The sequence below is a fragment of the Bacteroides sp. 214 genome (genome assembly GCF_010501015.1).
Lineage (GTDB): Bacteria > Bacteroidota > Bacteroidia > Bacteroidales > Bacteroidaceae > Bacteroides.
This window is the reverse complement of the sequence record NZ_QVML01000002.1, coordinates 288,356-403,698: the sequence shown is the minus strand read 5'-3', so window position 1 is coordinate 403,698 and position 115,343 is coordinate 288,356. Positions and strand designations below refer to the sequence as shown.

Sequence of the window (115,343 nt, the reverse complement as noted above, 5' to 3'; positions counted from 1 at the left end):
ATACATGCTTATCAAGGAATGATACGCTTCATGCTGGATGAAGAAGGGTTGGAAGGTAAGCGCATCATGGACGATATAGCATCCGACTATCTGGAAGACTTTGTGCAATACAAAGAACAAGACTTCGGCATGACCGACGAGGAATTTCTCACTATCATCAAACGCATTGGCTAATGGATGTTGTTTTAATCATATTGGGGAGTATTTGTTTACTCACAAGCATTGTAGGTTGTATATTACCTATGCTGCCCGGTCCTCCTATAGCATACGCCGCCATTCTCTTATTACACTTCACGGATAAAGTTCAGTTCACCTTTTCGCAGTTGGTGGTGTGGCTACTCATTGTGATATTAGTACAAATAATTGATTACTTTGTGCCGATGTTTGGAACCCAAAAGTTCGGTGGCAGCAGATGGGGAATATGGGGTTGCCTCATCGGAACAATAGCGGGGATTTTTATTTTTCCGCCTTGGGGAATACTACTTGGCCCTTTCATAGGTGCTGTAGGTGGTGAGTTACTTACCGGGAAAGAAGCAAGTCTAGCTATTCGCGCAGGTTTAGGCGCATTTCTGGGCTTTATGCTTGGCACTATTATGAAGTTTACCGTATGCGGATGGTTTATCTATATCTTTATCAAACACCTGATTATTTAATTGCTAATGAACGTAACCAACTGGCTACCAACCACTAAGAAAGAAGTAGAGTTACGCGGTTGGAACGAACTAGATGTAATTCTCTTCAGTGGAGACGCATACGTGGATCATCCTTCGTTTGGTGCTGCCGTTATCGGACGAATCCTCGAAGCAGAGGGTTTGCGTGTAGCTATCATCCCACAGCCCAATTGGCGCGATGACCTGCGCGATTTCAAAAAACTAGGCAAACCCCGCCTCTTCTTCGGCATAAGTCCCGGTTGTATGGACAGCATGGTCAATAAATATACTGCCAACAAACGTCTGCGCAGCGAGGATGCTTATACCCCCGACGGTCGATCGGATATGCGCCCTGAATACCCAAGTATCGTTTACACACAAATTCTCAAACAACTTTACCCGGATGTGCCCGTCATTCTTGGCGGTATCGAGGCATCACTGCGACGTATTACACACTACGATTATTGGCAAGACGCACTGCGCAAAAGTATCTTGTGTGATAGTGGCGCCGACCTGCTTATTTACGGTATGGGCGAAAAGCCTATAACGGCATTGGCATCGCACATGCAACAATACGCTGACATTCCACACGATATTCCGCAAACTGTATATCTTACCAAAGAGGTAATACCACAAGAGGGTGATATACGCTTGGCTTCGCATGAAGAGTGTTTGAACGATAAACGTAGACAAGCTGCCAATTTCAAGTATATAGAAGAGGAAAGCAATAAATACGCTGCCAATCGCATTATTCAGCAAGTAGGTAAACAACACGTGGTTGTTAATCCGCCCTACCCACCTATGAGCGAGATGGAACTCGACCGCGTGTACGAATTACCATATACACGTCTGCCCCACCCCAAGTACAAAGGCAAGCGTATTCCTGCGTACGATATGATAAAATTTTCTATAAACATTCATCGGGGATGTTTCGGAGGATGTGCGTTCTGTACTATTTCGGCACATCAAGGAAAGTTTATTGTAAGCCGGAGCAAACAAAGCATCTTGAATGAAGTAAAAAGAGTAATGCTCCTACCCGATTTCAAAGGGTATTTGAGTGACCTTGGAGGTCCTTCGGCAAATATGTATCAAATGCAAGGAAAGGACGAGAAAAAGTGTCGCAGTTGCAAGCGTCCATCGTGTATACATCCGCGCATCTGCGCCAATTTAAATACGAACCACCAACCACTGTTGGATGTTTACCGTGCGGTAGATGCATTAGACGGAATCAAGAAAAGCTTTATTGGCAGTGGCGTACGCTACGATTTATTGCTACACCAAAGCACAGATGAAGCGACAAATCGCAGCACCAAAGAATATACGCGTGAGTTAATAATCAAGCACGTTAGCGGTAGGCTGAAAGTTGCTCCCGAACACACCAGTGATCAGGTGCTTCACATCATGCGCAAGCCTTCCTTCGACCAGTTCGAAGCATTCAAACGAATATTCGACCGCATCAACGAACAAGAAAACTTGCGACAACAGCTCATACCTTATTTCATAAGCAGCCACCCCGGTTGTCAGGAAGAGGATATGGCAGAACTTGCCGTTATCACCAAACAACTGAACTTCCAATTGGAACAAGTACAAGACTTCACACCTACCCCCATGACAATTGCTACCGAAGCCTTCTATACCGGGCTTCACCCGTATACGCTAAAGCCTATCTACAGCGCCAAGACCCAGCGTCAGAAGCTGGCACAACGGCAATTCTTCTTCTGGTACAAACCCGAAGAAAGAAAGAATATCATTGCTGAGCTTCGGAGAATAGGCAGGTCGGATCTTGTTGAGAGGCTGTATAAACGAAAATAAAGTTTATGTTATTGATAGAAACTATGTTGTTGTGATATAATCTCTGCGAATTCATCCCTAAACCATTTGGGGGATAAGACCTCAACATCTGCACCATGCGACAGTAACTCTTGCCGAAAGTCAAAGCTTGGTTTTATACGATAGCTGAATATGGTATATTCGGGCGTATTCTCAACCTCCTTTTGAGAGTGATGCAATGGCAAAGTCCTGATGTAGCTATCTTGAATTTTATATACCTTAATCAGAACGTTCTCTACCTCGTGTCCATCTCCGGCCACAATCCCAAAGCAGTCTGCAAAAAATGCTTCTCCATCAAAATCCTTAGGTAACTGAAATTTATTCTCAGTAATGCGAATATGCTTGATCCTATCTAAAGCATAAATAAAGACGTCATCTCTATCTGGATTGCTCCCTATAACATACCAACGCTGCTTAAATACCTTTATACAGTAAGGAGAGATTTCAAAAGTGCTAGGTGTATCACGCCAAAAGCTTTGATGAGTCAGTTCTATAGAAAGACTATCTCTCATTGCTTCAATAATAGGTGTTAGATGCATTTGCCCGGATGGTATCTTTTCAAATAAAATCCGTTGTTTAAGTTTATGACTTTCATTTATCAGATTATTAACAGCAAACGTATTTAACAGCCAACTTCTAACACCTCCACGCTCCATATCATCGGTGTTTTCTATATAGTATTTGTAACCATTCTTCTTATCACACTCTATATTTATATCAAACATTTGCTCAATTGCTTGCCGATGATTGTGGAAAGTACGTAAAGGAAGGTCTTCACCATCGAGGTTTAACTGCGACCTTTGCCAGTACTCATTGATTTCTTCAAAAGTAATCTTTCCCCGCCTGTAGATGATGTCTACTAACCAAACGTAGCGATTAAACAAGTTTGATGTAGTGTCTTTGCTTGATTTTTTTGTTTTCATATTGTATCGTTTTTTACAAAGGTAACAAGAGTTCTCTTTTTGCCAAGATATAGCACTAGTTATACCTTGATACGCATCAGACATTTGATATTTGCTCGGTATTAATGACTTGTTTCATAAAAATCCTATCTTTTTTCGTTCTTCATTTTTATATAAAGACTCACTTTGGCAGTAGCCATGTATTGTATCCAACGTTGGCGCTATTCCGTTTAAGATGGAGTCTACTGTATATTTTCTAACGATATTCTCTATTTGCCCACCACTGAAGTTATAATTATGTGCCAATTCCAACCTTTCCTGTTCGGACAATGCTGGTAGCATGGTATGCCATATTTTTTCTTTGGCCTCAACACAAGGCTTGTCAAATTCAATCTTGTATAGGAACCTTCGTTCAAAAGCTTTATCCAGATTCTGTGTAAGATTGGTTGTGGCAATCATTATTCCTTCCAGATTCTCCATCTCTTGTAATAAGATATTCTGTATTGCATTTTCTGTTTGATCGATAGTTCCCCGCCCTGCTTCTTTTCGTTTACCAATAACCGCGTCAGCTTCGTTGAATAACAGGATCGGTGCAACTTCGCATGTTTTCAAAAAACTCTTGTACTTTTCAAAGATACCCTTTATTCTCTTTTCACTCTCCCCATACCACATACTTTTTGTTTCGGATATGTCCACCATCATAAGATCTCTTCCGGTAGAGCGAGCAATCTGATAAGCGGTCTCTGTTTTTCCGGTGCCGGGCGCTCCATAAAACAAACACGCAAATCCCTTTCTCATTCCTCCTTTTTCCAACTTCTCCTGAACTGCTTGGAAGTTATCCTTATGAATAAGTGATGTGAGTTGCATAATTTGTGATTGTTCCCGTTTGTTGTAAAACAATTCTTTTGACGTTATTTCAGCATGCTGCATAAGGTCCTTTTTGTTGTTGCTTTGAGTTGTTTTAATATCCAACTCAACAAAAAGTTTTTCTTTCGCTTCGTCAGTCAGCTTAAAGTATTCCCTATTACCCATCCCATTATCATTTACATTCTCTATCAATTTAGTTCTCAATAGTTTATGTTCGCCCAACTTTAAGAATTCCTGTATATGACGAAATTCCACTTTCTCAAAGAAATCTTCTAAGTTATGAAAGCCCAGACAATCGTCCGACTCATTAATGAAATAATGGCAAAATAAGAGAAGAAGCAAGAAGCTGCGACGAGAAGAAAAAAAGGATGCCATATAAATTTTCACTTGCTGACAAAAAGCTAAAGATGAATTGTTCTCAAGTAGCAATTCTAACTCGTCAATCAGTGCTTCGTATGTTATTTCTTTTTCTCTTTTTTCTTCAATCAAAGTTTCAATATGACTAAATAATTCTATTGTGGAGAGATTTTTCGTACACTTGGGTTCGTATATTTCATTTTCTTTGACTGCTTTTATGACATCAAAAGGAACTCTATACGAAGGCTTATCATAGTTTCTACGACAACGAACCAATCGTCTATTTTCAAGTTCATCAATGTCTTTCATTAAAGTTATTATCTTTATATTACGACATTTAATGAATTCTGAAAGGTCACTAATTTCAATACTATTATTATCGCTTTTCTCAATAAAAACAGCTAATAGTACCACCTGATTTGTTGTTAATTTCATCTTCTTTGCCACATAATTAATGCTTTTTTTCGCCTTCTGAAAGAAGTCTTTATTTAGACTGGAGTTTTCAACTAATTCTACGATACACTCTATGTGCTCTAACATTGTTTTGGGAGCCTTTTTATCAACATCTTTGTTGATATTTTCGTCTTCCTGTGTAATCTTTAACTGTCGCATATCTATTGTTTTTATATGATTTAATGCAAATGTAATGCGGCTATGTGCCAAAAAACAGCATACAATATAATTAACTGTCATTTTCAGGCTATGGTATAAATTGGCATATAGTGCTACTGTCTTTGCCATTGCCTATGGATATGTTTATTTCTCCATTTTCTATAATTGAAAAAAGCAGAATTAAAAAGAACGAGTTGGAAAATACCGAATCTCTTTTCTTTGTCATTCAAGAATTGGAAAGTGAGCTGTGGGTAACTATAGATAATAGCTTGCCGAATTACTGCTTTCTGCTTACTGCTGCAGAGTGTTTTCAGAAGGGATAAGATAAGAACCTCAATAAATGAGCCCAGTACAATATTGGGTTAGCCTCTCTAATCAAACCATTCAGTAAGCATACTTAGGCAATTTTCCCACTCATTAGTATGTTTCATCCCCGCCAACTCATAAATCTGTTTAGTTTCAAGCATTATTTCTATGGCCTTCTTTCTATTCCCCACTTCAGAGTAAAGCATTGCTTGGTTAAACAAGGCAGTTGCATAAGCACTGCTTTCTTTTCCTCCCATACTATCAGCAAAATCCCTCATGTTTTCACACTGCTTTTGAGCTTTTTTCCAATCTTTAGTTTCCATATAGGAATGAAATAATGAAGAGATAAGGTAGCCATAGTGTTCTGGAATATGATTATCTTCAGCAGATTCGATAACCATATTCGCTATAAGTTCATCAAATTCTAATAATTCAATTTCCCTCTTAAGAGCAAATGATTCATTGTAATACTTGTGATATAGATCAATAATTTCAAGATGAAATTCGTATATAGCTGTTGATGTCTTAAAATAAAGTAAAAAATGAAATTCGTTATCTTCATAAATGGATAATGCTTCTTCATACCTCTTTTGGTTTTTTAGATTATTGAATACTTCTAATATGAACGAAAACTTTACATCCTTTTGAACCATTTCTTTTTTATCTGTCGAAAAAGACGGTTGTACTGCCGGTCTATATGATTGAGGCTGTCTGTCTTTCTTCTCTGCGCAAGAAAAGAAAAATATTTTGGCAGCCATTAAGAGATATAATCTCATATCAATTATTTGTGTTATCATAAGCTTGTTTCAACTTGTAAATCTGTCTCAGGATTGGTGAAATGGTCCTTATTTCTGAGTATTAATAAGAAACCTTTTTGAGTCAAAAAGGTTGAGTGTCAATATGTTCTGATTTTTCGAACAAGTTCTTCTTTTCTTTGTTCAATCAAGCAAGTCCATAAACGCGACGATTGAAGAGCAGATGCCGGAATATAGTGATTAAACTCTTTTAGAAAATCCGAATTAAACAATTCATCTAACTCCCAATTGGAAATGATTTCTTCCCAATCCCATTTATCGACAAATTCCGTCAATAATTCCCGAGTAAACTTGATGTGTGAGTTAGAGGATAGTTTTGACCAATTCCAATATGCCTTATATTCTTCAAGCATTTCAGCAGAAAACAGACTCCATGATGTAGATTCAGATAGTTCGTCCCAATCGATCAGGTTCTTATACTTTTCAACCATAGAATTAGTCCATAAAATTTCTCTATTAGCAGAAACTTCCTTCCAATTTAGCATATCTTTATATTTCTCCAAAAGTGGCTCACTCCAAGGCAAATTACCTGATATTTCCTTCCACGCTAAATCTTCAATTACTTTTTCTACAAAATCTTCATTTAAATTTCTTGTTGTCATAATTTTAATTCTTTATTGTTGTACATATATTAATTATACTACAAAGATAACAGAGTGATACGCCAAACAGTGGCATAGTTAATGATGAAGACTAAAAAAAAACTGCCCATGTGAGCAGTTTTTTTTAGATTCATATATCAAATACAAAAGGAGTATTCTTTAGTTGATAACCTTCGTCAACGATTGCCGTGTTAATAAAAGTAGTGTGTTTTGACTTTTCAACCCCATAAGCATCGTGAATATGCCCAAAGAGGTGATAGCGTGGACGAATTTCCAATACTTTTTGGAGTAAATCGGGGCAACCATAACTAATGTTATTAGCACTATCTAAGACACCTAATGGTGGGCGATGCGAGATTAAAACATCAGTATCTGCCGGAATTTGTGCAGTCTGATTAAAATACTCACCACCTACATCATCCGAAAAGAAAAATGGGATTCCCCAAAATTTCACATTTTCTACTGTGATGCCGCTATTGCAAAGGTAAAAGCAATTTTCAGGTAAAAACTGCTGGATTATTTCTCTGTCCTTTCTTTCTAAACAAAAATCATGATTCCCGGCTATGAAGATTTTATATTTGTAATTCAACATTCCAAACCACTCGATAAAATCCATAACCTCCTTGCCGGTTCCGGCGTACGAAATGTCGCCGGAATGGACAATAATATCAGCAGTCGGTAAATTGGTTAACTGCCGATGAAGGTTGTGGGTGTCGGAGAGGTGGAGGAGGCGCATAGAAATCAAATATCAAAAAAGATTATGCTGCGAAACTTATTAAACGCTTCATTTACATTTTGCATAATAGATAATTCAGACTTATCAATAAAGAATGGTTGCTTCATTTTCTTCTTGTTCTGATCATCAATTAAAATCCAATTTTCAGTAGCGCTATCCAAAAGATTTAACACATAGTCAAACTTCACTTTTTCTTCACCTTTTCTATATCCAATGTATAAATACCACTCTCCACCGTTATTTTTCCATTCGTATTGAACATCAATAAACAAAAAAATATCATTGTTGCTTTCTTTGAATTCTATTTTACTATTCACAAAGTCAAATTCTTGTACACAGATATCATAAGTATGTACCCAACTTTTGGGTAGCTTAACGTGAAATAATTGAATTTGGATTGCTCGAGAATTATAAACACCCGCTTGGTGACCATGAAGCAGAACAATTCGCCCTTCGTCCGTCCTTAAAAATTTTTTCTGTCCCATGTAGTCAAATACACTCTTTTCTACAATAAAAGGTTCTCTCCATGTATCTGAATATGGTTCTACTTTGTTTATAACTTGTGGGGTCAAATACTCCTTAACTAATTCAGCTTTATTTAACAAAATGTTTTCCCAATTTTTCTTCTCATTTGTATTTGCATTTCTTCTTTCCATATAACCGTTTAGATTCCAACTGCCACCACCATCGTTTTGCATGTAATCTCCAATCGTTAATAATTCTCGTCTCAGTTCATCCTCATTTTTTCGATTATATATTTTGGCAAAGAAAAGTTCTTTGTATTTTACAAATTCATCAACCGAATATTCTCCTTGCCCATTTTTTGAACATTCAAAGAAAAAAGAATAATTACCATCTAGGAAACTGGCAAAATCATCTTGATTGGTAATACTCCAAATGGCATCTTCCCACTCTTTCCTATTTGATTGTTTATAACAAGAAAGAATAATTTCATCTGAATCATTTACAATGCGTCTTGATCCTTTCTCTACGTTTTTCAAAAAAGTAATATCGAAGCAATTTTGTGCTAGCAAGTATTTTGTGCTTTCAAGACACCTGATAACAGTTGTTGTTGGATTATCAACATTTGTTTGGCGATAACGAATATTTTTAAAATACATCCCTAAGCTGTCAACATCATTAACAAGAGCAATCTTATAGCTTTTGCTCAGAAAAAAAATGACACTTAAAACAGTACTATAATCTATCCAAGGCATTGTTTTAGAAAGCCAGTTATCTCTAAAATAAGGACTTTCAAGTAAATTATTGCCAGTTAGTCGTTCACTTTTGTTGTTCTGAAGATACTGTAAAGCACAGAACAAGTTATCTAAGAAATTAATATCGAAACTTTCATTTTCTTTTTGGTATTGTTTCAACCATTTATTTTCAGGTTCAAATCGAATATAATCTTCCTTAACCTCTAAAGTGGTTTGGGTTTTATTATTCTTTGTTTCCACTGGTTTTAATTTTATATTTTTCTCATCATTTGAACAAATATGTATAATCGTCGCCCACTTTAGGAACTCTTCAAATCCTTTATCTGCATTCGGATTTTCAACTTTATTACCTTTTTCATCACCTCCTTTTCGGTATTTCCAAAAGAAATTTTGCCATTCTTCCCATTTTCGTCCAGCTTCTTTCTTGTTTGCAGCTCGTTTTATGATTGTTGTTTTAATAATCTCTTGAGTAGAAAGACTTTCACCACGGCTGTTCATATAAAGATATAATTGTTCGCCTTGTTCGCTTAGATTTGTGTCAAAATAATTGAATTCGATATAGTTTTCGATATAATCAATAAAATCAACGAGTTCGTTTTTCTCAACTCCTTTGAAAGCAGAGAATGAAAAAATGGTATCGAAATTCTTGCTTAGTGTAACCGTTGTTATATCAGTTTTATAAATGTTTTGATAATAATTTGAAGTGTTTTCAAAATCAACACTTTCATTTGTCAGAATATGTTCCACAAAACTTTGCATAAAATCGTGTGATACTTCACGAACTTTATAATCGAGTTTAAGTTGTCTATTTTGAAAATATAATGACGCAAAATCGGTTTCTTTTTCAGTCTTCTTATAAAGGGCTAATAATAATAGATAGAGGGAGGTTATTCGTTGCTGACCGTCTATTAGAAAGAATTTCCCTGCATATTCAACATCGTGATAAGCATAAATAAAACCAATTTGAGTAGCATGACGTATTTTGGAATACTCTTTTGATAAGAATAATAGCATATTCTCATCAACTTGTTTTTCTCCATCTTTAATACTTAGCTGCATTTTATTTTTATTCTTAAAATTTGACCAAATAGATTCTAACAAGGCAATCACGTTTTCTTCACCCCACACATAGTCGCGTTGAATTTCCGGAATAATAATCTGCTCTATTTCATTATTGTTCAAAAGTTGAATTAAACTATATCTTCCTGTATTCATATTTTTTGTTGTTTTAAGTCATCTATTAAAGTTAAATATCTATTTGCCATCCATTCGGTATGAGCGAAAATGTCTGTATCATCCCACTTTACAAAATCGGGATTAAAGTATTTATCATTCTTGGCAGGAAGTGTTTTTGCAAATACATCAAGCGTGTGTTTGGGAACAAAATAACCCTGATTTGATTTTCCAAACAGGATGCGTCTTTTCATGGGGAATGGATTATTACTTAAAGAACTATTAACACCACTCGAGAGCAATGCCATATTGCCAAGAACATCTACATCGCTTACATTTTCATACAAAAACGCGATATCCTTTGCATCTATTTTCTTTTCTGTTCTAATTGAATTTATTAACACTTTTTTTTTGTCGGATAAACTCTCTTTTTTTTGTATTTCGCCACATAACCACTCCACAACTGAGTCATCGACCTTAATTTCGACCTCAGGATTTTGTGGAGAAATATGTTCCAAACTCCACTTTTCGTTTCCGTAAGAATAAAAATCAAATCGATATTGTTTTTTTTTGTCCTCGGGAAAAACACTTAAGGCTAATAACCATTGATTTATCTTTTTGTTGGGGTACTTTAATGCTCTTAAGTCCTCTTCTTTATTTGGAAGAATACTTATCACATTATCGATTAATTCAGCTTTCAAATCTTTGCCAGATTTAGAAGCAATATTTTTTAATTCATATTTAGCCTCTTTTGAATGAAACAAGCTATATCCTAACAAATTAAACAGAGAATTGTCGTTGGGATTATTATATATGTTTTTGAAACATCTGTATATGTGTTTTATTTCAGACAATAAGTGATTGGCATCAGCTACACTTGCGACCGATTCCTTATAGCGATTAAATAGTTCAAATTGGCTTGTATATGCTCCTTTGTCTGTAGAAAGTTTCTCTTTAAATTGTTGAATAATTCCTTTGTCATTTATGTATTCATTTCCTTTGCCTAATTCAACTAATTTAAGCATATGTTCCATCCCATCAGCTTTTGAATTTGCTTTGAAAAAGAAATACTTTACTTTTTCTTCATTGAACCATGCGTTTATTTCATCCCAAGTACGCCCCATAATATTTCGTTGGTCTACAATCTCTTTAAAATGAAGAGGTTTACCGAACATATTCAGTTTTCGAGAAGCCTTTGTGAGCAATAAGCCTTTAATTAAATATGCATTAGTCAAAGGAACCTTATTGTCGTTTAGATTACTAAAAACATCTTCAGACGAAACATAAACACTTTCTTTATTTACAATAATCTTTACATTGTTCATTATATACTCTATGAATTTATTTTTGTAATTTTCATCATTGAACAACTCAAAAAACATAGTTATACAACGACATGCACGTACCATATAATATAAGTCTTGCGTTGGAATTTCATCATCTTTGTCAGACGTATTAACTGTAAATTCGATTACTTTTTCAAAAATATTTTCATCGTATCGAGCATATAATATTTTATCCTTTGTGATATTAATACAACCTTGCTTCTCTAAGACATAGAATAATAGTGATAGGGTAGTTAGTCTTTGCTGTCCGTCTATTACTTCAAACGATTTTTTATCGGAATCTATATTATCCGGCTTCACTGTGATGTATTGCAGGTAGTACTCATTTGTTCCTTTGCAGAACGCTTCGTAAAGGTCTATGAGCAATTGAGGTACTTGGTCGAGACTTCTTTCTGAAGCCCATTTGTATCCTCGTTGATAAGATGCAATGTAGTAAACTTCTTGCTTATTTGCTCCCAAACAACCAGTTTTGGGACTATTACTGAAAATATCTTTAATAGAGTAAATAAATTCATTCATACTATTTCATTTTAATTATTTTCTTCGCTATCTCCGCACACGCCTCCGCATCCGCCAACGCGTGATGATGGTCCTCCAAGTCATACCCAACATGCGCCGCCACCGTATGCAACTGATGATTCTCCAAGTCGGGAAATACTCTTTTTGCTATTCGATAAGTACAGTGAAATTCATAATTTGGATATTCCATTCCATACAAATCATGGACGGCTTTTAGGCAACCGGCATCAAAAGAGCTGTTGTGGGCTACTAATGGAAGACCTTTCAACATGGGGCTTATCTCTTCCCAAATTTGAGGAAACTCCGGCTCTCTTAATGTGTCATAATAAGACAAGCCATGAATGTCGGTTGCCCACGAGGAGTAGAAATTAGGTCGTGGACGTACAAGACGGTATATTTTATTTGTTATTTTCCCGTCTTCTACAATAACAATCCCCAGGCTACAGATGCTTGAGCGATTGTAATTTGCTGTTTCAAAATCAATAGATGCAAAGTTCAACATGTATTTTCTAATTCATTTGTACTATAATATGAACAATCTGTTGTCACCAATAACAAATATATACACAATTCCTTTCTGAACCGAATTACACTCAGACTATTTGCTATTTAGTTCAACAAAAATAAACTACATTTATGCCAAATAACAGCGTAAGTTCTTCTTTTTTCAAAGCAACTATGGCTGACCGGCCACGAGCCATAGGCTGACGATGCATTTGCCTATGGCTGACGGGTGGTGAGACTATGGCAGACGGAGCTTGAGACTATGGTTGACGGGTGGTAAGACTATGGCTGACGAAAGTGCATTTTTACATGCTTTGAGCAATGTCTTTTTCTGACTGTTTTTCGCTCCACATCTGACTGTTTTTTGAACTGTTTCTGACTGTTTTTTTGTTTGAAAAACAGTCAGAAAATTACTCGTGAAGGCCCTGTGAAGGATAAACAAGGGGGTCTTCACACGCAACGCACTCACTGCCATTCACTTACAGCGATTTGTGAAGGTGAAGACCTATTTCGTAAAACTACCCCTGGAGTAGATACAAAAACGCGGAGAACCCTCCTTCTAATAAGAAGAGTTCTCCACGCTATCATTCAAAACAGTTTCTTAGCTTACTTTGCCTTAGTGGTTGTCACCAAAATCTTTGAGTTCATGTCCATCGCAATGTCCATGCCTTGTGCCGTAACTGTTCCTTTTATGTTTTGTTGTAGCTCCGATTTGGTTATGATACCAGTTTTCGACTCTACTGATATTGTGCCATTTTGTACACCTTTCAACTGACCATCCATAGCATCTACAGTAGCTTCTACGTCCATAACCGTATTGTTTTTATCTGTCGAAATCAGTTTATAAACCGAAGCTATATCAATAGCCATTCCAGCTGATTCTATATTTTGTTCCACGTTCCACGAATCGCCTACCTTTACTTTTCCTGCCGGATAAATACCGAAAGACTGCTCCAATGTACCTTTGATAGCTTCGTTTGAGTATTGTCCTTTTGTTTGCTCGGCCATAGCACGCAATTGCGCATCATCACCTGCTGCAGCTACCATGCCAGCAGCTATTTCGTCCATTCCGGTTACGGAAAGAACTTTTCCGGCAGGAGTAATAACAGCTTCAAACGATTTACCAATGAGCGAGCCCATTAAAGTAGCCATTGCAGCATCTACAGGACTTGTACTGGCAGCAGGATTCTTTGAATCATACTTCATGTTCATCATCATGCTCGATAACTCAAACACAACTTCTTTATATTCATACTTTACTTTAACACTCTCTTTGCTTTTTTCAATGATATCCATGGAGTAAAGCGTTACCATATTTTGTTTCACTTCCATGTCTTGTCCCATAACATTTTGCTTAATGTTTTGGATCATTTCCATTCTATAGTCATACTTTGTTCCTTTATCGGGATTAAAGGTGAGAGTAACCTGTGCCGTAGCCATCGAAAAGCCTATAAAAAGGCAGATTGCGGTAAATAATGCTTTCTTCATTGTGTAAGTTTTATTAAATTATTAAGGAACAAAGTTAAGTAAATTATTGACATCAGCTTCCCATTGCAAACATTTCTTGCAAAATGCTTACTGCTGTCTCTACATTGGGTACCTCCTTTACAATCATGGAGCGTTTGTTATTCTGTTCTCGCAAATCACAATTGCGAGGGTATTTCATCATGTAATCTATCAATTTACCAAAAGCAGCACTTTGATAGTACAGGCTTTCTTGATTTGCTACAAGGAAAAGAGACATACGTCCACCTTTCAGGAATACCTTTTCGGCACCAAGACGAGCAGCAAGACGTTTCAGCGGAACAATACGAAGTAACTCTTCTGTTTCTCGGGGAATAGCACCAAAGCGGTCTTCCAATCGGGAACGGAAGGCAGCAACATCCGTATCGAGGGAAAGATTGTCGAGCTCGCGGTAAAGCAACATACGCTCACTACTTCCTGTAACGTAATCGGCAGGAAGTAAGAGTTCGAGATCGCTCTCTACTGTGGTTTCTTCAACGAACTGCTCACCGGTAATAGTACCATCACTCTGTGCTTGCTCGGCATAAAGGTCGGCAAATTCATCATTGCGTAGCTCTTTCACTGCTTCGGCAAGTATTTTCTGATAGGTTTCATAACCTAAGTCCGCTATAAAGCCACTCTGTTCGGCACCAAGTAGGTTTCCGGCTCCACGGATATCCAAGTCTTGCATAGCAATATGAATGCCGCTGCCTAGATCGCTGAAATTTTCAATAGCCTGCAAACGACGACGACCTTCGACAGTAAGACCCGACAGAGGCGGTGCCAACAAGTAGCAGAAAGCTTTCTTGTTACTTCTTCCCACACGCCCACGCAACTGGTGCAAATCACTTAAACCAAAATTCTGTGCTTGATTAATAATGATCGTATTGGCATTGGGTATGTCTATGCCACTCTCTACAATAGTAGTAGAGATAAGCACATCATAGTCGTAGTTTACAAAATCAAAGATTATTTTTTCGAGTTCTACCGGATCCATCTGTCCATGTCCAATAGCAATACGAGCATCGGGGATATGACGGAGTATCATTGCTTTTAATTCGGGCAGGTTGGCGATACGGTTGTTTATAAAGAAAACTTGTCCGTTACGACTCATCTCGAAGTTAATGGCATCGGTAATTACCTCCTCATTGAATGTATGCAATTCTGTTTGTATCGGATAACGATTGGGTGGCGGAGTAGAGATAACGCTCAAATCGCGTGCTCCCATTAACGAGAATTGCAAGGTACGCGGAATGGGAGTTGCGGTCATAGTCAACGTATCTACGTTTACTTTAAGCTGGCGTAGTTTCTCTTTTACACTCACACCAAATTTCTGTTCTTCATCTACTACGAGTAATCCCAGATCTTTAAATTGCACATCTTTACTTAATATGCGATGGGTGCCGATAAGGATATTGACCGTTCCCTCCTTCAGTCCGTTAAGTACCGCTTTGGTTTGTGCACTTGTACGGGCGCGACTCAGATAATCTACTTTTACGGGAAAGTTCTTCAGGCGATCCTTGAAAGTTTGATAATGCTGATATGCCAACACAGTAGTGGGTACAAGTACTGCTACCTGCTTATTATCTGTTGCAGCTTTGAATGCCGCGCGAATAGCCACTTCTGTTTTTCCAAAGCCCACATCTCCACACACAAGTCTATCCATAGGCATATCACGTTCCATATCCTGCTTTACGTCGGCTGTAGATTTACTTTGATCGGGAGTATCTTCGTAAATAAAACTAGCTTCGAGTTCATTCTGCATAAAGCTATCCGGACTGAAGGCAAACCCTTTTTCTTCTTTACGTTGCGAATAAAGCTTGATGAGGTCGCGCGCGATGTCTTTGAGTTTGCTCTTGGTGCGGTCTTTTAGTTTCTCCCAAGCACCCGTACCTAACTTATTAAGACGAGGTGGCTCACCATCTTTACCCTTGTACTTAGAGACTTTGTGTAACGAGTGAATGGAGACAAAAACAATATCCTCATTCTGAAAAATGAGCTTAATAACTTCTTGTGTAGCCTCGCCATTAGGCAGGCGTACCAGTCCGGCAAACTTACCTACACCATGGTCAGTATGTACTACATAATCGCCCGGCATAAACTGATTCAGTTCTTTGAGCGAGAGAGCTACCTTACCCGAACGAGCCTTATCGCTCTTTAAGTTGTACTTATGAAAACGATCAAACAACTGATGATCGGTAAAAAGACAAAGTTTCAATTCGTGGTCTACAAAGCCTTCGTGCAATGTTTTGTCTACAGGAACAAAGTCTATCTTGTCTCCCCTGTCTTCAAAAATCAGACGAATGCGTTCTATTTGCTTTCCACTGTTACTACATATATATAAGGTGTATCCTTTCTCTATATACTCTTTAAAAGAAGTAGCCACCCAATCGAAATTCTTATGAAAGACGGGCTGCATGGAAGCATTAAAGCTAAGGGTAGCATCGGGAGTGGCGGTAGGCTTACGACCAAACTCTATGCAACGAAAACGTTGTGCTTGCGAAGAGAACATTTGTCCGTCTATTAACTGTGCTTTGAGTTTAGTGCGCAACTCGGCAAGAAGTTCTATTTCTTCTTTCGCATAACTACCCGTACCCACTTCTTCTATTTCGTTGTAAATAGCTTGTATCCGCTCCTTTTGCCAGAAGAAATCACGCATTACCAACACCGCATCTTCGGGGATAAAATCGAGAAAAGATACGTTCTTTGTGCTTGCACTTAGTTCGGGTATAATAGAAATGCGTTCTTTTTTCTCTTTAGATAACTGCGATTCGACCTCAAAAGTACGGATACTTTCCACTTCATCGCCAAAGAAGTCGATACGATACGGGTATTCTGAAGAGAAAGAGAAAACATCGATAATACTTCCACGAACTGCATATTGTCCGGGTTCATACACATAGTCCACATATTCAAAGCCGTAACTACGTAGTACCTCAGTAATAAAACCGGTGTCTACCTGCTCGCCTACATGCAACTTGAGCGTTTTCTCCTTGAGTTCACCGCGTGACACCACTTTTTCGGCAAGTGCATCAGGATAGGTTACGATAGAAAACCCTTCATCTTGTTTTTGTAGCCGACTTAACACCTCAGTACGCAGTATTTCATTGGCGGCATCTTTTTGCGCGTATTTAATAGCACGGCGGTACGAAGAAGGGAAAAAGAGTACTTTCTCCGTATCCAATACTTGTGTAAGGTCATGGTAGAAATAACCTGCTTCTTCGAGATCGGCAAGAATAAAGAGAAAGATATTGTTATTCCGTTCGGCAACCGACGAAAAGAAAAGTGAAGCCGAAGAGGCTTGAAAGCCTTCGCAATAAATGCGTTTGACGTTAGCATCTTTCAGCAAACCGTCAATAGCAGTGGTCTGTTGCCTCGTAGCAAATATTTTTTGGAGTTCATTTATAGTCATTGGCTCTTTGTTCCTTTCTTTTCTCGCAAGTTATTGGTTTGAGAAACTTCATTCTGTTGAAAAACCCTGCAAAATTAGCAAATAATGGTTGTTTTATTTTATTATCTTTTTGTTAATTCAATAAAAGCACTACATTTGTCTTGTTAAAACGTGTGCTCAAACCCATTATCAATGCTTGCTACAGACAGTTTAGTTATTATACCTACGTACAACGAAAAGGAGAACATAGAGAAGATTATCCGGGCGGTCTTTAGTCTGGAAAAGTTTTTTCATATTCTCGTCATTGACGACAACTCGCCCGACGGAACTGCTACTATCGTTAAAAATATGCAGCAGGAATTCCCCGAACGTCTTTATCTTTTAGAACGACCTGGGAAAGCAGGGTTGGGTACAGCATATATTGCCGGTTTTAAGTGGGCGTTGCAACACGATTATCAGTTTATTTTCGAGATGGATGCCGACTTCTCACACTACCCCAAAGATCTTCCTGAACTTTACAAAGCATGTGCCGAAGATGGTGCCGACCTATCAATTGGTTCGCGTTATGTATGTGGCGTAAATGTAGTAAACTGGCCTATGGGACGTGTACTAATGTCTTGGTGTGCCTCTAAGTACGTACGTCTTATCACAGGAGTTCCTGTGCACGATACGACAGCCGGGTTTGTGTGTTATCGTAGAGAAGTATTGGAAGCCATCAACCTTGACAATATCCGCTTCAAAGGTTACGCGTTTCAAATTGAGATGAAGTTTACTGCCTACAAATGCGGATTCAAGATTACCGAAGTACCCGTTATCTTTATCAACCGTAAACATGGAACCTCCAAGATGGACAGTAGTATCTTCGGAGAGGCAATGTTTGGTGTTATCATGATGAAATTGAAAAGTTTATTCCACAAATATCCACAGAAAAAATGAAACGTACACTCATCCAAAACGCCGTTATAGTTAATGGAAAACCAAGAAAAGGTTCGGTAGTCATAGAAGATGAGAGAATAATAGAAATTTTAGATGAAGGCAAAGAGCCTACTACCCTTTGCGATATAATTATTAACGCCGAAGGGTGCTACCTATTACCAGGTGTTATCGACACGCATGTACACTTTCGCGAACCGGGTTTAACGCATAAAGCCGACATCTTCAGCGAAAGCCAAGCAGCAGCAGCAGGCGGTGTGACATCGGTTATGGATATGCCCAACACCAATCCGCAAACAACCACACTCCAAGCATTCAATGATAAGATGAAGCTGTTTGCCGAAGAATCACTTATAAACTACGCCTGTTACTTTGGGGCAACAAACGATAATTATACTCAGTTTGACGATTTGGATGTTAACCACACTTGTGGTATCAAACTCTTTATGGGTTCGAGTACAGGTAATATGCTGGTAGACAAAGCAGAGAGCCTGCGTCGTATATTCCAAGGAACAACACTGCCTATAGCAGCACATTGCGAGAGCCAAAGCATTATCCAAGCCAACACCGAAAAATACCTGAAAGAATTTAGCCGTAAAGAAGATAAGGAAGTTTTGGATTTACCATTACAGTACCATCCTTTAATTCGATCGGAGGAGGCTTGTTTTGAATCATCGGCACTGGCAGCAGAGCTGGCGAATAAAGCAAATGCACGCCTGCATCTCTTACATGTAAGCACTGCCAAAGAACTCTCATTGCTTAATAATAAGAAAGAGGCAAGAGATAAAAACATAACCGCTGAAGCTTGTGTGTCGCATTTGTTATTTACCGACAACGATTATGAGCAATATGGTACCCGCATTAAGTGCAATCCCGCCATCAAAACTGTTGCCGATCGTGATGCACTACGTGATGCGGTAAACAAAGATCTGATTGATGTCATCAGTACCGACCATGCTCCACACCTGCTCTCAGAGAAAGAAGGAGGTGCATTGAAAGCTATGTCGGGCATGCCGATGATACAGTTCTCATTGGTCAGCATGTTGCAACTTGTAGATGAAGGCATATTCACCATTGAAAAAGTAATAGATAAGATGTGCCACACACCTGCCGAACTTTTTGATGTAGAGCAACGCGGCTTTATACGAAAGAACTACTATGCCGACCTTGTACTGGTACGCCCTAATAGTCCATGGACAGTTACGCCTGACTGTATTCTAAGCAAGTGCGGATGGAGCCCACTGGAAGGTAAAACCTTTAACTGGAAAGTAGAGCGTACGTTTGTAAACGGACATACCGTATATTCTTCAGAAAAAGGCATAGATACAAGCTATCACGGAAAAGAACTATTTTTTTCATGAAGCTCACCTACGCCATACACGATGTTTCTGCCTACATTAACTGGGTGTATTTTTTCCATGCATGGGGTTTTCAACGCCGCTTCGCTGCCATTGCCGATATTCATGGATGCGATGTGTGTCGTGCTTCGTGGCTTACTACATTTCAGGAAGAAGACCGTGCTAAAGCTGCCGAAGCCATGCAGTTATTTAAAGAAGCCAATCGTATGCTAAACCTCTTAGATGAGGACTTCCATACACATGCTATTTACAAATTGTGCGTTTCCAATGCCGATGGTGATAATTTGCTATTAGACGGAACACTCTTTCCTCTTCTTAGGCAGCAAACACATGCTTTACCCAACAAACCTTTCCTCTGTTTGAGCGACTTTGTCCGTCCTCTTTCTTCGGGCATTGCAGATACCGTTGGCATTTTTGCCTGTACGGTGGATGTCGATATGGAGCATCTTTATGCCGATGATCCCTACAAGCGCCTGCTTGTTCAGACTTTAGCCGACCGCCTTGCCGAAGCCACTGCCGAGAAAATGCAAGAACATTTACGCGACACTGAGAAATTTCAAGGTATCCGCCCTGCCGTTGGTTACCCTTCCCTACCCGATCATTCGGTGAATTTCATCCTCAACGACCTGCTTCATTTCAACGAGATAGGTATTTCCCTTACTGAAAGTGCTGCCATGACACCTCACGCTTCGGTTAGCGGGCTAATGCTTGCCCACCCGCAAGCACACTATTTTGCTATAGGAAAGATTGGCGAAGATCAATTACAAGATTACGCACACAGACGAGGAATGAAGGTTGAAGAGATACGGAAATTCCTGATATCAAACATTCAGGATTAACTTCATCATATAACCAACAATGTCATTACCGATATTATAACCCATAACACTACTCCCATAACCACCGGCTTTGCACCTACTGCCTTTATAGCCTTCAAAGAGAGTGAACTTCCAATAAGGAACAGTGTCATAGAAAGGAATTTATGTGAAGCAACTGATAGTATATTCGACAATACCTGTGGAATATTCAGGTAAGTATTGACCATCATAGCTCCAATAAACAGAAAGATAAACCAAGGGATAGATATTTTCTTACTTCCTTTTTTGCGGAACAATAGCATTGTAACAAACAACAACGGTATTATCCATAGAGCACGAGTCAGTTTTACCGTGGTGGCAAGTGCAAGCGCTTCCGCTCCATATGTAGCTCCGGCTCCAACTACCGAACTCGTATCGTGTATAGCAATAGCGGCCCAAAGTCCAAATTGCTCTTGCGAGAGTCCTAAGAAATGCCCCAAAGGTGGAAATATAAAAAGGGCCAGTGCATTAAGGGTAAAGATAACAGCTAATGACATAGATGTTTCATTATCGTCGGCCTCTATCACAGGCGAAACAGCTGCAATAGCACTCCCGCCACAAATGGCTGTTCCGGAAGAGATAAGATAACCCAGCCGCGTTGGTATTTTAAGCCAACGACCCAGAAAATACCCAACGACAAGTACGCTTACTACAGAAACAATGGTAAAAAGCATCCCGTCGCGCCCAGTAGCAAGCGACTGATGAAGATTCATACCAAAGCCAAGCCCCACAACGGCTACCTGTAAAAGATATTTGGATACTTTCTTACTGACCACAGGATAGGGATTGGCAAATAAAAGAGCAAAGAGTATTCCGGAAAACAAAGATATGGCTGGAGCTACAAAAGCAGAGCCTATAAATAAAAGAACAAAAAGTAATCGAATCATTTGATTAGTATTTTTACTGCAAAGGTACAACTATACAACAAAAAGAATACATTTGTGTTCAAGTTATTAAAAGATATGTGATTTTTTCCCTATCTCTGCGTCCAATATAATAAAAGCTACCTACAACGAATATGAGTCAAAACATAGAGCAAGAATTTGTATCGGTTATTAGAGAATATGAGCGCGTCATCTACAAGGTGTGCTATCTCTATACTACACCGAATGCACCATTGCATGACCTTTACCAGGAGGTAGTGATTAACTTGTGGAAAGCATACACCAAATTTCGAGGAGAGTGCAAAATATCGACATGGATTTATCGCATAGCACTGAATACATGCATCAGCTTTATCCGTAAGGAAAAAAATATCCCCGAGATTATTGCACTTACACAAGAGTTTAATGCGATGGGCGAAGAGCAAGATGAACTACAGCAAATGCTCAAAGAGCTATATCACCTCATTAATCAATTAGGACAACTCGATAAGTCTATTGTACTGCTCTACCTCGAAGAAAAAAGTTACGAGGAGATTGCCGAAATCACCGGACTTACCGTGACCAACGTGGCGACCAAATTAAGTCGCGCTAAAGAGAAACTACGGAAAATGAAAAACAAAAACGGATGATATTATGGAATTAGATGATTTAAAGAAGACATGGAGTGCGCTGGATAAACAGCTACAAGATAAGGAATTGGTTACAGATCAAGATCTGGAATTAGTTATGAAACAAAAGAGAGAGAACGCTAAAGGAGGTATTAACGCCATCTTGCGGAGTAGCAAAAACATTTTGGCACTTTCGCTTGTAATGATTGCCTTCATTGTTTTTGTACGGTGGTATGACGGTGTATTCTTAAGCGAAGCTTACTTCTGGGCATTGGTGGCAATATTTCCCATTGCCATAGGCTGGAGCATATTTACCATGCACTACCTGCGCCAAACCAACATTGAGGAGATGCCGCTAACAACCGTCATCGAACGCATCAACAAGTATAATTACTGGATGTCGATAGACCGCATTTCGGGCACGGTTATACTATTTGCCTTTGTGCTTATCTCTGCATTCTCACTCAATGTAGGCGAAGGTACTGTCATAAATCCCACCGTATTTGCCACAATATGGATAGTTGCGTTCATTTTTTACTTCTGGTTCATCAACAAATACACATTCAAAAGATTGAAGGATATTCGTAAGAACTTGAATGAATTGAAGGAGCTCTAGCTTATCACCTCAATATGGCTCCTTCCATTTGGTAACTTATCCACTCGTATTTGAACAGGGATGCGTTCGCTCATTTCCTGCACGTGAGAGATAACCCCAATCTTGCGTCCCTGCATCTGTAACTGTTCCAATGCTTCCATAGCTGTGCGCAAGGTGTCTGCGTCCAATGAGCCAAAGCCTTCATCGATAAATAGCGACTCTACTTTCAGGTTTTTGCTTGAAAGCGAAGAGAGCCCCAGTGCCAACGCCAGCGATATAAGAAAAGATTCGCCACCCGAAAGCGAATAGACTGTTCGCACCTCATTACCCATATCACAATCTACCACCTGCAACCCCAAAGTATCGGGTATTTGTTGCAATTTGTAACGTTTAGAAAGATATGACAGATGTTTATTGGCATGGATAAGCAACAGATTGAGAGTATAGCTTTGAGCTATTATCTTAAATTTCTTTCCATCCGCGCTCCCTATCAATTCATTGAGTTTTCCCCATTCATTGGCTATAGATTGCTTCGTTGTAAGTTCTTTTTCAACCTCTTTTAGTTTCAAACGATTAGTTTCTTGTTGCATAACACTTGCATTCAAAACGGAGAGAGCATTCTCCGCTTCTTTAAGGAGCAGTTGCTGTTGAGCAATTAATTCAGGAAGTTCTTCGGGAGAAGCCACCTGTTCTTTCTCTCTTTTTAGTTCCTCAACACGCAGTAGCAATTGATTGATTTCACCGTTTAGTGTGGCAAGTTTATTCTTTTGCATATCAACTTTAACACGCATATCGTCGACGAGTTTCAATAGTTCGGCATCTCGGCGGGCAACATTTGCTTCGGCTATATCGGCACTCATCCCATTAAGTAAAGCAAGACGTTCCTTTTGTAGGGAAGTCAATTCGTCTGTAAGTTGCGAAAAGCGGCTCTTTTCCATAATTTCGTTGGAAACAATAAGTTGCAGCTTTTCTTTCGCAGCCAGTAGTTCTTGCATACACAGCCGACAAGTATTGATGCTTTCCTTGTAAGTATTATATGTGGTACGCAAGGAATTGAGCGTAGAGTCTTGTTGCCTCCAGACCTCCAATTGCCGATGGTACGTTTGTTGGATTGCAGTAAGCGCATCAAGTTGCGTTTCCAATTTACTCAACTTTTGATCAAAGTACAGCAAGACAGACTCCTCTTCGCTAGCAGGGCGAACAGCATCCAATTCTGCTTGTAAACTTTTAACTTTGGCAATCAAGTTCTCCTTTTGTTGTGTAGCATTACGCATATCGCGTTCCAGTGCCACGTATGTGTTATTTACTTGCTGATACTCCTCGGTTATTTGAGTGAACTCCTTTTCGATTGTTCGGTAAATGGTATCTGCCACTTCGTGACCCGCAGCATAAGGATGCTCTTTGCTTCCACATACAGGACAAATCTCTTCGGGCTTCAGTGTTGCGCGAAGCGCTTTCACATCCCTGCCAATAGCAAGGCGGGCTTGCTCGTAGAGTAGTTTGGTGCGCTCAAGTTGTTCTGTCTTACTTTTTAGAACAATGCCACTCTCTATATGAGAAACATTTAACTTCTCTATATGGAGAGTTTGCTCTTGCAGTTCTTTATTTATCCCTTGGAGTTCTTGAGCAATACGTAGCCAATTAACTGTACGTTGTTTATTTTGTTGAAGCTGTTGTTGCTGCTTCACGAGCAAGCTCTGCTCCTCAGTTACACTTGCTATATTGAAAGCATTTAGTGTAACAAGCGCTTGTTCATGAGTTTGTTGCAGATTTACTATTTCTTTTTCTTTATCGCCAAGTAAGCTTATGGCGTGTTTTATTTGTTCCTCAAAAGAAATAGTATTAGGGACCGACAGTGTTTTTAGTTCATGCACAAGTTGCAGTTCTTTGTTGTTCAGAACTTTCTCGGCAGTTACTTTCTGAGCAACGACTTCCTTAAAGGATTTCTCTGCTTGAGTCCATTCGGTTTGTTTGGCTACAATACGAGTATCGAGTTCGCGTGCCTTACGCAAATCGGGTTGTAAAGCTTCACATTTAGATTTGAATTGTTCGTATTCGAGAAGTAGATTCTTTTGTTCCTCTTCTATAGCAGTAAAGTTTTGCTTTTCTTGCTCTTCGACAGCACGCTTTTCGGTTAAAAGCTGTTGTTGTGTATGAAGCGTAAGAACAACCTTTTGCTTTTCGTTCAATAGTACGAGCTGTTTATTAAGAGCATCGCGTTGGGCAACTTGCTGGGTTTGTTTCTCTTTGAGAAGTGTGTATTCTTCTTCATCCAGTAAATCAATTAAAGCTATTTGGCTTTTCAATTGAAGATATGCTTGTTCTGCTTCTTTACTTTGATTGTAAATAGCTTGCGAAATACGTGAATATATTTCCGTACCTGTTAGTTTTTCCAAGAGTTCGGCTTTGGCAGACTCTTTGGATTTAAGGAAAGTGGCAAAATCATTTTGCGCCAGTAAAACAGTACGGGTAAATTGTTCATAGTTGAGCCCTACCAGTGTTGTTAATTGCTTAAGCACCTCCATCTTTGTACCTTGCAATTCTTTATCTTCATCGAGGTTTTTTACTTGTACGGTTTGCTGCTGTAGCGATCCGGTTGCTTTACCTCTCGCTCGTCTTATTGACCAACATGCCTGATAGCGCAGTCCGTCTACTGCTTCGAATATAACTTCGGCATACCCCTCTCCTGTTCCACGACGAAGAATATTGCGTACATCATTTTGGCTTACTTCACTACCTGCACCGTCTTTGAGTTTCAATCCGTCGCCAGCTATCATAAAACGGGGTGTTTTATCATAAAGTGCCAAACAGAGTGCATCAAGTATAGTCGATTTCCCTGCACCTGTAGCGCCCGAAATAGCAAAGATACCGGCAGAAGCCAATGGTTCGGCAGTAAAGTCAATCTTGTAGGTTCCCTCGATTGAAGCCAAATTACTTAGCTTAATAGAAAGAATCTTCATTGGTTACCCTCCTCTTTTTCAATTAATTCTAGCGAAACACAAGTCTTATGAAAGAGTTCCAGTAAATTCTCTGGTATATCACTGTTATAACGTTTTTCATATGCAGCTTTGATTATATCCAGAGGATTCATTCCATCCAGACCAGCAGTTAGCAATTCTTCATCAGCCTCACTACGACCGCCCTGACGGAAAGTTGTAGTAATTCGTGCCAGACGCACTTGCTTCTTACTTACTATATCTCGTATTTCTTGTGGAAGCATGGGGTTGGGTTCATCCAAGAGCACCTTTACCTCCAAGTAAGGAGCAGTAGATATCGAATCTTCTCTCTCGGGTAGGTTTTGTAGTTCTTCCAATACTTCTTCTGGCGACGCGGATTGCGTGGCAGAAACAGAACACATACTAACAAGCGGTGTATACTCCACTTTTTCGATTTCTTTCAACTTCCCTTCTTCAATGCTCACACATACCACTCCATGTTTATAATGCTTTTCGGCAAACGACATGGATAGCGGACTTCCCGCATAACGTACTTGTTCTCTACCCGACACCCGTTGTGCCTTGTGTATATGTCCCAATGCTACATAGGCTACCTGTCCGTCAAATACATCGGGCGAAATACTCTCCAAACCACCAATGATCGTGCGTTCGCTATGGTCTTTCTCGGCTATCTCGGAACCGGTCGCTTGCAGGTGTCCCATTGCAATAAGTGCTTGCGATGATGTTCGCTTGATTTCTGTATGGGCTATCAGTTGTCGATAAAGTTCGCGTACACCTTCTGCATATGCATTCCCCTCAGTTTCCACAGCGGGGTAGTCGCCCTGCCGAAGGTAAGGAACGGCAAGGCAAAAAGCTTCAACTTCTCCTTCTTTATTTTGTATCGGTACTACTAAATCGTCGAGCTGTATCTCTCCCGCTATTTTGCGCACAACACCCTTAATAGTTACTCGCAAATCCTCCACAAGCGGCATGGGTGCTTCAAGGCGTGAAGCTGAGTCGTGGTTTCCTGCAGTTACAATAACCTGCAAGCCCGGATTCTCCCGACTTACCCTACTCAAAAAGCGATAAAACATACGTTGTGAAGTCGCCGAAGGGTTTGAAACATCAAACACATCACCAGCTATGAGTAGCGCGTCAATACTTCGATCTGTTAACTCGCGAGCTAACCAATCCAGAAAATGTTCATGTTCGGCAGTGCGGTCGTAGCTAAAGAAATTCTGCCCTAAGTGCCAGTCGGCAGTATGTATGATTCGCAACATATATAATGAAGTGTATACGGGTTAATTTGAATAGCAAAAGTACGATAAACTAATAAATATCACTTATTTTTGTCAGCAAATCAGCCAAACGAAATCATGAGTAAGAGATGGAAAGTAGTGCTTATTGCACTTGGAATAGTCGCTATTATCGGTATCGGCATAGCGGGAAGTGGATATTACGTTATAAAGTATCCGCAGTTTCATCCGCAAAGGACCGCTTATCTATATATAGATGAAGACGATAATTTAGATTCTATCACCAATCAGATCAGGGCCATTGGCAACCCCAATCGTATGGAAGGTTTCAATTGGCTGGTGCAATACAAAAAATATGGCGAACGCATAAAGACCGGACGCTATGCTATAAAACCGGGCGATAATGCATACGGACTTTACAGTCGTTTGGCAGGCGGTCAGCAAGCACCTGTTAACCTAACTGTTGGCAGCACGCGCACTCTCGATAGGCTGGCTCGCAGCGTAGCCACTCAGCTTATGATTGACTCCGCCGCTATTGCCTCACGCATCTTCGACACTAGTTATATAGAGAAACTGGGATACGATGAAGCCACCATCTACACCCTTTTTATCCCTAACACCTACCAAGTATACTGGAATATGAGCGTCGACGATTTCATTGAACGGATGCAAAAGGAACACGACCGTTTCTGGAACGAAGAGCGCCGTAAGAAAGCAGAAGCCATCGGTCTGTCGCCCATAGAGGTAATTACTCTCGCCTCCATCGTAGATGAAGAAACCAACAGCAATGCCGAGAAACCCATTGTAGCCGGACTATACATCAACCGTCTGCATAGAGGTATGCCGTTGCAAGCCGACCCTACTGTGAAATTTGCAAACAAAAACTTTGAAGCACGCCGCGTAACAAACGCCATGCTTGCCGCCGACTCGCCCTACAACACCTATAAGTACAGCGGTCTGCCTCCCGGTCCTATCCGCATCGCGTCTATTCAAGCCATAGATGGAGTACTAAATCGCACAAAGCATAACTATTTGTATATGTGCGCCAAAGAAGACTTCTCCGGATCGCATAACTTTGCTACAACGCTTGCAGAGCATAATGCCAACGCGAGGAAGTATCATAAAGCTTTGAATGAGAGGGGGATTTATAGATAAAGAAAAGTAATTATTTCAAGGTAGCTACCCTCTCAATACATATCCTTTCTTCGGCAAGGAAGCAATAGTCACCCCGCTATCTATCGCCAATGCTCTGCGTATATAGGTTATCTGTACATTCAGTGCAAGCGAATTAGCATACGAGCTATCACCCCAAACCATTTTGAGTAGTTGTTCACGTTCTACTGCAAGATTAATATTTGATGCCAATATTCTGAGTATCTCCGCTTGGCGGGAGGTTATCAATGCTTTGTTACTCCCCATACGCAATTCGTTGGTATTGAAATTGAATACGGTATTACCGAATTTATAGATCTCTTCGGGCACGAACTCCACCGAGAGTACTTCGAAGCGTTCGCGAATACGGGCAAGAAGTTCTTCGGGATAGAATGGTTTTGCCAGGTAATCATTCCCCTTCAAGCTGAAACCTTTCAGGCGGTCGGATTTATCGGATCGGTCGGACAAAAAGAAAATGAGTGTTTGCTTATCTGTTTCGCGTATCTTTTCGGCTACTTCAAAACCATTGAGACCGGGCATATTAATATCGAGCAACACTAAATCCGGTTTTATCAGCGAGAACTGTGCGAAGGCTTTCAATCCGTTTCCGGTATATGTTACATCGTAGCCTTCACGTTCGAGAAAGCGTTTGATAACCATAGAGTATTTCAGGTCATCGTCGACAAAGAGTATTTTGAATGGTGGTTTCATTGTGGGATAGATAACGTTATGATGGTTCCGCAGCCAACGTTGCTATGCAAGGAAACCTTGCCATGATGTGCTTCGCTAATCAGTTTAACATAGCTTAGTCCAAGACCTAAACCAGGAATTGTGCTATCTGGTAAATTCGCTCCGCGATAGAACTTGGCAAAGACTTTTTCTTGTTCAAACAAGGGAATGCCAATGCCATCATCGGATATGGCAAGTAGTAACTCTCGCCCTGTGCGCGTTGCTTTTATATCAATATGTACTTTCGTGTTAGAGTATTTAATGGCATTCTCTATCAGGTTGTTCAACACATTGGCAAGGTGTATAGGATCTGCTTCAATCAGAGGCGAATCCATAAAAAAGGATTTAGAGAAGGTAACCGTTTTACCTTGTGGAACATCAATCAGACGAATAACTTTGTCGGTAAGTTCTTCCAAGTCAAAGCGTACCAGATTCAATGGCGTTTGGTCACTATCGGCACGTAACATATCTTTTAGTTTGGCAAGATAGGCGGAAAGGTTATCCAGTTCGAACATAGAGTCTTGAATTACCTGTGCGGTAATGACTTCATTGGAACGCATTTCTTTATCCCCAAGATACGCCACAAAAGTTTTCAGTGTCTGTACCGGACGTTTCAGTTCGTGTATCATGGTATTCACAAAGTTTTGTCGCATCTCTCCAATCTTTTTCTGCTTAAGAATGGTTCGTATTTGAAACACAAGGCAACCGATGAGCAACAATATCAAGCCGAAAGCCAACAACAACTGTACCGCCATTCGAGCAAACAGCGGTTGGCTTTTAATCGGTATATTTACCACAATACCCAGTCGCTGAAAAGGGCTGTAAGCGTATGCTACTTCCAAGCGAGGAGACAAGATGCTTCCCTGCCGTTTCCATGAAGATCGGTATATAGTATCGCCAACCGCCCAAGGATGTATTTCAAAGGTATTTCCAGATAGTTCGGCTACAAGTATAGAGTCGAAAGCAGCTTCCCGAAACGGAGTTATATTATTAGTTAGCGCAACAGTTACAAAGTGCTGAATGCTATCCACCGACATATCGGTGTCAATCCAAAGCGACAAACCCGAAAGAGAGAAAGGTTGCTCTACCGCCCTTTTTACATCCGTATTTACCGAATCGAGCAGGTGTTGCGCTTGCAGCAATATCGTTTTCCGTATGGAGTCGGTTAGTACAGAATCAGCTTCGTTGTTTTGCTGTGCATCCGTCTGAATGTAGGCAAAAGAGAGGTGTTTAGAATCCTCAAGTGCACCCGAATCGGCTATGTTACTTATTTTCGTATTCATTATATAAGAATACTGCCCTTTGCCTTTGCGCATGGCATACTCTTCTTCGCCTGCACTATACACTTTCTGCGCAAGTTCTTCTGAGTATCCATTCAATACAAACTGATACTGATTGTAGAGCCAATATAGCTGTACCGCTATAACAAGCAGTGCCGAAACAAGCGAAAGCACCCATACCACACGAATTCTTTTCTCCATTCTTTAATCTGTTTTGCACAAAGATAAATAGGAACGCTCACGTGCGCAAAGACACAAACCGGTTTTTATCGCAGAGTAATAATTCAGTAATAAAAACAGGTGCTACGGCTGAAGAGTAGAAGCTATTTTTGCTTTATGTTTTGAAACGCGAGCTGCACGGAGTTTAAGCTCCCATGCGGCATCGTAATAAAAGACTCTGCGCAACTCGCGTTTCAAAAAAAACACTTAAGACCCAAAAGAAAATGAAACAAATCATGAAATGTATGGCAATAGCAGGTATTATACTCTGCTTGCCGAAAACAGCCTTTGCGCAGATGAACATCAACATTGTTAACAAGAACGAAGTATTAAAGGCAGAAGCTATTGACGAGGTATTATTCTCCGTACAGTACGAAACCACATTCCTCCCGGACACACTCAATACCGAGAAAGTACTTAATGAAACCATGATGCTCAAAGTGGGCAAAAAGAGTTCGGTGTACTACAGCTATGCCAAGTTCCTCACCGACTCCATTATCGAAATAGATAAAAAGAACGGAGCAAGCATAGATGTTATTAGCGCGCACATGGAGCAATACAATTCCAAGGTTAGTTACAAGATTTACAAAAACCACCCGGTAGGTAAAGTTACTTACTTAGACCAACTGGGCATGAATCGTTTTCTATGCGAAGAAAAGATGGAAATGCCCAAGTGGACACTCCTGTCCGACACCATGACCATTGCCTCATACGTATGCCAAAAAGCAACATGTAGCCTTTACGGAAGGAATTATGAAGTGTGGTACACTACCGAAATAGCACGTGGTGATGGCCCGTGGAAGTTACAAGGTTTGCCCGGACTCATTCTGAAAGCACAAGACACACAAGGGCATTACACTTTTGTATGTACAGGCATCACACAAAATCACGACAAGGAAAACAAAATCATGTATAGTACAGATGGTTATCAACCCATTAGCCGCAAAGAACTAAACAAGATGTACACACGCTATGCTGCCGATCCTGTGGGTTTTGTTACTTCATCGGCTCCCAATGTTCAGATAGTGGTTAGAGGCGCAGACGGCAACCCGATAAAGAAGCCCGTGAATACACCTTTCAATCCAATAGAGAGAGAATAAACAGGGAATTATGAACAAAACAATCGTCCTTCTTCTTTTATTCTGTTGCTGCTCTGCCGCCGCGCAAACAACCTATCAAGGTGTAGTAACTGATGCCGAAACAAACGAACCTTTGGAAATGGCAACCGTGCGCTTGGTAAAGGGAAGCTATGAACAACTCATCAGCTATGCGCACACCGATAACAAAGGGAGTTTCGCTATTATACCCGAAGAAAATATAGATTCGTTATACATCATTGTATCTATCCTTGGCTATAAAACAACAAAAAGAGTTGCCTTGTCCCAAAAATCAATGCAGATACAAATGCAACCCGAAGCCATCAGTCTGCGCGAGGTCTTGATAAAGCCGGGACGTGTATCGGGAAGGAGAGATACGATTAACTATAGTTTGGGAGACTTTATCTCTTCGCAGGACGAAAGTATGAAGGATGTGTTGAAGAAACTTCCCGGAATAAACGTAGACAACAATAGCGGAAAAATTTCCTACAACGGCAAAGACATCAGCAAGTTTTATATAGAAGGCATGGATCTGACAGACGGACGCTACAATCAAATAAACAACAACCTGCAAGCCAAAGCCGTTGATGTGGTGCAAGTACTGGAAAATCATCAGCCGGTACGTATGCTGAAAGAGAAGATAAACAGCGAAGAGGTTGCTATCAACCTGAAGCTAAAGCCCGAGTTTAGAGATAAATGGATGGTTAGCCTGCAAGGAGGAGTTGGTTACTCTGCCAACAAAGAGGAAGAGCTATTGCAACAAATCAATCTAAATGCCTTGCAACTTAGCCGAAAAAGTCAATCGGTATATGCTTACAAACACAACAACAACGGTAATGATATAACAACGGAGAACAACAGATTGACTCTCAACACATCCGATCGCATCAGCGAAAGCAGCATACCGGGTTTTCTTTCTCAACCCACACTATCGGCGCCGCTCAAACAGGAACGGTTATTATTCAATGATGTACATACGCTATCGGGCAATCGCTTGTACAAAGTGGGCGAAACAACGCAGCTTCGCATCAATGCCGCATATACACACGATGCGCGCAGGCAAAAACGCGGTAGCGAAACAACCTACTATCAGTCCGAAGATACCATTAGAATAGCCGAAGAGAGTAACAGCCACATTCGTTCAAACAAAGGAGAAGTGGGTTTGCACTTAGAGAACAACACCGAGAAGTATTTTCTTACCAATCGCCTGAACCTGCTTGGAGAATGGGAGAAAGGAAACACCGCATATAGCGGCAAACAAAATAGCAGTCAACAAATACAAACCACCAGTATAGGCATTAAGAATGAGCTGAAAAGCATTTGGAACAAAGGTAACGCCACACTGGAGGCGGCATCATTGGTGCGCTATTATCACTTGCCATCCGAACTCCGGGTGAAAGAAAGAGAGATGAAACAACGCATCAGCCTGAATCATTTCTATACACACAACTATTTTGCATGGTTAAAGAAGAAAGGATACTTCACACAGCGGTACACCACAGGAATAACACTGCAAGGAAGCAACATAGGCAACAGTTACAGCGGCTACTTTACTCCCTATTGGCAATACAATACAGGTAAGTGGAGAAGTTCTTTGTCGGCTCCGCTTACACTGACGAAGTATACGAAAAGAGGTTTTGCACAGGCAAATACAAGTCCCACATTCTACCTGCATTATAGATACAACTACGCTTGGCAATTCTCGCTAACAGGTAGTTATCGCGAGAGTTACGGCGACCTAACGACCCTTTATACTACTCCTTATTATACAGATTACCGGCACACGGTGAGCAATAGTGGAGAAGTCAGCATTAACCGCAACCAATATTACTCGGCATACGGAGAGTACAAGAACACAATTAAAGAATTCTTTGCCACGCTATCTGTTTCGCACCAACGGGGCTGGAGCAGCCACACGTACGAAGAAGTAATAACAGCAGAAGAAGTAGCAGCCGTTTCGCGTAAACAATCAGTACGTTCGGAAACATGGAATGCTCGCGGACAGTTATCCAAAGGTTTCTTTGACTATAACCTGAAGGCTTCATTGAATTATACCTTTGGCTGGTCAAGAACAGAAAGAATCAGTAGCGGGTTGCTCCTACCTGTAACATCCACCTATATGTTTTACGAACCGAAGATAGCTTGGACACCGGGCAAATTAGGTATCGACTACGAAGGAACATTCAGATATGGCGGAAGCAAGATAGGTAGCAATACCAAACTCACTCCCTTATTGAACATTGTACAGAAAATAATTCTCTCTTATCGTATCTCACCGTCCGTCGAACTCGGCTGCACTGCCGATCATTATTACAACGATGTAAGTAGTAGTAAAGGAGTAAATGCTTTCTTGCTGGATGCATCGGCACAGTGGAAGCCGGGTTCGTGGACTATCTCACTGGCAGCCAACAACCTGCTCGACAAGCAGCAATACAGCTACACACAATACAGTTCCCTGCAAAGCTACTCCTCGTGGGTAAATATAAGAGGAAGAGAGATTTTGATACTACTTGGATACAGATTTTGACTTTTTGAAGAAGTCGCGCACAGGATATACAAACATATTCTGGAGCTTCTTCTTAGTACCTCTGCGTATTAGCCTCGCGCGTTGACGCAACAAAATAGACGTGCAACAGTTGAGTGGATTCTTTCCCCGTCGAAGTGCGTACTGCTCTACAAACCACACCAGTTGAGGCAGCGAAAGTCCTAAAGAATTGACTGATTTCAAACACTCGCCCAAGGATAGTTTGCCAAACTTCATCTGGTTTATATCGATAAGTGCGAATTGATACCCCTGTTCGGTTTGGTAATAAAGAGCGTTGGAAAGATTATAATCGTAGTGCAATACCCCTTTCTCGTGTATCTGGACTGTGAAGTCCACAAATGCGTCCAGTATTTCTTTGTAGCCTTCGCGTTCTTCGTACACAGCATCTTCTACCGAAGGGTGTCCCATAAAAGTAGAAACAAAGTATCCGGTATGAAATACACCACCCTTTTTGAGTTCGATATAAGCAACCGGTTCGGGAGTATCTATACCCAACGACTCTAAACGGAAAGCAAACTCGTAGGCACGTCTTGCCTTCGTTAGCCTAAAGTAAGAATAAATCACCTGATTTACCCGTGTAGGTCTTTTGTACTTCTTAATAACAAAAACCTGCCCGTCAACTTCTATCTGATAGATGGAGTTTCGTTTCTCTCTGATGATAGAGTTGCCTGTAAATTTTCGTGTTGGCAATTCGTTGATAATATCAGAAAGATGACTGTATTTAGGATTGATAACTACTTTCATAATCGGACAAAAGTAATACAATAAGAGATAACATAGATACGTCATGTGCTTTTTTTACCTTTTTTCAGATTAGACACAGGTGCGGCAACTACCATTATTCCATCAAAACAGAGGCGATAGTACCTAAACTCGTCTTTCACCCTTTCTTTTTGCTTTTTGACTAAAGAAAACATTCTTCTACCTTCGAGAGAGAACATGCCTTACAAGCCTTCTGAAAGGGTTTTCAAGGAGAGAAATTTGCTTATGGACGAACGACTGTTTGCCATAAGCTCGCGACCCATCTTCCATAAGCATTCAGAGCGTTTGCCTATGGCAAACAGTTGCTCATCCATAGGAAGAGAAAGAAAAGTGGACTGTGTTTGAATGTGAAACTGACTGTGTTCTTTCTATGTTCTGACTGTGTTTTTACTCAAAACCCAGTCAGAAAAACAGGCACTACAAGTCTTGTAGGGCACATTTCGAATAAAATGAGTGTTTTTCACACTGTTTGAGGCGTTTTTTCTAAAGCCGATTTCCTGCGATTTTTCCTGTCCACGCGTTGGTTTCTCTCATTTTATCGCATTCTCGGAGGCTTTGACATTTTGATAGTTTGGTACCAAAGAGAAGTAAGGCAAACGTAAATATTCTTCAATCTCAAGAGGCAATTAATCATGTTTTTTTATAGTGCATGTCATTGATAAAAGAAGAGTATTCAGTATCTTTACACAATAATTTGAAACAAAAGAGAAGAAAAAACTAATAAATAAAAGCAATTAATGATGAGCAAACAACTCTTACTTGGCGATGAAGCCATAGCACAAGCAGCGCTGGATGCCGGTTTGTCTGGCGTTTATGCCTATCCGGGAACGCCCTCTACGGAAATTACCGAGTATATTCAGGCGGCACCCATTACTGCCCAAAACAATATACACCATCGTTGGGCTTCGAACGAGAAAACAGCAATGGAAGCTGCTCTCGGCATGTCATTCGTTGGTAAACGTGCCCTTGTATGTATGAAACACGTAGGCATGAACGTAGCAGCCGACTGCTTTATCAATGCCGGTGTAACAGGTGTAAACGGCGGACTCCTCGTGCTTGCTGCCGACGACCCCAGCATGCACTCCTCACAAAACGAGCAAGACAGCCGTTTCTATGGCGACTTCGCACTGATACCTATGCTGGAACCCAGCAATCAACAAGAAGCGTATGATATGACATACAATGGTTTTGAACTTTCGGAAAAGACCGGCGAACCCGTATTATTGCGCATCGTTACCCGCTTGGCACACTCGCGTGCAGGGGTAGAAACAAAACCACAAAAGCCACAAAACGAGATATCTTTCAGCGAAGACCCACGCCAGTTCATTTTGTTGCCGGGCAATGCTCGCAAGCGTTACAAAGAGCTGTTGGCTAATCAAGCCGAATTCATTAAAGCTTCGGAAGAGTCTCCTTATAATAAATACACCGACGGGCCAAACAAAAAAATGGGTATCGTAGCTTGTGGCATAGGCTACAACTACCTGATGGAGAACTATCCCGAAGGTTGCGAATATCCGGTGCTTAAAATAGGACAATACCCACTACCCAAGAAACAGTTGGAACAACTGGTTGCCTCGTGCGAAGAGATATTAGTGCTCGAAGATGGTCAGCCTTTTGTGGAGAAAAAACTCAAAGGCTACCTCGCCAAAGGTCTGAAAGTAAAAGGACGCTTAGATGGAACCCTCCCACAAGATGGTGAACTGACACCTGATACCGTAGCCAAAGCAGTAGGAAAAGAAAACACTTCTACTTTTACCACACCCAACTTGGTAGCGATGCGTCCACCTGCGCTTTGCGAAGGTTGCGGACACCGCGATGTGTACACCGTGCTTACCGAGGTATTGAAAAAAGAATACCCTACACATAAAGTATTCAGCGACATCGGTTGCTATACATTGGGAGCCAACGCACCATTCAACGCCATTAACTCATGTGTAGATATGGGTGCTTCCATCACCATGGCAAAGGGTGCTTCGGAAGGTGGGCTACATCCTGCAGTGGCAGTAATAGGCGACTCTACCTTCACCCACTCGGGCATGACGGGGTTGCTGGACTGCGTAAACGAGGAAAGCAACGTTACAATCGTTATTTCGGACAATGAAACCACGGCCATGACCGGTGGACAAGACTCGGCAGGAACAGGTAAGATTGAAGCCATCTGCAAAGGAATTGGTGTAGATCCCGCACACATTCGTGTGTTTGTACCATTGAAGAAGAACTATGAAGAAATGGCACAAATCATCCGTGACGAAATCAATTACAAAGGCGTATCGGTTATTATCCCACGCAGAGAGTGCATCCAAACATTGAAACGCAAAAAAAGAAACTAATGAAAAAAGATATCATTCTATCAGGTGTGGGTGGACAAGGAATCCTTTCCATTGCCACAGTTATTGGACAAGCAGCGCTCAAAGAGGGCTTGTACATGAAACAAGCGGAAGTACACGGCATGAGCCAGCGTGGTGGTGACGTACAGTCCAACCTGCGCATCAGTGACAAACCAATTGCATCAGACCTCATTCCACATGGCAAGTGCGACCTCATCATCTCACTCGAACCGATGGAAGGTTTGCGCTACCTACCCTATTTACAACCCGAAGGTTGGTTGGTAACAAACGCCACACCGTTTATCAACATCCCCAATTACCCCGAAGTGGATGATGTTATAGGCGAAATAGAGAAACTTCCTAATAAGATAATCCTTGATGTGGATAAGGTAGCAAAAGAAATTGGTACAGCCCGTGTAGCCAATATGGTGCTATTGGGAGCAACTACACCTTTCCTTGGCATTGAGTTTGCCAAAATACAGGACAGCATTCGCGATATTTTTGGTCGTAAGGGAGAAGCCATCGTAGAGATGAACCTCAATGCCCTGAACGCAGGAAAGAAGATTGCAGAACAATTTATGTAACAGTACGTAGCACACAAAGAAATGAATACGACAACAGGTAACAAGTTTTGGGAAGAAAAGATTGAGACAATAAGTAAAGAAGATTTGCGTGAGCTGCAGTTGCAGCGGTTAAAGAAAACCATTGCAACTGCAGCAAATTCGCCTTTTTATAAACAAGTATTCGAGGAGAATGGTATTTCGCCCGATATATTACAAACAGTGGATGACATCCGCAAACTACCCTTTACTACAAAGGCGCATCTGCGAGATAATTACCCCTTCGGCTTAGTATCGGGAGACTTAAAAGATGCTGTTCGACTGCACTCTTCGAGCGGTACAACAGGAAACCCCACAGTGATTGTACACTCGCAACACGATTTAAGTTCGTGGGCGAACCTCGTGGCACGCTGCCTTTACATGGTAGGGCTACGCAATACAGATGTGTTTCAAAACAGTTCGGGCTACGGTATGTTTACCGGTGGACTGGGATTTCAGTATGGTGCCGAACGATTGGGTGCACTCACCGTACCTGCCGCTGCCGGCAACAGTAAGCGACAAATTAAGTTTATTACCGACTTTAAGACTACCACGCTACATGCTATTCCAAGTTATGCCATCCGTTTGGCGGAGGTATTCCAAGAAGAAGGTATTGATCCGCACGACACCAGCCTGACGACTCTTGTTATTGGAGCCGAGCCACATACCGACGAACAACGCAAGAAGATTGAGAAAATGTTGGGCGTAAAAGCATACAACAGTTTTGGTATGTCGGAGATGAATGGTCCGGGTGTAGCCTTTGAATGTACCGAACAAAACGGAATGCACTTCTGGGAAGACTGTTTCCTGGTAGAAATCATCGATCCCGAAACCGGAGAGCCTATGCCCGAAGGTGAAATTGGCGAACTGGTACTTACCACACTCGACCGTGAAATGATGCCGTTAATTCGCTACCGCACACGCGACCTTACCCGCATTATTCCCGGAGAATGTCCTTGCGGACGCACGCACCTGCGCATTGACCGCATCAAAGGAAGAAGCGACGATATGTTTATCATCAAGGGAGTTAATATCTTCCCCATGCAGATTGAGAAAATATTGGTACGTTTTGCCGAGCTGGGAAGTAACTACCTCATTACACTCGACACCAAGGATTACCAAGACACAATCATTGTAGAAGTAGAGTTGAGCGACCTATCGACCGATAACTACATTGAGTTGGAGAACATTCGCAAAGAAATTACCCGCCAATTGAAAGACGAGATTTTGGTAACACCAAAGCTAAAACTCGTAAAGAAAGGCTCACTACCGCAAAGCGAAGGAAAAGCTGTGCGGGTTAGAGACCTGCGTGGAGATAAAGCGTAAAGGGATAATTAAGAAATAGACAGTAGCTCTTTCGCATTATTCAAAGCCGCATCCGTCAGTGTGGCTCCACTCAACATACGCGCAATTTCCAACACCCGCTCCTCCTGCGACAGTAGGCGGATGTGGCTGTTTGTCTCCGTTTCGTTGTCTTGCTTATATACTAAATAGTGCGCAGTTCCTCTGGAAGCTATCTGCGGAAGGTGCGTAATACTAATTACCTGACGCTCTTGTTGCGCCATCTCTTGCATGATATCCGCCATCTTATCGGCTATTTCGCCCGATACACCTGTATCTATTTCATCGAATATAATAGTAGGAAGCTTTATTGCCCCTGCTATCATTGCCTTCATGGAAAGCATTACACGTGCTATTTCACCACCCGAAGCAACGGAGGAAATCTTTTGAAGCATCCCATTTTTATTAGCAGAGAAGAGAAACGCAACTGTATCGCCGCCGCTTGCCCCTAGCTCCTTCTTTGTTTCCATTTCAACAGAAAAGCGAATATTGGGCATACCCAGCGGGATAAGGCGATTCACCATTTGTTTTTCTACCATACGGGCAGCTTCGGCACGCTTCGTTGTTAGCTTTGCAGCCTGTGCTTTCAACTTATCGTATTCAGCTGCCAACTGCTTGTTCAATGCTTCTATCTGCATATCAAAGGATGTTATTTCCGACAGTTTGGCGTTATATTCTTCTTGTATTTGCAATAGTTCCGCAACAGAAGAGACACGATGTTTTTGTTGCAGCGAGTAGATGAGGTTTAAGCGGTCGGTTACCTCTTCCATACGGGCAGGATTGAAAGATACACTTTCTTCCCTGTCGCCAATTTCTTCGGCTATATCTTTAAGCTCAATGTAGGAGCTGCGCATACGTTCGGAAAGTTCGGTAGCAGGCAGGTATACCTTTTCTATATTTTGCAAAGTACTAACTGCATCCTTCAGTGAAGAAAGCAAACCCTGCTCATCAGAGGTTAGTATGACATTCGCTTTATAGAGTCCTGCTTTTATTTCTTCGGCATGAGTAAGCATTTCGGCTTCTTGCTCCAGCTCCTCCTGCTCACCTTCGGAGAGTTTTGCCTCCTCCAATTGTGTTAGTTGAAAACGCAGATAGTCTTCGTCGGCACTACTTTGGAGAGCTTTTTCTTTGAGGTCGGCAAGTTCTTCATGGAGGTTCTTCCATGTGGCATATAATAAGGTGTAGTTGTTTAACAAATCACCATTGCCCGCCAACACATCAAGCACATTGAGTTGAAAATCTTCCCTATTCAACAGTAAGTTCTGGTGTTGTGAGTGTACATCAATCAACTGTTCGCCCAGCTCTCTCATCTGCGCAAGCGACACAGGTGTATCGTTGATAAAGCCGCGACTCTTACCCGAGGCAGCAATCTCCCTGCGAAAGATGCACTCTGTTTCGTACTCCAACTCATTTTGCTCAAAGAACTCCTGAAAATTGTATGCAGTTATATCAAAGCGCGCCTCAATAACACATTTTGTAGCACCCTGGCGAATGGATTTAATATCAGCACGCTGCCCAAGCAACAAGCCAATAGCACCTAAAATAATGGACTTACCTGCACCTGTTTCACCTGTAATAACTGAGAAACCTGCATTAAACACAATGTCCAAACTCTCTATCAGGGCATAGTTTTGTATATATAAAGAACGTAGCATTGTTCGTTTCGCTATTTATTGTTGTTTGATTTTTACCCACTCACTATTGAGTGACGGATTGATTTGCGACAGTAAGGTGTACATATCTTCCCTTTCGCGTTGCGACCCTACGCTAAAGATATTGACTAACTCGTCTTTCTTTATTTCGGTAAATAGTTGTGGCAACACCGACATGGGTTTATTCTCTTTGGCTTGCTTCAACTGTTCCAGCATGGTAGAGATATTGGCACGCGCACGCGATGAATTCGTAGACATTTCATCCAGACCTTTACGATGATATTCGTACATTAACTGACGCAATGGTTTCATTCCTTCATCCAGATAATCGGTTATAATGGCATGGCGGTTGCGATTACTATCAAATGCGCGCCAGCCTGTTTCGCCTATCATCTGTGCTGCAGTAACAATGTTTTCTGCGGAACGGAGCAATTCAGTACCACCAAGCAGCGACATTGTATCCATATCAAAGCCAATAATCAGGTAGACATAGTAAGCGATTACAGCAGTGAGATTATTGTCAATGGTATTGTCGCGCAGTTCCAACGGGTCGTACTCAAGATAATTAAAGTCTACGCTTGCATCTCTAAAACTAAATATAACCGTAGAATATGAAGATTGCCATACAGGACGCGTAGCTTGCACTTGCAAATCACACGAGAAGCGTCCGTTGTCGTTATACTCCTTCACAGTAAGATTGATACTGCAATTGATTCGTTCATTGACATCGTATTGCGCATGTGTCCACTTCCGTTCATTGACAAAGCTCTTAAGAGCATCTTCCAAAGTTTTGAATACTTGCGTACTTGTTCCTTGAATTTGCGAATGATTAACCGCAACGTTGCAGTTTAGCTCCTGCGCAACAGCAGAAAACGAAAAAGCAAGTAGCAGGAGTAGGACAACATTCTTCATCGCTTTATATATTATAAGGTGGAAACCAGTTTGTCGACAATGTCTCCAGCAACTTCCTTTTTACTTTTCAACTCATAGTGTTGCTGTTCACCTTTACTGTCTATAATCGTAATTTTGTTGGTGTCATATTGAAAACCTGCTCCCGCATCCTTGAGCGAGTTCAAGACAATGAAGTCCAGATTCTTGCGCTTCAGCTTACTTTGAGCATTATTCTCTTCATTGTCTGTTTCGAGTGCAAAACCAACTAAACGCTGATTAGGCTGTTTTATCTTTCCTAAAGCAGCGGCTATATCTTGCGTAGGCTTGAGGTTTAACACTAAATCCTCTTCTCCCCGCTTTACTTTTTTGTCGGTAGGGTTGGCAACTGTAAAGTCGGCAACAGCAGCACAAAGTATACCTGCGTCTGATTGAGGGAAGCAGTCAAGCGCGGCTTCGTACATTTCGGCGGCAGAGGATACGTTTATTCGTTGAATGTTGGATGCGGTAGTTTGCTGTTGCACAGGACCTGCAATTAATGTCACCTCTGCTCCTCTTTGCGCACACTCATCGGCAAGAGCAAAGCCCATCTTACCCGAAGAGTAGTTACCAATAAAGCGCACCGGATCTATCTTTTCATAGGTAGGGCCAGCAGTGATAACGATTTTCTTTCCGGCTAAATCGGTTTTAGCAGCAAAGAACTGTTCCAACACACTAATGATAACATCGGGTTCTTCCATTCTTCCTTTTCCTACCAAGTGACTTGCCAATTCGCCCGATGCCGGTTCAATAATGTGATTACCAAAGGAGCGCAATGTATCTAAGTTCTTCTGCGTAGAAGGATGTGCAAACATATCCAAGTCCATAGCCGGTGCAACAAACACGGGCGCTTTGGCAGAGAGATAAGTAGTAATCAACATATTATCTGCAATGCCGTTTGCCATTTTACCAATGGTAGCGGCAGTAGCAGGTGCAATCAGTACGGCATCTGCCCATAATCCAAGATCTACGTGGCTGTTCCATGTACCATTACGCTGGGCGAAGAAGTCGCTAATAACCGGCTTGCTCGTTAATGCGGAGAGAGTAATGGGCGTAATAAACTCTTTTCCGGCAGGGGTAATAACCACTTGTACCTCTGCTCCTTTCTTTATCAACCCGCGGATAATATAGCAAGCTTTGTAGGCGGCAATGCTACCCGTTATTCCTAATATTATTTTCTTTCCTTTCAGCATGGTTTCTATTTTCCTGTCAGTTCGCGCAAACGTATTTTGGTGAGCATGGCTTTAGTATTAAGTGTGAAATCATTGCCAAGTATCCAGCCGTAATAGCCGGGATCTCTCTTTAGCACTTCGGTTACAGCTAAACCTTTGTACTTGCCAAAGTTGAAAACCTCCACACCATTATCATCATATACCATACGTCCGGCAAAGTCTACATTGCGATTAAAACTTGAATAGTTGGATAAGAAAGCTACATCATTTTGCAGTTCTTCGTATCTATCCAATTGTGACATTAGCACTTCGTAGGTTGCGCGCGTATCTGCTTCCGCCGTATGGGCATCGTCCAGATTCTTATCACAATAGAACTTATAGGCGGCAGAGAGTGTGCGTTGTTCCATTTTGTGGAAAATCACCTGCACATCTACCAGTTTACGATGCGACAGATCAATGTCTACACCTGCCCGCAAAAACTCTTCAACCAACACAGGTACATCGAAACGGTTGGAATTAAAACCAGCTAAATCACACCCTTCAATATCATTAGCAATGCTTTGAGCAACTCCTTTGAAGGTGGGGCAATCGACTACATCCTGATCATAAATACCATGTATGGCCGAAGCTTCTTCGGGGATGTGCATTTCGGGATTGATACGCATGGTTTTGGACTCTTCATTACCATTGGGATGCACCTTGAGGTAACAGATTTCAACGATGCGGTCGCTATTTATGTTTGTACCGGTAGTCTCCAAATCAAAGAAGACAAGCGGGTTCTTTAAGTTCAATTTCATGAGTTAAATTATTACGTATAATACATTAATGGTATAAAGTAAAGAGAGTTCCACAAAGTAGAATTTGATCTTCCTTTGTGGAACTCCACTGTTACTTTGTTGTTTTATTAATCATTCAACATCATCGGCATGAGCAGCATCAAAAGATTTTCATCTTTCTCCTGTTCTACCGGCACAATGGTTCCTGCGCGCGATGGATCGGCGAGCTCTATCACTACTTCGTCGGCAGTGATGTTGTTCAGGATATCAATCAGGAATGTTGATTTGAAGCCAATGCTCATTGGGTTACCGGCATATTGACATGCTTGTTTTTCTTCTGCCGATGTAGAGTAGTCAATATCTTGCGCTGAAATAACAATCAGATTCTCTTCCAAACGCAACTTTATCAAACTGCTGGCTTGTGACGAGAAAATAGATACACGACGCAACGCGCCAAGCAACATTTGTCGGTCAACAATAACTTTATGCGGATTGTTTTGCGGAATAACCGAGTTGTAGTTAGGATATCTTCCTTCAATGAGGCGGCACACCATACGGAATTTCTCCAGCGTGAATACCGCATTACGTTCATCAAACTCAATTGTTACCTGTCCGTGTTCTTTAGGGAGTAACGCTTTCATCAGATTGGCGGGTTTCTTTGGGAAGATAAAGGCTGCACGCTCTTTACCTTGAGCAGCAAGGCTCTTGAAGCGAACCAATTTGTGCCCGTCTGAGGCTACCATCGTAATATCTTCGGTGGTGATGTCGAAATAAATACCATTCATTACCGGACGAAGTTCATCATCTGCCGTAGCAAACAGCGCGCGGTTAATACCGTTTAGCAAAATGGCTGCATCCAACTCAACCTTTACCGCGTTTTCGCCTAATGTAGCCGACTGTGGATATTCAGCAGCATTCTGTCCCATAAGGCTATATTTACCATTCTGGTACATCACGGTGATTTCGTAATTGTCTGATATATCAAAAGTGAGCGGTTGCTCTGGAATCTCTTTCAACGCGTCTAAGAGCGTTTTTGCTACCACGGCAAACCTACCGTCTTTATCGCTTTCGTTTACCTCGACAGCCGTTACCATTGTTGTTTCAGTATCCGAAACGGTAATGGACAACATTCCATCTTTCAAATCAAAAAGGAAACAATCCAATATTGGCAATGTGTTCTTCGAATTAATAACACGGCTAATCGCCTGTAAATGACTAAACAACGCTGTGCTCGAAACGATAAATTTCATATTAGTTCTTATTTTTAATTTATTCTCTTTGTGTTTTCTTACAGGCTTCTGCCTATGAGGACAAAGTTACGAAAAAAAAATCCGTACTTGCAATAAGTAGAAAAGAAAAACGACACACCCTTCGGCTATTCATTGAAAAGTTGTACCTTCGCACAAGTAAATAATTAAAATAAAATATGGAATTCAGCGGAAAAGTAATAGCGGTACTCCCTCCTAAAAGTGGAACTGCCAAGTCGACAGGTAATGAGTGGAAAGCTCAAGAGTATGTAGTAGAAAACCACGACCAATACCCAAAGAAGATGTGTTTTGAGGTATTCGGATCCGAAAAGATAGAACAATTCAACATTCAAATGGGCGAAGAACTTACTGTTTCGTTTGATATTGACGCGCGTCAATGGAATGACAGATGGTTCAATAGTATCCGTGCATGGAGAGTAGAGCGCGTAGCAGCAGGCTCAGCACCCATGGCAGGTGCCGGAAGTCCGGTTCCTCCTCCTATGGGAGCACCCGCACCGGAGTTTACACCGGGAGACGCGAATGATGATTTGCCATTCTAAGTAAAGATTTAAACGCAGAAACGCGGATTAACACAGGGCATGTTTAAAGTTTCAAAGAACATCCTGTGTTAATCCGCGTTTACGTTTTTACCTATTCTCCTTTATACAGTAGCACCAAATTGGGATACAACACCTCTTCCACACATACAAACTGCACCGACATCAGGAAGTGGTTAAAGAAATCCGCGTTGCGGAAGAAGAAGTTGGGAACCAACCGGGCATAATCATCCGGCTGTTGCAATATCTGTTGCATATCGACTAAAACAAGGAAGTTGTACGAATCGGAAACATTGACTATAGCCGCTTCATAAAAAGGATTTCCCTCCAAGAACTCTTCTGCCTGAGTTTGTTCCAAATACGCCTCCACACTACGTTTTGTACCAATCAGCATCGTTTCTCTGCGAAAAGTGGCATAGAGCGGTTCGTCAATATTCATAATACCGGTAAACTGCGTAAATAGCGTATTCGCCGGCAACTCATACAGCGAGAGTGGTTTATAATAGGCGTTTATCCTGACAGCCAAATCTTTCTCGGCAACATCGGCAAGCAAGACAGGAATAGAAACAATGGCGCAAGGAGTATGCAAGGTATCTTTCGACTGAAAGAAGCCGGTAGTAGCCGAATGACAGGCATGAGATTTCAAAAAGTCCGAGAGCAAGGAATCATACTCTTGAATATCCGATACGGATTGAGTTGCAAGGAAGTAGGTAGTCTTGGGAAGCAAATCTCCCGGAAAGCCTTGCAATGGGGTTTGTTTGCGCAGAAGATTCATAAAGTTAGGAGATGAATCATTATCATTATTCATACCCGAACAGTACACAGCATCTCCGTTCATGGTAAGCAAGAACTCGGTCCATCCACCAAACGGCATCGAGGCACAAAGTTCATCATTGCTCCTACCCATACTCAACGACTGCATGCGCAGATAAACCTTTGCCTGACCACCCGTTTTTCCGGCGGTTCGTATCCGCTGCAAACTTTTATCGGCAAGAACAGACTCCTTAGAAAGGCGTGTATCGATAACCTCTTCTATTAATCTCTTCTGGTAACTTATAACGAAGAATTCCGACGTGAGGTAACACGAAAGGAATTCGTCATTGGGCATGGGGTATATACGGATTTCCTGACCACGATAATCGAAGTATTTCGTAGGGAAAGAGCTATCGCAATATTTCTTAATGAAGTGCTCCACCAAATTATAATCGCCTGCACCCAACCTGCAATAAAGCACTTGTTGCCTGTCATTATCGGGTGCATGAAAACTAATCAGCATATTGTTCATTTGCCGGCTTAATCCATGCGGAACATCATCGAGCAGTGTATTTATGTGGTCTTTCAGTAAGGAAAAAAGGCGGGAAACGTAGAGGAAATTTCCATCCTGACTACAATTCAAGTTGTTCAGGCTTTTGATAAACTCCGTCACATCTTGTGTATCTACAATAACAGTCGAGGAAGAAGGCACAAGTGTGTAAAGGTCAAAATCCTCCGCTTTCTCGGTCGCACTCATCCGTGTGTACATAAGGGCAACAATCCCCATACAAGCAAGTATAGCAGAAAGCGTAAGTACCATCCTTATCAGCGCACGAATCTTCATGACCTTAACTATCGTATTGAAACATTTGTTTGCAAATATAATAAATTTTGCAAACAAAACAAAACGTTAGAAAAAATATGTTTGATTCTACTAAAAATAATATTATAAACAACAACAGCCAATGGCAAAGATGAATATAAAAGTACTATTAGTTATTTAATTAAACATTTGGAAGAGCAGTGAGAAGTGGGCAAACTATCAAAATGTCAAAGCCGCCAAGAATGCGATAAAATGAGAGAAACAGATGCGTGGGCAGAAAAAATCGCAGGAAATCGGCTTTAGAAAAAACCCTCAAATAGTGTGAAAAACACTCGTATTATTCAATACATGCCCTATACGACTTGTAACGCCTGTTTTTCTGACTTTGTTTTGAGTAAAAACAAAGTCAGAACATGGAAAGAACACAGTCAGTTTCACAGACAAACACAGTCCACTTTTCTTTCTCTGCCTATGGATGAGCAACTGTTTGCCATAGGCAAACGCTCTGTGTGCCTATGGAAGATGGGTCGCGAGCTTATGGCAAACAATCGTTCGTCCATAAGCAAATTTCTCTCCTTGAAAACCCTTCCAGAAGGCTTGTAGGGCATATTAAATAATCAATCCAGTAATCAGAATTCGTTGAGCGAAAAACAAAAAGACAGACAAATATGTAGCATTAAAGCAAATCCAGCCCATTCCTCTGTCATAATGCAATATACGATTGGTTACTTAACGGTTAGAAATGGTAGTTTGAATTTACAGCAAGAGAAACAACAGACTAAATCAACCGCATACGATGGAATATTTCGTTATATTTGCCCCACAAACAATAAAACAACCATGATCACCAGAAGATTAAACACACTACACATTTTATGCGTCGGCATCTTGTTTTTAGTTACCGGATGCGCTTCTGATTCCATAAAATCCGGGTATATTGAAGTAGACAACGGCTCGCTTTACTATGAAGAATTGGGCAAAGGCGAACCGATTATTTTGATACACGGACACTCGCTCGACCATCGGATGTGGGATACTCAGTTTGAAGTATTCGCCAAGCAATACCGGGTTATTCGCTATGATTCGCGCGGATATGGGCGTTCGTCGCAACAACAGGAAGGCTATCAGTTTACACACGCTGCCGATTTAGTAAAGCTCATGAATGCGCTACACATAGACAAGGCACACATTGTAGGACTATCTATGGGCGGTTTTATTGGTGCAGATATGCTGGGCTATTATCCCGAACGGGTAAAGTCGGCTGTGCTGGCAAGTGGAAACATCCGGAAGTCGCCCGGACCAAGTACTCCTATGGACGAGGAAGAAGCTACTCGTCGCGAACAGGAGATTGCCGAACTAAAGGCCAAAGGTGTTGATGTTATGAAGCGCGAATGGTTTGAAGGATTAATGAATTCGGGAGGTACTCAGCGCGAACGTATGCGCGAACCACTTTGGCAGATGATTAGCGATTGGAGCGCATGGCAACCCTTGCACAAAGAGGCACGTGTTATTATTGGACTGGATGCCTATGCGGCTTTGAAAGAAAAATGTCCCAAAGTACCCGTACTGCTTATAGCGGGTAATGCACCGGGCAATCGCTACGCAGAGCACCCAGACATATTAAACTACCTGCCGAATGGCAAACAAATAGTACTCGACGATTGTGGGCACATGCTGAACATGGAGCAGCCGGAAGCGTTTAATGCAGCGGTGATGGAGTTTATTACAAAGTAAATTCCATTCCATCATACGCCAGATATACATCTGCCGGTAGGTTTTTCTGCACCTCATCATGCAATCCTATATGATGGCTCATGTGGATAAGGTATGTCTGCTTGGGCGCGATGCGCTTCACAACTCCCAATGCTTCTTCCAATGTTTGGTGAGACAGATGTGGCATACTACGTAGCGCATTAAGTATCAGAACCTCAACACCTTCCAGTTGCTTAAAACTTTCTTCGGGCATGGTAAGCATATCGGTGATATAAGCTATTTTGCCAATGCGATAGCCCAAAATAGGCATACGTCCGTGCATTACGCGAATGGGCAAGATAGACGTTTTATTAATTGCGAAAGGTATGCCGGGCGTAATTTCTTCCAAATAGATATTGGGCACACCCGGATAACGATGTTCGGCAAAACAGTAGGGCATACGTAGTCGCAACGCGTCCGAAGTGTATTTTTCGGCATAGAGCGGTACTTCACCAAAACGGCAGAAAGGGCGCAAATCATCCAACCCACCCACATGGTCGTAATGCTCGTGGGTAATGAGTACGCCGTCTATCTTCCCAAAAGGCGTGTGCAACATTTGTTCGCGAAAGTCGGGACCACAGTCTATCAGTATAGTAGCATCGTCGGTATAGACAATAGCAGAAGCGCGCAGGCGCTTGTCTTTAGCGTTGGCAGAGGTACAAACCTCACAAGTACAACCTATCTCGGGCACGCCGGTAGAGGTTCCGCTTCCAAGTATCTTAACCCGCATGATTAACCGACTGCTTTTACTTCGGGAGAGATGGCTATACCAAATTTATCCAATACGGATTGCTGTACAGCAGCCGACAAACGGAGAATATCTTCGCCTGTAGCCCCTCCACGGTTTACTAAAACGAGCGCTTGCTTATCATGTACACCTGCCGCACCGATTGCCTTACCTTTCCAGCCACATTGGTCAATCATCCAACCGGCAGGAATCTTCACACGGTCGGCATCCACATCGTAATGTGGCATAGCAGGATATTGAATCTTTAAGGAGTCGAAAACAGCACGCGGAACGACGGGGTTCATAAAAAAGCTACCGGCATTGCCTTGTTCTTTGGGATCGGGCAATTTGCTGGAACGTATCTTCCGAACAACTTCGCGCACCACTGCCAACGTCACAGCAGGATATTGCTTCAATTCTTCTCGAATGGTGCCATAATCAAGCAAGAAACGCTCTGACTTCCCAAGTTTGAAAACCACTTGCGTAACAAATGTATTTTGCAGTTGCTTAAAAATACTTTGACGATAGGAAAATCCACACTCCGCGTTAGTATAAGTTCGTTCCTCACCTTGCAAATTGATGGTATCAACCGATACAATCAGGTCTTTTACCTCTGCGCCATAGGCACCGATGTTTTGAACAGCACTGGCTCCTACTTCACCGGGAATGTCGGTAAGGTTCTCTGCACCATACCAATTGCGTGCTACACAATACGCCACAAAGTCATCCCACACAACACCCGAACCTACTCTCAGGTAAACAGCCTCCTCGTTTTCCTCTACTACTTCGATACCTGTGATGCGCGAATGAAGTATCACACCCGGATAATCGTTCTTAAAAAGCAGATTGCTTCCTCCGCCAATATGCAGGCAGGGCTGGGTTATTTGTTTTTGTTGGATGAGTTCGCGCAGTTCATTTACCGTTTCATATTCCAGAAAGCGGGCGGTTTTTACATCAATTCCAAAAGTATTGTGTGCCAATAAGGAGTAGTTTTCGTAGACGTGTATCATATTTGTTATGTAGTTAATTGCTTGTGTCTTCAAACTTGTACAACTGCCAGGATTTACCTTTTCGACGGAAGAAGAGGGTATTCTCAAATCCGTTTGCTATGCCTTTGAGTTGTACTATTTTATGACCGCTGCGTTGATCTATCTTTTGCCCATAATAAATGTTGGTGATGCGTTCTTTGGGAAGTATGGGTCTGAACGCCAGCCATTGATCTTCGTCAATAGTAGCCTGAATCACGCTAAAATCATCGTCAGGGTCGGTAGTTACAAACTCCAACGGAATGTGAGTGTGTTTTAATTGAAACAAACTATCGTTAGTAAACTTGTAGAAGAACTCCACAAAGTCCCGATTCATGCCCAATTCGAAAACCCGCTGATTAATAGCCTCCAGCATCCAGCGTCCACTCAACCGTTGAAAGTAGTATTTCCGCGCCTCCAGTGTTTTCAGGTTTATCCATTCCATCTGAATTGAGGTATGAACTGTATCCTCCAACATATCGAGCTCACCCTCTTCGTCGAGTATGATGGTATAGTACGAACGATCAAAAAAGAGCGTGTCCGTCTGAAAGCATTCTTTATCAATGGTGTACGTAGAGTCTTCGTCGTAATAATAAAGAGGAAAGAGCGTACGGTCTATTTGCTGCTCTTCATCAAAGGCAAAAGCTATGATAAAGTCGCCAAAGTTTTCGTTCTTTGGAGGAGCTGGCTTGGGAATCAGTTCGTCATAAATATCTTCTTTCTCAGGAATAGTATCTACCGGCACAACAACCGTGTCTACTTCTTCTATTACAGAAGGAGTAGTTGTCGACTCTTTTTCTTTCTTTTTGCTGTCGCATGAAAAGAAAAGTAGCACAGAAAGTATGTATATCGCAAATCTTCGCATCAGAAACTTAATTATGGTAGCGACAGGCTCTCTATGAATTGCAGGGCAAAGGTACTTTTTTCTGAAACATCCGACAAACAGATATTGTTTATTCCAACAAAATTAATGTTCTTTGCATAAACTTCTAATTGTACAATCTTATGTATGGAAAAATAAAAGAACATCTCGCAGATACGTTAAGCGAGATAAAAGAGGCAGGATTATTTAAAGAAGAACGCCTTATAGAGAGTCCACAACAAGCTGCTATTCAAGTAAAAGGTAAGGAAGTACTTAATTTTTGCGCCAATAACTACCTGGGACTTTCAGACCATCCCCGATTGATTAAAGCTGCCAAAGAAATCATGGATGAACGTGGATTCGGTATGTCTTCCGTGCGTTTCATTTGTGGCACACAAGATATTCATAAAGAGCTGGAAGCAGCTATCAGCGACTACTTCAAAACCGAAGATACCATTCTTTACGCTGCTTGCTTCGATGCCAACGGGGGTGTTTTTGAGCCACTCTTCACTGAAGAAGATGCCATTATTTCGGATGCTTTGAACCATGCCTCTATTATTGATGGGGTTCGTTTATGCAAAGCTAAACGGTACCGTTATGCTAATGCCGATATGGAGGAATTAGAGAAATGCCTGCAAGAATCTCAAGCACAACGTTTTCGCATCATAGTAACCGATGGTGTATTCTCTATGGATGGCAATGTAGCCCAAATGGATAAGATATGTGCCCTTGCCGATAAATACGACGCGCTGGTAATGGTAGACGAATGTCACTCGGCAGGTGTAGTTGGGGCCACAGGACGTGGAGTCAGCGAATTATTCAACACTTACGGGCAGGTAGATATCTACACAGGTACGTTGGGTAAAGCATTTGGCGGTGCTATGGGTGGCTTTACCACAGGTCGCAAAGAGATTATAGAGTTGCTTCGCCAACGCAGTCGTCCATACCTGTTTTCCAACTCATTGGCACCTGCTATTGTAGGAGCCAGTTTGGAAATGTTCAAGATACTGAAAGAAAGCAATGAATTACACGATAAACTTGTAGCAAATGTAAGTTACTTCAGAGATAAGATGATTGCTGCCGGTTTTGACATTAAACCAACGCAAAGCGCTATTTGTGCGGTGATGTTGTATGATGCCAAATTATCACAAGACTTTGCCGCACGTATGCAGGATGAAGGAATTTTTGTTACAGGTTTCTATTATCCGGTAGTACCACAAGGACAAGCACGTATCCGCGTACAATTATCGGCAGGGCATGACAAGAAACATCTGGATAAATGTATTGAAGCATTTATAAAAGTGGGAAAAGAGCTTGGTGTATTGAAATAGAGAATGATACACCCTGATACAATTCATCCTCCTACTTTCTCTTAAGAGCTAAATAGGAGGATGAATTCTTATTGGATAAAGCGAAGTTGCTATTTTCTTTCTACAACTGATCAGACAAATATGCCTTGGGCAATTCCCGGCAATTATACTGCGAGGCCATAATCTCGCCATACGCTCCAGCCGAACGAAGCGCAATTAAATCACCACGTTTCGTAGCATTCAACCTTACTCCTTTCGCAAACACATCCGACGATTCGCAGATAGGACCTACCACATCGTATTCTTCTAAAGGCTCTTCCGAAGTTATGTTTTCAATCTGGTGAGAAGCTTGATACAGAGCAGGACGAATCAAATCTGTCATCCCCGCATCGAGTATGGCGAATTGTTTGTTGGCACCTTGCTTTACATAAAGCACTTTGCTTATCAAACTACCACACTGCCCGGTAATAGCACGTCCCAACTCAAAGTGAAGAGTTTGGTGAGGGTATAATTTCAGATGCTTGGCATAGGTCGCGAAATAAGCGGCAAAACTCGGCATGTAGTTTTCATTTGGATATTTGTAATCTATTCCAAGTCCACCACCCACATTGATGTGTTCTACATGAACACCACGCACATGAAGTTTTTCTTGCAGTTCGTTCACACGATGGCTTAATGCTTCAAAATCGGTCATATCCAGTATCTGTGAACCAATATGAAAATGAAGTCCCACAAACTTCACATGATCCATACTAATAGCCAGTTCTACTATGCGTTCCATATCCGCCATGCTAATACCAAATTTATTTTCGGCAAGCCCAGTGGTTATATTAGCATGCGTGTGCGCGCTTACATTCGGATTAATGCGAAAAGCTACGTTAGCAACCTTTCCTTTTGCTGCTGCCAGCTCATTGATAACTTCCAGTTCGGGAATAGACTCTACGTTGAAGCAAAAGATATTGTTATCAAGTCCCAAATTGATTTCCCAATCGGCTTTACCTACACCGGCAAAAACAATTTTATCGGATGGAACACCCGCTGCAATTGCTGCACGAATTTCTCCTCCGCTCACGCAGTCTGCTCCCAATCCATTTTCGCGGATAATGGTAAGTATATCATGATTTGCATTCGCCTTAACTGCATAGTGCACACAAAAATTTGGATATTTAGCAACCTCTTTATTTACGCAAGCTAAAGTCTCACGCAGCACTTTTGTATCGTAATAATAAAAAGGAGTTTGCAGTTCGTTGAATTTATCAACCGGAAATGTTCCTTTCATAAGCGTTTTACTTTCCATTGAACAACTTGTCGCTTAATGCCTGAAGAGCAGCATTCTTATCACATTCGCGAATTAAGAAAGAAATGTTGTAGTTGCTTCCGCCATACGAAATCATACGAACCGGAATATTTTTCATGGCAGCTACCGCTTTAGCCTCAAAGCCAAGGTTCTCCCACTCCAAATCACCAACCACACAAATGATACACATGTCTTGATCTACAGTTACGGTACCATATTTCTTCAACTCGTCGATGATGTGATTAAGGTTTTTATCGTTGTCAATAGTTACCGAAACACCAACCTCCGAAGTACAAACCATATCTACCGATGTTTGGTTTGCCTCGAATATCTCGAACACCTTACGCATAAAGCCATGCGCCAATAGCATCCGACTTGATTTAATTTTTATTGCTGTGATATTTTCTTTTGCTGCTACAGCTTTAATCTTCCCTTTTTCTGTTTCATTAGAAATCAATGTTCCCGGAGCTGTTGGTTCCATTGTATTAAGCAAACGAACAGGGATATTAGCATACTTAGCTGGCTGTATGCAAGTAGGATGAAGAATTTTCGCACCAAAATAAGCTAATTCCGCTGCTTCTTCAAAATGAAGTTGACGAACAGGAGCTGTTTGGTCAACAATACGTGGGTCATTGTTGTGCATGCCATCGATATCTGTCCATATCTGAATTTCGGAAGAGTGGATTGCCGCACCAATCAATGAAGCCGTATAGTCGCTTCCACCACGCTGCAAGTTGTCTATTTCTCCGTAGGCATTACGACAGATATACCCTTGTGTTATGAAAAGTTCCGCTTCGGGAAACACCTCCAACTGTTGTTGTAGTTTCTCCTTTATATAAACAGGATCCGGTTCAGCATTTTTGTCAGTGCGCATAAATTCCAATGCAGGAATCAATGCCGATTTCACGCCACACTCTTGTAAGTAACAATTCATCATGTGTGTAGAAATCAATTCGCCCTGTGCTAATACAACTTTTTCTTCAAACATCGTGAATAAGTCTTTTGTAAAGGAACGGATGTAATCGAAATACGTTTTTATTATTTCATATCCTTTAGCCTTATACTCATCCGTATTATACAATTCGTTCACATGTTGTTTGTATTTTGCCTCTAGTTTGTTGATTACTTCGTTGGCTCCATCCGGATTCTTTTTATACAAATAATCCGATATCTCTACCAGAGAATTGGTTGTACCCGACATAGCCGACAGCACCACTATCTTTCGTTCTCCACCTGTAATCAACTTGGCTACTTCTCTTATTCGTTGAGCCGAGCCCACTGATGTTCCTCCAAACTTTAAAACTTTCATTCTTCGTCCGTGTTAAAAAAGTTATATAAGTAATTTATCTATTCATTTTTGGCATATTCGGCAGTAACATTCTCTATCTGATGCTTTTCGCAACGATAAACCGTCCCTGGAAATTCTTGTAACAATGACAAATTGTGCGTAGACATCACCACCAATGCTCCATTCTCACTTCGGGCATGCAGCAAGCGCACAATAGCCTTACCCGTTTCCGGATCTAAGTTCCCCGTGGGTTCATCTGCCAATATTATCTCAGGCGAGTTAAGAATAGCTCGCGCTATCACAATACGTTGTTGTTCGCCTCCCGAAAGTTCATTAGGTAATTTATAGCCTTTGTTCTCCATGCCCACTTCCAGTAAGACTTCACTGATACGTTCTTTTATCTGTTCTTTATTTTTCCAGCCTGTGGCTTTCAAGACAAACTCCAGGTTATCATATATAGTCCTATCGGTAAGCAACTGAAAATCCTGAAACACAATGCCCAGTTTTCGTCTGAGCTGCGGAATTTGTTTACGTTTGATATTGCGCATATCAAACCCCATAACTCTTGCTTCTCCGCTTTTCACATCCAATTCGCCATAAAATGTCTTCAGCAGACTACTCTTGCCTGCTCCGACTTTCCCAATAAGATAGACGAACTCGCCTTTATGCAACTCAACAGCTACTTCATTGAGCACGCAGTGTTCTTGTTGGTACACATCAACATTCTTATATTGAATCAGTGTTTCTTCCATGTAGCACTATGTCTTACTTTTAATTCCCGAACCAAATCTTCAATACCCAGTCCCTTGCTTGTAAGCATAACAATCAGGTGATACAACATATCCGAACCTTCGTATACCATGCGTTCATTGGTTCCGTTGGTTGCTTCGATAATCATCTCAACCGCCTCTTCGCCTACCTTTTGTGCCATTTTATTGATACCCGATTCAAACAAACTAGTAGTATATGAACCTTCGGGCATTTCGGCATGACGTGTATTGATAAAGTTCTGAAGTTCTTTCAGAAAAAGTATATCTTCTTGGTTTTTTTCACCCCAGCAGGTATCTGTTCCAGTATGGCATACTGGCCCTACGGGGTTTACTTTTATAAGCAGTGTATCATCATCACAGTCTGTTTGAATAGATACCACCTGCAAGAAGTTGCCACTCTCCTCTCCTTTTGTCCACAAACGGTTCTTTGTGCGACTAAAAAAAGTAACCTTGCCACTATCCAATGTTTTCTGATAAGCTTCTTCATTCATATAGCCCAGCATCAACACTTTGCTCGTGCAATTATCTTGAATAATAGCCGGAACAAGTCCGTTCATTTTATTGAAATCCATAATCCTTCCTTCTTACAATTACTTTTTCCGCACAAAGATATGATTTTAATTCGGGAATTTTTATCTCTCCAAAGTGAAAAACGCTTGCAGCCAATGCAGCGTCCGCTTTTCCTATTAAGAAAGCATCCCGAAAATGCTCTGGTTTCCCTGCCCCACCCGAAGCTATTACCGGTATTGAAAGCTGTGCAGCAAGCGCAGCTAAAGCCTCGTTGGCATACCCGGTCTTAACTCCGTCGTGATTCATACTGGTAAAAAGTATTTCACCAACTCCACGTTCTTGTCCTTCGTGCGCCCAACTTATTAGTTTCTTTTCTGTTTCTATGCGACCACCATTAAGGTAGCATTTCCAATCACTATCCGTTTGCTTTGCATCAATAGCCAACACACACACTTGCGAACCAAAATGTTTGGCTATTTCGTCAATCAATTGCGGATTGCGAATAGCCGAAGAGTTGATAGAAATTTTGTCCGCGCCTGCATTCAACAAACGCTCCACATCACTTAGTTCATTGATTCCGCCACCAACTGTAAATGGTATATTTATGCTGGCAGCAATTTTGCTTACCAATTCTGTGAATGTTTTACGACCTTCATAACTGGCTGTAATATCCAGAAACACCAGTTCATCGGCTCCTTGTTCACTATATGCACGTCCCAATTCCACCGGATCGCCCGCTTGGCGTAGGTTCACAAAATTGGTACCCTTTACCGTTTGTCCGTCCTTGATATCTAAGCAAGGAATAATTCTTTTTGCTAGCATTACAGAAAACGTATTAAATCTTTTAATTGAATTTTCCCTTCATAAATAGCCTTCCCGAATATCACAGCAGGTAGCTTGGCTTCTTCCAACGCTATAATATCGTCTATATTGCTGACCCCGCCACTTGCAATAAGATAAAGATTTGGATGTTCGGCCAACATCTCTTTATAAAGTTGCGTAGAAGGGCCTTGCAGCATACCGTCTTTACTAATATCGGTACAGATTACTTTCTCTACTCCATTATTAATATAGCTGGTCAAAAACGGGAAAAGATCTTGTGTGGTTTCATCTTTCCAACCATTTACGGCTATTTTTCGTTCTTTCACATCCGCCCCCAAAATAATTTTCGCAGCTCCATATTGATTGAGCCACTTTAAAAACAACTCGGGATTCTTCACTGCCAGACTACCAATTGTAACCATTTCCGCACCATTTTCAAAAGCAACAACCAAATCTTCGTCGCTCTTCACGCCGCCACCAAAATCAACAATCAGTGAAGTACGTGTAGCTATTCGTTCCAAAACGCGATAGTTTACTATGTGTTGCGAAACTGCTCCATCCAAGTCTACAACGTGCAAACGGCGAATTCCATGGTCTTCAAACTCTTTTGCCACCTCTACAGGATCTTCATTATACACTTTTTTCGAGTTGTAATCGCCTTGCGACAGGCGAACACATTTCCCGTCGATAATATCAATAGCAGGAATAAGTTCTATCATGGTTGGATATTTAAAAAGTTCTGTAAAATACGTTCGCCCACACTTCCACTCTTTTCCGGATGAAACTGCGTAGCATAGAAATTATCTTTGTGCAGTGCAGCACTGAAAGGTTGAATATAATCTGTTTCGGCAGCTGTCCATGAGCACAATGGCACATAGAAGCTATGCACAAAATAGACAAATTCATCTTGATCAAAACCTTTGAATAGTTGACTATTGGTTTGCCGGAGGGTATTCCAGCCCATATGCGGTACTTTATCCTCGTGCTTGGTGGGAACAAAACGCTTCACATCCACATCAAAGATAGCCAATGCGTCGGCATCACCTTCTTCGGAATGACGGCACATTAGTTGCATTCCTAAGCAGATGCCAAGTACCGGTTGCTTCAAACTTTTTATCAACACATCCAACCCCTCCTTACGCAAGTGGTTCATTGTTGTTGCCGCCTCGCCCACACCAGGGAATATTACTTTATCGGCTTTGCGCAACACCGACTTATCCGCAGTTATAACAGCTTCAACCCCCAAGCGTTTCAAAGCATAGTCTACCGAACGAATATTGCCCGCATTGTATTTTATAATCGCTACATTCATCTTATTCTTAACTAAATACAACTGTTTTGTTTTTATACACTAGTGTTTTACGCTCAATATGCTTTTGCACGGCACGCGATAATACTATCTTTTCCAAATCCTTACCTTTATTTACCAGCTCGCCCACCGCATCTCGATGTGTTATGCGTACTACATCTTGTTCGATAATAGGTCCGGCATCAAGTTCGGTAGTAATGTAATGACTGGTTGCTCCAATGATTTTCACACCTCTTTCAAACGCCGCATGATAAGGTTTTGCACCCACAAATGCCGGAAGAAAAGAGTGATGAATATTGATAATCTTATCCGGATAAGATTTTATCATATCCTCAGAAATCACTTGCATATATCTTGCCAATACAATAAACGAGATTTTATGCTGCCGAAGCAATTCCATCTCCTTCGCCTCTTGCTCTTGCTTATTCTCCTTTGTTATAGGAAGCACATGAAACGGGATATTAAAACGATCGGCAACATGCTTCAAATCGGGATGATTGCTGATAATCAAAGGAATCTCCACATCCCACTCGCCCGCCGAGTAGCGCGCCAATATATCATAGAGACAATGCGACAGTTTAGACACAAAGATAGCCATTCTGGGCTTCACTTCCGAGAAATAAAGCCTGAAGTGCATGCCATATCGTTGCCCATACAACGTGTGAAAATAATCTTCTATTTTCTCTTTAGGGACAAGAAACTCATCCAAGTCCCACTCAATACGCATAAAAAACATCTCCTCAACACGATCTACGTGCTGCTCCAAATATATAATATTTCCTTTATTAACCGTAATAAAGTCTGTAACTTCGGCAATAATGCCCGGTTGGTCGGGACAAAAAAGCAACAGTTTGGCTGTATTCATTTCTAAATTAACAATTCATTTGTCAGATTATCAATAATCAGACCGCAAAAGTAACGAATTATTGCTCAACAGACAAAAGAACAAACAATAAGTTTACAACGAAAGGGAAAATTGAAACAAATAGATTAAAACAACAGCAACATCAAACCCATGCTATGAAGTGGTTGTAGAGAGCCTCATAAGCATTGTATTTTCTCACTGAGTTTTGCTTTACATCTCACTGAGTTTTGAACCATTTCTGACTGAGTTTTGAACCATTTCTCACTGCTTTTTACTAAAAAAAACAGTCAGAAAATTAGCCGTTAAAACTCTGTGAAGGCAAAAACAGAGGGTCTTCACACGTAACCAACTCACAGTCATCTACTTATTGCGTTTTGTGAAGGTGAAGACCTATTTAGAAAAACTACATTTGGAGTGGATATTAACCCATTGGCAAGTTTTGCTCGGCACTTGGTTTTGCCTACCTTTGCGAGATTCTCACTATCTTTGCAAACACTTTAAGTTTTCAAAAGAACCTTAATGGATAAATCAATCGAAGTTAATTCACTCACTATCGGCTATTTTGGAAAGAAGAAAAACAAAATAGTAGCCGAAAACATCCATGCATCCATCAATCAAGGAGAACTTACTTGTTTGTTGGGGACTAACGGAATTGGCAAATCCACTCTTTTGCGAACACTTTCTGCTTTTCAGCCCAAACTTACAGGAGATATTTATATACAAGGAAAGAAAATAGAAGAATACTCCACTCATCAATTAGCACAGCTAATCAGTGTTGTACTTACCGATCGTTTGGATGTTCGGAACATGACTGCAGAAGAACTCATCGGACTGGGAAGAAGCCCGTATACCGGATTTTGGGGAACACTTGACGATGAAAATAATCAGATTGTAAAACAGGCCATTTCAATGATTCACATCGAAGAGTTGTCCAACCGCATGGTACATACTCTTAGTGATGGTGAGCGACAAAAAGTAATGATCGCCAAAGCACTTGCACAAGACACTCCTATCATCTTCCTCGATGAGCCAACCGCTTTTCTCGATTTCCCTAGTAAGGTGGAGATTATGCAGCTACTTCACCAGCTCAGCCGCGAAACAAACAAAACAATCTTTCTATCGACACATGACCTCGAACTTGCACTACAAATAGCCGACAAACTTTGGGTGATGGATAAGGCGTATGGTGTAACTATCGGAACACCCGAGGATCTTTCATTAAGCGGCAAGCTGAATACTTTCTTTGGACGCAAAGGGGTTAGCTTCGATACAGAAACCGGACTTTTCCGCGTAAACAACGAATACACCCATCAAATAAAACTAAACGGAGAAGGAAGCAGATACACTATGACACAAAAAGCGCTTGCTCGAAATAACATCTTAGCAAACAACCAAATAGAATCTTCGTGTCGCATTGAAATAAACGATGAACTATACCTTATATATATAGGAGATAATACGCCAATTCATGTCTCAAATATTGAAGAGTTACTGTTTATAGTAAAAGAGAATCTAAAACCAAGCGTTTCTTTATAAACACACACAACACACTTACGAAGAACAAGGACGATAAGGTATGCTAAACCAGAAAGTAGAACCCACCCCTTCTTCGGACTCCACACCAATCGTACCACCAAGCTGTTCTACAATTACTTGACAAATGGAAAGCCCAAGTCCGGTCCCTTGTGCAAAGCTATGCAGCTTCACAAAACGTTCGAAGATGGATTTCTGCCTTTCTTTAGGAATACCAATACCGGTATCGGTAACATAAAAATAGAGAAAGCCCTTTCGCTTTTCATCCATTCGATAGCCGAAACGAATACTTCCTTTCTCTGTAAACTTCATGGCATTACTAATAAAGTTAGTTAACACCTGCGTCAAGCGGTTTCTTTCCGAGTTAAGACAGCAATATGGCAAGCCCGATTCAAATACAATATCTACATTTGGGTTGGATTGCTTCAAACGCATAGTACTTTCTTCAGTACTCATGAGGTCATTAAGATTAAAATCCGAGTAGATAAACTCAAGTGTGCCTGCCTCTATCTTTGAAAGGTCTAATATATCACCTATTAACTGAAGTAGCAATTGGTTATTCTTCTCAATGATACTTACATATTCTTTTTTCTCTTCGGGATCGTCTGTTGTTTCTAAAATACTGGAGAATCCTACAATTGCATTGAGCGGCGTACGTATTTCATGACTCATATTGGCAAGAAAAGCCGACTTTAAGCGATTGGAATCTTCTGCTTTCTCTTTAGCTATTGCCAATTCCTTATTTATCTTTTCGCGTTCGTCATTGTGGGTATTGATTTGATTTAGCATCTGTACAACAGAACTTTCAAGCACCAATACTTCATCGGTCTTGTTCCGTCTACTACTATCTATGTATTTCGTATAATCTATTTTATAATTCCCCTTTATTATCTGATTAGCAATAGCCGTTACACCTTTTATCGCATTAATAGACTTATAGACAGAGGAATACACACCAAGCGTTAGCAGTAAACAAATAATTCCTCCTATCAACAAAATAATTTTACTGATGTCTCGCGCATTACGATATAAAGGTTCTACCGGTTTGTCTACAAGTAAATACACAGGCTCTACTGTGTTCTCATCATTAATGGGGGAAATATAAATGAAAGATTCACCATCAAACAGTAGCGATTTGTTTTCACCAACATAAGGAATATCCTTGAGTAATGCCTCTCGCATCGCATCCTCATCTTTGAAATCACATAAATCAAAGATAACTTTACCAATCATAGTTTCTTGCCGAGAATAAAGAATTTCCCCTTGTTTGTCTACAAGTACAACTCCTTGCTGGTTTTCAATTTGCATTTCACTCAAGAACCCATAATAATTTCCATAAAAGGCATCAGCCCCAATAACTCCAACTATTACATCGCCTTGCTTTATGGGGTAGCTCAATGTTGACACATAAACAGTTCCGCCTATTTCACCATAATCATATACACCAACATTGTTAAAATAGAAACTACCAGACTGCATGGGTACGTTATACCAAGGTGCGGCCGCATTTTCCAAATCAACATAACCTGTAGTATCCAAAAAATCCACCATCTCGCCATCCACAATGGTTACATCCATCATAAACCAATCTTCGGTAACAAAACCCTTTTCCAATGCAATAAAAACGCTATATAAATCGGGTTGCACCTTCAGGAATGTGGTAAGCACTTTTTTTACCTGATCGCGATAATCAGAAGCTTTGTGATCGAGCATTTTTATTTGTTCACCTGCTAAGATTAACGATGCAGAGTTATCAAAGAAGGTTGAATTTACTACTTTAGAAACTTGATTGGCGTAAAAAACGGATTCTTCCTCTACTTTCTGTTTTGTGTTTTTATACAATAGGTCTGAAGAAAACCACAACAAGAAGGATAATAAAAGGACTAAAGGAGTTAGAGTCGAAAAGAGTATCTTCGAGAATAATGTGTCATTTTTAAAAGTAATCGCCATTCCGATTTGCGTATAGTAGGTAGGTATTATTTTGCAAATGTAATAAAAGTTTTATATAACACAATATAGTATGGTATGAATGGCAAAAGCATTAGCTAATCCAAAAGTCTAAAACCTACTCGACCCATCAAAACAATGGGTGCATACCTTACACTTGGGTAGTCCTATAGCCTCAATCAATGTTTCAAGGGAATTAAACTTTAGTGTGGTTAGCTTTAAACGCTTAGCTATCACATCTACCATTTGCTGATATTGTGGCGAACCAGTAGTTGCGTATTTTTCGAGATTCTTATTCTCATCACCTTCCAGTTCTTTAATAACCTGACGGGTGATAAGTTCGAGATTACTCTTGGAAGCAGTAAAACCAATAAACGGGCAGGCGTAAATCAGTGGCGGACAACCAATACGCATATGTACCTCCTTAACTCCGTACTCAAATAACACTTTTACATTATCACGAAGCTGTGTTCCTCTAACGATAGAGTCATCACAAAATATGATACGTCTATTTTCTAATATGGTACGATTGGGAATCAGTTTCATACGCGCTACAAGGTCGCGCATTTCTTGATTACTGGGAGTAAAGCTACGTGGCCATGTAGGTGTATATTTGCTAATAGCTCTCCTGTAAGGAACACCCATACCTTGTGCATAACCAAGTCCTTGTCCTATTCCAGAATCGGGAATACCACAAACATAATCCACATCCGAAGTATCGCCAACACCCATTTTATATCCGCTGGCATTGCGTACATCTTCTACATTACGTCCTTCGTAGCACGAATTTGGGAAACCATAATACACCCACAAGAAAGAACAAAATTGCATCTCCTCGTTGGGCTTACGCATTTGCTCGGTTCTATCTTCATAAATACGAACTATTTCACCCGGTCCTAAATCGGCAATGTGTTCGAAATCGAGATTAGGAAAACTACACGACTCACTACTTACTGCATACGCGCCCTCTTTTTTACCAATAGCAATCGGTGTGCGTCCCAGTTTATCGCGTGCAGCAATAATGCCATCCTCTGTCAGCAGCAGCATGGAGCAAGAACCTTTTATCTTATTATATACATTCTCAATTCCCTCTACAAAGGTTTTTCCCTGAATAATAAGTAGTGCAATTAACTCAGTCTGATTGGTATTGCCGGAGCTTAGTTCGGCAAAATGCATATTCTGGCTGAGAAGTTCTTCTTCGAGTTCGGAAAGATTGGTTATTTTGGCTACGGTAACAATGGCGAATTTGCCAAGATGTGAGTTGATGATGATAGGTTGCGCGTCGGTATCGCTAATGATACCTATCCCCGCATTTCCGGAAAACTTATTTAGCCCGGGTTCAAATTTATTTCGGAAGTAAGCACTTTCTAAGTTATGTATGGCTCTGATAAATCCTTTTTCTTTGCAATAAGTGGCCATACCACCGCGTTTTGTACCCAAGTGCGAATTATAGTCTGTTCCATAAAATAAGTCTGTCACACAACTTGCTTTCTGCACTGTTCCGAAAAAACCTCCCATCGATATATGTATTTATGTTCTCTATATTTGAAGCGCAAAAATACAAAAAGAATTCACCAATCTGTTATCTTTGTGCTGTGAAAATAGCAAAAGAATGAAAAAAGGAAAGGTAAATACCACACGAATCGGCAAGATTGCCCCTCCCGCGCTTACAGATGAGATAGAAACACGCACAGAGCTGGGACGTATCTTTATGCAAGAAGATATCATTGAACACATCCGCAGTGAGAAAGAGATGGTGAATATGATGAACCGCCCCTACCTCACCGTGCGAGATTGCGTTTTCTATAACTGTCTCTTTATGGACTGCTTCTTCGCATCGGCACAGCTTAGCGATGTAAGTTTTGTAAACTGCGATCTTTCCAATGTATCTTTTGCGCAAAGTTCCCTGCATAGAGTTTCGTTTGAATCGTGTAAATTGGTGGGCACCAACCTTTCCGAAGCCACGCTCAATCACATCACAATGAGTAATTGCAATAACAGATATATCAACCTATCCATGAGCAAGATAACAAAAGTTCGTTTTGCCGATTGCGACCTCCAAAGCGGAAGCTTTATGGAATGTAGATTCTCCGAAGTACAGTTCGAGAACTGCCTATTGGTAGAAACTGAGTTTATACGCACACCTTTAAATGGAGTTGACTTACGCACATCCCGCATTGAAGGCATCCAAGTACAAATAGCCGATTTGCGTGGAGCTATCGTCAGTACAGCACAAGCATTGGAACTGCTTCCGTTACTAAAAATGAGAATAGAAGATTGAAAAGGTCGCGTTAATTTATCAAAAAGCTAATTTGATAATATCACAACTAATCACTACTTTTGCAACAAAATAATCGCTCGCACAAAAGCGCATCGGTTGTTGTCAAACAGTATAGAAAGAAAAACAATAGTATTTACTTTATTTAATTACAAAACAAATGAGAATAGAAAAAATTTTCGGTAGAGAAATTCTCGATTCAAGAGGGAACCCAACCGTAGAGGTAGATGTAACATTAGAGTGTGGTGTAACAGGACGTGCTTCTGTTCCATCGGGTGCATCAACAGGCGAAAACGAAGCTCTTGAGCTTCGCGATGGTGACAAAAAGCGTTACTTGGGTAAAGGTGTATTGAAAGCTGTTGAAAACATCAACAATACAATTGCTCCACATCTCGTAGGCATGAGCGCACTCGACCAAAGAGGTATCGACTATGCTATGATTAATCTTGATGGTACTCCTACCAAATCAAAGCTTGGTGCTAACGCTATTCTTGGCGTTTCATTGGCTGTAGCAAAAGCTGCTGCTAATTATCTTGAAATGCCTCTTTACAGATACATCGGCGGAACAAACACATATGTACTTCCTGTTCCTATGATGAACATCATCAACGGTGGTTCGCACAGTGATGCTCCTATTGCATTCCAAGAATTTATGATTCGTCCGGTAGGTGCTTGCTGCTTCCGCGAAGCATTGCGTATGGGTGCTGAAGTATTCCACGCTTTGAAGAAAGTATTGCACGATCGTGGTTTGAGCACTGCTGTAGGTGACGAAGGTGGTTTCGCTCCAACTCTCGAAGGTACCGAAGATGCATTGAACTCTATTCTTGCTGCTATCAAAGCTGCAGGCTACGAACCAGGAAAAGACATCACAATCGGTCTTGACTGTGCTGCTTCTGAGTTCTACAAAGATGGTATCTATGACTACAGCAAGTTCGAAGGCGCTACAGGTAAAAAACGTACTGCTGCCGAACAAGTAGACTACCTCGAAGAACTAATCAACAAATTCCCTATCGACTCTATCGAAGACGGTATGAACGAAAACGACTGGGATGGTTGGAAAGCTCTTACAGAACGCATTGGCGACCGTTGTCAGTTAGTAGGTGACGACTTGTTCGTAACCAACGTGAAGTTCCTTTCTAAAGGTATCGAAATGGGTTGCGCAAACTCAATCCTTATCAAAGTGAACCAAATTGGTTCATTGACCGAAACGCTTGAAGCTATCGAAATGGCTCACCGTCATGGATACACCAGCGTTACTTCTCACCGTTCGGGAGAAACAGAAGATGCTACAATTGCCGACATCGCAGTAGCTACTAACAGCGGACAAATCAAAACCGGTTCTTTGAGCCGTTCTGACCGTATGGCTAAATACAACCAATTGCTTCGCATTGAAGAAGAATTGGGTTGCCGTGCAGTTTATGGTTACAAAAGAGTGAAATAAATCTCCTCTTTGGAGTTTATTCATAGAATAATGATTGAAGGAAGGTGCATCGAGAGGTGCGCCTTCTTTTTTGCATAAAACAAAAAGAATTATTAACTTGGCAGCAAATAAATTCACAAACAAATGAAACACAAATCTTTTATCCTCCTGCTTAGCCTGCTGGCGATTCTTTTTTCGTGCGCACCTAAGCCAACCGACAATTCAGTTATATTCTTTCCTGCCAATGGCGCAAAAGAAGTAAACCCGGACACACAGTTGAAAATCACCTTTGCCGAAGAGTCCACGTTGGGCAACAAAGGAGTTATCCGCATATACGAAGCGGGCACCAATCGCTTGGTGGAATCTTTGGATATGAGCATACCTGCCGGTCCCGACCAAAGCAATCCGGATATGATTCGCAAGAAAGCTGCCGACTACACAAAAGAGCCTTACGTGTACGAAACAACCAACTACACCAACGCCAATACAGTACCAGGCACTCCATCGGGTCTTGCCATGCGCGATACTACGCTCTACCAGCTAACGATTATCGGACGATTTACAGATGGGTTTCGTTTTTACCCCATTATCATCCGCGAGCATACCGCAACAATCTATCCACACCACAACCTGTTGGAGTATGGCAAAGAGTATTATGTAACCATAGATAGTGGAGTGCTCTCTACCGAGAAGAACGATTTTCAAGGTATACAATCGAATGCTGTTTGGCGTTTCAAAACAAAAAAGAAAGCACCGGCAGCTACTGCTCGCAAGCTAATAGTTAGCGCTGACGGAAGTGGCGATTTCAACACCGTGCAAGGAGCTATGGATTTTATTCCTGATTTCAGCAAGGAGCGATACGAAGTTTTTATCAAAAATGGAAACTACGAAGAGCTTGTTTACTTCCGCAACAAACAAAACGTAACCTTGAAAGGTGAAAGTCGCGAAGGAGTAGTGGTGCACTATGCCAATAACGAAACGTTTAACCCCCACCCCATTAACCTGAAAACAAACGAATGGCCGGGCACATTCCCATCTCGACGAGCCGCTTTCGCTGCCGACAATTGCTACGACCTTCGTTTTGAAGACATGACCATTCAAACAACTCTAAAAGGACAAGCCGAGGGATTGTTGATTATGGGCGAACGCAACTACCTGAAGAATGTTCATATCATTGGTTCGGGAGATGCTTTGCAAGCTAACGGATCGGTATATCTTGAAAATTGCAGAATAGATGGCGATGGCGACACGATACTGGGACGCGGTCCGGGTTACTATTCAAACTGCACGCTATATAGTCGCGGCCCTTTTATGTGGATAAGAAATACAGATGCCAATCATGGAAATGTATTCGTGAATTGTGCCTTCTACGGACAAGGTAATGGCGCGGTTATTGCCCGTACCTCTGCCAATCATGGAAAAGGATACCCCTACTCCGAAGCCGTTCTAATAAACTGCACGTTGGATAATATAAAACCCGAAGGTTGGGGCGGCATCAGTGGCAACACCAGCCACTTGCACTACTGGGAATATAACAGTCGTACAACAGATGGAAACCCGGTAGACGTATCGCAACGCCATCCGTTATCCCGCCAACTCTCCGCCGAGAAAGACGGAGAGCTTATTCGGAATTATACTAATCCAGAATTTGTACTAGGTTGGAAACCAGAGATATAATATTATCTCTTTACAACCAACGCAGTACCCATGCCACCACCAATACAGAGCGATGCCAATCCATAGCTCTTATTGGTGCGGAGCATATCGTGAATCATAGAAACCACAATACGGTTGCCCGAAGCGCCAATAGGATGTCCTAACGCTAATGCGCCACCATTGATATTTGCCTTTTCGTGAATCCATGCTTCGCTTACACCGTGATCTTGAGAGAGTTGTTTAATAACCCCAAGCGATTGCGCAGCAAAGGCTTCGTTGAGTTCTATAATATCCATTTCTCCTAATTTCAACGCAGCTTTATTAAGTGCCTTAGCAATAGCAGGAACAGGTCCCATTCCCATAACACTTGGATCTACACCTGCTTGTGCTACGGTAATGATTTCTACCATAGGAGTGATACCCAGTTTCTGAACCATCTCTTCGGAAGCCACAAGCACGAAGCTGGCTCCATCATTAATACCCGATGCATTGCCTGCTGTTACTGTTCCATCTTTCTTAAAAGCAGGTTTGAGTTTACCTAATTTCTCTACTGTTGTTTCGCGATTAGGGAACTCATCTACCTCAAAGGTAATAGTCCCTTTTCGTGTTTCGATAACTACTGGCACTATTTCGTTCTGAAAACGACCTGCATCAATAGCTGCAATCGTTTTTTGTTGGGAGGCGTAAGCAAAAGCATCCTGCTGTTCACGGGTAATGCTATATTGTTCAGCTACATTCTCGGCAGTTATTCCCATGTGCAATCCGCTGAAGGCATCGGTTAAACCATCGTACACCATGTGATCTACCGAAATGATATTACCCATTTTCTGTCCACCACGCACACTGCCGGGAGTTACAAAACCCGCACCCGACATTGATTCGGTTCCTCCCGCCAATATCAAGTTGGCTTCGCCCGCCTTAATACTGTTGTATGCCATCATGATGCTTTTCATACCACTACCGCAAATCATATTTACACCGTAGGCAGGCACCTCTTGCGGAATACCGGCTTTGATAGCCGCCTGACGGGCAACTCCTTGCTTCAATCCGGCACAAAGTACATTCCCCACAATAACTTCATCGAGCATGGCGGGGTCTATCTTACTCTCGCTAATAATATCTTTCATAACCGTGGCAGCCAAGTCTACGGCAGGAACATTCGCTATTGTTCCCAAAAACTTGCCAATTGCCGTTCTTTTAGCAGCGATAATATATACTTTCATACGTTGAGTTTTTAGTATTTAAGATTTTAAGCTTTTCAGTTTCTCTATAAGCAGGGGAATGATTTGTTTTACATCACCTACAATCCCCAAGTCGGCAGCCTGGAAGATAGGAGCAAATTTATCTTTGTTAATGGCAATGATAAATTCCGACTCTTCCATACCTGCAAGGTGCTGAATAGCGCCCGATATACCCAAAGCAAAATAAACATCGGGACGCACCGTTTTGCCTGTTTGTCCCACTTGCCTGTCATGCGACATAACGCCTGCGTCTACCATTGCTCTGGAAGAAGACACCTCTGCATTAATCGTTTTAGCAAAGTCACGAAGCATCTCAAATCCTTCGCTATTACCTACTCCACGTCCACCGGACACGAGGATATTCGCCTCGGTTATATCCACCAGTTGCTTCTCTTCTTTAACTGTTTTCACCAGTCGTACCTTAAACTTAGAGCTGTCGAACGTTATCTTCACTTGTTTGACATCGCCCTTTCTGTGTGTATCACGCACACCAATACGCATAACTCCCGGTCGAACGGTAGACATCTGCGGACGATGCTCCTTACACAAAATCGTAGCCATGAGATTTCCTCCAAAAGCCGGACGAGTCATCATTAAGTCGCGATCTTCGGAAATGGCAAGTGCAGTACAGTCGGCTGTAAGACCTGTGCCTAACCGTGCTGACACACGCGGCCCTAAGTCACGACCAATGGTAGTTGCACCAATAAGTAAAATACTTGGGTGGTATTCCTTTACTAATTGACAAACAGCCTGCGCATAGGGTTCTGTAATATACTCTTTCAGTTCGGGAGCATCCACACACAGCACTGTATCCGCGCCAAAGTAAACACACTCAATTGCTTTATCAGCTATTTTGTCTCCAAGAAGTATTGCATAAACTTTTTCATTCAGTGTGTCTGCCAACTCCCGTGCTTTGGTCAATAGTTCAAACGCTACGTTCTGAATCATCCCTTCACGCTGTTCTATGAACACATATACACCTTTATACATTGATTTATCCATAATGAAGCGCTTTAAATGATGAATTTTTCTTTCAGGTTATTGATGATGATATCTACAGCCTCGGCAGGTGTTACTTCAAATGTTTGTCCGGCCGCTTTGAGCCCCTTGCTGAAAGATTTTGCTACACGGGTAGGTGAGCCATTCAAGCCAAGTTTATCTTCATCCACTTCAATATGGTCATAATTCCACACCTCTATTTCACGATCAAACGCTTCGACAATGCCCCTTACCGACATATAGCGTGCTTTATTCGCACTAGCCAATACAGTAAGTACACATGGGAGTTCTACCTCCAGCTGTTGATATCCCTCTTCTGTAGCTTTGCGAACGGTAAGTAAGTTGTTGCCATTATATTCCACCTGCTCCACATATGTTATCTGCGGCAGGTCAAGGTGTTCTGCCACCTGTGGCCCTACCTGTGCGGTATCTCCATCTATTGCCTGCCTTCCGGTAATAACCAAATCAAACGATAATGCCCGCAATGCTCCGGCTATGGTATTTGAGGTAGCCAATGTGTCGGCACCTGCAAACTTTCTGTCACTAAGTAGGATAGCACGATCGGCACCCATGGCAAACGCTTCTCTAAGGATAGCATCGGCTTGCATCGGTCCCATAGTTAACACAGTTACGTGCGCACCGAATTTATCTTTCAACTGTAGGGCGAGTTCGAGTCCCCCTTTATCGTCGGGGTTCATGATGCTTGGTACACCTTCTCTTATCAAAGTTCCCTTCACCGGGTCGAGTTTTATTTCAGTGGTATCGGGCACTTGCTTTATGCAAACGACTATTTTCATATTCCTTCCTATTTTAACAATTTAGCAGCAATAACCATACGCTGTACTTCCGAAGTACCTTCGTAAATCTCCGTAATCTTCGCGTCACGCATCATGCGCTCCACCGGATATTCGCGGGTATAGCCATATCCTCCATGAAATTGCACCGCTTTGGTAGTAACCTCCATTGCGGTTTCGGCTGCAAAGAGTTTCGCCATAGCCGCATCGGCAGAGTAGTCTTGTTTCATATCTTTTTTGTAGGCTGCCGAACGAACCAATAAGCGTGCTGCTTGTATCTTTGTTTCAAGATCCGCCAATTGGAACTGTGTATTCTGAAACTGTCCGATAGCTTTTCCGAACTGCTTACGCTCCTTCACATATTTCACTGTTTCGTCGAGCGCACCTTGCGCAATGCCTAAAGCTTGTGCAGCAATTCCAATACGCCCACCATCGAGCGTTTTCATGGCAATACCAAAACCTTTACCTTCTTTACCCAATAAGTTCTCGGCAGGAACTATACAGTTTTCAAAAATAAGTTCGCTGGTTGCAGAACCGCGAATACCCATCTTCTTTTCTTTCTTACCAATAGAGAACCCCGGGAAGCTTTTCTCTACAATAAAAGCAGAGATGCCGCGTGTGCCTTGTGACTTATCTGTCATTGCCATAACTATGTACAGCTCGGCGGGACCCGCATTTGTAATAAATATCTTTGACCCATTGAGAATATAGTTATCACCATCTCTAACAGCAATGGTTTGTTGCGCCGAAGCATCCGTACCGGCATTGGGCTCGGTCAATCCAAAAGCGCCAAGCCATTCGCCCGAGGCAATCTTTGTAAGGTATTTTGCCTTTTGTTCGGGAGTACCATGTTCAAATAGCGGAGCACCACACAAAGAAGTATGTGCGGATACAACCACGCCTGTAGTGGCACATACACGCGAAAGCTCTTCCACAGCCATTGCATAAAGTACGTTATCTCCGCCGGCACCATTGTAGTCGGTAGGAATAGGAATACCTAAGAGCCCCAGTTTCGCCATCTTTTCGACAGTTTCTTGGGGGAATCGTTCCTGTTCATCCACTTCAGCAGCAAGAGGCTTAACTTCTTTTTCGGCAAACTCCCGTATCATTTGCAGAAAAAGGAGTTGTTGAGGGGTTGGGGTAAAATTCATATTTTGGTGGTTTTAATTTATTATCAACTTCGCCTCCGTAGCCGCTTGCACTTGTTCTACTGTAAACTCAGGATGTACTTCTTTCAGCAACAAGCCTTCAGGAGTTACTTCAATCACGCACATTTCGGTTATAATGAGATTTACTTGTCCGGCAGCTGTGAGAGGAAGCGTACACTCTTTCAATATCTTAAAAGCTCCTTTCGCGGTATGCTCCATGGCCAGGATTACTTTTTTGGCACCAATAAGCAAGTCCATTGCGCCACCCATACCGGGTGCTCTTTTCCCAGGAATAATCCAATTCGCCAGATTTCCTTTCTCGTCTACCTGAAGTGCACCAAGTACAGTAACATCTACATGTCCACCACGAATGACACCAAACGAAGTAGCACTATCAAAGCTAGCCGCACCTGTATTCATGGTGATAAAACCACCACCCGCGTCAATCAATTCCGGGTCTTCACTGCCAACCGCAGGAGAAGCCCCCATGCCAAGTAAACCATTTTCGGATTGGAGAATAACATGTACACCATCCGGGAGATAATTAGGAATGAGAGTTGGCAAACCAATTCCGAGATTTACCACATCGCCGTCTTTCAATTCCTTAGCCGCTCTTCGAGCTATGGTTTCCCTTATTTCATTTTTATCCATGCTATTTAGATTTAATGTTTGTAATTCAAGTTATAAATTCAAGCGTCTGTCCATTTCTTGTGCTATAAAAGAACCGACATCGTCCGCATAACTATTCATGCCGAATCCTGCATCATAGCCAAGCTCTTTAGCAAGCTCGTGTGATATACGCGGACCACCACAAGCTAAGATTATTTTATCACGCAATCCTTCCGCTTCCAGCATTTCCACCAGTTCGGTGAGGTTCTGTATATGTACATCCTTTTGCGTTACGGTTTGAGAAACAAGTAACGCGTCGGCTTTCAGTTCAATGGCTTTAGCTATAAAGTCTTCGTTAAGCACTTGGCTACCGAGATTATGCGCCTCGAACATTTCATAGCGCTCTAACCCGTAATGTCCGGCAAAGCCTTTCATATTCATAATGGCATCAATACCTACAGTATGAGCATCTGTTCCTGTGCTTGCTCCTATTACCACAATAGGGCGACCAATATGTTGTTTGATAAACTCATCTGTCTCGTTCATACCCCACCGGGTAGCTTCCACCTTCGGCACATAAATGGAACTATAATCTACCGTATGAGTACAGCTTCCGTAGCAATTGAAAAAAGTAAAACCTTCTGTCAGCTCTTTCATGTACACTACCTGGGGGTTGTCAAATCCCATTTTCTTCATCAGGAGTTTGGCAGCCTCTATGGCTTCGTCTCCCGCAGGCACCGGAAGCGTAAAACTCAATTGCGTTTTACCATCGTTCATTGTATCGCCATAAGGCTTTATTTTTTTCAAGTCTAACGTTTGGTCAAACTCGTTCTTATGGGTACTATATAATCCTCCACTCATTGTTGTATGGTATTATTTCGTTAACATGCGTTCTACAAAAGGGTTATAGTAATTATTCCCTTTTTCTATTACTCCACTCAGTCCTTTACCACCGTTCTTCGGTCGTTTAATATCTGCAAAGATTCCTTTTTCCAAAGCGGTAAACAGTCCCTCAGCTTCTATTTTTTCTAATAGGTCTATTGCTTTATCAAGCACTAATTGAGCTCGTTTTTGGATTATTCCGTCTTTTTTGAATTCCATTTCATCACCTATATCTTTCATGTTTTTAAAGATATATCGTGCATTCTCAATGGAGAGATACCTATCCGACATAAACGGTGTGTGTATCGCTTCGGTAGGCATACCCAGCAACTGAATACCTTGCGAAGTCCATATGCCAATCATATTAAATAAGGCATCCTGTACATGTCCACGGAAAATGTTTCCGGTCATAAATTTGGTAGGAGGCATGTATTTCAGAGGTGCTTTAGGAAAGATTTCACGTGTCATTTGTGCCTGCGCCAATTCTAAAATGAAGCCATTCTCCAAATCGGGATCCATTTCAAAGGCATGACCTAATCCCATTTGTTCTTCGGGTAGCCCTGCCATAAGAGCAAGTTGCTCATTGATAAAATCAGAAGCCAATACCGTATGCGCTTGTTCCACCGCATCGGCAGTAGTGAGGTAATTATCCTCGCCAGTATTGATGATAACACCTGCATAGCCGTTGATAACGCGCGACATGAATTGATCTACCAACGTACGTTTCATATTAATATCGCGGAAAAGAATACCATAAAGGGCATCATTGAGCATTACATCCAAGCCTTCTAATGCACCCATCGCCGCTATTTCGGGCATACAAAGCCCAGAACAATAGTTACAAAGACGAATATAGCGCCCTACCTCCTCGCCTATTTCATCCAAGGCTTGGCGCATAATACGGAAATTCTCTTGTGTAGCATAGGTACCGCCAAATCCCTCTGTGGTAGCACCATAAGGAACATAATCCAGCAAACTTTGTCCCGTAGTACGGATTACCGCAATTACATCTGCTCCTTGACGGGCGGCTGCTTGTGCCTGAACAACATCTTCGTAAATATTTCCGGTAGCCACTATCACATAAAGGTAGGGTTTGTTTCCTTCGCCAATGGTATCTAAATAGTGGTTTCTTTTCGCCTTACGGTTATCAATATGAGTAATGCTGGCATCTACGTAGCATTGCAAGGCTTGCTCTATTTCTGATGTTTCATGAATAGGAAGTTTAACAATATTCAGCCGTCCACTTGTTACATCTTCGGCTATTTGTTGGGGTGACAATCCGGTTTCGGCAATAGCATTCCCTAAATAAAAGAGGATACCTTCCGAAAGTACATTCTGGTCTTTCAATTCATCAATGAGTATGTTAGGAAGTGGCACACCATTTTCATCAACTCCATCTATACCCAGCAAGCGGCACAACGTTCTTTCTACCGCTACAGTGGTGTAGTTATCTACAAATCTCTGCACTTCACTTGCTATCTTTTTAGATACTTTTTTGGCTTTCGCCACTTTGTCAAAATCAAGACCCAATTTGCTATGTTGCATTGTTATGATTCTTTTTATTTATTGTATAAATAATATTCTGCTTTCTTTAGTACTTCTAAATCCACACCCAGCACCCGGGCTATTTTTAGTGCTTCGTGAGGCACTGTATCACCCGATTCGTATACTAACCGATAATCTATATACTTATCAATGTTATCAACCGTCAGTTGGGCGCTGTCATATCCCTCTAACAAACCTTTTACTCGAAACCGGCGACAGGAAGCAGTTACGGTATAGTGTGTAGTAAGTAATGCTAACACATTGTATTCTTTCAATATTTCTAATACTGCGTTTACAATAGCTCTTCCTTCAGAAGGATTGGTGCTTCGCGCCAATTCATCAATAAGCACAAGTATGTTTTCTCTATTCTTCGCCTTTTCTATAATCCTGTTTATCTTTATCATCTCGGCAGCAAACGAAGAGAGTCCGCTCAATTCATTCTGATCATCGCCCATACAGATGAGTATCTCGTCTACCGTAGTAAGCGACGCCAACCCTGCCGGAACAAAGAAGCCAAACTGAAATAAAGCCTGCGCCAACGCTACGGTTTTTAATATGACCGATTTCCCCGTCATATTTGCTCCGGTAATCAACGTTCCTCCCCTTTCTACCGTTACATCTATCGGTTGATATTCTTTTTGCTGCATGTGCAATGCTGCTTCTATCTCTGGATTGAACAAATCTTCATAGCTTAAGTTACCAGTGGTTGAAAGATGCGGTTTACTTAATCGCATTTCGGTAGCTTGACGTGCTTTGGCTATCAGAATATCGAGTTCGGCTATCATCAACAGAGTACGCGAAATTATTTGGTGATACTCATATAACTTGGTCGATAGTTCTTTGCGAATTGTATCTTCAACATCAATGCTTCGTTGATAATCACGTTCATACGCCTCAGTAGCATCTTTAGACTCTTTCATCACTTTCAGCTGCCTCCTGAGTTCAGCGAGTTCCATTGAGTATGAATCATATATGTAGAAGTTCGCAATGCGTTTTTTGTCGGGGTCGAGTATATTTATCACCGCTTCCAACGAAGGGATGGGTACAACTGTTATATTCTTTTCAGCGAGGATAATATGTATTTCACGGCACAACAAAGCAAATGTTTTGATTTCAAACAATTCGATATCATCCAGCACATCTCTATTTTTAAGCCGTTTGAGCGTGCCACGAATATCCTTTGCCTGTTTCAGTTTAATACGCGTTTTGGAAAGAGCAGTTTTATAATCAGGTGTAAGTAACAGAAATATGAATATTTCCACCTTGTCGAGTATCTCCATTATCTCGTCAGTACTGTGCATAAACTTGGTTTCGTAAAGCACACGCCTTGCCAATCCGGATTGAATATCCAGCTTATCAACCACATAACGCAGTCCGTTTATCTCTCGTATAGCATTCTTCAACAACATAGTTAATTTAGATTTTCGGGCATCCGCCTAACGTCATACACTGGTACCTGAAGTTTCTCTTGCAAGACCTCTTTCAAAGCGTCGGAGTTCAACACAAATCCATCGGGCGAAGCAGGATTTATACACACCGCCAAGAGTTTGTTTTTAAGCAACACTTTGATTGTTCCACCTTTACGCAGATATGCATAATATGACTCCATAGAGACGAATATCCGCGTAAAATCTTTTACTATCAACACAATATTTTCAATCTGTTCCTGTACCCGAAGGAACTGCAGAAAACTATCAGTTATAATCCCTGCCACATACAGGGTGTTGCCATATTTGAATATTTTATCTTTGTACTTATCCAGCATCAAAATAGAGGGTATGCGCAGATTCTTTACTTTCCCTTTTTCATCAATTGCCCACACACCCGAGTCCACTTTGGAGAGTTTCTTATAAATATTCTCGTCTACCGCATTTAATTTTATCAATTCGTACATAAAGGCGGTTTTACGCACCAGTTCCGGAATGTTGCGCGAAACGACCGCTCCTGTAGCCAATACCATAGCATCAGTTACCACCGGAGAGGCAATACTTGTACGCGATATTGCTCCATCTACAATGACTGTATCCACCCGAAACTTCTTCATCTCACGAATAATCTCCTTTAGCGACTCGGTATCCGCAGGTCCGGAAAGAAGTACCTTACCCGAGGTTATGGCACGAGCCGTAATCAACCTGCCCAAGGATGTTTGAATACCATTCACTTCCAACACTTCAGCAATCAATCGCTTGGCTTTATAGTGTTTCTCCGAAGTAACGAAAATCATTCCTTCATATATCTCAATTTCGGGCTTGGCGGTATAAGAGACCAAGTCCTGACTCTCTCCGTCAAGCCCAATTGAGGTTACTGCCAGTTGCCTGCCCTTTCCTTGAAGCTGCTTCAGGATATAGTTCATGCATTCGGTTTTACCCGCATTCTTTGCCATCCCTACAATAGAGATGCTACTATACCCTAGTATGTCGTCAATAAAGGACATATTGCACTGTTTTTATTAATGATGATTTCGTTTATTGCGTGACAGCTCTTTGGGCTCAATCGCTAATTTCTGCCCACTGAGCAATGCTGCTACACCTTCGTCATCTTCGTTTTTCAAACAATCGGCACACTGACAATTTGGTAAGTAGTCAATGGGCTCTGTATAGGTCGTTACCACCCCTTCATAGTTACGCAACACCACTTTGCCCGGTGCCTGCGAAATTAGATAGGTAGGCATTACAGGAATCTTTCCTCCTCCACCGGGAGCATCTACAACAAAAGTAGGGACAGCCAGTCCAGAGGTATGTCCTCGTAAATTCTCAAGAATCTCGATACCTTTGGATACAGAAGTTCTGAAATGCTCAATACCGGTGGTAAGGTCGCACTGATATATATAGTACGGGCGCACGCGTATCTTCATTAGATTACGTACCAACTGCGTCATGATATGTACACAGTCGTTTACACCACGTAACAATACCGACTGATTACCCAGCGGAATTCCCGCATCGAGCAATCGTTCGCACGCCAACCTCGATTCTTTTGTTATTTCATTAGAATGGTTGAAGTGTGTATTTACCCAAATAGGATGATATTTCTTCAGCATAGCAACCAGTTCGGGCGTAATGCGTTGTGGTAGCACTACCGGTGCACGCGTGCCAATACGAATAATCTCTACATGTGGTATCGCTCTTAACTGCTGAATAATATATTCCAATTGCTTGTCGGATACCAACAACGCGTCACCACCCGAAAGAAGCACATCACGCACTTGCGGAGTATTGGCTATGTATTCAATACATTTATCTATACGTTCTTTGGGCATCGCAGCATCGTGCTGACCGGCAAAACGACGGCGGGTGCAATGTCTACAATACATAGAACATTGGTCGGTTATCAAGAATAACACCCTGTCCGGATAACGATGTGTCAATCCCGGAATGGGCGAATCGTTATCTTCGTGCAGAGGGTCGTCCAAGTCTGCCGACGATTTATGCAATTCATGTATAGTCGGTACCGACTGTTTACGTATCGGACAGTTGGGGTTATCGTTATCTATTAAGCTAAGGTAATAAGGCGTAATAGCCATTCGGATGGTCTTTAGAGATTCCAGAATGGCCTCCTCCTCACCAGCAGTCAGGGTTATGTACTTTTTTAGTTCATCCACCGTTTCTATCCGGTTTCTTACCTGCCATTTCCAGTCGTTCCACTGTTCGTCGGTTACTTCCGGAAAGAGTAGTTTTCGCTTACTTTCGTACATCTTCTAGGCGTATAATTCGGTGAATATCTCGCGCAATTTATCCGACTCGCGCAATAATTGCAGGGTTATTTCGGCATGTCCGCGAGTGTAGCCATTGCCCACAATCATGGTTACATCGCTTCCTACTCCTTCGGCACCAAGAGCTGCTTTGGTAAAACTGGTAGCCATAGAGAAGAAATACACCACGCCCGAATCCTTGGTACACAAGATACTGGTCATTTCAGTATCGGTAATATTTACATTATTGATAGTTACATCGCAAAGCCGTCCGCCGGTCAACTCTTCTATTTTCTCAAGAACCGGAACCGGTTGAGTAGCATCGGCAGCAAATACATAGTCGCAGAAACCTAACTTCTTTAGTCGTTCGGTACTCTTAGGGCTATGTGTTAAACCGATAACCTTACCAGTAACACCTGCTCTCTTCTTAGCTTCATAGCAGCACAACATTCCCGATTTTCCACCGGCACCAATAATAAATACGGTATCGCCCGGTTTAACCAGTTTAGCTGTTTGAGCGGGAGCACCGGCTACATCAAGTGCCGAAAGCGCCAATGTTTCGGGAAGATCGGCAGGTATCTTAGCATAAATACCACTCTCAAACAAAATAGCTTTACCATCAATATCCACTTGGTCGATATCCGGACGAATATCCTTTATCTTGTCTATGCGCAGAGGAGTTAATGAAAGTGACACCAAAGTAGCTATTTTATCGCCTACTTTGAGGTCTATTTTACCTTCCAACGCTTCGCCTATTTTCTCTACTGTACCCAGTAGCATACCTCCCGAACCAGTAACAGGGTTACGATGCTTTCCTTGTTTCGCAACAATGCCAAGCATAATTTCTGCAATCTTCGCCTTATCACCACCAGCTTGCTCTTCTATTTGTGTAAAGCTCGCCGAATCAATATTCAACGTTTGTACATCAATCAAAATCTCATTATCATAGATTTCGTCCATGTTATTGTCTAACTTGTTGGCGGGTTGCGGCAATACACCCTTGGGTTCGATTACACGGTGAAGACCGTATTTGTTTCCTTTCTTCATGTTGATTTTTGATTTAGTATTTCACCACAGATATTGTCTGTGGAATAAAAACAGGTTATTATTTAATTGGTTTTAATCCTAAGATTTCTCTTGTTTCAGCAGGAGTAGCTATTTCTCGTCCCAGCTCTTTAGCCATCCGAACAACTTTTTCTACCAGCTCGCCGTTTGATTTTGCCAATACTCCTTTGGAGAGATAAACATTATCTTCAAAACCTACACGTACATGACCGCCATCGACAATAGCAGCCATCGCTAACGAAAATTCATAACGTCCGATTCCAGCTACCGTGTATGTAGCATCGTGAGGAATACTGCCACGCATAAAAATAAAGTCGCGTAGCTCGCCACCAATACCACCATTCACCCCCATCACAAAGTCAAAGTGCATTGGTTTTTCAATAAAGCCTTTCTTGTGCAGGCGCAACGCCATATCAATCATACTTTTGTCAAAACATTCCAGTTCCGGCTTAATGCCAAGTTCAATCATGCGTTTGCCAAAGTATTTAATGGTATTCTCTGTATTCATAAATACCTCGTCGCCACCAAAATTAAGGGTGCCACAGTCGAGTGTAGCCATTTCGGGTAAGAGTTCGGTAGGTTGCAGGCGCTCATCGTCGGTCATGCCTACTGCACCCCCGGTAGAAGGTTGGATAATAACATCGGGACAAGCGGCTTTAATTGCGTCGATCACTTCTTTAAAGCGTGCTTTATCTTGAGTAGGTGTACCATCATCGTAACGCACATGCAGATGAATGATACTAGCACCTGCATCGTAAGCAGACTTTGCTTCGCGTACACACTCTGCTACCGTATAGGGAACTGCGGGATTGTGCTCTTTCAACACTTCGGCGCCACAAATAGCTGCTGTGATTATTAGTTTTTCCATTTTTTGAGTTTTTAGATTCTAGATTTTCTTTTCTTACGATATTATTCAGTATGCTGTATCCGTTGGTCGCTCTTCCGTACCACACAGGTACCGCTTGCTCTACATACAACGATTGGTTCTGCCAGCACATCGGCTGCCGAAGGAGAAATATCGGGGCGGGGAACTATCACCTTGCGAGCCTCGAATACCATTTTGCGCGAAGAGTTTCCTGCTTTTACAATTTCTCCTGTAGCTTCGATGTAATCGCCTGCATATACAGGTGCCAAAAACTCCACACTGTCATAAGCGGCAAAAAGACCTTCGTCGCCATCATTCATAATAAGTAGTTCGGTAGCCACATCGCCAAATAGTTGAAGCATCTTGGCACCGTCTACCAAACCGCCACCGTAGTGGGCATCATGTGCGCTCATGCGCAGTCTAATAAGTGATTTCATATTGATTTGGATTTATTTTACTATATAATCTACAAATATCGCCGGTGTCCGTACATTTTCGGGAGCTATCGTTCCTACCTCCAGCAGTTCGTCAACCTCGGCTATTACCAAGTCGGCAGCAGTTGCCATAAGAGGGTTGAAGTTTTGCGATGTACCATAATAAGTAAGGTTGCCCGATGTATCGCCTTTACTACCTTTAATAAGGGCCACATCGGCACGAATGGGTTTCTCCAACAAATAGTCCTTACCATCTACGTTGATGATTTGTTTACCGTCTGCCACCATAGTAGCCAGTCCGGTAGGTGTAAGTATCCCTCCTAATCCATTTCCACCTGCGCGCACACGTTCGGCAAGGCTTCCTTGCGGACAAAATTCAATTTCCAGTTCGCCACTGTTCATTTGTTCACTGCTAAGCGGATTGGTACCAATGTGCGAAGTATAGAGTTTTTTCACCTGTTTAGCAGCGATAAGCCGCCCTATACCACGATCGGGATAAGAAGTATCGTTACAGACAATCGTCAGATTTTTTACGCCGGATGCAATCAGTGCATCAATTAATTTGTGAGGGGTACCATTGGCTAAAAAGCCACCTATCATGAGAGTCATGCCGTCCTTTATTTTGGACACGGCTTCGCATGGTTCAATCAGTTTTTTCATACGCGACGTTTTTTATACAGAAATGAATAAGGTTATCTTTACAATATGACAAATATAGGGGCTTTTTCAGAAAAAATGAAATTGTTTCTCATTCAAAAACCCCATTTCTGGTTAATTGTCGTTAAATCAATAAGAAAATGTCATTCGTGGTATGTATATATATGCAATATGCACTTACAACGCCATATTCAATATAGGATAATCTCTTCCTTCCGAATCTTTATCCGTGCGACCTACCACCTTAAAGCCAAAGCGTTTGTAAAACTCAACAGCTTGTGTGTTTTGCTCATTCACGTCGACTTTGGTGGCATTCAGTTTTCGAATAGCATACTCCAGCATCGTTCGTCCGTATCCTTTGCCTCGCAAATTGCCTGCAATAAATAACATTTCCAGATTGCCCTCTGCAACACTCATAAATCCAACAACCGTTCTATCGGAACGAAATACATAAACATCAAGATTGGGGAGGTAATCTTTAGGAATAGCCTGCTTGTAAAACTCAAAATCTTCTTGCTTAAGAAAATCGTGCGTTGCCTTTACGGAGCTTTCCCAAACCGCCATTATCTGGTCGTAATCTTCTTGTTTTGCTTTTACAATATCCATATTTTTCATACTCTAATTCTCTTTAGCTTGTAAATGTAGTGAAAGATAAATACAGAACCTGCTACATTTTTCTTAGATTTGCATTCAACTCAAATTGAAGATAGTTTATGAAAGATAATTTTGATTACAAACAAGTTCCTAAGGCATTTCTTCATTGCCTCCATACACCGTGTCCACATTCTACTGAGTGCTTACGGTATATCGCAGCACTAAAAGCTGATAACGACAGAGAGTATTTTTCAGTAGTAAACCCTCATTATGTATCGGCTAAAGAAAAAGAATGCCCCTATTTTATGCCCGATTCCCTGACACGTTTTGCTCTTGGCATTACACATATATATGATAACCTACCTCATGCCAAAGCCGTAAAAATCAAAGAAATATTATACAACCACTTCCGGCGAAACACGTATTACCGCATTCGCAATAAAGAACGTCTGATTAAACCTTCAGAACAAGAGTATATCCGCAAGGTCTTTCGACGCGAAGGAGTACTCGAAGAACCCGCATTCGATCAATATGTAGACCAATACGATTGGTAGTTTTTCTCAGAGAAAATATGCGTGTTGAGAATAAATACTCGCCTTGTTGAGAATAGTTTCTCACCAAATTGAGTATTTGTTCTCAACACGGTGAGAAATTCTTTACAGTGTATTTAATGAAAACGAATGAACAGCATACTCTTCGACCTAATTTACGTAGCGTCAAGCGAACTTGCATAACGCAGCGTCAAGAAAGACCTTCTGTTTGAGCGCAGCGAGTTTGAGGTCTTTCAGCGTAGTGAAGCAAGTGAGTAGCAGAGTAAATTCAGTCTTGATCTTTTCTTTTTTGCTATCTTTTTTCTTTTGTATCAAGGCAAAAGAAAAAAGTAGAATATAAAACCTTTATCTTTACGCCCCGAAGATCGACATTAAAACAACTATGCGCCTATCAATAATCATAGTAAATTATAATGTAACCACATTTTTACGCAGTTGCCTTCTATCAATAGGAAGGTACGTAAATGCCATTGAGTATGAGGTAATTGTTATCGACAACAATTCGTCCGATATTTCTTGGCGCGACTTGATTGTAGAGTTTCCCGAAGTTACATTTATTGCCAACAGCAAAAATGAAGGTTTTGCTGCCGCGAACAACAAAGCGGCACGAACTGCAAAGGGCGAATATCTGTTACTCTTAAATCCTGACACAGAGTTAGAAAGTGATTTTATGAGTCGGTTAATTCTCTTTATGGATGGCTTGAAGAGCCCCGGCTGTGTGGGAGTAAGAATGCACGACGCGCAAGGTAATTTCCTTCCCGAAAGTAAAAGATCTGTCCCAAATATGTTCAACTCATTTGAGAAACTATTTATAAACTTCCGGACAAACAACACTAAATCTTATTACCGAAAAGATATTGGTGAGTATCAAATAGCCAAAACAGATGTAATAACAGGTGCTTTCTTCCTTTGCAAAAAGGTGGTGTACGAAGAGGTTGGCGGGTTAGACGAAGCATACTTCATGTATGGAGAAGATATTGACATTTGCTATACCATGCTACGAATGGGATATGAGAACTATTACTATGGCGAAGCATCTATTTTGCACCACAAAGGAGAGAGTTCGGTAAAAGACGAGCGCTATTTGGAAATGTTTTATGGCGCAATGCAGATTTTTATAGATAAATACTATAAAAAGAACGTTATAAAACACGCCCTACTGTCAGTGGGGCTTAAAGCAAAACACCAACTTGAGATTTTGAAGATAAAGAAGACTCAATAAGAATTAGTTTTATGTTAAAAAACTAATTCTCAAAAACGCGTACCAACATAAAAGACTATCTTTGCAACTCACCAGAGCAGCTTTTCATGAAAAAAAATAGTATACTACTTTTTCTAGTTACTTTATACGCCACATTTGTTTCTGCCAATGAGCAGGACACAGTATCTACTGTCAAGGCCAAAGCACCCAGCTTTATTACTTTCAATATTACTGACGGAGCCGTATTCCCCACCAACGAATTTGTGTCGGGCGAACACGAAATACCACACTATGCCTCTTACTCCATAAAATATGGTTTCTCTGCACAAGGAGACGACTGGAAGGATTATGCCTATGGCATGCCCTATTTAGGCATTGGTCTATATGTAGCCAATTTCTATCGCCGGCATGATGATTTAGGAGTTCCTGTTTCGCTTTATTTCTTTCAAGGAGCTAAACTGTGGCAGTCTAAGAAGCGACCCGGCATTACCCTAAACTACGAATGGAATCTTGGAGCATCCTTTAATTGGAAACATTACGACCCGTTCGATAATCCTAACAACATTGCGTTAGGATCGACAGTTAATATACACGTAGCGGGGAATTTATATTTCAAGTGGAAACTCTCCAACAAGCTGGATTTACATGCAGGTGCAGGATTTACACATTTTTCGAACGGAGCAAATTCACTACCCAACAAAGGGCTGAACATACTTTCGGGTTTTGTAGAGCTGGCATATCACTTTAACAGAAAAGAGCTCCTACCCGATTTGAGCGGCTTACTCACTCCGCCACCATTCGAAAAGAAGATAGAGCACGACCTCATGTTTTTAGTTACTTCGCGCGAAGCAAAAGTAGACACCACAGGTACCGGACTCCCCGACATCTATACCAAGCGTAAATTCAAAGTACTGGGTCTTAGCTACTCGCACATGTTCCGCAATAACTACCGCTACAAATGGGGACCAAGTATTGAGGCTACTTACGATGAGAGTGCCGGAATTAGCGCCTGGCGACAAATACATCCCGAAAGCGGAAAATACTACGACCGTGTACACTTGGGAAGATTTAGCGAACGATTTTCGGTAGGTATTTCTATGAAAGGAGAAATTATGATGCCCGCCTACTCTATGTTTGCCCACCTGGGCTACGACATCATACATGGCAGTGACTACGACAAGCGCTTTTACCAGATACTTGGTATCAAACTCTATCTGAAGGATAATCTCTTTGGAACCTTTGGAATACGAGCCAACAACTTTGGTCGGGCACAGTATTTATATTGGAACTTAGGATATACATTCTCGCACCGTAGCAAAAAGTAGAACCTATTTGCTCAAAAGAATGTTATATTTCGTATAAAAAGAGGCCATCTGATATCACATTATTATTATTTTATTAATTTTGCCGACAGTTTAAAATACTTTTAGAGCAAAATTCAATCTTTTAGCAAATCAGAATTATGTCGAAATTAAAACCAGAAACCCTATGCGTACAAGCGGGGTGGACTCCTAAGAATGGAGAACCACGCGTATTACCTATATATCAAAGTACAACCTTCAAGTATGAATCGAGTGAACAGATGGCACGTTTATTCGATTTACAGGAAAGTGGTTATTTTTATACTCGCCTGCAAAACCCCACTAATGACTATGTGGCTGCTAAAATCGCTGCGTTGGAAGGTGGTGTGGCTGCCATGCTTACATCAAGTGGACAAGCCGCTAATTTTTATGCTATATTCAATATCTGTCAGGCTGGCGATCATTTCGTTTGCTCCTCCGCCATTTATGGAGGAACATTCAACTTGTTTGCAGTAACGTTAAAGAAATTAGGTATTGAGGTTAGCTTCGTACATCCCGATTCAACAGAAGAAGAGATTGCAGCATTGTTTCGTCCTAACACTAAACTCTTGTTTGGCGAAACGGTTTCCAATCCTTCACTCGAAGTGCTTGATATAGAGAAATTTGCACGCGTAGCACATGCGCAAGGAGTACCGTTGATTGTTGATAACACGTTCCCTACACCGATTAACTGCCGCCCCTTTGAGTGGGGAGCAGACATTATAGTACACTCTACAACCAAATACATGGACGGTCATGCTACAGCAGTAGGTGGTTGTATTGTAGATAGCGGAAATTTCGACTGGAGCGCTTACCCTGATAAATATCCGGGATTATGTACCCCTGATGAATCCTATCACGGAGTGACATACACTGCTGATTTTGGTAAGGGAGCGTACATCACCAAAGCAACTGCTCAGTTAATGAGAGACCTCGGCAGTATTCAATCACCTATGAACTCCTTCTTGCTCAATATTGGATTAGAGACTTTGCACCTACGCATGAAGCAACATTGCAGCAATGCAAAACAAGTTGCAGAGTTTTTACAGGAAAATGAAAAAGTAATGTGGGTAAATTATTGCGACCTTCCTGGAAATAAATACTACGATCTGGCTAAGAAATACATGCCAAATGGTTCTTGTGGAGTTATCTCATTCGGGCTGAAAGGTGGCAGAGCAAAAGCTGTGGAGTTTATGGATAAACTAAAAATGATTGCTATTGTTACCCATGTAGCCGATGCGCGTACTTGCGTATTACATCCGGCTAGCCATACACACCGACAATTGACTGATGAGCAATTGGTAGAAGCTGGCGTACAACCCGACCTCATCCGACTATCAGTAGGAATAGAAAACGCAAACGATATTATCGCAGACATAAAACAAGCGTTACAGTAAACGCATTTTATACGAAAAACTTATGGCAAAGATTACAAAAGAAGCAGCGCTGCTGTACCACTCACAAGGAAAGCCCGGTAAAATCGAGGTTATCCCGACTAAGCCTTACAGCACGCAAAAAGATTTATCATTGGCATACTCTCCGGGAGTTGCCGAACCATGTCTTGAGATTGAAAAGAATCCACAAGACGCGTACAAATACACTGCTAAGGGAAACTTAGTAGCTGTTATATCTAATGGAACTGCTGTGCTGGGGTTGGGGGACATCGGCGCAATTGCAGGAAAGCCAGTTATGGAAGGTAAAGGGTTACTCTTTAAGATATATGCGGGAATCGACGTATTTGACATTGAAATAGACGAGAAAGATCCCGAAAAATTTATTCAAGCAGTAAAAGCCATTGCTCCAACTTTCGGTGGAATAAACCTGGAAGATATTAAAGCACCGGAATGTTTTGAAATTGAACGCCGCCTGAAAGAAGAATTAGATATACCGGTGATGCACGACGACCAGCATGGTACCGCGATTATCTCAAGTGCCGGCTTACTCAACGCATTGACTATTGCCGGAAAGAAAATAGACGAAGTTAAGATTGTAGTAAATGGTGCAGGAGCTTCGGCAGTATCATGTACCAAGCTATATATTTCTCTGGGTGCTAAACTGGAGAATATTGTAATGCTCGACAGTAAAGGCGCTATCAGCAAAAACCGCACCGACCTCAATGAGCAAAAAAGTTACTTCGCCACAAGCCGTACAGACGTACAAACATTGGCTGATGCCATGAAAGATGCCGACGTATTCTTGGGGCTTTCCAAAGGAAATGTAGTATCGCAAGAGATGATTAAAAGCATGGCACCAACGCCTATCGTGTTTGCGCTTGCCAACCCTACTCCTGAGATATCATACGAAGAAGCCATGGCATCTCGTCCTGATTTGATTATGGCTACAGGGCGTTCGGATTATCCTAACCAGATAAATAATGTAATCGGTTTCCCATATATTTTCCGTGGAGCACTAGACACACATGCAAGTGCTATCAACGAACAAATGAAAATAGCCGCGGTACATGCTATTGCTGATTTGGCAAAACAACCTGTTCCGGATGTAGTAAATGAAGCCTATAAAGTAAATAACCTTAGTTTTGGTAAAAACTATATCATCCCCAAACCTGTAGACCAACGACTAATAACCGTTGTATCTATGGCAGTAGCCAAAGCAGCTATGGACTCGGGGGTTGCCCGAAAAACAATCGAAGACTGGGACGATTATCAGGTACATTTACGCGAATTAATGGGATACGAGTCCAAACTCACCCGTCAACTTTATGAAACAGCCCGTACCAATCCGCAACGCGTGGTATATGCAGAAGGAACACATCCTAATATGCTAAAGGCGGCGGTAGAAGCAAAGGCAGAAGGTATTTGTCATCCTATTTTGTTAGGTAACGATGAGCGCATTGCCAAACTCGCCAAAGAGCTTGACTTAAGTTTGGAAGGTATCGAAGTTGTCAATCTGCGCCACGACTGCGAAGCGGAACGTCGCGAACGTTATGCACGTATCCTTTCGCAAAAACGCGCTCGCGAAGGTGCTACATACGAAGAAGCCAACGACAAGATGTTTGAACGCAATTACTTCGGCATGATGATGGTGGAAACAGGAGATGCGGATGCATTCATCACCGGATTATATACCAAGTACAGCAATACAATTAAGGTAGCAAAAGAAGTTATCGGTATTCAGGAAGGATTTAAGCACTTCGCAACCATGCATATCTTAAACTCCAAAAAAGGTACATACTTCTTAGCAGACACCTTGATTAACCGTCATCCTGATTCGGATACGTTGATTGACGTGGCTCGCCTAGCAGAGAAAACCGTACGTTTCTTCAATAACACACCGGTAGTGGCAATGCTCTCCTACTCTAACTTTGGATCTGACCAGGCTGGTAGTCCGGCAAAGGTGCACAAAGCAGTAGATTACATGCAGAAGAATTACCCGGACTTACTTATAGACGGAGAAATGCAGGTAAACTTTGCATTAAACAAGCAAATGCGCGATGCCAAATATCCATTCACAAGATTGAAAGGAAAGGATGTGAATACATTAATATTCCCCAACCTCAGTTCGGCGAATGCCGGTTATAAGCTTATACAATCTATGACCGAAAGCGAACTAATCGGACCTATTCAAATGGGATTAAACAAGCCTATTCACTTCACGGATATCGAAAGCTCAGTAAGAGACATTGTAAACATCACGGCAGTAGCAGTGATTGACGCAATGGTATTCAACAAGCGAAAAGATTAAGAAACAGTTTCTTAATAATAAAGCGAGTGCCGGGAAGAAGTTTCCGGCACTTTTTTTATCTTTGCTTTCTTAAAATAATTCTGAAATGAAACGCTCTCTTTCTAAAACACAAATAGTTTGCTTGGTACTCCTCTGGGGAGCACTATGCTACATCGTACTTATCAGCGCAGAACGCATTGACGGACCAATCATTGTTACCATTCTTATGTCGGGAGCATTTGTTTTTATCCCGATATACAAATCACTAAAGAAGAAATAAAATACGCGTCAATTTGTTGGCGACTCGGGCTCTTTCAAAAGTTCTTTTATATGTGTTGAAAATAAATACATAGAGTAATTATCGTCTGCAATCTTCCCCTCTCTATCTACCAACACATAACGAGGTATTCCATTGAATTTGAATAATTGGCGCAAATACAAAAAATCGTCGGAACTGATTCTGTACGTATTGATAAGTTCCTGTTCCGCCACAAAATCGTTATATTTTCCTAACGGAGTATCTCTTTCGGAGGTAATAAACACAAAAGCCACATCCGGATGATCTTTATACTTCTCGCGTGTTTCTTTCATTTTTTTGATACCAGATATACAAGGTCCGCAAGAGGTTGACCAAAAATCAACAAACACATATTTTCCTTTGTGTGGGTCTATCATCTGTTTAAATACATTTGTGCCCTTCATATCGACAGGTAATTCATGAGCCGTTTTTTCTCCTATTGGGAAATAATGATTGTAAATTCTTTCCGCTTCCGATTTAAGGAAGGGTTCTTTGAGACTTTTGGATAGTTTATTAAGATACACTCTTGAGTCTTCGCGATTCATCATTCCCTTAAAGAAGGAAGCCAATTCACGAACTTTAGTGATGTCATAAACAACACCCGGTTCAAGTTTTAATACATCAGTATATATAGAATCCTTCAGCTGCAATACAGTCAATTGGCGGTTTAATTGATTGTACTCAACCTTTGACCTCAAAGGTTTAATATATTTTTCAATATATTTTTTATGCTGTTCCGAATATTTTTCAATGATCTCTTTGTTTTTTTTATTAAACGCATCCAATTCATATTGACTCAAAGCTACTCCGGTTTTTAGTCGTTCATACATTTCAAAATGTGCTGTCTCTTCTGGAGTTTTCTTCAGTTTCAATTCGTCAAATAGATATTCTTCAAATGACTTTTCGGGATGAAGCACTTTCGCCGACGTCTGTACTACATTTGCTTTAAATAATGGTGCACAATACTCAAACCTATTTACAAAAACCGAAAATTGGGACGAAAGCATCAAGTGAGGTGATGTCAGCGGAATTTCACGAAGAAAACTGTAAAACTCGATTGGAAGCTCCTGATTCCGCCCCTTTTGCATATCATAATTCAATAACCACACCCATTTTTCAAGAATCATATTGTTGCGTAGTACAACCTTAGTTGTCGGACAAAGAGTATCATCTGCCAATATTTTCTCTATATCAGCACAATAGTCGGCAGTCATGGATTCTATGTAAGCAGCAAAGCTATCCGGATCCTGATCAAATCCACTTTTATGTATAGTTGCAGCATCTACTTCTCTTATTTTTAGGTAAGCCTCGCACAGCTCACTGTTCACTTTTGCAAGTGGTCCTTTATAGATGATATTTTTAAAATTATACCGTATATTCCTATATCTGTCGGCCAGTAGGTATTCATTCCAGTCAAGAAGTACAGCTATCGTATGCCCCGGTTCCAAGTAAACACTAACCGGCTTCTCATTGATAATAATATTCATGCACTTCGGATGATTCATAATAAATTTACACTCAAAGCGGCCATCTTCGTACACTTCAACAACAGTGGGATAATTCTCACGGGTAATTTCATTTGCAGTATATACTATTCCGGTTTTAAATCCGGCTTCGGGTTTGTAGCCATTGATATAGCCAATTATATGTACAGTATCTTTTCGGAAGAACTCACCCGCATCTAAATTCATTGGTGCTTTTTCTTTAGCTTTGCCTAGCTCCCTGTCTATCCAAGCATATACTTCACCGGGAACTTCTTTTGATTTCGGCTTTTCTTTCGGGTTCAGTGATATTCCGAAAACTCTAGTTTCCTCACCTTTCCCATAATTAAGCTTTTTTACTTTCTTTCTATCAATTGGAGGAAAGCATATCACAAAAGCAGAGTCTCCAGAGGCAGGCATACGTATTTTCTCATCAAGTTCACCTTTCTCCATACGTGTAACATACCATCTTTCTTTACTGTCCGAGTCTTCTATGAAAGTTGTCTTTTCAAACTTTATCCACCAGCCAGGCACAAAATCAGTGCGAATATGCACACGCGTTTCATTTTTTCTGAATTCTATTTTGGTTACACTCTCGATGCCCGAGGTGGTAAATTCGAATACAGGATTATTAACAACAAATTCTTTAGCAGACAATATCGTCGCAAAAAACAGGGAGAGAGTAATAAAAAATAGTTTTTTCATATTTTGTAGTTTTGTTGGTATTAAAAATCTTATTTCGTCAAATTTACAAAAAAAACATACTTAACAAAGTATTTTACATAAAATGATGAATATAGAGACACTGGATTCTATTTTTCGGATTTCTATAGATTAAACAAGCAATTATTCATCAAAAACCTTAGTTTCCTATCACAAAAGTATAATTATTCAATAACAATAAACAAAAAGATGCAAATACAATCATTTTTATCATATTTTGTTTGTTCAAATGTTTTTTTGTTGTACTTTTGCAACGTCAAACAAAAAAAGACAAGAAAATAGTTATATAAACGAACCATTTAAAGGAAAAAAGAAATGAATGCAGTTAAGGTATTAGAAGATTTGAAAAGAAGGTTTCCCAATGAGCCGGAGTATCATCAAGCAGTAGAAGAAGTTCTTGCCACGATTGAAGAAGAATACAACAAACATCCTGAGTTTGACAAAGCAAACCTCATTGAACGTCTTTGTATTCCAGACAGAATTTATCAATTCCGTGTAACATGGGTAGACGACAATGGAAATGTACAAATCAACATGGGTTATCGCGTGCAACACAACAATGCCATCGGACCATACAAAGGAGGATTGCGCTTTCACTCATCTGTAAACCTTGGGATTTTGAAATTCCTTGCATTCGAACAAGTATTCAAGAACTCGCTTACCACACTTCCTATGGGTGGTGGTAAAGGAGGTTCTGATTTTCACCCACGCGGAAAGAGTGCCGGTGAAGTAATGCGCTTTACCCAGGCATTCATGCTCGAATTGTGGAAACACATCGGTCCTGATACTGACGTACCCGCAGGCGATATTGGTGTTGGCGGACGTGAAATCGGTTTCATGTATGGTATGTACAAAAAGCTAACACACGAATTTACGGGTACCTTTACAGGTAAAGGACGTGAATTTGGTGGTTCTTTGATTCGCCCTGAAGCTACTGGGTACGGAACTCTTTACTTCCTTATGGAAATGCTTAAACGCAAAGGTCAAGACCTGAAAGGCAAAGAAATATGTATTTCGGGTTCGGGTAACGTAGCACAGTACGCTGCTGAGAAAGTAATAGAACTGGGTGGTAAAGTAGTTACATTGTCAGACTCTGACGGTTACATCTACGACCCTGCAGGAATCGACAGCGAAAAGCTGGCTTATGTAATGGAATTGAAAAACCTCTACCGTGGTCGTATTCGCGAATATGCCGAAACATACGGTTGCAAATATGTAGAAGGTGCTAAGCCTTGGGGTGAAAAGTGTGATGTAGCGTTGCCATGTGCAACTCAAAACGAACTTAATGGCGACCATGCTAAAGCACTTATCGCCAACGGTTGTATCGCAGTTGCCGAAGGAGCCAACATGCCTTCTACCCCCGAAGCAATCAAAGTATTCCAAGATGCGAAGATTCTCTACGCTCCGGGCAAAGCTGCCAATGCAGGTGGTGTAGCAACCAGTGGATTGGAAATGACACAAAATTCATATCGTTTGAGTTGGAGCCGCGAAGAAGTTGATGCTAAATTGAAGTCAATCATGCAAAATATTCACGCTGCCTGTGTACAGTACGGAACAGAAGAAGACGGATATGTAAACTATGTAAAAGGCGCAAACATTGCAGGATTTATGAAGATTGCCAATGCAGTAATGGCACAAGGTGTTTTATAATCAATAGGTATAATTAGTCATAGTTCAGAAAGTGCCACTCAGGAGTAATCCAGGTGGCACTTTCTTATTTATATCTATTACTCATTATCTAAATTATAGACCATATCAAACCGCCCATGAGTTATCCGCTCTCCATCTCCAAAAGTTCCACTTATAATTCTCAACTCTCTATCAAAGCGAGATATATGCACTTGACCATCGGGATAAGGAACAATACCAAAAGCTGTATTAATATAATTAACAGTCTCACCCTCGCGAGGGTTCAGAATAATAAAAGACAAGTATTCCTCTCTCGAAACTAACACAGAAACTTCTATCCAATCCTCTTCCAGATTGTAGCAAAACTGAAAAGAATCTCTTTTTGGTGAAAAGATTGAGTAATATCTGCCACCCACATATACCCAACCATCTATCAGACAGCCAAAGGTTTGTTTACCTTCGGTTGTAACCTCAGGCATAATAGTAGGGTCAACTGATTTATCTTCGTCGCAACTCGCTAAATTGAATATGGCTATAACAACCAACAACAAGATTATATATTTTTTCATCGTAAATGCTTATTTAGTTAAAAATGATAAGAAACGCCAACTAAAAGGTTATAGCGCGATAAATTCACCTCATCGCCATCCTTAGGTAATACTTTTACTTTCTCGCCGTGATACTTTACTTTATACGAATCCAAGTCACCAAACAGCAAACCGGCATCTGCATGTACACTCCAATGAGACGCGAATGTATAGCCCAAACGTAGACCACAGATAGCTGCACCTGTGCCACCGTTTACCTTTCGGTTTTTGCCAAATACTTTGCTGTTGTTCTTATAATCAAGATAACCTAAACCTGCAGAAAGTCGCACAATCCATGGTGTAGTTGGCAAGAAGTAAACACTTAATTGCGGACCAATAAAGGTAGTGTATACATGGTCTTTACCTTCGGCATGGCTACCACTGGCATTGTACATAGAAGCCACAATACCCAGAGAAAGTTGCGGAATAAGCCTGCGATCGTACTCCAAGTTTAAAGTAAAACCGGAGCATAGTTTGTTTTCATACGAATTCGAAGCCGTTGTTAGTGCACTTGTTCCCCAAGCCATGTTTCCATAGCCCGCGTGAAGACTGAATAGATTTTTCTTGTACGATGGGTCTGCCGCCAAAGCTGTTGTTGGTTTCAAAAACAGACACAAAGTAACAATAGCCAACGTAGTGGCAAGTTGATGATGTTTCATGTGTTTTTGTAATAAGATGTTTCAAAATTTAATAGATAAACGATGAATACATCTAATTACTGCATCTTTCAACTTTATTTTTGCTACTCTTCAGTCGGTTTCAATACCACTCCCAGTTTCTTCTTTCCATCCATCTTTATCACAATTGGTTTTTTAAATCGCACATGCCGCAGATATTTTGTTTCTTCTACAGCCGGTTGCGCATTAAGAAATTCTTGGTCGTAAACGCCATCGTTGATAAAGGCATTGATCGTAAAATATCCTACACCAAACGAGGTAAGATTCTGAAAGAAATGTGTACCCTGACTGGGATCTACGCGATAGTTGGTAAGCCCTGCCTCCACAATTACTTTAGCTGCGGATATATGCGGCCATTTCACTGGAATACCAAGCCATGTGTCACTACTTCCCCAACGTCCGGGCCCTACAAGCACATAGTTTTTGTCGGCGTTAAGAAACTGGCTATTTATTTTTTCAATTTCATAAGCAATAGCTTGATTATTGGAAGCACTGTAACCTTCGGTTTTTACGTAGAGTACATCATACACATCGTCGGCAATACCATGCCCAAGGCTATTCTCCGAGCGAAGAATAACGTTTTCTTCGGGAATAATAGAGAGATTTTCCTCCAACATTTCACGCGATTCCACAATGGGGCGTATTTGTAACAAGTAGAAAGTACCGCTTTTATCAATATCTTTGCTCATAGTAGCAGCAAACTCAACTTCTACTGGTCGGCGAATATCTTCATTACTATATTTAAGTACCAGCTGGAGTATCTTCGCCAACGGGAACACGTCGTGTTGAAGAATATTAGCAAAGGTTATCACCTTACGCCCACCCGGATAAAGTCCATCACGGATTATCATATCGTACGGGTCGTAAGTAGAGGCGATATATTGAAGTGCGCCATCTTTCTCCGCCTCTTTTACGTGAAGTTTGAGAAGATTAAACCCATCGTCAATAGAGAATTCTTCGGCAGCATTCTTCATATCGAGCGCATAGAAGCTGGTTTGTGTCTCTTTGAGAGCAATTTCCATTTCACTGGTTTGCAGTACCTGATTGGGATGATAAGGCGAAAAACGAAGTGTTAGTCCGCCATCCACAATATATTTCCCTAATCCAAGTGCAAGATTCACCGTACCCTCTTCTGCTTTTTCGTCGCCAATAGGATAATAATTAAGCGAACGGGCAACTCCCGACATAGAAGGATAAAAACGATCTCCATACTGGTTACCAACCACTTCTTGCAAAATAACCGCCATTTTCTCTTGGTCTATAACGTTGGAAGTAGCCTGCATATACGCCTTGCTATCTCTGAAGAAAACCGAAGCATACACCCCTTTGATTGCATCGGACAACATCCGAAGCATCTCGTAGCGGTCGTCCAAATACGGAATCATATACGTATTATAAATTCCCGCGAAAGGTTGGTAATGTGCGTCTTCGAGTAGACTGGAAGAGCGTACGGCTATGGGCGACTTTACGACTTCAAAGAAAGCAAAGAAGTCTTCGATAAATCGGTCGGGGAGTTTACTTTTAAGAAAGTATTTCAAAATAACAGCGTCATCGGCATCCGAGAGTGCTACCTGATAAAGATTATTCATCTCCATAAATTCATCGAAGATGTCGGTACAGAGCACCACTGTCTTGGGTATTGCCACACGAGCATTCTCAAATTCATTGAACTCGGGATGATGCTTAAGCATGTTATCTATAAATGCCAAGCCACGTCCTTTACCTCCCAGCGACCCATCGCCTATACGAGCAAAATTGGAATAACTATCGTAGCGGTTTCGCTCATAGATAGCAACTACACCCTGATTCTTCATTTTGCGGTATTTCACTATGGCTTCAAGGATGATTTTTCGATGTGCATCCAAGTCTTGCAGACTCTCCCATGTTATGGGCTTAAGGAACTCTGCCACTGGGAACACCGCGCGCGAGTAGAGCCAACGCGAAACGTGATTGCGACTGATGTGGTATAAAAATGACTCGGCAGGAAGTGCAAACAGGATGTTTTGTAACTCTTTAAGGTTCTTTACACGAGCGATCTCTTCGTTGGTGTTGGGATTACGAAAGATAAAATCGCCGAAACCAAAGTTATCAGACACGATACGCCGCAAATCCACATCCATTTTTTTGGAGTTTTTATCAATAAAACTGGCGCCAAACTTACTGGCATAGGCCGTATTGTCTGTTTCGGACGACTGAATGATAAGTGGCACAAAGGGGTCTTTCTTACGTACAGCATCGCAGAGTTTGATGCCTGCCATAGAATCTATCACGCCATGGTTGGGAAAGCGAACATCTGTAATAACCCCCAGTACATTATTATAATACTTATCGTAGAGTTCCATTGCCTCCTCGTAGGTACGGGTTAGGACTATTTTAGGGCGACCGCGCATACGAAGCATACGTTGATGCGCATTGAGTGCCTCGGTAGAGAATTCCTGACTTTGTTTCAACACAAATTTATAGAGGTTAGGAAGCACTGATGAGTAAAAGCGAATACTATCTTCCACCAAGAGTATAAGCTGCACGCCGACCTCTGCCACATCGTGTTCTAAATTCATTTTGTCTTCTATCAGTTTGATGATAGAAAGCAACAAATCCGTATTTCCCAACCAACAGAATACATATTCAAATGCGCTGAGATCTTCATTCTCAATACGTTTGGTAATACCATGGCTAAACGGAGTAAGCACTACGATAGGAATATGCGGATAGATGGATTTAATGCGCCTACCAATATCAAAACTATCATTGTCGCTCGTGCCGGGCATACAGATAATGAGGTCGAATGGAATTTGCTCCAACAAAGCAAAGGCCTCTTCTTCAGTACTTACCTGCGAGAAACGTGGTGGATAACGAAGTGATAACGAAGTATATTCATTGAACAACTTTTCATCAATACGCCCATCGTCCTCGAGCATAAAGGCATCGTAAGGATTAGCTATAAGAAGTACGTTAAAGATGCGTTTGGTCATCAGATTGGCAAACTGCGTATCTTTAAGGTAGAGTTGATTCAGTTTTAATTTGCTAAGCATATTCTTGATTGTTTATCCGCGTGGGGTTGCTTTTACAAAAGTAAGAGAATTTATTGATAAAAAGAAATGTAAAATATTATCTTAACAAAAGTCATTGAACGAGTTCCTCAAAAGTGCGAATTGTTTACAGAAAAGCACAGCTACAAGGTACTGTGAACCGGTTTTTACAAATGCAGCATTTGATGACTCCGAAATGCAGCAAACCACTTAATCGAAATGCAGCATTTCGCTTGAGTGAAATGCTGCATTTGGAAGTAGAGGTTCGCTGCATATTTCCGATGTGTAAAGTTTTATTTGTGCATCCCGTACTATTATTACCTTAAAAAGAAAACAAACAGCGCCAAATAGTATCAAATAAAAAAAAACGAGCAAATTCAGAACTATTTCTTACTATTGAAAAATACTCGCAAAAAAACTTGCAAATAAAACCCTTTCGCTAACTTTGTCTTTCACATAATCTTAAATATCATTATTTATGAAACACTTATCTCTTTTCTTAATGACAATGCTTATGCTTGCATCTTGTGCACAACAAAAGAAAATTACGTATCCCGAAACAATGAAAGAAGATGTTACCGACGAGTACTTCGGTACAGTAGTTAGTGATCCTTATCGCTGGTTGGAGAACGACACTTCGGTAGCTACTGCCGCTTGGGTAGAAGCACAAAACAAAGTTACCTATGATTACCTGAAGCGTATCCCTTTCCGTCAAGAATTGCTGAACAGGCTCACCGAACTGACCGATTATGAAAAATACGGAACACCCTTCAAAGAGCAAGGCAAGTACTATTTCTATAAAAATGATGGTTTGCAAAACCAAAGTGTACTCTACGTACAAGATGCTTTAGATGGAGAACCGCGTGTGTTTCTTGATCCCAATAAATTGTCGGACGATGGCACGGTAGCTCTTTCGGGCGTATATTTCTCTAACAATGGGAAGTATGCCGCATATGTGATTTCGCGTAGCGGATCAGACTGGAGAGAAATCTATGTTATTGACATGAAGACAGGCAAACAACTGGATGACCACATTAAATGGGCGAAGTTCTCGGGAGCATCCTGGCAAGGAGATGGTTTCTATTATAGTGCCTACGACACCCCTGAAGGACAGGAATATTCCAGCGTAAACGAATACCACAAGGTGTACTATCACACCATCGGCACCCCACAAAGTGAAGATAAACTGATTTACGAAAATAAAGCATATCCAAAACGTTTCTATTCCGTATATTGCCCACAAGAAGAAAACATGCTTTTCTTAACCGAATCCGGAGCTAACAGAGGAAACAGACTCTTTGTGAAAGATCTAGCAAAGAAGAATGCCTCTTTCGAACTGATTGATGGTAATGATGAATTCCGCACCTCGCCACTAAACACCATAGGCAATGTTATCTATTTGTTTACCAATACCGATGCTCCGAAAAACAAGGTTGTAAAAGTAACACTGAACAAACCCCAGTTGGCTACCGCAGATGTTGTGTTGCCCGAAGCTGATGCCGTACTGTCCAGCGCCAGCGTTATCGACGGAAAATTAATTGCTGTTTATAACCAAGACGCATCGAGCCATCCATACGTTTACGACCTTAATGGAAAATTAATTCACGAAGTAGCTTTGCCCACTATTGGTTCGGCGTATTTCAGTGGCGACAAAGATGACAGTGAGTGTTTTATGTCGTTCAGCTCGTTTACCTACCCTGCTACTATCTTTAAATATGATATCAAAGCAAATACCTATGCGATATTCCGCGCACCCGAAGTGAAATTTGTACCGGCAGATTATACCACCGAACAAATATTCTTTGCCAGCAAGGATGGTACAAAAATCCCCATGTTCCTTACCTATAAAAAAGGTTTAGTGAAAGATGGAAACAACCCTGTATTTCTATATGGATATGGTGGATTCAATGTGAGTTTGACCCTCGGATTCAGTACAACACGCATTCCATTCCTGGAAAACGGAGGTATATACGTACAGGTTAATCTGCGTGGTGGAAGCGAGTATGGCGAAGCATGGCACGTAGCCGGCACCAAGCTGAATAAGCAAAATGTTTTTGATGATTTCATCGCCGCTGCCGAATATTTAATCGCAGATAAATATACCAACAATAAGAAAATTGCTATCGTTGGCGGTTCAAACGGTGGACTTTTGGTAGGCGCGTGTATGAACCAACGTCCCGACCTGTTTGCCGTTGCCATACCACAAGTTGGTGTTATGGATATGTTGCGTTATCACAAATTCACCATTGGCTGGAACTGGGCACCCGACTATGGTACCAGCGAAGAGAGCGAAGAGATGTTCAAATATCTCTATGCTTACTCACCGCTTCATAATCTGAAACAAGGAACCACCTATCCCGCAACGATGGTAACAACTGCCGATCATGATGACCGCGTAGTGCCTGCGCACTCCTTTAAGTATGCCGCGCAACTACAAGTAGCCAATGATGGAACAAATCCTACATTAATCCGTATTGATACCAAGTCCGGACACGGTGCAGGCAAACCAATGAGCAAAGTGTTAGAAGAACAAGCGGATATTTATGGATTTATCATGTATAATCTTGAAATGAATCCAAAATTCCAATAAAACAAACTAAAAAGCATAAAGGAGAACAAGGCGGAATATTATTCCGCCCCTCTTCCTCAATATCATTTTATCAGCAATTAACCAAAATTATACACGTTTCTATTTGCCAATAAGAAATAAAGTCTATATTTGCAGTATAAATACATATCATTTTGATAGTTTACCTTAAAAACAGAATATCATGAACATTGAACGAATCATGTCCTCGCTAGAGGCAAAGCACCCGGGAGAATCAGAGTATCTTCAAGCAGTAAAAGAAGTATTGATTTCCATTGAAGACATTTACAACCAGCATCCCGAATTTGAGAAAAACAAGATTATCGAGCGTTTAGTGGAACCCGATCGTATCTTTACGTTCAGAGTAACATGGGTAGATGACAAAGGCGAAGTACAAACTAACCTTGGCTACCGCGTACAATTTAACAATGCAATAGGACCTTATAAAGGTGGCATACGCTTTCACGCGTCCGTTACCCTCTCTATCCTGAAATTCTTAGGATTTGAACAAACATTTAAGAATGCACTTACTACACTTCCTATGGGTGGTGGTAAAGGTGGTTCGGACTTCTCTCCACGTGGTAAGAGCAATGCCGAAATCATGCGTTTCTGCCAAGCATACATGCTCGAACTGTGGCGTCATTTAGGTCCCGACATGGATGTACCAGCAGGTGACATTGGTGTAGGTGGACGTGAAGTAGGCTATATGTTTGGCATGTACAAAAAATTAACCCGCGAACACACCGGTACCTTTACAGGTAAAGGATTGGAGTTTGGTGGTTCATTAATTCGTCCCGAAGCCACAGGATTTGGCGGTCTTTACTTTGTTCATGACATGCTAAAGAGTAAGGGATTGGATTTCAACGGTAAGACTATTTCTTTATCGGGCTTCGGAAACGTGGCATGGGGTGCTGCCCTAAAAGCTAATGAACTGGGAGCTAAAGTTGTTACCATATCTGGTCCCGACGGGTATATCTATGACCCGAACGGAATCAGTGGCGAGAAAATTGACTATATGTTGGAGCTTCGTGCTAGTGGTAATGATATTGTTGAACCTTACGCAGCAAAATTCCCCGGCTCTACCTTTGTTGCCGGCAAACGTCCTTGGGAAGTAAAAGTAGACATTGCACTTCCTTGCGCTACTCAAAACGAGTTGAATGGAGACGATGCAGCTAATCTTGTAAAGAATGGTGTACAGTTTGTTGGCGAAATATCCAACATGGGTTGTACTCCCGAAGCAATTGACGCATTCATCGAAGCACGCATACCTTATGGACCAGGCAAGGCTGTTAATGCAGGTGGTGTAGCAACCAGCGGTTTAGAAATGACACAAAATGCTATGCACATTAATTGGAGCGAAGCCGAAGTTGATGAAAAACTGAAGAGCATTATGCACGGCATTCATCAACAATGTGTAAAATACGGAACAGAAGCAGACGGATACATAAATTACCTCAAAGGCGCCAACATCGCAGGCTTTATGAAAGTAGCGCATGCTATGATGGGGCAAGGTATTATCTAACAAAATAAACCCTAATTCTACTGATTCTATACGAGAAAAACGTTTCACATTATAAGTATTTGAGCTACAATGCCACCGTCTTTACTGAAAAGAAGATAGGTGGCATTGTTCTTTTTAGAAAGAAAGACTTACATTTGTAGCCCACTACCACAAAGGTGGATTATAACTCTAAGTAAAAAATTGTTTATGGTATTACCTGAATTAAAAATGCGTAGAGATAAAATACGCTCATTAATGGCGAAGAATAATATTGACGCCGCCCTCATCTCAACCAATGTAAACCTATTGTACACATACGGACAAATTATCAGCGGTTATCTTTACCTACCACTGCATCAGCCTGCCCGCATCTTTGTAAAACGTCCCAATAATATCACGGGAGAATTTGTCGATAGCATCCGCAAGCCCGAGCAAATTGTGGAGCTACTGCAAGAGCATGGAATTCCTATGCCGCAAACCCTGATGTTGGAAGGAGACGAACTGCCCTATACTGAATATACCCGTTTGGCTTCCCTATTCCCCGAAGCAACTGTGGTAAACGGCACACCACTGCTGCGAGAAGCGAGAAGCATAAAGACAGATTTAGAAATAGAGCTTTTCCGTCGAGCAGGCGCGGCACATACAAGTGCTTACAACAAAATACCATCAGTATATAGAGCCGGCATGACAGATATTGAATTCTCCATCGAAATAGAACGGTTGATGCGTTTGGAAGGGTGTTTGGGTCTTTTCCGCACTTTCGGTCACTCTATGGAGATATTTATGGGAAGCATCTTGGCTGGAGACAATGCCACCGCACCTTCTCCTTTTGACTTCGCTTTGGGTGGAGCAGGCAACCCCGCGTTACCTATCAGCGCAAATGGCACGTTGCTGACTCCGGGAACTACTGTTATGGTAGATTACGGTGGCAACTTCAACGGGTACATGAGCGATATGAGCCGCGTGTTCTCTATTGGAAAAACCACAGAGCAAGCTTATGCCGGGCATCAAGTGTGCCTGGAAATTCAAGAGGCGCTTGCAACAATGTGTAAACCGGGTATTGTGTGCGAAGATTTGTACAAAACCGCACTAGACATAGCCAACAAAAGTGGTTTTGGTAACTATTTTATGGGTCTGGAACAACAAGCAAAATTCGTGGGTCACGGCATTGGACTACAAATCAATGAATTGCCTGTATTAGCTTCGCGTGTAAGAACAGAGCTAGAGCCGGGTATGGTAATTGCCATAGAGCCCAAAATTGTACTGCCGGGTGTAGGTCCTGTAGGTGTCGAGAATTCATGGTTAGTAACAAAAGAAAATGCCGAGAAATTAACACACTGTCCGGAAGAGATAATAGAACTGGCATAAGACCCGTTCTACGCGTTTTAGAGCTTATGGCTCAGAGGTCAAATGCTTATGGTATTTGACCTCTGAGCCATAAGCATTTGACCCGCGAGCCATAGTCTCAAGAGGCAAATGCCATAGGCTCACGAAACAACTAACTTTAGCCCCATTTCGCCCGCCTTTTTCAGCATAAATTCGTAGGCTGCATCGTACTCATTCGGAATTATTCCATCCAAGATAGCATCTTTTATAGAACTCTTCAACGAGCCCACTTCCTGACAAGGTTGCAAATTAAAAAGTCTCATAATCTCTTCACCACTAATAGGTGGTTGAAAATTACGTATGCGATCCTTCTCTTCAATATCTTTCAGTTTTTGCCGCACTAACTTGAAGTTATTGAGGAAGCGCGATTTGCGTTCTTCATTCTTGGAGGTTATATCCGCTTCGCAAAGCATCATCAAATCGTCGATATCATCACCCGCTTCGAAAAGTAAGCGCCTGACCGCCGAATCGGTTACTTCTTCGTCGGCAATGGCAATGGGGCGCATGTGCAACGTAACCATTTTCTGTACGTATTTCATCTTCTCATTCATCGGCAGTTTCATGTTGCGGAAGATGGTGGGTATCATTTTGGCTCCTATAAAGTTGTGGTTATGAAACGTCCAACCCACAGGAGGCTCCCAACGTTTGGTAGCGGGTTTGGCTATATCATGAAGGATAGCAGCCCAACGCAGCCAAAGGTTATTGGTATGCTTGCTTATATTATCAAGAACTTCGAGTGTATGATAGAAATTGTCTTTATGCCCTCTCCCACTACGCACTTCGACACCTTGCAAACGATGTAGCTCCGGAAAAATCTGTTCCAACAATCCGCTGCGTTCCAAATCTATAAAACCTTTGGATGGAATGGGCGAAAGAACTATTTTGTTCAATTCGTCGGCAATACGTTCTTTGGAGATAATCTCAATGCGGTTACAGTTGCGTGTAAGCGACTCGAAAGTGTCATCGTCAATATAGAAGTTGAGCTGGGCAGCAAAACGAATGCAACGCATCATTCGTAGCGGGTCGTCACTGAAGGTTATATCCGGATTGAGCGGAGTGCGGATAGTCCTTTCTTTCAAGTCATTAACGCCACCGAAAGAATCGACGAGTTCGCCAAAACGCGCTTTATTCAGGCAGACTGCCAATGCGTTGATGGTAAAGTCGCGACGATTTTGGTCGTCCTGCAAAGTGCCATTTTCTACGATGGGCTTGCGCGAATCGCGTTGGTAAGATTCCTTACGAGCACCTACAAACTCCACTTCCATGCCTTTGTAGCGCACTTGTGCCGTACCGAAGTTTTTGAATACGGTTACTTGTGCCGAGCGCCCTATCTTTTTCCCGAACGCTTCTGCCATAGCGATACCACTCCCCACAACGACTACATCAATATCTTTGGAGGGGCGTTCCAGGAAGAGGTCGCGTACATAACCACCCACAACGTAACATTCCAATCCCAGCTCGTCGGCAGTGGCAGAAATTGTTTCAAATACTTTGCCCGAGAAGCAATGTTTCAAATCTTCGGTGGTAAGCTCAATCATCCCTTTTACGTTTCTTATAACAGTTTCATCCTACAAAAGTACAAATTAATCAGTTTATTCGTACTTTTGTTTTTCATTAAAGCACTTCATTATGAAAAAATTACTTACCCTTCTTCTTGTCGCGACCATCTTTAGCGCTTGCGGAGAAAACGTGGAAGAGAAGGCTTCCTCCAAGTTACAACTGGCTGCCGAAGCATTTGCCGCCAATAACTTCAACGAAGCTAAAATACAGATAGACAGTATCAAAATACTTTATCCCAAAGCTATTAATGCCCGTAAGGAAGGTATCAAACTATTACAACAGGTAGAGTTAAAAGAGCAGCAGCAAAGCCTCGCCTATCTCGACAGTATGCTTACCGAGAAACAAGCCGGGTTTGAAGCAATCAAAGGTAAGTTCACACTAGAGAAAAACGAAGAATATCAGGAAGTAGGCAATTATTTCTGGCCTACGCAAATCGTAGAAAAGAATCTGCATCGCGCCTACCTGCGTTTTCAGGTAAACGAACTTGGCAAGATGCTTATGACCTCTATCTATTGTGGCAAAAACAGTATTCACCACACGGCAGTAAAGGTTAGCATTGCCGACGGCACTTTCGCCGAAACTCCCCCATCCAAAGATATATACGAAACTACCGACCTCGACGAAAAGATTGAAAAGGCTGACTATCCCATAGGAGAAGATGGCAACGTAATGGGTTTTATATATCTCAATAACGATAAAAATATTCGTGTAGAGTATCTTGGTGATAAAAAATTCAATACTAACATGACCAAGGCGGACAAAGAGGCTTTGGTAAATATCTACGAACTGGCACAATTTCTCTCTGCCATAGAACAAATAAAAACAGAGCAAAAGGAAGCCCTGCTGAAAATACGATTTATTGAAGAACGCATGTCGAAAAACGAATAACAATCCGCCATGTCTGTTTACCTGAAAGAGTTGCAAGAGGAAGACCTTCTCTTTGTAAAAGAAATATACGATTACTACATACTCCACACCACGGTGGTTTACTTCACCGAACCAATTTCTATAGAGACGCTGAAAAGCTTTATCCCCATCGGTATCTCCCAATACCCCTCCTACCTTATTATTGAGGAAGAGAGCAACATCCCCGTAGGATTTTGCTACTGCGCCCGTTTCAAGCCACGCGAAGCATACGACATTACCACAGAAGCAACCATCTATTTCAAGCCCGAACACACAGGTAAGGGCTATGGTTACAAAGCAATGGAGTTGTTGGAAATAATTATCCGTGAAAAGGGAATCAAAAACATTCTAGCTGTGATAGACGGAGCAAACAAAGCCAGTCTTCGTTTCTTCGAAAATTGCGGATTCGAGCAGTGCGGATGCATTAAGCAGGTAGCGCAAAAGTTCGGAAAGGAACTGGATGTGGTGTTTTATCAGAAGACACTACGCAATACCCAACAGTTCTATTTCAAAAATGAGCGTTGAGCCACCGGGAATACCCGGTTGTGAGAACTTGCCATATCCCAATTCGGCAGGAATGTATATCTCCCATTTGTCACCGATACACATCTGCTGCATTGCGATAATCCAACCTTCAATCAGCTCGTTCAAGCGGAATGCTATCGGTGCACCGCTACGGCTACTGTCGAATTTCTTTCCGTTTATAGTCCAGCCTGTGTAGTGAGCAGTAACTATACTGCGTGGCATCGGATGTTTGCCATCATTCTTTCCTTCACTTATCACTTTATAATATATCCCTTTGGGAAGAGCCTTGACGCCCACTTCCTTTGCTTTTGTTTCCAGCCAATCCTTATTGGCTTGTATGTAATCTTGTTTGTTCATAATGGTTTATCAATAATTGTTTTGACTACCTTGTGCTTCAGCTTGTTTTTCTATGGAGCATATTCCATTTTTCACAAATATAGAGAGTTTTTTGCTATAAACAGAACTATCCCTTTCGGTTTCTCATGGATCCAGTCCTAGAGAACAAACGAATTATTCCACATAAGACCAACAACACACGATAAATATTTTGGCACAACCTTTGTATATACTTCCATATCAACAATCTAAAATCAAATGTTATGGATATTTCAAACATAAAGAAAATAACCTCTTTGTCCATTCTAATTTTAAAACAAAGAGACGATGGACAAAAGAAACAAACTTTGGAGACGTAACCAACAAAATCGATTATTCAAAGCGCGCATGATTCTTTATGCAGCTTATGGACATTGCATCATTCGCGAAGATGGCAACTGCGATGAACACCCTCATTGGTTTGAACTGGCTAGAGAAAAATGGGCGCAGGGTTACAAAAAAACAGGAACTCCGTGTAGTTGCTGGATGTGTAAAGGCACGAGGTATAATCGCAGAGAGTACAAACGAGAAACTTTGTGTATTATCCGTTTTGCTGTATTGGAAAATCTAGAAAAACGTCCTTGACAAGGGCAATTCTGATGCTGTTAGGAAGAGGACACGGTGAGAAAGCTACATTCTCCTAGGTCCTCATTTCCTTAATCACCATTGTTCTATAGCTATGTAATTCTTCCGATAGTCCTTTAAGCAAATAACACACAATAAGCCAATAAGTTATGGATATAACTCAATAAGTTATCGCAATAAAGTATTGGAAAAAACAATGAATAGCATTGGGTCTGTGTTTGCCTATGGCTGAGCAACCATGATCCATAGGCTGACGGAGCACAAAGCTATGCCTGACAAGTTAACCTGATATCTTAAGATGGTACGAGAATTCTTTCTTTCACTTCCCTTTTCAACTTGTGCAAGATTTGCACAAGTTGAACTATCATCCAATTCTTCTGATTTATAAATATTACCTATATGCCTTAAAATCATAGACGAATTTATCACTCATTCCTTTCAATCTACGCTTAATAGTGCTTAAACTAGCATAAGTGATTCCAGCCAACTCTTCTCTTGTGATTTTGTTGTTTTTTCAAATCTCTTCAAGTATGATCTGTTCTATTTTTTCTCTTGAGGTTCATCTTGGGGTTCTTGATGTTCACTTGTCGTTTTTAACGGATCAAATTCTTGCGAACTCTTATAAGTTTCTATCTCTTTGCACAAATTGCGATATGAGACGGATACTTCCTATCTTATATACCATGTTTATATATTGGGATATCTACAAATATGTAGATATTATACGATAAATTCCAGTTGTCGTAGATTTTGCGACAACTGGAATTTATATCTCAACTCATCTTTTAGAGTAGTAATAAAATTCAATACGTCATCCCCAATTGCCACAATGGTACAATATTCAAATATCCGCTCTCTATATCGTCTTTTACAATATATCCATTCTCAACCTCCTTGATTTGCTTCTGTCCCTTGTTCTTGCCTCCAACTTCAAAGATTTTATTATCTATCAAGAAGTCAGCAACAGGCGATGCGAATACGTCATATTTTACTCGCATTTGGTTGATAAAAAATGTTTCCCTAATATTTCCGATATTGGATGTATCTTCGGCAAGATTGTAAATAAGATTAGTATTGTCCAAATATATTTTATCGACTTTACCTAAGCCTCGAACACCGCCAGTATTATCTCTTAATTGGGCAATCATGCCCGCTTCTTCAATATATAGGCAATAGTCTGCTATATTGTTCCGACTTGCAGAAAGCATTTCTGCTATCTTACTCATATTTGGCTTGAATGGTGCGCTTTTAGAAATAATGGCAAGTAATTGTTTTAGTTTTCGCCCGGTCGCTACATTCATATCAGCGTACATCGGAATATCATTTTCTAAAGTTTGGTTGATAATTTGCCCTAAACGTAATCCGAAATCTTCTTCTATGGCAAACGGATAATACCCAGTTTTTAAATAGTCAGAGAAAAGAGGTAGTGGATGTTGTACAGGCAATTCAACTTTGTGCTGCAATATTTCCTCTAGTGAGTAGGTTCTTGCGGAAATACCATGAAACAATTGCAAATACTCTCGAAAAGACAAACCCTGCATATTGTATATAACAGCCCTACGACTTAAATCAGAAGCTCCCTTTTTTATATCCAAAACAGAAGAACCAGTAAATACGACATTCAAATCTTTGTGATAATCGTAAATCAACTTTAATTCCTTTGACCAATCTTTGTATTTATGGATTTCGTCTATAAACAGGTACTTACCGCCATGCTTAACAAAAGTATCAGCCAAATCAACAAATCGGTTATCAACAAAATAAAAATCTTCTGCCGTTACATAAAGCGTTTCGGCAGGATTGAGATTTTGCTTGATATATTGCAAGACTAATGTTGTCTTACCAACACCACGAGGTCCGATAAGACCTATCATCCTGCTTTTCCAATTTATTTCATCGTACACATATCGAAGAAACTTCGTATCAGTTTCTTTTATCAGCCTATTGGAATATTCAAATAACTTATCCATATTTCTTCCTTTTTTTGCAAAGATAATTATTTTTGCACTGCGATAGTGCATTTTAGATTGCTTTTTGCACTTTCAAGAAGCATTCATCAACATAGGTCTTAAATCATTCGTATATTTGTCTTCAGAAAATATTGGAAAATCTTGTTCTGATTACCCCTGTAGACCAAACGATTTTGACCCCTTGCTCCAAAATAAGGTTGACCATTCTAACCAAAATAAAAATGATTAACGAGAATATAGAGAAGAAAAAATCGACTGATAATCAGCCGATTTAATCAATAGTATATGTTTTATAATCGTTGTTAATCAGTATCTATTTGCCGATACAGCATATATAACTTGTTGGCATTCATTGTATTGGTCTTTAAAAGGTAGAAAGTTAGAAAATTTCCTTGTTCCTGTGTGTTAAAACGCTCACTTTTAACGTTTTTATTTTTCATTAACGAATCGATCTCTCTGAGGGTAGAGATTTCTCCACTAATATCGCTTAGGTAGTGGATGATATTACGTGTATGCTTTACAAATTTCTGGTTTTGAAGGTAGGGAAGAAAACTATTCTTTATCTTTCTTCCCTACCTTTATTTTAATATATCGTATATATAGAGTGCGACAATAAAGTAAAGTCGATTTATTAGAATAGAGAGTCAGAGACCCAACCCATAAAATAGAATGAAATGACAATTTCAACTTGTTTGTCGAAAAAATGTGTTACTTTTGCGACAAAGCGAGTTGTATGATGAGTATCGAAGATAAGATAATAGAAGTGATAAGAGCAAAAGGAGAAGGAGCTATCTTTTTCCCCAATGATTTTATTGACTTTGGCGAACCTAAGAGCATAGGTAAAGCTCTGGAACGGCTAACAGAAAAGAATCAGATTCTTCGATTAGCAAGAGGTATCTATTGTTATCCTAAGCAAGATAAGATAATGGGACTGGGGGTGCTCTATCCTTCCATTGAAGAAATAGCCGATAGTATTGCCCGGCGTGATAAGGCGAGAATAGTGCCTACGGGAATTCATGCGCTCAATAAGTTGGGACTCTCTACTCAAATTCCCATGAACTTTGTTTATCTGACTGATGGAACAAGGCGGAAAATCAATCTTGGAAATGGTAAATCTATTCAATTCCGATTTACATCGCCCAAGAATTTAGCTTTTACAAATAAATTGGCGATGCTTGTTACCTTTGCCTTAAAAGAACTGGGACAAGATAAGATAACAGAGTCGCAGATAGCCCAACTTAAACAGATATTAGAGAAAGAATCAAAAGAAAAAGTGATGGCGGATGCGTCATTGATGCCTGCTTGGATAAGAACGATTATAAAAAATGCCTATGAATAACTACTTCTTGCTTACCACCGATCAGCAAATAATGGTCATTACGCAAGCTGCCAATAAAACCGGGCTTCCGGTTCAAGCCATTGAAAAAGACTTGTGGGTAACAACGATGCTTCAAATCGTATTCTCTTTGCCAATAGCAAAACATTTGGTGTTTAAAGGCGGCACTTCTTTGAGTAAAGTGTGGAACATTATTCAACGCTTTTCTGAAGATATAGATTTGGCTATAGATCCGTCTATCTGGGGATTTGAAGGTGATTTGACAAAGAAGCAAATCAAACGTCTCAGAAAGTGTTCATCTGTATTTGTCCGTGATGAATTGTGCCAATCTTTGAAATCGGCAGTTGTGGAAAATGATTTGGATAAATGGTTGTCAATAGAGGCTGATCCTGATGGAGAGGGTGACAATACCTACCCGGAACCACGTGTCATACATATTCGTTACTATTCTTTATTCGATACTGAACTACCGTACTTGCATTCAGAAGTCAAATTGGAGATTGGTTCTCGTTCTTTATTGGAACCTACCTCTAAAGCAGAAGTGAAGAGTATTGTAGAGCAATACCTTCCAATTGAAACAACCATTCAGACAGTTGCCATACCGACGGCTCTTGCCGAAAAGACATTTTTGGAAAAGGCTTTCTTGTTGCATGAGTTGTTTTCAGTAACCTCTATGAGTGATGCGAATAGAAAGTCGCGTCATCTTTATGACTTGGCAATGATGATGAAAACAGAGATAGCATTGAATGCTGTTTCTAATAATGAATTATGGACGACTATCCATCATCACCGTGAATGTTTTACTCATGTGAATGGCGTTGATTATACTCCTGACATCCGTAGGCGTATCTGTCTTGTTCCACACAAATCCTTGATGGATATTTGGGAACAAGACTATAACGATATGCGTCTGGCGATGATTTATGGAGAAGCTCCTACGTTTGAATCTCTCATAACGCAAATGAAGGAACTTGAAAGAATGTTTCATTCTTAGTGAATATGTAAAATCTAACGAAACGAAAATGTTATGACGAATACTCTTATTGATAATTCAGATGAATGCTTGAGGTTAGTCAACACTATTAAAGAGTGTATAACCAATGCCAATTGTAAGACTATAAAAATAGCAACAGGATATTGGGATATTCCTGGCACTTTTTTGGTTTATAATGAGTTGAAAGAATTTCTAAAAAAAGAGGGAACAACTCTTCAGCTACTGATAGGGGCTGATCCAATTGTACGTCAAAATCAATTAGCTAATCCTATTTGTAAAGATGCGAAGTTCCCACAAGATTATATCAAGAGGGATATACAACAACTTGAAGTGATTGATAAATATGTAGAGGTTGTGCGCTTGCTTCTAGAATATTGTAAGGAAAAAGAGGATGAAAGCAGATTTCAAATCCGTATTTACAAAAAGAATGAAGATGGTGATGCTCAATTCTTTCATGCAAAATGTTATGTTTTTTGCGGACAAAATTATGCTGTTGGTATTATTGGCAGTAGTAATTTTACTCAAAAGGGATTAGAAGGCAATTCGGAATTGAATTATTTGGAAACAGATACAAGTCGAGTCACAGCTGTACCAAATGAGTATTCATATACAAAAGGACATAACTGTTGGTTTGATGAGAAATGGAATTTATCAATACCTTGGAATAAAACATTCCTTGAAGAAATATTGAGAGGCGCACCTGTAAGAGTGAAAGCAGAAGAGGATGCAAAAGTGGTCGTAAAGTTGACACCTTATGAATTGTACATTAAGCTCCTACAATATAAGTTCGGTAGCATTGTTGATATGAACCAGCAGCAGTTGATAGAGAGTTATCTTCCAAAAAGCTTTGATCCGTTGGCGTATCAGATAGAGGCAGTAAAACAGTGTTTTTCCATTATGAGAGAACACGGTGGCTTTATGTTGGCAGATGTTGTGGGGTTAGGCAAAACCATTGTAGGAACACTTATAATGAAACACTTTCTAAGAATGCCTGATGATGATGGTCGTGAGCGTAAAGTACTTGTTGTAACTCCTCCTGCCATTCAGTCAGGATGGAAAGAAACCGTAAAACTGTTTGATGCAGACAATGTAGATAAAATGGATTCGGCTATCGATTATATTACGACAGGAAGTATAGGTAAGCTTGTTGATGATATGGATGAAGCTGATTTTGACGAGATTGATTCCTGTGTTTTTTCTTCTGATTTCGAGTATAAAGATTATGGTTTGATCATCATAGATGAAAGTCATAAGTTTCGTAATAGTAGTACTTCAATGTATAAAGCACTGGATGATTTGATAACACAGATAGGAGCTAGTACAGGTGCTTATCCATATATAGGATTGCTCTCAGCTACGCCACAAAATAACCGTCCATCTGATATACAAAACCAGATATATTTGTTTGAGCGCAACCATGCCGACAGCACCTTGAAAAAGGCTAATGGCGGAAACCTTGAAGGCTTCTTTTCCGACATTAACCGTCGATTTGGGCAAGTGATAAAATCTTCTGGACAAATGAATGATGGTAATATGCCTAATGATATGACTTCTGAAGAGCGCAGAATGGAGCTTAAACGTTTGTCAGGTGAGATACGTGACTGTGTTCTTCAAGATATTTTAGTGCGTCGTACACGTACTGATGTGGAGAAATATTACAAGGATGACGTCGGTAGGCAAAAAATTGTTTTTCCAAAGATTAGTGGACCTCACTCTATTGAATATCAGATGGAAAGTGGATTAGCAAAACTTTTTGCTGATACAATGAACCTGATAGCACCTACCGAAGATTTTCGCTTCGATAACAGTAATTTTCTATGTTACTACCGTTATCGTGCTATAGAATTCATTAAATCTCCCGAAGTGAAGGCTCTGTATAAGGGGAAAAATATGGATGCGGACCGTTTCTCACAACAGTTGGCTAAGATTATGCAAATTAATTTGGTGAAAAGAATAGAAAGCAGTTTCTCAGCATTCAAATCTTCACTTGAGAATTTACGTCGCTATACTCAGAATATGATCGATATGTGGGAACATAATACCATTTTTGTGTGTCCTGACATTAACGTAAATGAGGAACTTGACCGAGAAAAGGACTACGAACGTACTGGCAAGTTGTATACATTTTCCGAATGCGCCAATGATATACGCTCCCGTATAGAGAAACTTAACAAAAAAGGTAAAAATGAGAAGGAACGTAACCGTGAACTTACTCGTGATGATTTTATGCAAGAGTATATAGAATTGTTGCGCAAAGATTTACAGCTAATAGAATTCCTTTGTAAACGGTGGAATGCTTACAGCAACGATCCGAAATTAGAAGAATTTAAAAAGAAATTACGAAGTACACTCTTTGATAAACAACAGAATATAGCACAAAAATTGGTTATATTTAGTGAGGCGATAGATACAGTGAAGGCTATAAAACTTGCTATAGAAACCACTGATAACTCTCTGAAGGTACTTGTAATAACTGCAAAAAATAGAGATGAGAACACAAAGATTATTGCTGAGAACTTCGATGCCAACTATAAGGGTGAATGGCGTAATGATTATCAGGTAATCGTGACTACTGAGGTGTTGGCAGAAGGTGTAAATTTACACCGCGCCAATTGTGTATTGAACTATGATACTCCTTGGAACTCCACTCGGCTGATGCAGCGTATAGGGCGCGTGAACCGCATTGGTTCTATCGCGTCGTATGTGTATGTTTATAATTTTATGCCAAGTTTGCAAGGAGATGAACAAATAAAGCTTGTACAGAAAGCTTATACCAAGCTACAATCATTCCATACTTTGTTTGGCGAAGATAACCAGGTATTCACAGAAAATGAGGAAGTAATGCAATATGACCTAAATAAGCAGATAAATGGTGAGGAGTCTCCAATGGAAAAATACGTGTTTGAACTGAAAGAATATAAACGTACTCACCCTGAACGCTTTGAACAAATAGTGGCAATGGAAGATGGACTGGAATTAGCAATTGCACCAACAGATGGAAGTAGCTATTTTCTTGTTCGCAATAAGCAGACTTCCGGGCTATTTGTAAAAGTAGATGCTGAACTAAAAAGTAGTATTCTTTCCAGTATTGACGCTTACAAAGCATTCCGCACTGATGATGATGTACCTTCGGATACCCTTCCGGCAGATTGGGAAAAATGTAAATTAAAAGCCGAATTATTTGTAAATCAAGCACTTGCTAAAATGAATATTCACGCAAAGAATTCGAAAAAAGCCACAAAAGCTAAAGAGATAATCATAAAGATGAAAGACACTATCTCAATGTCTAAGGAGTCGCGCAGCCTTTTATCATCTGCATTCATGTTAGTGAATAAAGGGAATTATGACATCATCAAAAAGATAATTGCACTTGATGATATTCGCACTCAAAGCGGCGGCACACTCTTTGAACTTAGCCAAGAAGAATTTGACACTGTATTGAATCAAGAAATACAAAAAATAGTAGCAAATGTACAGATGCGTTATGGTAAAGCCATAACATATATGGCACTGAGTAAATAATAAAAATAATATCAACTATGGAATTCAAAGAATATTTTCAGAAGCCATATCAAGGTGGTGAATCATTTCTGCAAGAAGTGGTGTTTCCTATTTTTGGACAAGATAACTTCGATGACGGCTTCAATGCTTCATTGCTCGAAGAGAACCCGGAGTTGGCAGCTGTAGCAGCAAGTACGGGGATAACATCAGTATGCCGTGTAGGTACTATACAGGTGGAGTTTAACCCTATAGATATTTATGATATAACCGTTACTGATCATGTGCAAATGGTGCGTAATCGTGTAGCTAT

Annotated in this window: 95 protein-coding genes (2 of these 95 running past the window's edge); 38 read left to right on the top strand and 57 right to left on the bottom strand. The window is 41.1% G+C overall.

What is annotated here, in order from left to right:
* The 3 genes in view from D0T50_RS03355 to D0T50_RS03345 are tightly spaced (at most 6 nt apart) and all read left to right on the top strand, a layout consistent with a single transcriptional unit that may run on beyond the window.
* Positions 1–174 carry the 3' portion of a hypothetical protein gene (locus D0T50_RS03355; protein WP_163221979.1) on the top strand. 171 nt of this gene lie to the left of the window's left edge, so 174 of the gene's 345 nt are visible here — the last part of the coding sequence; its start codon lies off the left edge, out of view; it ends in the stop codon at positions 172–174.
* On the top strand, positions 174–653 hold the full coding sequence (locus D0T50_RS03350; RefSeq protein ID WP_163221976.1) for a DUF456 domain-containing protein: 480 nt from the start codon (positions 174–176) through the stop codon (positions 651–653). The genes D0T50_RS03355 and D0T50_RS03350 overlap by 1 nt, the downstream gene beginning before the upstream one ends.
* A gap of 6 nt (positions 654–659) precedes the next feature.
* The gene (locus tag D0T50_RS03345; RefSeq protein WP_163221974.1) at positions 660–2,462 is read left to right on the top strand and encodes a YgiQ family radical SAM protein; all 1,803 of its coding nucleotides are present in this window, start codon (positions 660–662) and stop codon (positions 2,460–2,462) included.
* 8 nt (positions 2,463–2,470) lie between these two features.
* Here the strand turns inward: D0T50_RS03345 and D0T50_RS03340 are convergent, their stop codons facing one another.
* The 10 genes from D0T50_RS03340 to mfd form a co-directional block, all read right to left on the bottom strand.
* A complete protein-coding gene (locus tag D0T50_RS03340; protein ID WP_163221972.1) occupies positions 2,471–3,403 on the bottom strand; it encodes a YafY family protein in 933 nt (310 codons plus the stop codon).
* 114 nt (positions 3,404–3,517) lie between these two features.
* Positions 3,518–5,347, bottom strand: coding sequence for an ATP-binding protein (locus tag D0T50_RS03335; RefSeq protein WP_163221970.1), 1,830 nt, complete (start codon positions 5,345–5,347; stop codon positions 3,518–3,520).
* Between the two features lie 242 nt (positions 5,348–5,589).
* Entirely contained in the window at positions 5,590–6,282 is a 693-nt protein-coding gene (locus D0T50_RS03330; RefSeq protein ID WP_163221968.1) for a tetratricopeptide repeat protein, read from the bottom strand.
* A gap of 137 nt (positions 6,283–6,419) precedes the next feature.
* On the bottom strand, positions 6,420–6,941 hold the full coding sequence (locus D0T50_RS03325) for a hypothetical protein (RefSeq protein ID WP_163221966.1): 522 nt from the start codon (positions 6,939–6,941) through the stop codon (positions 6,420–6,422).
* Between the two features lie 130 nt (positions 6,942–7,071).
* Entirely contained in the window at positions 7,072–7,677 is a 606-nt protein-coding gene (locus D0T50_RS03320; RefSeq protein WP_163221963.1) for a metallophosphatase domain-containing protein, read from the bottom strand.
* A 5-nt stretch (positions 7,678–7,682) separates the two neighbouring features.
* Positions 7,683–10,109, bottom strand: a complete 2,427-nt coding sequence (locus tag D0T50_RS03315) for a DUF262 domain-containing protein (RefSeq protein ID WP_163221960.1) — start codon at positions 10,107–10,109, stop codon at positions 7,683–7,685.
* Positions 10,106–11,932: a DUF262 domain-containing protein gene (locus D0T50_RS03310; protein ID WP_163221958.1), complete on the bottom strand. Its 1,827-nt coding sequence runs from the start codon at positions 11,930–11,932 to the stop codon at positions 10,106–10,108. Before D0T50_RS03310 ends, D0T50_RS03315 begins: the two co-directional genes overlap by 4 nt.
* Position 11,933: 1 nt before the next feature.
* Entirely contained in the window at positions 11,934–12,434 is a 501-nt protein-coding gene (locus D0T50_RS03305; protein ID WP_163221956.1) for a 3'-5' exonuclease, read from the bottom strand.
* 608 nt (positions 12,435–13,042) lie between these two features.
* Positions 13,043–13,924, bottom strand: coding sequence for a DUF6263 family protein (locus D0T50_RS03300; protein ID WP_163221954.1), 882 nt, complete (start codon positions 13,922–13,924; stop codon positions 13,043–13,045).
* 52 nt (positions 13,925–13,976) lie between these two features.
* A complete protein-coding gene (gene mfd / locus D0T50_RS03295; protein ID WP_163221951.1) occupies positions 13,977–17,351 on the bottom strand; it encodes a transcription-repair coupling factor in 3,375 nt (1,124 codons plus the stop codon).
* Positions 17,352–17,522: 171 nt separating this feature from the next.
* Between mfd and D0T50_RS03290 the strand changes: the two genes are divergently transcribed.
* The 3 genes from D0T50_RS03290 to D0T50_RS03280 are packed head-to-tail and all read left to right on the top strand — an operon-like array spanning position 17,523 to position 20,460.
* A complete protein-coding gene (locus tag D0T50_RS03290; RefSeq protein ID WP_163221949.1) occupies positions 17,523–18,266 on the top strand; it encodes a polyprenol monophosphomannose synthase in 744 nt (247 codons plus the stop codon).
* Positions 18,263–19,624, top strand: a complete 1,362-nt coding sequence (locus D0T50_RS03285; protein ID WP_163221947.1) for a dihydroorotase — start codon at positions 18,263–18,265, stop codon at positions 19,622–19,624. Before D0T50_RS03290 ends, D0T50_RS03285 begins: the two co-directional genes overlap by 4 nt.
* Complete coding sequence (locus D0T50_RS03280) at positions 19,621–20,460, top strand: vitamin B12 dependent-methionine synthase activation domain-containing protein (protein ID WP_163221945.1); 840 nt, start codon at positions 19,621–19,623, stop codon at positions 20,458–20,460. Before D0T50_RS03285 ends, D0T50_RS03280 begins: the two co-directional genes overlap by 4 nt.
* Positions 20,461–20,465: 5 nt before the next feature.
* Here D0T50_RS03280 and D0T50_RS03275 read toward each other — a convergent pair whose 3' ends face one another.
* Positions 20,466–21,365, bottom strand: a complete 900-nt coding sequence (locus D0T50_RS03275) for a YeiH family protein (RefSeq protein WP_163221943.1) — start codon at positions 21,363–21,365, stop codon at positions 20,466–20,468.
* 131 nt (positions 21,366–21,496) lie between these two features.
* Between D0T50_RS03275 and D0T50_RS03270 the strand changes: the two genes are divergently transcribed.
* Both D0T50_RS03270 and D0T50_RS03265 read left to right on the top strand, forming a co-directional pair.
* A complete protein-coding gene (locus tag D0T50_RS03270; protein ID WP_163221941.1) occupies positions 21,497–21,991 on the top strand; it encodes an RNA polymerase sigma factor in 495 nt (164 codons plus the stop codon).
* 4 nt (positions 21,992–21,995) lie between these two features.
* Positions 21,996–22,586: a hypothetical protein gene (locus D0T50_RS03265; RefSeq protein ID WP_163221939.1), complete on the top strand. Its 591-nt coding sequence runs from the start codon at positions 21,996–21,998 to the stop codon at positions 22,584–22,586.
* Here D0T50_RS03265 and D0T50_RS03260 read toward each other — a convergent pair.
* Both D0T50_RS03260 and D0T50_RS03255 read right to left on the bottom strand, forming a co-directional pair.
* Complete coding sequence (locus tag D0T50_RS03260; protein ID WP_163221937.1) at positions 22,583–25,525, bottom strand: AAA family ATPase; 2,943 nt, start codon at positions 25,523–25,525, stop codon at positions 22,583–22,585. The two genes, D0T50_RS03265 and D0T50_RS03260, sit on opposite strands and share 4 nt — an antisense overlap.
* Entirely contained in the window at positions 25,522–26,781 is a 1,260-nt protein-coding gene (locus D0T50_RS03255; protein WP_163221935.1) for an exonuclease SbcCD subunit D C-terminal domain-containing protein, read from the bottom strand. Before D0T50_RS03255 ends, D0T50_RS03260 begins: the two co-directional genes overlap by 4 nt.
* Before the next feature lie 93 nt (positions 26,782–26,874).
* Here D0T50_RS03255 and mltG point away from each other — a divergent pair, with 93 nt between their 5' ends.
* On the top strand, positions 26,875–27,912 hold the full coding sequence (gene mltG, locus D0T50_RS03250; protein WP_370520872.1) for an endolytic transglycosylase MltG: 1,038 nt from the start codon (positions 26,875–26,877) through the stop codon (positions 27,910–27,912).
* Between the two features lie 24 nt (positions 27,913–27,936).
* Here mltG and D0T50_RS03245 read toward each other — a convergent pair whose 3' ends face one another.
* Entirely contained in the window at positions 27,937–28,620 is a 684-nt protein-coding gene (locus tag D0T50_RS03245; RefSeq protein WP_163221931.1) for a response regulator transcription factor, read from the bottom strand.
* Complete coding sequence (locus D0T50_RS03240; RefSeq protein WP_163221929.1) at positions 28,617–30,119, bottom strand: sensor histidine kinase KdpD; 1,503 nt, start codon at positions 30,117–30,119, stop codon at positions 28,617–28,619. Before D0T50_RS03240 ends, D0T50_RS03245 begins: the two co-directional genes overlap by 4 nt.
* Before the next feature lie 242 nt (positions 30,120–30,361).
* Here D0T50_RS03240 and D0T50_RS03235 point away from each other — a divergent pair, with 242 nt between their 5' ends.
* Together D0T50_RS03235 and D0T50_RS03230 are read left to right on the top strand one after the other, a co-directional pair.
* Entirely contained in the window at positions 30,362–31,237 is an 876-nt protein-coding gene (locus D0T50_RS03235) for a GLPGLI family protein (protein ID WP_239058188.1), read from the top strand.
* Between the two features lie 10 nt (positions 31,238–31,247).
* Complete coding sequence (locus D0T50_RS03230; RefSeq protein WP_163221927.1) at positions 31,248–33,761, top strand: carboxypeptidase-like regulatory domain-containing protein; 2,514 nt, start codon at positions 31,248–31,250, stop codon at positions 33,759–33,761.
* Here D0T50_RS03230 and D0T50_RS03225 read toward each other — a convergent pair.
* Complete coding sequence (locus tag D0T50_RS03225; protein ID WP_163221925.1) at positions 33,741–34,523, bottom strand: lipopolysaccharide kinase InaA family protein; 783 nt, start codon at positions 34,521–34,523, stop codon at positions 33,741–33,743. The two genes, D0T50_RS03230 and D0T50_RS03225, sit on opposite strands and share 21 nt — an antisense overlap.
* A 758-nt stretch (positions 34,524–35,281) precedes the next feature.
* On the opposite strand from D0T50_RS03225, the gene D0T50_RS03220 reads away from it, so the two are divergent.
* From D0T50_RS03220 to D0T50_RS03210, 3 genes are read left to right on the top strand one after another with little or no spacing between them, the layout of a single operon-like run.
* Positions 35,282–36,871: a thiamine pyrophosphate-dependent enzyme gene (locus tag D0T50_RS03220; RefSeq protein ID WP_163222202.1), complete on the top strand. Its 1,590-nt coding sequence runs from the start codon at positions 35,282–35,284 to the stop codon at positions 36,869–36,871.
* Entirely contained in the window at positions 36,871–37,452 is a 582-nt protein-coding gene (locus D0T50_RS03215; RefSeq protein ID WP_163221922.1) for an indolepyruvate oxidoreductase subunit beta, read from the top strand. The genes D0T50_RS03220 and D0T50_RS03215 overlap by 1 nt, the downstream gene beginning before the upstream one ends.
* Positions 37,453–37,473: 21 nt before the next feature.
* The gene (locus D0T50_RS03210; RefSeq protein ID WP_163221920.1) at positions 37,474–38,793 is read left to right on the top strand and encodes a phenylacetate--CoA ligase family protein; all 1,320 of its coding nucleotides are present in this window, start codon (positions 37,474–37,476) and stop codon (positions 38,791–38,793) included.
* 8 nt (positions 38,794–38,801) lie between these two features.
* On the opposite strand, the gene recN is transcribed toward D0T50_RS03210, so the two are convergent.
* The 5 genes from recN to dnaN form a co-directional block, all read right to left on the bottom strand.
* Complete coding sequence (recN, locus tag D0T50_RS03205; RefSeq protein ID WP_163221918.1) at positions 38,802–40,463, bottom strand: DNA repair protein RecN; 1,662 nt, start codon at positions 40,461–40,463, stop codon at positions 38,802–38,804.
* Between the two features lie 15 nt (positions 40,464–40,478).
* Entirely contained in the window at positions 40,479–41,372 is an 894-nt protein-coding gene (locus tag D0T50_RS03200) for a DUF4835 family protein (protein ID WP_163221917.1), read from the bottom strand.
* Positions 41,373–41,383: 11 nt separating this feature from the next.
* Entirely contained in the window at positions 41,384–42,580 is a 1,197-nt protein-coding gene (gene coaBC, locus D0T50_RS03195; protein WP_163221914.1) for a bifunctional phosphopantothenoylcysteine decarboxylase/phosphopantothenate--cysteine ligase CoaBC, read from the bottom strand.
* Between the two features lie 5 nt (positions 42,581–42,585).
* On the bottom strand, positions 42,586–43,356 hold the full coding sequence (locus D0T50_RS03190) for a 3'-5' exonuclease (RefSeq protein WP_163221912.1): 771 nt from the start codon (positions 43,354–43,356) through the stop codon (positions 42,586–42,588).
* A 107-nt stretch (positions 43,357–43,463) separates the two neighbouring features.
* A complete protein-coding gene (gene dnaN, locus D0T50_RS03185; RefSeq protein ID WP_163221910.1) occupies positions 43,464–44,585 on the bottom strand; it encodes a DNA polymerase III subunit beta in 1,122 nt (373 codons plus the stop codon).
* Positions 44,586–44,761: 176 nt separating this feature from the next.
* Between dnaN and D0T50_RS03180 the strand changes: the two genes are divergently transcribed.
* Positions 44,762–45,142: a DUF3127 domain-containing protein gene (locus D0T50_RS03180; RefSeq protein WP_163221908.1), complete on the top strand. Its 381-nt coding sequence runs from the start codon at positions 44,762–44,764 to the stop codon at positions 45,140–45,142.
* Between the two features lie 91 nt (positions 45,143–45,233).
* Here the strand turns inward: D0T50_RS03180 and D0T50_RS03175 are convergent, their stop codons facing one another.
* Entirely contained in the window at positions 45,234–46,736 is a 1,503-nt protein-coding gene (locus D0T50_RS03175; protein WP_163221906.1) for a DUF3352 domain-containing protein, read from the bottom strand.
* 687 nt (positions 46,737–47,423) lie between these two features.
* Here D0T50_RS03175 and D0T50_RS03170 point away from each other — a divergent pair.
* On the top strand, positions 47,424–48,449 hold the full coding sequence (locus D0T50_RS03170) for an alpha/beta fold hydrolase (RefSeq protein WP_203558173.1): 1,026 nt from the start codon (positions 47,424–47,426) through the stop codon (positions 48,447–48,449).
* Here the strand turns inward: D0T50_RS03170 and D0T50_RS03165 are convergent.
* From D0T50_RS03165 to D0T50_RS03155, 3 genes are read right to left on the bottom strand one after another with little or no spacing between them, the layout of a single operon-like run.
* Positions 48,439–49,197: an MBL fold metallo-hydrolase gene (locus D0T50_RS03165; protein ID WP_163221902.1), complete on the bottom strand. Its 759-nt coding sequence runs from the start codon at positions 49,195–49,197 to the stop codon at positions 48,439–48,441. The two genes, D0T50_RS03170 and D0T50_RS03165, sit on opposite strands and share 11 nt — an antisense overlap.
* Before the next feature lie 2 nt (positions 49,198–49,199).
* Positions 49,200–50,204 carry a UDP-N-acetylmuramate dehydrogenase gene (gene murB / locus D0T50_RS03160; RefSeq protein WP_163221900.1) on the bottom strand — a complete coding sequence of 335 codons (1,005 nt, stop codon included), beginning with the start codon at positions 50,202–50,204 and terminating at the stop codon, positions 49,200–49,202.
* A 13-nt stretch (positions 50,205–50,217) separates the two neighbouring features.
* Complete coding sequence (locus D0T50_RS03155; protein ID WP_163221897.1) at positions 50,218–51,084, bottom strand: DUF4348 domain-containing protein; 867 nt, start codon at positions 51,082–51,084, stop codon at positions 50,218–50,220.
* Between the two features lie 140 nt (positions 51,085–51,224).
* Between D0T50_RS03155 and kbl the strand changes: the two genes are divergently transcribed.
* A complete protein-coding gene (gene kbl / locus D0T50_RS03150) occupies positions 51,225–52,412 on the top strand; it encodes a glycine C-acetyltransferase (RefSeq protein WP_163221895.1) in 1,188 nt (395 codons plus the stop codon).
* Between the two features lie 100 nt (positions 52,413–52,512).
* Here the strand turns inward: kbl and lysA are convergent, their stop codons facing one another.
* Genes lysA through purU form a run of 8 tightly spaced genes read right to left on the bottom strand, consistent with a single transcriptional unit; the run spans position 52,513 to position 59,252 of the window.
* On the bottom strand, positions 52,513–53,670 hold the full coding sequence (gene lysA / locus D0T50_RS03145; protein ID WP_163221892.1) for a diaminopimelate decarboxylase: 1,158 nt from the start codon (positions 53,668–53,670) through the stop codon (positions 52,513–52,515).
* 7 nt (positions 53,671–53,677) lie between these two features.
* Positions 53,678–54,997 (bottom strand): aspartate kinase, encoded by a 1,320-nt coding sequence (locus D0T50_RS03140; protein ID WP_163221890.1) that lies wholly within the window; start codon positions 54,995–54,997, stop codon positions 53,678–53,680.
* 38 nt (positions 54,998–55,035) lie between these two features.
* Positions 55,036–55,728 carry a cell division ATP-binding protein FtsE gene (locus D0T50_RS03135; RefSeq protein WP_163221888.1) on the bottom strand — a complete coding sequence of 231 codons (693 nt, stop codon included), beginning with the start codon at positions 55,726–55,728 and terminating at the stop codon, positions 55,036–55,038.
* Positions 55,713–56,318 carry a bifunctional phosphoribosyl-AMP cyclohydrolase/phosphoribosyl-ATP diphosphatase HisIE gene (gene hisIE / locus D0T50_RS03130; RefSeq protein ID WP_163221886.1) on the bottom strand — a complete coding sequence of 202 codons (606 nt, stop codon included), beginning with the start codon at positions 56,316–56,318 and terminating at the stop codon, positions 55,713–55,715. Before hisIE ends, D0T50_RS03135 begins: the two co-directional genes overlap by 16 nt.
* Positions 56,305–57,078, bottom strand: a complete 774-nt coding sequence (gene hisF / locus D0T50_RS03125; RefSeq protein ID WP_163221883.1) for an imidazole glycerol phosphate synthase subunit HisF — start codon at positions 57,076–57,078, stop codon at positions 56,305–56,307. The genes hisIE and hisF overlap by 14 nt, the downstream gene beginning before the upstream one ends.
* Positions 57,078–57,797, bottom strand: a complete 720-nt coding sequence (gene hisA / locus D0T50_RS03120) for a 1-(5-phosphoribosyl)-5-[(5-phosphoribosylamino)methylideneamino]imidazole-4-carboxamide isomerase (protein ID WP_163221881.1) — start codon at positions 57,795–57,797, stop codon at positions 57,078–57,080. Before hisA ends, hisF begins: the two co-directional genes overlap by 1 nt.
* Positions 57,794–58,390: an imidazole glycerol phosphate synthase subunit HisH gene (hisH, locus tag D0T50_RS03115; RefSeq protein ID WP_163221879.1), complete on the bottom strand. Its 597-nt coding sequence runs from the start codon at positions 58,388–58,390 to the stop codon at positions 57,794–57,796. Before hisH ends, hisA begins: the two co-directional genes overlap by 4 nt.
* Positions 58,391–58,397: 7 nt before the next feature.
* A complete protein-coding gene (gene purU, locus D0T50_RS03110; RefSeq protein WP_163221877.1) occupies positions 58,398–59,252 on the bottom strand; it encodes a formyltetrahydrofolate deformylase in 855 nt (284 codons plus the stop codon).
* A 519-nt stretch (positions 59,253–59,771) separates the two neighbouring features.
* On the opposite strand from purU, the gene D0T50_RS03105 reads away from it, so the two are divergent.
* Positions 59,772–60,788: an ABC transporter ATP-binding protein gene (locus D0T50_RS03105; RefSeq protein WP_163221876.1), complete on the top strand. Its 1,017-nt coding sequence runs from the start codon at positions 59,772–59,774 to the stop codon at positions 60,786–60,788.
* Between the two features lie 15 nt (positions 60,789–60,803).
* Here D0T50_RS03105 and D0T50_RS13920 read toward each other — a convergent pair whose 3' ends face one another.
* Positions 60,804–62,735: an ATP-binding protein gene (locus tag D0T50_RS13920; RefSeq protein ID WP_370520865.1), complete on the bottom strand. Its 1,932-nt coding sequence runs from the start codon at positions 62,733–62,735 to the stop codon at positions 60,804–60,806.
* A 108-nt stretch (positions 62,736–62,843) separates the two neighbouring features.
* Complete coding sequence (locus D0T50_RS03095; RefSeq protein WP_163221874.1) at positions 62,844–64,250, bottom strand: amidophosphoribosyltransferase; 1,407 nt, start codon at positions 64,248–64,250, stop codon at positions 62,844–62,846.
* Between the two features lie 94 nt (positions 64,251–64,344).
* Between D0T50_RS03095 and D0T50_RS03090 the strand changes: the two genes are divergently transcribed.
* From D0T50_RS03090 to D0T50_RS03080, 3 genes are all read left to right on the top strand, one after another.
* A complete protein-coding gene (locus D0T50_RS03090) occupies positions 64,345–65,013 on the top strand; it encodes a pentapeptide repeat-containing protein (RefSeq protein ID WP_163221872.1) in 669 nt (222 codons plus the stop codon).
* A gap of 157 nt (positions 65,014–65,170) precedes the next feature.
* Positions 65,171–66,451, top strand: coding sequence for a phosphopyruvate hydratase (gene eno / locus D0T50_RS03085; protein ID WP_163221870.1), 1,281 nt, complete (start codon positions 65,171–65,173; stop codon positions 66,449–66,451).
* A 123-nt stretch (positions 66,452–66,574) separates the two neighbouring features.
* Complete coding sequence (locus D0T50_RS03080) at positions 66,575–68,107, top strand: pectinesterase family protein (RefSeq protein ID WP_163221869.1); 1,533 nt, start codon at positions 66,575–66,577, stop codon at positions 68,105–68,107.
* Positions 68,108–68,109: 2 nt separating this feature from the next.
* Here the strand turns inward: D0T50_RS03080 and D0T50_RS03075 are convergent, their stop codons facing one another.
* The 15 genes from D0T50_RS03075 to D0T50_RS03005 all read right to left on the bottom strand — a co-directional run bounded on the left by D0T50_RS03075 (position 68,110) and on the right by D0T50_RS03005 (position 82,631).
* Entirely contained in the window at positions 68,110–69,309 is a 1,200-nt protein-coding gene (locus tag D0T50_RS03075; protein WP_163221867.1) for an acetyl-CoA C-acetyltransferase, read from the bottom strand.
* An 18-nt stretch (positions 69,310–69,327) separates the two neighbouring features.
* On the bottom strand, positions 69,328–70,329 hold the full coding sequence (locus D0T50_RS03070) for an electron transfer flavoprotein subunit alpha/FixB family protein (protein WP_163221865.1): 1,002 nt from the start codon (positions 70,327–70,329) through the stop codon (positions 69,328–69,330).
* Between the two features lie 11 nt (positions 70,330–70,340).
* A complete protein-coding gene (locus D0T50_RS03065) occupies positions 70,341–71,123 on the bottom strand; it encodes an electron transfer flavoprotein subunit beta/FixA family protein (RefSeq protein ID WP_163221863.1) in 783 nt (260 codons plus the stop codon).
* Between the two features lie 8 nt (positions 71,124–71,131).
* Positions 71,132–72,271, bottom strand: coding sequence for an acyl-CoA dehydrogenase (locus D0T50_RS03060; protein ID WP_163221861.1), 1,140 nt, complete (start codon positions 72,269–72,271; stop codon positions 71,132–71,134).
* 12 nt (positions 72,272–72,283) lie between these two features.
* Positions 72,284–72,919 (bottom strand): 3-oxoacid CoA-transferase subunit B, encoded by a 636-nt coding sequence (locus tag D0T50_RS03055; RefSeq protein WP_163221859.1) that lies wholly within the window; start codon positions 72,917–72,919, stop codon positions 72,284–72,286.
* A gap of 30 nt (positions 72,920–72,949) precedes the next feature.
* Positions 72,950–73,738 carry an OAM dimerization domain-containing protein gene (locus D0T50_RS03050; protein ID WP_163221857.1) on the bottom strand — a complete coding sequence of 263 codons (789 nt, stop codon included), beginning with the start codon at positions 73,736–73,738 and terminating at the stop codon, positions 72,950–72,952.
* Positions 73,739–73,750: 12 nt separating this feature from the next.
* A complete protein-coding gene (locus tag D0T50_RS03045) occupies positions 73,751–75,304 on the bottom strand; it encodes a lysine 5,6-aminomutase subunit alpha (RefSeq protein WP_163221855.1) in 1,554 nt (517 codons plus the stop codon).
* A gap of 14 nt (positions 75,305–75,318) precedes the next feature.
* Complete coding sequence (locus D0T50_RS03040; RefSeq protein ID WP_203558172.1) at positions 75,319–76,713, bottom strand: DNA mismatch repair protein MutS; 1,395 nt, start codon at positions 76,711–76,713, stop codon at positions 75,319–75,321.
* A 2-nt stretch (positions 76,714–76,715) separates the two neighbouring features.
* Positions 76,716–77,738: a hypothetical protein gene (locus D0T50_RS03035; protein WP_163221853.1), complete on the bottom strand. Its 1,023-nt coding sequence runs from the start codon at positions 77,736–77,738 to the stop codon at positions 76,716–76,718.
* A gap of 15 nt (positions 77,739–77,753) precedes the next feature.
* Complete coding sequence (gene ablA / locus D0T50_RS03030; protein ID WP_163221851.1) at positions 77,754–78,998, bottom strand: lysine 2,3-aminomutase; 1,245 nt, start codon at positions 78,996–78,998, stop codon at positions 77,754–77,756.
* Positions 78,999–79,001: 3 nt separating this feature from the next.
* Entirely contained in the window at positions 79,002–80,042 is a 1,041-nt protein-coding gene (locus D0T50_RS03025; protein ID WP_163221849.1) for a zinc-binding dehydrogenase, read from the bottom strand.
* Between the two features lie 58 nt (positions 80,043–80,100).
* Complete coding sequence (locus D0T50_RS03020; RefSeq protein ID WP_163221847.1) at positions 80,101–80,928, bottom strand: 3-keto-5-aminohexanoate cleavage protein; 828 nt, start codon at positions 80,926–80,928, stop codon at positions 80,101–80,103.
* 41 nt (positions 80,929–80,969) lie between these two features.
* Positions 80,970–81,362: a hotdog domain-containing protein gene (locus D0T50_RS03015; RefSeq protein WP_163221845.1), complete on the bottom strand. Its 393-nt coding sequence runs from the start codon at positions 81,360–81,362 to the stop codon at positions 80,970–80,972.
* Positions 81,363–81,374: 12 nt separating this feature from the next.
* On the bottom strand, positions 81,375–82,019 hold the full coding sequence (locus tag D0T50_RS03010) for a CoA transferase subunit A (RefSeq protein WP_163221843.1): 645 nt from the start codon (positions 82,017–82,019) through the stop codon (positions 81,375–81,377).
* A gap of 174 nt (positions 82,020–82,193) precedes the next feature.
* Positions 82,194–82,631 carry a GNAT family N-acetyltransferase gene (locus tag D0T50_RS03005; RefSeq protein ID WP_239058187.1) on the bottom strand — a complete coding sequence of 146 codons (438 nt, stop codon included), beginning with the start codon at positions 82,629–82,631 and terminating at the stop codon, positions 82,194–82,196.
* A gap of 98 nt (positions 82,632–82,729) precedes the next feature.
* Between D0T50_RS03005 and D0T50_RS03000 the strand changes: the two genes are divergently transcribed.
* The 6 genes from D0T50_RS03000 (at position 82,730) to D0T50_RS13615 (ending at position 89,663) form a co-directional block, all read left to right on the top strand.
* Positions 82,730–83,164 carry a DUF6078 family protein gene (locus tag D0T50_RS03000; protein ID WP_163221841.1) on the top strand — a complete coding sequence of 145 codons (435 nt, stop codon included), beginning with the start codon at positions 82,730–82,732 and terminating at the stop codon, positions 83,162–83,164.
* A 379-nt stretch (positions 83,165–83,543) separates the two neighbouring features.
* Positions 83,544–84,383, top strand: a complete 840-nt coding sequence (locus D0T50_RS02995) for a glycosyltransferase family 2 protein (RefSeq protein ID WP_163221839.1) — start codon at positions 83,544–83,546, stop codon at positions 84,381–84,383.
* 86 nt (positions 84,384–84,469) lie between these two features.
* Positions 84,470–85,687 carry an acyloxyacyl hydrolase gene (locus D0T50_RS02990; RefSeq protein ID WP_163221837.1) on the top strand — a complete coding sequence of 406 codons (1,218 nt, stop codon included), beginning with the start codon at positions 84,470–84,472 and terminating at the stop codon, positions 85,685–85,687.
* Positions 85,688–85,824: 137 nt separating this feature from the next.
* Positions 85,825–87,099, top strand: a complete 1,275-nt coding sequence (locus D0T50_RS02985) for an O-acetylhomoserine aminocarboxypropyltransferase/cysteine synthase family protein (RefSeq protein WP_203558171.1) — start codon at positions 85,825–85,827, stop codon at positions 87,097–87,099.
* Positions 87,100–87,121: 22 nt separating this feature from the next.
* Positions 87,122–89,404 (top strand): NADP-dependent malic enzyme, encoded by a 2,283-nt coding sequence (locus D0T50_RS02980; protein WP_163221835.1) that lies wholly within the window; start codon positions 87,122–87,124, stop codon positions 89,402–89,404.
* Between the two features lie 85 nt (positions 89,405–89,489).
* Entirely contained in the window at positions 89,490–89,663 is a 174-nt protein-coding gene (locus D0T50_RS13615; RefSeq protein WP_203558170.1) for a hypothetical protein, read from the top strand.
* 8 nt (positions 89,664–89,671) lie between these two features.
* Here the strand turns inward: D0T50_RS13615 and D0T50_RS02975 are convergent, their stop codons facing one another.
* Complete coding sequence (locus D0T50_RS02975; protein ID WP_163221833.1) at positions 89,672–91,867, bottom strand: TlpA disulfide reductase family protein; 2,196 nt, start codon at positions 91,865–91,867, stop codon at positions 89,672–89,674.
* Positions 91,868–92,200: 333 nt separating this feature from the next.
* Between D0T50_RS02975 and D0T50_RS02970 the strand changes: the two genes are divergently transcribed.
* Positions 92,201–93,535 (top strand): NADP-specific glutamate dehydrogenase, encoded by a 1,335-nt coding sequence (locus D0T50_RS02970; RefSeq protein ID WP_163221832.1) that lies wholly within the window; start codon positions 92,201–92,203, stop codon positions 93,533–93,535.
* A gap of 77 nt (positions 93,536–93,612) precedes the next feature.
* Here D0T50_RS02970 and D0T50_RS02965 read toward each other — a convergent pair whose 3' ends face one another.
* The 3 genes from D0T50_RS02965 to D0T50_RS02955 all read right to left on the bottom strand — a co-directional run bounded on the left by D0T50_RS02965 (position 93,613) and on the right by D0T50_RS02955 (position 97,810).
* Entirely contained in the window at positions 93,613–94,083 is a 471-nt protein-coding gene (locus D0T50_RS02965) for a hypothetical protein (RefSeq protein ID WP_163221830.1), read from the bottom strand.
* 17 nt (positions 94,084–94,100) lie between these two features.
* A complete protein-coding gene (locus tag D0T50_RS02960; RefSeq protein ID WP_163221828.1) occupies positions 94,101–94,760 on the bottom strand; it encodes an outer membrane beta-barrel protein in 660 nt (219 codons plus the stop codon).
* An 83-nt stretch (positions 94,761–94,843) separates the two neighbouring features.
* Positions 94,844–97,810 carry a PEP/pyruvate-binding domain-containing protein gene (locus tag D0T50_RS02955; protein WP_163221826.1) on the bottom strand — a complete coding sequence of 989 codons (2,967 nt, stop codon included), beginning with the start codon at positions 97,808–97,810 and terminating at the stop codon, positions 94,844–94,846.
* 475 nt (positions 97,811–98,285) lie between these two features.
* Between D0T50_RS02955 and D0T50_RS02950 the strand changes: the two genes are divergently transcribed.
* From D0T50_RS02950 to D0T50_RS02940, 3 genes are all read left to right on the top strand, one after another.
* Positions 98,286–100,397 carry a prolyl oligopeptidase family protein gene (locus D0T50_RS02950; protein WP_163221824.1) on the top strand — a complete coding sequence of 704 codons (2,112 nt, stop codon included), beginning with the start codon at positions 98,286–98,288 and terminating at the stop codon, positions 100,395–100,397.
* A 181-nt stretch (positions 100,398–100,578) separates the two neighbouring features.
* Complete coding sequence (gene gdhA / locus D0T50_RS02945) at positions 100,579–101,916, top strand: NADP-specific glutamate dehydrogenase (RefSeq protein WP_163221822.1); 1,338 nt, start codon at positions 100,579–100,581, stop codon at positions 101,914–101,916.
* A 186-nt stretch (positions 101,917–102,102) separates the two neighbouring features.
* Positions 102,103–103,263, top strand: coding sequence for a Xaa-Pro peptidase family protein (locus tag D0T50_RS02940; protein WP_163221820.1), 1,161 nt, complete (start codon positions 102,103–102,105; stop codon positions 103,261–103,263).
* A 119-nt stretch (positions 103,264–103,382) separates the two neighbouring features.
* Here the strand turns inward: D0T50_RS02940 and D0T50_RS02935 are convergent, their stop codons facing one another.
* Positions 103,383–104,819: a CCA tRNA nucleotidyltransferase gene (locus tag D0T50_RS02935; RefSeq protein WP_163221818.1), complete on the bottom strand. Its 1,437-nt coding sequence runs from the start codon at positions 104,817–104,819 to the stop codon at positions 103,383–103,385.
* Between the two features lie 91 nt (positions 104,820–104,910).
* Between D0T50_RS02935 and D0T50_RS02930 the strand changes: the two genes are divergently transcribed.
* Together D0T50_RS02930 and D0T50_RS02925 are read left to right on the top strand one after the other, a co-directional pair.
* On the top strand, positions 104,911–105,729 hold the full coding sequence (locus tag D0T50_RS02930; RefSeq protein ID WP_163221816.1) for a hypothetical protein: 819 nt from the start codon (positions 104,911–104,913) through the stop codon (positions 105,727–105,729).
* Between the two features lie 9 nt (positions 105,730–105,738).
* The gene (locus tag D0T50_RS02925) at positions 105,739–106,272 is read left to right on the top strand and encodes a GNAT family N-acetyltransferase (protein ID WP_163221814.1); all 534 of its coding nucleotides are present in this window, start codon (positions 105,739–105,741) and stop codon (positions 106,270–106,272) included.
* Here D0T50_RS02925 and D0T50_RS02920 read toward each other — a convergent pair.
* Positions 106,231–106,629: an FKBP-type peptidyl-prolyl cis-trans isomerase gene (locus D0T50_RS02920; protein ID WP_163221812.1), complete on the bottom strand. Its 399-nt coding sequence runs from the start codon at positions 106,627–106,629 to the stop codon at positions 106,231–106,233. The two genes, D0T50_RS02925 and D0T50_RS02920, sit on opposite strands and share 42 nt — an antisense overlap.
* A 306-nt stretch (positions 106,630–106,935) precedes the next feature.
* Between D0T50_RS02920 and D0T50_RS02915 the strand changes: the two genes are divergently transcribed.
* Entirely contained in the window at positions 106,936–107,232 is a 297-nt protein-coding gene (locus tag D0T50_RS02915) for a hypothetical protein (RefSeq protein ID WP_163221810.1), read from the top strand.
* Between the two features lie 803 nt (positions 107,233–108,035).
* On the opposite strand, the gene D0T50_RS02910 is transcribed toward D0T50_RS02915, so the two are convergent.
* Positions 108,036–109,202 (bottom strand): ATP-binding protein, encoded by a 1,167-nt coding sequence (locus D0T50_RS02910; protein ID WP_163221808.1) that lies wholly within the window; start codon positions 109,200–109,202, stop codon positions 108,036–108,038.
* A gap of 733 nt (positions 109,203–109,935) precedes the next feature.
* Between D0T50_RS02910 and D0T50_RS02905 the strand changes: the two genes are divergently transcribed.
* The 4 genes in view from D0T50_RS02905 to D0T50_RS02890 are tightly spaced (at most 33 nt apart) and all read left to right on the top strand, a layout consistent with a single transcriptional unit that may run on beyond the window.
* Positions 109,936–110,541 (top strand): DUF6088 family protein, encoded by a 606-nt coding sequence (locus D0T50_RS02905; RefSeq protein ID WP_163221806.1) that lies wholly within the window; start codon positions 109,936–109,938, stop codon positions 110,539–110,541.
* Entirely contained in the window at positions 110,534–111,532 is a 999-nt protein-coding gene (locus D0T50_RS02900; protein WP_163221804.1) for a nucleotidyl transferase AbiEii/AbiGii toxin family protein, read from the top strand. The genes D0T50_RS02905 and D0T50_RS02900 overlap by 8 nt, the downstream gene beginning before the upstream one ends.
* Positions 111,533–111,565: 33 nt before the next feature.
* Complete coding sequence (locus tag D0T50_RS02895) at positions 111,566–115,054, top strand: helicase-related protein (RefSeq protein ID WP_163221802.1); 3,489 nt, start codon at positions 111,566–111,568, stop codon at positions 115,052–115,054.
* Positions 115,055–115,071: 17 nt separating this feature from the next.
* A protein-coding gene (locus D0T50_RS02890) for an Eco57I restriction-modification methylase domain-containing protein (RefSeq protein ID WP_163221800.1) crosses the window boundary here: on the top strand, positions 115,072–115,343 show its 5' end (the start). 3,025 nt of this gene lie beyond the right edge of the window; the window shows 272 of its 3,297 coding nt (coding positions 1–272); its start codon is at positions 115,072–115,074; the stop codon falls past the right edge of the window.

Coding starts and splice junctions, on each gene's coding strand:
- D0T50_RS03350 (WP_163221976.1), top strand. CDS start 174: ATGGATGTTGTTTTAATCATATTGGGGAGTATTTGTTTACTCACAAGC.
- D0T50_RS03345 (WP_163221974.1), top strand. CDS start 660: ATGAACGTAACCAACTGGCTACCAACCACTAAGAAAGAAGTAGAGTTA.
- D0T50_RS03340 (WP_163221972.1), bottom strand. CDS start 3,403: ATGAAAACAAAAAAATCAAGCAAAGACACTACATCAAACTTGTTTAAT.
- D0T50_RS03335 (WP_163221970.1), bottom strand. CDS start 5,347: ATGGCAAAGACAGTAGCACTATATGCCAATTTATACCATAGCCTGAAA.
- D0T50_RS03330 (WP_163221968.1), bottom strand. CDS start 6,282: ATGGCTGCCAAAATATTTTTCTTTTCTTGCGCAGAGAAGAAAGACAGA.
- D0T50_RS03325 (WP_163221966.1), bottom strand. CDS start 6,941: ATGACAACAAGAAATTTAAATGAAGATTTTGTAGAAAAAGTAATTGAA.
- D0T50_RS03320 (WP_163221963.1), bottom strand. CDS start 7,677: ATGCGCCTCCTCCACCTCTCCGACACCCACAACCTTCATCGGCAGTTA.
- D0T50_RS03315 (WP_163221960.1), bottom strand. CDS start 10,109: ATGAATACAGGAAGATATAGTTTAATTCAACTTTTGAACAATAATGAA.
- D0T50_RS03310 (WP_163221958.1), bottom strand. CDS start 11,932: ATGAATGAATTTATTTACTCTATTAAAGATATTTTCAGTAATAGTCCC.
- D0T50_RS03305 (WP_163221956.1), bottom strand. CDS start 12,434: ATGTTGAACTTTGCATCTATTGATTTTGAAACAGCAAATTACAATCGC.
- D0T50_RS03300 (WP_163221954.1), bottom strand. CDS start 13,924: ATGAAGAAAGCATTATTTACCGCAATCTGCCTTTTTATAGGCTTTTCG.
- mfd (WP_163221951.1), bottom strand. CDS start 17,351: ATGACTATAAATGAACTCCAAAAAATATTTGCTACGAGGCAACAGACC.
- D0T50_RS03290 (WP_163221949.1), top strand. CDS start 17,523: ATGCTTGCTACAGACAGTTTAGTTATTATACCTACGTACAACGAAAAG.
- D0T50_RS03285 (WP_163221947.1), top strand. CDS start 18,263: ATGAAACGTACACTCATCCAAAACGCCGTTATAGTTAATGGAAAACCA.
- D0T50_RS03280 (WP_163221945.1), top strand. CDS start 19,621: ATGAAGCTCACCTACGCCATACACGATGTTTCTGCCTACATTAACTGG.
- D0T50_RS03275 (WP_163221943.1), bottom strand. CDS start 21,365: ATGATTCGATTACTTTTTGTTCTTTTATTTATAGGCTCTGCTTTTGTA.
- D0T50_RS03270 (WP_163221941.1), top strand. CDS start 21,497: ATGAGTCAAAACATAGAGCAAGAATTTGTATCGGTTATTAGAGAATAT.
- D0T50_RS03265 (WP_163221939.1), top strand. CDS start 21,996: ATGGAATTAGATGATTTAAAGAAGACATGGAGTGCGCTGGATAAACAG.
- D0T50_RS03260 (WP_163221937.1), bottom strand. CDS start 25,525: ATGAAGATTCTTTCTATTAAGCTAAGTAATTTGGCTTCAATCGAGGGA.
- D0T50_RS03255 (WP_163221935.1), bottom strand. CDS start 26,781: ATGTTGCGAATCATACATACTGCCGACTGGCACTTAGGGCAGAATTTC.
- D0T50_RS03245 (WP_163221931.1), bottom strand. CDS start 28,620: ATGAAACCACCATTCAAAATACTCTTTGTCGACGATGACCTGAAATAC.
- D0T50_RS03240 (WP_163221929.1), bottom strand. CDS start 30,119: ATGGAGAAAAGAATTCGTGTGGTATGGGTGCTTTCGCTTGTTTCGGCA.
- D0T50_RS03235 (WP_239058188.1), top strand. CDS start 30,362: ATGAAACAAATCATGAAATGTATGGCAATAGCAGGTATTATACTCTGC.
- D0T50_RS03230 (WP_163221927.1), top strand. CDS start 31,248: ATGAACAAAACAATCGTCCTTCTTCTTTTATTCTGTTGCTGCTCTGCC.
- D0T50_RS03225 (WP_163221925.1), bottom strand. CDS start 34,523: ATGAAAGTAGTTATCAATCCTAAATACAGTCATCTTTCTGATATTATC.
- D0T50_RS03220 (WP_163222202.1), top strand. CDS start 35,282: ATGAGCAAACAACTCTTACTTGGCGATGAAGCCATAGCACAAGCAGCG.
- D0T50_RS03215 (WP_163221922.1), top strand. CDS start 36,871: ATGAAAAAAGATATCATTCTATCAGGTGTGGGTGGACAAGGAATCCTT.
- D0T50_RS03210 (WP_163221920.1), top strand. CDS start 37,474: ATGAATACGACAACAGGTAACAAGTTTTGGGAAGAAAAGATTGAGACA.
- recN (WP_163221918.1), bottom strand. CDS start 40,463: ATGCTACGTTCTTTATATATACAAAACTATGCCCTGATAGAGAGTTTG.
- D0T50_RS03200 (WP_163221917.1), bottom strand. CDS start 41,372: ATGAAGAATGTTGTCCTACTCCTGCTACTTGCTTTTTCGTTTTCTGCT.
- coaBC (WP_163221914.1), bottom strand. CDS start 42,580: ATGCTGAAAGGAAAGAAAATAATATTAGGAATAACGGGTAGCATTGCC.
- D0T50_RS03190 (WP_163221912.1), bottom strand. CDS start 43,356: ATGAAATTGAACTTAAAGAACCCGCTTGTCTTCTTTGATTTGGAGACT.
- dnaN (WP_163221910.1), bottom strand. CDS start 44,585: ATGAAATTTATCGTTTCGAGCACAGCGTTGTTTAGTCATTTACAGGCG.
- D0T50_RS03180 (WP_163221908.1), top strand. CDS start 44,762: ATGGAATTCAGCGGAAAAGTAATAGCGGTACTCCCTCCTAAAAGTGGA.
- D0T50_RS03175 (WP_163221906.1), bottom strand. CDS start 46,736: ATGAAGATTCGTGCGCTGATAAGGATGGTACTTACGCTTTCTGCTATA.
- D0T50_RS03170 (WP_203558173.1), top strand. CDS start 47,424: ATGCAATATACGATTGGTTACTTAACGGTTAGAAATGGTAGTTTGAAT.
- D0T50_RS03165 (WP_163221902.1), bottom strand. CDS start 49,197: ATGCGGGTTAAGATACTTGGAAGCGGAACCTCTACCGGCGTGCCCGAG.
- murB (WP_163221900.1), bottom strand. CDS start 50,204: ATGATACACGTCTACGAAAACTACTCCTTATTGGCACACAATACTTTT.
- D0T50_RS03155 (WP_163221897.1), bottom strand. CDS start 51,084: ATGCGAAGATTTGCGATATACATACTTTCTGTGCTACTTTTCTTTTCA.
- kbl (WP_163221895.1), top strand. CDS start 51,225: ATGTATGGAAAAATAAAAGAACATCTCGCAGATACGTTAAGCGAGATA.
- lysA (WP_163221892.1), bottom strand. CDS start 53,670: ATGAAAGGAACATTTCCGGTTGATAAATTCAACGAACTGCAAACTCCT.
- D0T50_RS03140 (WP_163221890.1), bottom strand. CDS start 54,997: ATGAAAGTTTTAAAGTTTGGAGGAACATCAGTGGGCTCGGCTCAACGA.
- D0T50_RS03135 (WP_163221888.1), bottom strand. CDS start 55,728: ATGGAAGAAACACTGATTCAATATAAGAATGTTGATGTGTACCAACAA.
- hisIE (WP_163221886.1), bottom strand. CDS start 56,318: ATGGATTTCAATAAAATGAACGGACTTGTTCCGGCTATTATTCAAGAT.
- hisF (WP_163221883.1), bottom strand. CDS start 57,078: ATGCTAGCAAAAAGAATTATTCCTTGCTTAGATATCAAGGACGGACAA.
- hisA (WP_163221881.1), bottom strand. CDS start 57,797: ATGATAGAACTTATTCCTGCTATTGATATTATCGACGGGAAATGTGTT.
- hisH (WP_163221879.1), bottom strand. CDS start 58,390: ATGAATGTAGCGATTATAAAATACAATGCGGGCAATATTCGTTCGGTA.
- purU (WP_163221877.1), bottom strand. CDS start 59,252: ATGAATACAGCCAAACTGTTGCTTTTTTGTCCCGACCAACCGGGCATT.
- D0T50_RS03105 (WP_163221876.1), top strand. CDS start 59,772: ATGGATAAATCAATCGAAGTTAATTCACTCACTATCGGCTATTTTGGA.
- D0T50_RS13920 (WP_370520865.1), bottom strand. CDS start 62,735: ATGGCGATTACTTTTAAAAATGACACATTATTCTCGAAGATACTCTTT.
- D0T50_RS03095 (WP_163221874.1), bottom strand. CDS start 64,250: ATGGGAGGTTTTTTCGGAACAGTGCAGAAAGCAAGTTGTGTGACAGAC.
- D0T50_RS03090 (WP_163221872.1), top strand. CDS start 64,345: ATGAAAAAAGGAAAGGTAAATACCACACGAATCGGCAAGATTGCCCCT.
- eno (WP_163221870.1), top strand. CDS start 65,171: ATGAGAATAGAAAAAATTTTCGGTAGAGAAATTCTCGATTCAAGAGGG.
- D0T50_RS03080 (WP_163221869.1), top strand. CDS start 66,575: ATGAAACACAAATCTTTTATCCTCCTGCTTAGCCTGCTGGCGATTCTT.
- D0T50_RS03075 (WP_163221867.1), bottom strand. CDS start 69,309: ATGAAAGTATATATTATCGCTGCTAAAAGAACGGCAATTGGCAAGTTT.
- D0T50_RS03070 (WP_163221865.1), bottom strand. CDS start 70,329: ATGGATAAATCAATGTATAAAGGTGTATATGTGTTCATAGAACAGCGT.
- D0T50_RS03065 (WP_163221863.1), bottom strand. CDS start 71,123: ATGAAAATAGTCGTTTGCATAAAGCAAGTGCCCGATACCACTGAAATA.
- D0T50_RS03060 (WP_163221861.1), bottom strand. CDS start 72,271: ATGAATTTTACCCCAACCCCTCAACAACTCCTTTTTCTGCAAATGATA.
- D0T50_RS03055 (WP_163221859.1), bottom strand. CDS start 72,919: ATGGATAAAAATGAAATAAGGGAAACCATAGCTCGAAGAGCGGCTAAG.
- D0T50_RS03050 (WP_163221857.1), bottom strand. CDS start 73,738: ATGAGTGGAGGATTATATAGTACCCATAAGAACGAGTTTGACCAAACG.
- D0T50_RS03045 (WP_163221855.1), bottom strand. CDS start 75,304: ATGCAACATAGCAAATTGGGTCTTGATTTTGACAAAGTGGCGAAAGCC.
- D0T50_RS03040 (WP_203558172.1), bottom strand. CDS start 76,713: ATGTTGTTGAAGAATGCTATACGAGAGATAAACGGACTGCGTTATGTG.
- D0T50_RS03035 (WP_163221853.1), bottom strand. CDS start 77,738: ATGTCCTTTATTGACGACATACTAGGGTATAGTAGCATCTCTATTGTA.
- ablA (WP_163221851.1), bottom strand. CDS start 78,998: ATGTACGAAAGTAAGCGAAAACTACTCTTTCCGGAAGTAACCGACGAA.
- D0T50_RS03025 (WP_163221849.1), bottom strand. CDS start 80,042: ATGAAGAAAGGAAACAAATACGGTCTTCACCGTGTAATCGAACCCAAG.
- D0T50_RS03020 (WP_163221847.1), bottom strand. CDS start 80,928: ATGGAAAAACTAATAATCACAGCAGCTATTTGTGGCGCCGAAGTGTTG.
- D0T50_RS03015 (WP_163221845.1), bottom strand. CDS start 81,362: ATGAAATCACTTATTAGACTGCGCATGAGCGCACATGATGCCCACTAC.
- D0T50_RS03010 (WP_163221843.1), bottom strand. CDS start 82,019: ATGAAAAAACTGATTGAACCATGCGAAGCCGTGTCCAAAATAAAGGAC.
- D0T50_RS03005 (WP_239058187.1), bottom strand. CDS start 82,631: ATGAAAAATATGGATATTGTAAAAGCAAAACAAGAAGATTACGACCAG.
- D0T50_RS03000 (WP_163221841.1), top strand. CDS start 82,730: ATGAAAGATAATTTTGATTACAAACAAGTTCCTAAGGCATTTCTTCAT.
- D0T50_RS02995 (WP_163221839.1), top strand. CDS start 83,544: ATGCGCCTATCAATAATCATAGTAAATTATAATGTAACCACATTTTTA.
- D0T50_RS02990 (WP_163221837.1), top strand. CDS start 84,470: ATGAAAAAAAATAGTATACTACTTTTTCTAGTTACTTTATACGCCACA.
- D0T50_RS02985 (WP_203558171.1), top strand. CDS start 85,825: ATGTCGAAATTAAAACCAGAAACCCTATGCGTACAAGCGGGGTGGACT.
- D0T50_RS02980 (WP_163221835.1), top strand. CDS start 87,122: ATGGCAAAGATTACAAAAGAAGCAGCGCTGCTGTACCACTCACAAGGA.
- D0T50_RS13615 (WP_203558170.1), top strand. CDS start 89,490: ATGAAACGCTCTCTTTCTAAAACACAAATAGTTTGCTTGGTACTCCTC.
- D0T50_RS02975 (WP_163221833.1), bottom strand. CDS start 91,867: ATGAAAAAACTATTTTTTATTACTCTCTCCCTGTTTTTTGCGACGATA.
- D0T50_RS02970 (WP_163221832.1), top strand. CDS start 92,201: ATGAATGCAGTTAAGGTATTAGAAGATTTGAAAAGAAGGTTTCCCAAT.
- D0T50_RS02965 (WP_163221830.1), bottom strand. CDS start 94,083: ATGAAAAAATATATAATCTTGTTGTTGGTTGTTATAGCCATATTCAAT.
- D0T50_RS02960 (WP_163221828.1), bottom strand. CDS start 94,760: ATGAAACATCATCAACTTGCCACTACGTTGGCTATTGTTACTTTGTGT.
- D0T50_RS02955 (WP_163221826.1), bottom strand. CDS start 97,810: ATGCTTAGCAAATTAAAACTGAATCAACTCTACCTTAAAGATACGCAG.
- D0T50_RS02950 (WP_163221824.1), top strand. CDS start 98,286: ATGAAACACTTATCTCTTTTCTTAATGACAATGCTTATGCTTGCATCT.
- gdhA (WP_163221822.1), top strand. CDS start 100,579: ATGAACATTGAACGAATCATGTCCTCGCTAGAGGCAAAGCACCCGGGA.
- D0T50_RS02940 (WP_163221820.1), top strand. CDS start 102,103: ATGGTATTACCTGAATTAAAAATGCGTAGAGATAAAATACGCTCATTA.
- D0T50_RS02935 (WP_163221818.1), bottom strand. CDS start 104,819: ATGATTGAGCTTACCACCGAAGATTTGAAACATTGCTTCTCGGGCAAA.
- D0T50_RS02930 (WP_163221816.1), top strand. CDS start 104,911: ATGAAAAAATTACTTACCCTTCTTCTTGTCGCGACCATCTTTAGCGCT.
- D0T50_RS02925 (WP_163221814.1), top strand. CDS start 105,739: ATGTCTGTTTACCTGAAAGAGTTGCAAGAGGAAGACCTTCTCTTTGTA.
- D0T50_RS02920 (WP_163221812.1), bottom strand. CDS start 106,629: ATGAACAAACAAGATTACATACAAGCCAATAAGGATTGGCTGGAAACA.
- D0T50_RS02915 (WP_163221810.1), top strand. CDS start 106,936: ATGGACAAAAGAAACAAACTTTGGAGACGTAACCAACAAAATCGATTA.
- D0T50_RS02910 (WP_163221808.1), bottom strand. CDS start 109,202: ATGGATAAGTTATTTGAATATTCCAATAGGCTGATAAAAGAAACTGAT.
- D0T50_RS02905 (WP_163221806.1), top strand. CDS start 109,936: ATGATGAGTATCGAAGATAAGATAATAGAAGTGATAAGAGCAAAAGGA.
- D0T50_RS02900 (WP_163221804.1), top strand. CDS start 110,534: ATGAATAACTACTTCTTGCTTACCACCGATCAGCAAATAATGGTCATT.
- D0T50_RS02895 (WP_163221802.1), top strand. CDS start 111,566: ATGACGAATACTCTTATTGATAATTCAGATGAATGCTTGAGGTTAGTC.